Consider the following 113,786-nt stretch of genomic DNA (forward strand, 5'->3'; position numbering starts at 1 on the left):
TGAACCGAAAACCAAAGCAGACCAGGAAAAGTTGGGGGGATCATTGGCTAAACTCGCTGAAGAGGATCCAACCTTCAAAATGCGTACGGACGAAGAGACGGGCCAGACGATCATCTCGGGCATGGGGGAACTTCATCTGGAGATTATTGTCGATAGACTCCTGAGAGAGTTCAAAGTAAATTGCAATGTCGGACGTCCTCAAGTTGCTTATAAAGAAACAATCCGTAAAACTGTTAAATCTGAAGGCAAATTTGTACGTCAATCTGGCGGACGCGGACAATATGGTCACTGCTGGATTGAACTTGAGCCTCTGGAACCGGGTTCGGGTTTTGTCTTTGAAAGTAAAGTTGTTGGCGGAGCTATTCCTAAAGAATATATTTCACCAATTGAGGCAGGAATTAAGGAAGCGCTGCAAAATGGTATTGTTGCAGGCTATCAAGTTCTTGATATCAAGGCTACAGTATATGATGGCTCATACCATGATGTTGACTCATCTGAAATGGCATTTAAAATTGCCGGCTCTATGGCTTTCAAAGCCGGTGCTGCTAAAGCAAGTCCTGTAATACTAGAACCGATGATGAAAGTGGAAGTTACTGTTCCGGAAGAATATATGGGAGATGTAATTGGCGACTTGAACTCAAGACGTGGTCGTATTGAAGGCATGGAAGCCCGTTCAGGAGCCCAAATTATTCGCGGATTTGTGCCACTTTCAGAAATGTTCGGTTATGCGACAGAACTTCGTTCTCGTACTCAAGGTAGAGGCGTTTATGTTATGCAGTTCGATCATTATGAGGAAGTACCCAAAAACATTGCCGAAGGCATTATAGCCAAAAGGCAAGGTAACTAAATAAATAATATTTTTGTCAAGGAGTGAATTCAAATGGCAAAACAAAAGTATGAACGTACAAAACCACACGTTAACGTAGGAACTATCGGTCACGTTGACCATGGTAAAACAACGACTACAGCTGCAATCACTTATGTTCTTTCCAAAGCAGGTGGTGCAGTAGCTACAGCTTTCGATCAGATCGACAAAGCTCCGGAAGAACGTGAACGTGGTATCACAATTTCTACCGCACACGTTGAATATGAAACAGCAAATCGTCACTATGCGCACGTCGACTGCCCGGGACATGCTGACTATGTTAAAAACATGATCACAGGTGCAGCTCAAATGGATGGTGCAATCCTGGTTGTTTCAGCTGCAGACGGTCCTATGCCTCAGACCCGTGAGCACATTCTGCTCGCTCGTCAGGTAGGTGTTCCTTATATCGTAGTTTGGATGAACAAAGTTGATATGGTAGATGATCCTGAACTTCTCGAACTTGTTGAAATGGAAGTTCGTGAACTCTTAAGTGAATACGAATTCCCTGGTGATGACATTCCTGTAGTACAGGGATCAGGCCTGAAAGCTCTTGAATGTGGCTGTGGACAAAAAGACTGCGAATGGTGCGGAAAGATCTGGAACCTGATGGAGGCCGTTGACAGCTATATTCCAAATCCGGAACGTGCGATTGACAAACCTTTCTTGATGCCTGTGGAAGATGTATTCACAATCACAGGCCGTGGTACGGTTGCTACCGGCCGTGTAGAACGTGGAGTGCTCAAAGTCGGTGATGAAATTGAAATTGTTGGGATGACAGAAAAGCCTCGCAAGAGTGTTTGCACCGGTGTTGAAATGTTCCGCAAACTGTTAGACCAGGCTCAGGCCGGAGACAATATCGGAGCACTTCTCCGTGGTGTGGAACGTAAAGATATCGAACGCGGAATGGTTCTGGCTAAACCGGGAAGCATTAAACCACATACCAAATTCACGGGTGAAATTTACGTTTTGAGTAAAGAAGAAGGTGGTCGCCATACCCCATTCTTCAATAACTACCGTCCTCAGTTCTACTTCCGTACAACAGACGTTACCGGTGTAATCCAGTTGCCGGAAGGTGTCGAAATGGTTATGCCTGGCGACAGAATTACAATTTCCTGCGAACTGATTACCCCAATTGCGATGGAAGAAGGACTCCGTTTTGCTATCCGTGAAGGCGGACGTACCGTTGGCGCGGGAGTAGTTGCTAAAGTTCTTGATTAGTAATCGGATTGAAGTATTGGGAAGCTGTTTCCTAAGCAGCTTCCCAATTTGTGCCCCAAACAGGAGACAGTGCGTAAAAGGTTGCTGCCTTTGGGTGACTCCGCTCGGACAGGTAATTTTTACGTGGACGGTCTGTACAACAGACAAATAACAGGAGGGTTTACAATGAACCAGAAAATCAGAATCCGTCTCAAGGCATTTGACCACAAAACACTTGACCAATCCGCAGAAAGAATTGTTGAGACCGCAAAGAGAACCGGTGCCAGTGTCAGCGGACCGATTCCTCTTCCCACAGAGAAGAGTGTATATACCATACTTCGCTCTCCTCATGTCAACAAAGATTCTCGCGAACAGTTTGAAATGAGGACGCATAAACGTCTGATCGATATTATTGATCCGACTTCCAAAACTGTGGATGCCCTGATGAGACTTGATCTCCCTTCAGGTGTGGATATTGAAATAAAGTTATAATTATTACTGGTAATCCGCAAGGTAATGTGGTAAAATATTTATGTTTGCACTGCGAAACACCCGGAGGTGTGGAACTAGACCTCCGGTTTTCGCATGAAAATATCAAAGTTACAAATATTAATAGGCACTCTCGTGCTCCGAAGAGTTCGGTGCACTTCAAAGTGTTTAGGAGGTGGCGTCGTGTCTAAAGGAATTTTGGGAAAGAAAATTGGAATGACCCAAATCTTTCTCGAAGACGGCAAACTTATTCCCGTGACAGTAGTGGAAGCGGGCCCTTGCTATGTTCTTCAGAAAAAAACTCAGGCTTCAGACGGTTATAACGCTATCCAAGTCGGGTTTAGTGAGATCAGAGAGAGACTGGTCAATAAACCTAAACTGGGTCATTTTAAAAAGGTAGATGTTAAACCGTCGCGTTTCATCAGAGAATTCAGAACAGATGATGTCGAATCATTCGAAATTGGTCAGACAATCAATGCGGATGTATTCAGCACCGGTGACAAGATCGATGTTGTCGGAACTTCCAGAGGTAAGGGCTTTGCCGGTATGCATAAACGTCACGGCGGCCGCCGCGGTCCAATGGGACACGGATCAAAATACCATCACAGAACAGGTTCAATGGGTGCGAAAGGCCCGGCCCGTGTTTTTAAAGGAAGAGAATTACCCGGACGTCTGGGTGGTGAACGGGTAACTGTTCAAAATCTGGAGATCGTCAGGGTTGATGCTGATAAAAATCTCATCCTGATTAAAGGATGTGTACCTGGTGCTAAAAAAAGTTTGCTCATTCTAAAGAAGACAAGTAAAAACGGATAATTCCAGAGAAAGGAGGATGAGGCAATGCCAAAAGTACAAGTAGTGAACATGCAGGGTTCTCCGGTTGGAGAAATAGAACTTAACGAACGAATATTTGGTGTAACACCGAATATCGGTGTTATGCATTCGGTAGTTGTAGCGCAGATGGCGAATGCCAGAGTAGGAACGCATTCTACTCTGGGACGCAGTGAAGTCAGAGGCGGCGGACGCAAACCATGGCGTCAAAAAGGGACCGGCCGGGCGAGAGCAGGTACGATCCGTTCTCCTCTCTGGAGAGGCGGCGGTATCGTATTTGGGCCAAAACCAAGGGATTACAGCAAAAAAGTTCCCAAGAAAGTAAAGCGTCTTGCCCTCTGCTCAGCTCTTTCCAGCAAGGTCAATGAAAGTAATCTGATTGTCGTTGATGATCTGAAATTTGATGCACCAAAAACAAAAGATATGGTGAAATTCCTGGAAGCGATAAAGGTGGACAGAAAAGCCTTGGTCGTAACAGAAGGCAGTGACAAGAATGTTCAGCTTTCAGCCCGTAACATTCAGGGGGTCAAAACAGCGAGTGCGGAAAGCATTAATGTTGTGGATCTTTTAAAACATGATGTGCTGGTTATTTCTAAACAGGCTGTAATCAAAGCGGAGGAGGTGTATGGAAATGCGTGACGCGAGAGATGTCCTGATCTATCCTACTATCTCTGAAAAGTCGGTAGGGATGATTGAACAAAACAAATACACCTTCTGGGTAAATCCTGCAGCCAATAAGATTGAAATTAAAGCGGCAGTCGAAAAAATGTTTAAAGTCCAGGTTGAAGAAGTCACGACCATGACAGTGAAGGGCAAAGAAAAGAGAGTCGGTCGTTATCTTGGCCGCACTTCCAATCGTAAAAAAGCCATTGTCACCCTTAAAGAGGGAAATAAAATTGAAGGATTTGCTGGTTTGTAATATAACCACCTCAGGCAAAGGAGGGAAATAAATGCCAACTAGATCATTTAAGCCGACATCACCGGGGCGCAGACAGATGACGGTTTTGACTTTTGAAGAAATAACAAGAATTGAGCCCGAGCGTTCATTGCTGGTTCCCCTGCGTAAAAAAGGCGGCAGAAATAATCTGGGACGCTTGACGGTCCGCCATAAAGGCGGCGGGCACAAAAGAATGTACCGTATCATTGATTTCAAGAGAAACAAGGAAGGTATTCCGGCCAGAGTGGCCAGTGTGGAATACGATCCTAACCGCTCAGCAAATATTGCGCTTCTCAATTATGCCGATGGCAGCAAAGCGTACATTATTGCTCCTCTCGGACTTAAAGTCGGACAGGAGATCATTAACGGAGCGGATGCTGATATAAAGGTAGGAAACACCCTTCCACTCAAAAATATCCCGGTTGGTACACTGGTGCATAACATTGAGCTGAAAAAAGGCAAAGGCGGACAACTGGTGCGTTCAGCAGGGGGTTCTGCTCAGCTTATGGCTAAGGAAGGTAAATATGCGACGCTCAGGCTTCCTTCCGGTGAAATGAGGATGATCCATATCGAATGCCGGGCGACTATTGGCCAGGTAGGAAATCTGGATTATGAAAATGTTTCTATCGGTAAAGCGGGAAGAAGCCGTTGGCTGGGTATCCGCCCGACGGTCCGCGGTGCGGTTATGAATCCGGTAGACCATCCCCACGGCGGTGGTGAAGGCCGTAACCCAATCGGCCGCAATCCGGTTACCCCTTGGGGCAAACCGGCACTGGGAGCTAAGACCCGCAAGAAGAAAAGTCTCAGTGAGAAGTTTATTGTTAAACACAGAGATAAGTAGAAACGAAAGGAGACCTCAGAATGAGCAGATCTCTGAAAAAAGGACCTTTTGTTGAGGCCCGCCTTTTGAAAAGGGTAGAAGATATGAACCAGGCAGGGGAAAAAAAGGTATTGAAAACTTGGTCGAGAAGATCAACAATATTTCCCCAAATGATAGGTCATACGATAGCAGTCCATAATGGACGCAAGCATGTTCCGGTATATGTAACAGAAGATATGGTTGGGCACAAGCTCGGTGAGTTTGCACCGACCAGAACTTATAAAGGTCATGCCGGCAGCGAAAAGTCCAGTGGACTTAGATAACTTGAAGAGGAGGTAAGCAAATATGGAAGCTAAGGCAATTGCAAAACATGTCCGTATCTCTCCTCGCAAGGTCCGCCTGGTTGTTGACTTGATCCGCGGAAAAAAAGTTGAGGAGGCACTGGCTATCTTGCGTTTTACGCCAAAAGGTTCCACCGAACCTGTGAGTAAAGTTCTGCGGTCGGCAGTAGCCAATGCAGAACACAATTTAGAATTGAGTGCCGATGATCTGTATGTCACCAAAATTTTTGTCGATCAGGGACCAACCATGAAGCGCATAATGCCTCGTGCTATGGGAAGAGCAGACAGGATTCGGAAAAGAAGCAGTCATATCACAGTAGTAGTCGGGGATAAGAAGGAGGACTAAGGAAGTGGGTCAAAAAGTTAATCCAAATGGTCTTCGTATCGGAGTTATCCGTTCATGGGAAGGCCGCTGGTATGCTGATAAGAACTACGGTGATCTCCTCCACGAGGACCTTCAGATTCGTAAATTCGTCGTGCAGAAACTTCAACAGGCTGGAGTTCCCAAGGTTGAGATTGAAAGAGCAGCCAACAGGGTCAAAGTATCCATTCATGCGGCTAAACCCGGTATTGTTATTGGGCGCGGCGGCACGGAAGTTGAGAATCTGCGCAGGGATTTAGAAAAACTGACCGGTGGAAAACAGGTTGCCGTAAACATTGTAGAAATCAAGAAACCTGAACTGGATGCCAAATTGGTTGCAGAAAGCGTGGCTCAACAACTGAAAAAAAGAGTATCTTTCCGTAGGGCAATGAAGCAGACAGTCGGACGCACCATCCGTGCAGGCGGCCAAGGGATCAAAATCTCATGTAGCGGACGTCTTGGTGGAGCGGAAATCGCTCGTACCGAATGGTATAACGAAGGAAAAGTACCGCTTCATACCCTGCGTGCCGATATTGATTATGGTTTTGCTGAAGCTGATACAACCTACGGCAAAATCGGCGTCAAGGTCTGGATTTACAAAGGAGAAGTTCTTCCGACCAAGAAAGCTGCTCAGGAGGAAGGAGGAAAATAAATGCTTGTACCTACCAGAGTAAAACACCGTAAGCAATTTCGTCCCAGTATAAAAGGGAAAGCATACAAAGGGAATAAGGTAACCTATGGGGAATATGGCCTGATGGCGCTGGAAGGGGCCTGGGTCACCAATCGTCAGATTGAAGCGGCCCGTATTGCCATGACCCGTTATATCAAACGTGGCGGTCAAGTGTGGATCAATATTTTTCCGGACAGACCAATCACGGCAAAGCCTGCCGAAACCCGTATGGGTAGCGGTAAAGGGGCGCCCGAATACTGGGTTGCGGTTGTAAAGCCCAACAGAGTAATGTTTGAACTCGCAGGAGTTTCGGAAGAAGTAGCTCGTGAAGCACTTCGTCTTGCTATGCATAAACTCCCGATCAAATGCAAGTTTGTCCGCAGGGAAGAAGTTGCTGAACAGGCTGGAGGTGACGCAAATGGCGAAGAGTAAGAATTTAAGAGACATGACGGATGAAGAACTCTTAAAGCAAATCGACCAGCTGAAAACCGAACTGTTCAATTTGCGTTTCCAATTAGCGACAGGACAGCTGGATAATCCAATGCGTATCAGAGATGTACGTAAAGGAATCGCCAGAGGAAAGACCATTCTGCGTGAGCGCGAACTTAACCGTGCTTGAGGATTGGGAAAGGAGGCAGTGAACAGTGGAAAGAACACAGCGTAAAGAAAGATACGGAAAAGTAGTCAGTGACAAAATGGATAAAACCATTGTTGTAGCGGTCGAAACCTTGGAAAGCCATCCTAAATATAAAAAGACCGTGAAAAACACCAAAAAATATAAAGCTCATGACGAGAACAATGAAGCCAAAATTGGAGACATTGTCTTAATTATGGAAACCAGGCCTTTAAGCAAGGAAAAACGCTGGAGACTGGTCAATATCGTTGAAAAGGCCGTTGTTCTGTAATACTGACGGGAATAAAACAAAGAGTATAAATTGAATTCAAGCAACAGAAGGGAGGTCACACCGGATGATCCAAGCTGAAACTACACTAAAGGTTGGAGATAACACTGGAGCAAAGAAACTTCTCTGTATCCGGGTGATGGGCGGCTCAAAGCGTCGCTATGCTTCCATTGGCGATGTCATCGTTGCTTCAGTTAAAGAAGCAACACCAGGTGGCGTTGTCAAAAAGGGAGATGTCGTTAAAGCGGTGGTTGTCCGTACAACCAAGGAAATCAAGAGAGCCGATGGTTCTTATATTAGATTCAGTGAAAATGCTGCCGTAATCATCAGGGATGATAAAAGCCCGAGAGGTACCCGTATTTTCGGACCGGTGGCCCGTGAATTAAGAGAAAAAGACTATATGAAAATTGTTTCGTTAGCACCGGAAGTATTGTAAGATAACGTGCCGGACGGAGGTGAAAGTTAATGGCCGCCGAGAATCACAAGGTTCATGTCAGAAAAGGCGACACGGTTATGGTCATAACCGGCAAAGATGCCGGTAAAAAAGGTAAAGTATTGCAAGTACTGCCTAAGGCAAACAGGGTAGTTGTCGAACAGGTCAATATCGTAAAGAGACATACCAAACCGACAAAAGCATTGCCTCAAGGTGGGATTGTAGAAAAGGAAGCCCCAATTAATAGCTCCAATGTTATGCTGTACTGCACAGAATGCAATTCAGTAACAAGGCGGAGTATGAAGATAACAGAACAAGGTAAATTCAGAGTCTGCAAAAAATGCGGACATAGCTTTGTGGACAGCACGAAGAAATAATTTGGAAGGGAGGTACTCAGGTGGCTCGTTTAAAAGAAATATACAGGAAAGAAATTACCCCTGCTCTCCAGACAAAGTTTGGATACAAAAATATTATGCAGACACCTCGTTTAGATAAGGTAGTCATAAATATAGGGTTGGGGGAAGCGATATCTAACCCGAAGGCCATTGATGGAGCAGTAGCGGATATGATGACGATCTCGGGTCAAAGGCCTGTAGTTACCCGCGCCAAAAAGTCGATTGCAGGATTTAAACTGCGTGCCGGTATGCCAATCGGAGTTAAAGTGACTCTGCGTGGAGACCGCATGTATGAATTTGTCGACAGGCTGATTAATATAGCACTTCCGCGAGTGCGGGACTTCCAGGGTGTATCAGGCAAATCCTTTGATGGCCGTGGAAATTATACACTTGGGATTAAGGAACAGCTGATTTTCCCGGAGATTCATTACGATCAGATCGATAAGCTGCGCGGGATGGATGTTGTCTTCGTAACAACAGCGCACACAGACGAAGAGGCGAAAGAACTGCTCCGGGGATATGGAATGCCGTTTCGTGACTAGAATATAAGGAGGCTAAAAAATGGCCAAGAAATCAATGATTGTTCGCCAATCGAACAAGCCGAAATATTCTGTTCGCTGGCATAACCGTTGTAAAATTTGCGGTCGTCCGCATGCCTATATGCGCAAATTCGGAATATGTCGGATATGCTTCAGAGAGTTGGCATACAAGGGTGAACTGCCAGGCGTCACTAAGTCCAGCTGGTAAGCATGATTTGGAGAAAGGGGGAAGACAACAGTGTCAATGTCAGATCCGATTGCAGATTTCCTGACACGCATCCGCAACGCAGGAATAGTATACCATGATAAAGTTGAAGTACCGGCATCCAGTATTAAAAAGGATATTGCTGAAGTACTAAAAGAAGAAGGCTTTATCAAGGATTTTGATTATATTGAAGATAATAAGCAAGGAATTTTAAGGCTGTACCTGAAGTATGGAACCAACCGCGAAAGAGTAATCACTGGAATCAAGCGGATCAGCCGTCCCGGTCTTCGCGTTTATGCGAAAAAAGATCAAATTCCCAAAGTTCTTGGGGGTCTTGGTGTTGCAATAATATCTACCTCCAAAGGTATTATGCCTGACAAAAAAGCCCGCCAGGAAGGGCTTGGCGGCGAAGTAATCTGCTATATTTGGTAAAGAACGGAGGTGTAGTAATGTCTCGAATTGGAAGGAAACCAATAGCTATACCCAACAGTGTTGAGGTAACCATAGATGGGAACAACGTAACGGTTAAGGGTCCGAAAGGTACTCTGAGCAGGGAACTGCGCGCTGAAGTAACTGTTACAGTGGAAAACCAGCAAATTTTGGTGACTCGTCCCAATGACGAACCGTTGTATCGCTCGATGCATGGCCTGACCCGTTCGCTCTTATTTAACATGGTTGAAGGTGTAACCAATGGCTACAGTAAAAATCTAGAGCTGGTTGGTGTAGGGTATCGGGCCTCGCTTCAGGGGAAAAAGCTTGTCTTGGCTGTAGGAAAATCACATCCTGTTGAAATAGAGCCATGGGAAGGAATCCAGATTGAAGTCCCTGCTCCCAATAAAATCTCTGTAAAAGGGATTGATAAGGAGAAAGTAGGCGTATTCGCTGCAAATATCCGTAAGGAACGTGAACCGGAACCCTACAAAGGTAAGGGAATTAAGTACGAACATGAGGTTGTTCGTCGTAAAGAGGGAAAAACGGGCGGTAAGAAGTAAGACAAGGGCAAAATCTCTTGTCGCATAGGAAAGGTGTGAAAGAACTTGATTAAGAGAGTTGACCGTAATAAAGTTCGTCGTGGCAAACATCACAGTGTGAGAAAGAAAGTCCAGGGTACCGCTGAGAGACCAAGATTGGCGGTATACAGGAGTATCAATCATATTTATGCTCAGATCATCAATGACGAGCTGGGAGTAACTCTTTGTGCAGCTTCTTCTCTGGAACCGGAATTTAAGCAAACAGAATTATATGGCGGCAATACAGAAGGTGCGAAGAAAGTCGGGGAAATGATCGCGAAGAGGGCTCTGGACAAAGGACTGGATAAAGTTGTCTATGACCGCGGGGGATATCTGTATCATGGAAGGATAGCCGTTTTAGCTGATTCTGCCAGAGAAGCAGGGCTTGAATTCTAATACTAACGGAAAAGGAGGGAAACTCATTGTCAATCATTGATCCCAGTAAGTTAGAACTTACCGAGAAAGTTATCCATATCGCTCGTGTTGCCAAGGTTGTTAAAGGTGGTCGGCGTTTTAGCTTCAGTGCTTTGGTTGTTGTAGGTGATGGTAACGGAATAGTAGGAGCCGGACTTGGTAAAGCCAGTGAAGTACCGGAAGCTATTCGCAAGGGTGTTGAAGATGCAAAGAAAAATCTTGTTTCAATCCCTTTAAGAGGAACGACAATTCCCCATCCTATATTAGGTGTTTACGGAGCAGGAGAAGTGCTTTTGAAACCGGCTTCAAAAGGAACCGGTGTTATTGCCGGCGGTCCGGTGCGTGCCGTACTTGAAGTAGCGGGAATCAAAGATATTCTGACAAAATCCTTAGGCTCTTCGAATGCGCATAATATTGTCAATGCCACAATGACCGGATTGAAATCACTGAAACGAGACAGTGATGTAGCGAAGCTGCGTGGCAAGTCGGTAGAAGAAATTTACGGTTAATGTAATATCATGCTAAATGGCAGACAGTAAGGAGGTGTTTTGGATTTGAAACTCCATGAACTTAAGCCTGCAGAGGGGTCAACCAAATCACGCAAAAGAGTAGGACGGGGGAATGGCTCAGGGTTAGGCAATACAGCCGGCCGGGGTCATAAAGGACAGAAAGCTCGTTCAGGGGGCGGTGTACGACCGGGATTTGAAGGCGGTCAGATGCCGATGGCCCGTAGACTTCCGAAACGTGGGTTTACCAATATATTTGCTAAAGAGTATAACATTGTGAATTTGTCCGATCTCGAAGAAAGATTTGAGAGCGGCGCTGAAGTAACATTGGAAACTCTGATCGAATCGGGTTTAGTGAAAAAAGTTCTTGATGGAGTCAAAGTTCTGGGTGACGGAGAACTCACCAAGGCTCTGACAGTCAAAGTTAATAAGGTCAGCAAAACAGCTGCAGAAAAAATTGCTGCGGCCGGTGGAAAAGTTGAGGTGGAATAAATGGCACTTTTAGAAACCTTAAAAGATGCATGGCAAGTTCCAACCATTCGTAAGAAAATCGCATTCACCTTGCTTATGTTGCTGGTATTCAGAGTTGGAGCACATATTCCGATTCCATTTATGGATAGAAATACACTTCAGCAGATGATGGGCAGCGGCGGAATATTTGACTTTTTTAACACATTTTCCGGTGGATCTTTGAAAAGGTTCTCAGTGTTTTCACTGAGTATTATGCCCTATATTACAGCATCGATCATAATTCAGCTTCTTACCGTAGTCGTGCCTTATTTGGAGAGATTATCCAAAGAAGGCGAAGACGGCAGGAAAAAGATCATGCAGTATGTTCGGTATGCAACCGTAGTGCTGGGTTTTATCCAGGGTTTTGGTTTGACCTTTGGACTGCGCGGAGCACTGATCTCAACAAGCACTGCTTTAAAAGTTCCGCTTTATTTTACGGTCGCAATCGTCCTGACAGCCGGAACAGCGTTTTTGATGTGGCTGGGTGAGCAGATTACGGAAAAAGGTATCGGCAATGGAATTTCTTTGATTATTTTCGCCGGTATCGTAGCGGGAATCCCGGATGCAATAAAACACCTGTATAGCTTGTTAAGTGTAGGAGAAGTCAGTTGGCTGGCCATACTTGGCATCTTATTACTATGTGTTATCGTAATAGCCGGGGTAGTTTTCATCCAGGAAGGACAGCGCAGAATACCGGTCCAATATGCGAAAAGAGTTGTTGGACGCCGTGTTTATGGCGGACAGAGTACGCATATTCCGCTTAAAGTCAACCAGGCCGGTGTAATGCCAATCATTTTTGGAGTCTCACTGATGGCATTCCCAAGCACTATTGCAACATGGATGCCTCAGACCTCCGGATTTGCCGTATTTGTTCATAAATATATGAGTATCAGCGGGTCATTTACAAGCATACCTTATATGATCCTTTATGCGGGTTTGATTATATTCTTCACGTATTTTTATACCGGGATAACATTCAACCCTGTTGATTTGGCGGACAATCTGAAAAAGAACGGCGGGTTCGTGCCTGGAATCAGGCCAGGCCGTCCTACATCAGAATACTTTATGAGAATTTTGAACCGAGTGACCTTGGCCGGCGGTGTATTTTTAGCAATCATTGCTGTGCTGCCCGCTCTGATCATGGGAACAACTGGAATTCCTAATCTTGCCCTTGGTGGGACATCTTTGCTGATCGTTGTCAGTGTTGCGCTGGAAACGATGAAACAGGTAGAAGCACAGCTTCTGCAGCGTCATTACCAGGGATTCCTGAAGTAGGGGGTATAAAAAGAGATGCGAGTAATTCTGATGGGTCCGCCGGGAGCAGGCAAAGGTACACAGGCTGAGCAGCTGATCGAGTACTATAAGATCCCGCATATTTCTACAGGCGACATGTTTAGGGCGGCAATCAAAGATCAAACGCCCCTGGGGATAAAAGCCAAAGAATATATGGATGCCGGAGGATTGGTTCCCGATGAGGTAACCATCGGCATTGTAGCGGAAAGAATCAAAAAAGATGATTGCAAAACCGGATTTATGCTGGATGGCTTTCCAAGAACGGCAGCTCAGGCAGACGCACTGGCAAAAATATTGAGCGATCTGAATGTTACCCTGGATGGTGTGGTAAATATCGAAGTAGATGATGAAACTCTTCTGCAAAGACTGACCGGTCGCCGGATTTGCAAAAAGTGCGGGGCAACATACCATATGGTATTTAACCCGCCGGCAAAAGAGGGAGTCTGCGACAAATGCAAAGGCGAGCTGTACCAGCGCAGTGATGATACACTGGAAACGGCCGAGAACCGCCTTAAAGTGTATAATGACCAGACAGAGCCCCTAATTGCTTATTACAGTGAGCAGGGACTTCTTAAAGGGATACAGGGAAAGCAGGATATCAACAAAGTATTGCAAGATATCATCAGTGCTTTGGGGCAATAACATGATTGAGATCAAGACAAAAGACCAAATTGCCCTTATGCGCAAAGCCGGCAGGATCGTGGCGGAAACGCTCGAGATCATGAGAGAGCATGTCCATCCGGGTATGACAACCGGTGAACTGGACAGAATAGCGGAGGACTATATCCGCAAACAGGATGCTATCCCTGCATTTAAAGGATATAACGGCTTTCCGGCGACGTTATGTACTTCCCTCAATGATGAGGTCGTACATGGGATACCCGGTTTAAGAGCACTGCAAAGTGGAGATATTATCAGTATTGATTGTGGGGCGGCAATTCAGGGTTATTACGGAGACGCGGCGGTAACACTGCCTGTCGGAGAAATAGAACCCAGATTAGCGAACCTGCTTAAGATAACTGAAGAATCATTGAAGCTTGGTATCACTCAGGCAATAATAGGAAACCGACTATTTGATATTTCCCATGCTGTTCAAACCTTTGTCGAGAGTAATGGAATGTCGGTGGTGCGGGACTATGTAGGTCATGGAATCGGAAGGAAAATGCATGAAGAACCACAATTACCCAACTTTGGCAGACCCGGCAGGGGGCCGAGACTCGAGGTAGGAATGGCACTTGCAATTGAACCAATGGTGAATCTTGGAGCTTATCAAGTAAAGACCCTTGATAATGGGTGGACTGTAGTGACCAAGGATCGTCAAGCATCAGCACATTTCGAACATACAGTGGCTATTACTGAAAATGGCCCTGAAATATTAACTCGAATTTAGGCACAACCGGAAAAATGTCCAAAGGAGGGATGAAGAGTGTCCAAAGAAGACGTGATTGAAGTAGAAGGAAAAGTTCTGGAACCACTGCCCAATGCAATGTTCAGAGTAGAACTGACTAACGGCCATAAAGTCCTGGCACATGTCTCAGGCAAAATAAGAATGCACTTCATAAGAATTCTTCCAGGAGATAGGGTTACAGTAGAGCTTTCCCCCTATGACCTGACAAGAGGCCGTATCGTATACAGATTTAAGTAAGAAGTGAGGGATTACAGATGAAAGTAAGGCCTTCTGTCAAACAAATTTGCGAAAAATGCAAAATTATCAAACGTCATGGCAAAGTTATGGTGATTTGCGAAAATCCCAAACACAAACAACGCCAAGGATAATGAAGGTTGAGAACAAAGTATCCAAAACAAGAAAATATTTTATATTCAGTTTCGGAATGAAAACATCGAAAATGGGGGTGTAACGAGTAGATGGCACGTATCTCAGGGGTTGATATACCGCGCGACAAACGTGTTGAGATTGCTTTAACCTATATCTACGGGATCGGCAATTCTCAATCGAAGAAAATCCTGGAAAAGACCCAGGTGAGTCCTGATACAAGAGTGAGAGACCTGACAGATGATGAAGTCGCAAGGATCAGGGAAGTCATAGACAAAGAATATATGGTTGAAGGCGACCTCCGCCGTGAAGTTTCCCTAAACATTAAGAGATTAATGGAAATTGGCTGCTACCGCGGAATGCGTCATCGCCGCGGGTTGCCGGTACGTGGGCAGAGAACAAAAACCAATGCCAGAACACGTAAAGGTCCGGCAAGGGCAATTGCCAGGAAGAAAAAGTAAAGGGGGCTTGAACAGTGGCGAAAAAAGTTGTCCGTACCAGAAGAAGAGAACGTAAAAACGTTGAAAGCGGCATTGCGCATATTAAATCAACGTTTAACAACACTATTGTAACCATTAGTGATAACGGCGGAAATGCAATTTCTTGGTCCAGTGCAGGTGCCCTTGGTTTTAAGGGTTCCCGTAAAAGCACTCCGTTTGCAGCCCAGATGGCTGCAGAAACCGCAGCCAAGGCAGCTATGGAGCATGGAATGAAAAATGTAGAATGCTTTGTCAAAGGTCCTGGTTCAGGACGTGAGGCAGCAATCAGAGCGTTACAGGCAGCTGGGCTGGAAGTAAACCTTATTAAAGATGTTACTCCCGTCCCCCATAACGGATGCCGCCCGCCGAAACGCAGAAGAGTTTAAGGAGGTAAGGTTTAAACATGGCAAAATATACGGATTCGGTATGCCGTTTATGCCGACGCGAGGGGATTAAACTTTTCCTTAAGGGCGATCGTTGTTATACCAACAAATGCTCTATAGACCGTCGTCCATACGCTCCTGGAGTGCATGGACAAAGCCGCGGCCGCAAACCAAGCGACTTTGGCATCCAGTTGAGGGAAAAACAAAAAGCTCGTCGTATTTACGGTATTATGGAAAAACAGTTCCGCAGATATTTTGAAATGGCATCGCGCCAAAAAGGGATGACAGGTGAAAATCTGCTTCGTCTTCTGGAAAGACGTCTGGATAATGTCGTTTACAGAATCGGATTTGCGTCTTCCAGAGCAGAGGCCAGACAATTCGTAACCCATGGCCACATTACGGTCAATGGCAAAAGGGTGGATATTGCCTCATATCTGATCAAAGTCGGCGAAGTAATAGCAGTCAATGAAAAAAGCAGAAGCTCCAGCAGAATCAAGGAACTTATTGACACCATGGCTGACCGCAGTGTTCCAGGATGGCTGAGTGCCGACAGCAACAGTGCATCGGGAACCGTGCTGGCATTGCCGTCACGTGAAGACATTCAGATTCCAATTGAAGAACACTTCATTGTAGAGAAATATTCTCGCTAATATTTCCAGGAAAGAAGGTGCATTTCGATGCTCGAAATCGAGAAACCCAATATCGAATGTGTTGAACGGTCTGAAGATAATACCTATGCGAAGTTCGTTATTGAACCTTTGGAGAGAGGATACGGGATCACACTGGGTAACTCTTTGCGACGCATATTGCTTTCTTCTCTGCCTGGGTCTGCAGTTACTTCAGTTAAAATCGAAGGAGTTCTCCACGAATTCTCAACTATTCCCGGTGTGCTGGAAGATGTTACGGAAGTCATTCTGAATATCAAGTCCCTGGCCCTGAAAGGTTATACGGACGAATCCAGAGTACTGCGGCTTGAGTATGAAGGAGAAGGGGTCGTTACTGCAGGAGATATCATTACCGGGCCTGATATCGAAATCCTCAATCCGGATCTGAAGATAGCCACACTGGACAAAGACGGCCGCCTGTTCATGGAAATGACGGTTGACCGTTCCAGGGGATATGTATCAGCGGAAAAGAACAAAAAACCGGAACATGCCATTGGGGTTATTCCCATAGACTCCATCTTTGCACCGATTTATAAAGTCAACTATGCGGTAGAAGATACCCGTGTAGGCATGATGACCGACTTCGACAGACTGACTCTGGAAGTATGGTCAAACGGCAGCATAACACCGGAAGAAGCAACCAGTTTAGCAGCGAAGATTCTTAGTGAGCATCTGCGTCTATTTATCGGACTTACTGATAACCTGGGCAATGTCGAAATCATGGTGGAAAAAGAAGAGGAAGCAAAGGACAAGATTCTGGAGATGACAATTGAAGAGCTTGACCTGTCGGTCAGATCCTACAATTGTCTGAAAAGAGCAGGGATCAACACCGTTGAAGAACTGACTCAGAAAACAGAAGAAGAAATGATTAAAGTACGCAACCTCGGACGGAAATCCCTTGAGGAAGTGGAAAACAAACTTAAGGAATTAAGCCTTGGATTCCGTTCACCTGAGGATTAATTAGCAAAGGGGGATTAAAGTTGGCATACCGTAAGCTCGGAATAAATATGGCACGCAGGAAAGCCCTGCTCAGAAATATCGTTACATCTCTCCTTAAGCATGGAAAGATCGAGACTACTGAAGCAAAAGCGAAAGAACTGAATGCTTTTGCCGAAAAGATGATTACACTTGCCAAAAAAGGTGATCTGGCTGCCAAGCGTCAGGCGATGTCCTTTCTTTTGGATGAATCTGTTGTCATCCAGTTATTTGATCAGATCGGGCCCAAATATGCCGATAGGCAGGGCGGATATACCAGAATAATCAGAACCGGTTTTCGCCGTGGCGATGCTGCAGAAATGGTTCTTGTTGAACTGGTTGATTAATACAGGCTGAAGGGGTCAGGTTACCGAATTGAGTAGCCTGACCTTGTGCGCGCTTTGTTAGGAGTAATCAATGAATAACATTTGCTTGCGTTTAGCCTACGATGGAACACAGTATCATGGTTTTCAAAGCCAACCCGAAGAGCATGGGAAAACCATACAGGGGGAACTGGAGAAAGCCTGGAAGAGACTAGCACAAGAAGAGATCAAAATCGTGACCGCAGGACGAACAGACAAGGGAGTACATGCCGCAGGGCAGGTAATAAACTTTAAGTCCGCGGCGAGAATTCCGCAGGATAAAATTCCTATCGCGATGAACAGCGTCCTGCCGGAAGAGATCAGGATACTGGAAGCAAAATTGGTCGGGGCTGAATTTAATGCCCGGACAAGCGCATATTGGAAAAGATATGATTACAAAATAGAGAATAAACGGACTGCCGATGTATTTACAAGACTGTATTCCCTGCATGAACCGGTACCGCTTGACCTGAATAAGATGCGGCAGGCAGCGGCTCGTATTGAAGGGAAGCATGATTTTAAAACATTTTCAGCGGCCGGAAGCAATGCCAAAAGCTTTGTGCGTACAGTCTACCACTGTAAGGTTCAAAGCAGTAGCGGGTATATCACGGTGACATGCATAGGGAATGGATTTTTATACAACATGGTCAGAATCATTACGGGGACCCTCCTTTATGTAGGAAAGGGCAAGATTGTCCCCGAAGATATGCCAGGCATTTTAAAATCGCGGAACAGAGCCCTTGCAGGCAAAACCGTGTCTCCCGCCGGATTAGTTCTTCGTTATATTGATTATGATGGAAACAGGCCCAGCTCCATATTTGAGGATATAGAGTCAAATGACCTGGAAGACCTGATATAAGCCATTATTGACTTAATAGCCTATTTTAGATAAAATTTAGCAGGAGTCTTTAATCGGACTGTGACCCGAGCCCTCACAACCGATAACAAAGAGAATAGAAGCCAAAACATTTATGCAATTTAAGTTTCAGGAAAAATTGGAGGGAATAATATGACCACTAAGTTTGCAAAAGCCACTGAGGTAGAGCGCAAATGGTATGTCATAAATGCAGAAGCTATCCCCTTGGGCAAAGTGGCTGCTGAAGCCGCCCGCTTATTAAGAGGAAAGCATAAGCCCATTTTCACCCCCAATGTTGATACAGGAGATAATGTGATCATTATCAATGCGAGCAAGACTGTATTAACTGGAGGAAAGCTGGATAAAAAGATGTATCGTTGGCATTCCGGTTATCCGGGCGGTCTTAAACAAATGACCTACAGGGTACTTATGAATAAGAGACCGGAAAGAGCTGTGGAACATGCTGTTAAAGGAATGCTTCCTCATAATAAACTCGGTGCAGCAATGTATAAAAAACTGCATGTCTATCAAGGTCCCGAACATCCGCATCAGGCACAGAAGCCTGAAGTATGGACCATGAAATAGAGAGGAAGGAGGAAAATAATATGGCGGCAGAACTTCAGTACTATGGCACAGGCAGACGTAAAAATGCCATTGCCAGAGTCAGAATAATTGCAGGTGAAGGCAATTTCGTCATCAACAAAAGAGGCTTAAATGAATATCTCGGCAAAAAGACTCTGGAGATGATCGTAAAACAGCCTTTGGAAATTACCGAAACAATTGGCAAGTATGATGTCATTGCTCTTGTCCATGGAGGTGGCACATCAGGCCAGGCCGGCGCGCTGAGAATGGGCATTGCCAGGGCATTGCTCAAAGCAGATATTAGTCTCCGTCCGGCACTGAAAAGAGCAGGATTCCTTACCCGTGACCCAAGAATGAAGGAGCGTCGCAAATACGGCCTGAAAAAAGCCCGTAAAGCTCCGCAATTCTCCAAACGTTAATTTCAAGGAAATAGTGAAACCCTCAAACCTGCATGGTTTGAGGGTTTTTGATGTCAAATCCGGGTTATTATGCGCCTATAGGACTATCAAATTCAATATTTATTGTAGTTTTCATACCCATTGCTTCCATAACGGTTTCAATTTTTTCTGTCGTTGCTCCATAGTATTCGTGTCTTTCATCCCTTGACACTTGTGACTCTTTAACGCCTAATTTACTTGCTAGTTCTGATTGTGTCATCCCTAAATAAATTCTAAATGCAATAAGCGTTTTTCCAATGTCTGTGAACTTATAGATTGGGTTAAATGAACCTCGTTTTATTTTCTCGTAGTACTCTACTTCAGCTTTTAATTGTTCATGGAATGATATTAGGGGCTGTATTGCCATACTTATTTGCTCAGGATTTAACCCCATTTTTTCAAATCGTTTTTTTTCACTAATAATGAATTCTTGGTCTTGTTTTAATTTTTCAACAGCTTTTTGATATGCTGGCTCATTCTTAATCATTTGATTTCACTCCTTATTTTATAATTCTATTCCGACAGTGTGTAGTTGATTTACCAGGATGCTTAAATTATTTACTAACATTAGACGTTTCTGATAATTCCATGGGGTACCGGTCTCGGTCCACGTACGAGTAAAGAATTCATTAATTGTTCTATAGTCATTGGGTAATCTTTGGGAGCTAAAATCCCGTCATCAGTAAATTGTAATGACATTTCTAATTCCCCAATCTAAAAGTTATACACTTAGGATAACATAACCATATAGTTAACTTAACATATTTGTTAAGACATTGCTAGTATATGTAACATAATTTCTTTTGTCAACATTCGAAAGTTTAGAGAATATTAACTGAAAAAATTGTATAAACATTTACAAGACTTTATACATACTACACTCATATGACACAAAAAAGCCGGAAGTCTGCTTGACGAAAAAAGAAGAAGAAATTATACTATAGACAGTAATTAAGGGGAGTAGCTCTACAGCAAAGTCGTCAGTACGGGATTTTATCTCCGGCTTTGTTGACAATGTAACAAGTTGTAAGCAAGACCTTATCCAAACGGTAAGTTATTTTTGTGGCCTGCCGTACGGAGAAGGTCATTATTTTTTTGTAGGGAAGGAGTCGGGTTTTTAAAGGATTTAAGAAATACTGGTTTGCATAAAAAATAATTATAAATAAAACTCTCCCGGAAAGAATAAAATATCTATGCTTAATATCATTAAGGAGTGTATATTGATGGATTTTCTCAGTACGGATTTTTGGTCGGCATTATTTGCTATCGTTGTCACGGATTTGGTATTGGCCGGAGATAATGCGATTGTGATTGGATTAGCCGCGAGAAACCTACAGGCGAATCAACAAAAGAAAGTTATTGTTTGGGGAACATTGGGAGCTGTTATTGTTCGCTCCCTATTAACCTTAGCTGTGGTATGGCTGCTGAAAATCCCCGGCTTGCTGCTGCTGGGAGGGGGGATGTTAATTTGGATCGCGTATAAGCTGCTTGTAGAAGATAAAAAGCAGGATACGGTGAAGCCGGGAGAAAGCTTATGGGGTGCAATCAAAACAATTATTATTGCTGATGCAGTTATGGGGCTGGATAACGTCCTGGCTGTAGCGGGTGCGGCCCATGGGAGTTTTCTGTTAGTAGTTTTGGGGCTATTAATTAGTGTTCCCATTGTTGTTTGGGGAAGTACAATTATTCTTAAATGGGTGGAACGTTTCCCGATAATCATTTATTTCGGAGCGGGAGTGCTGGCTTGGACAGCCTCAAAAATGATTGCGGAGGAGCCGTTCTTAGCTCATTTCTTTGAGACGAATAGTTTACTGAAATGGGGATTGAGCCTGGCCATCATTGCAGGAGTCATATTCGTTGGGAAAAGTTCCAACCAAAAACGAAATAACCAAATTGCTGATCAAAGCTGAATTTTCTTTAGTCTAAGGAATCAGCCGAAAAAAGGATCTGCCAAAAAATATGAGGGGTGTTGAATATGAAAAAAATCTTGGTACCGATTGATGGCTCAGCCGGTTCCGATAAAGCGGTCCGTCTGGCCATCACGCTCGTTCACGAAGGGGATACGGAGATCATTTTGTTGAATGTCCAATCCAATTACAATACTCCGAATGTAAAGCGGTTTTTTAGTCAGGAACAAATCCAAGCCTTTCAGAAAGAACAGAGCAAAGAGATCTTTGACCGGACACTTCAGATCACCCAAGAGCATCCGATTACGGTTCGCACCACATTAAGACTCGGAGATCCCGGTAAAGAGATCTGTGATGAAGCAAAAGAAAGTTCTGTCGATTTTATTGTCATGGGATACAGGGGGCTGGGAACCGTCAAACGTGCAATCCTGGGCAGTGTGGCAACTCAAGTTCTTCACGAAACAACTTGTCCGGTAATGATTGTTCCGTAAGGAAACGGGATTGAAAGATCATGAAGAATGTAAAGCGGTTCATTCTTGTTTATCGGGCAAGACATCAACCGCTTTGTGCGTATGAACCATTTGAAATTCTGGTCTGATTGTGCTCAGACTCTTTTTTTTCGTCCACAGAATATCAGAGCCGAATCCCCCATAAGTATAGTGTTGAAGGGGGATGTGCAATGCGGAGAAAGAAGAACAATGATAAGAATTTTGCGGATAGAATAAGAAGGAAAAAGGTTAACCTTATAGATTCAACCAAAATATTAATTTTGAGGAAGAGAGTTCTTAAGATTGCCATAGCTGTATCAACCCTGGTGCTTTTTGTTACGATCGGTGGTATTTGGGGTGTCAGCAAAACGACCAGCAGGGAAAGGATGGAAACAGAGAATACTCCCGGGATTGGCTCCGCATTGTCCAATTTGACGGTGGCTGTAGATGCCGGGCATGGGGGTGTCGATCCGGGGGCTGTAGGAGCAGGGAAGAGTCTGGAGAAGGATGTAACCCTGGCAATTTCCCAAAAACTGCAGGTCCTTCTGATCCAGGCGGGGTGTAATGTGGTGATGATCAGGGATACCGATTGTGATTTTGGGACTGGCTCCAATCTGCTGCAGAGGAAAAGGGAGGATTTGGCCTACCGCACACAAAAGGCTTTTGATGCGGATATCTATCTGAGTATTCACGCCAACAGTTTCCCGGACAGGAGCCAGCATGGGGCCCAGGTATTTTATCATTCTGAATCTCCCGAAGGGAAAACGGTGGCGGAGCTGGTCCAGGAAAGCCTGAATCAGGTTGCTGCTCGCAAGAGGATTGCCAAAGCCAATCAAAGTTATTTTATTTTAAAAAAGACCAACCAAATTGCGTTGACGATTGAAGTAGGCTTTATCTCCAACCAGGAGGAGGAAAAGAAATTAGGGCAGCAAGAATACCAGGAAAGATTGGCTATGGCTATTTTGGAAGGGATATCGAAATATTATAATAACAAGTAAACGTATAGGAAAAGAGCAGGTGTCAGATCAGATCAGAGCGTAAATAGGAGGAAGTTCCCGCACGATACCGAATAAACAGAAAAAAGCTCAAGCCGGCGGAGAAAACCGTTTGGGACCAGTATGACAAACGGCCGGTAACGTACATAGATAGACCTGACAGATTAAAAATATATTTCCATAAGCCATTAAATTCAGAGTATAATTGACAGGGAAAAGGGATTCTGGGAAGCATCATACCCGATTTGGAGTATTGAATATGGACGGAACCAAGATCCGGATGATCAGAGAAATCGATAAAAATGCTGAAGCTCTCTGGCAGATTGCCACGGAGATCGGGCTTAACCCGGAAGAAGGTTTCCGGGAGTTTAAGGCAGTCAAGCTCCTCACCGCTTGTCTGCAAGCTAACGGCTTTCAGGTAGAAAGACCTGTTGGCGGTATGGAGACTGCTTTTCTGGCCAGATTCAAAAGAGGGAAAGAAGGCCCCAAGATTGCGTTTTTGGCTGAGTATGATGCCCTGCCTGAAATTGGGCACGGCTGCGGTCATAACCTTATTGGCACCGCCAGTGTGGGGGCAGCGGTTTCTTTAAGCAAAATGCCTGAAGTCGCCGGAGAAATATGGGTTGTCGGAAGCCCGGCAGAGGAGACCAGCGGGGGCAAGGTTCTGCTGGCTGCTCAGGGTGTATTTGCCGGTGTCGATGCCGCTTTGATGTTTCACCCCGGAACCTGCAATACGATCGAGATATCCAGTCAGGCTCTGGATGCGATTGAGATTACCTACTTAGGAGAGGCTGCCCATGCCGCTTTATCCGATCGTTTTGGGATCAATGCCCTTGATGCGATGATCGGGTTGTTTGTTTTGCTCGGCAAATTGAAAAAGGACCTTTGTGAGGGTGAGAAGATAGACGGCATTATTATAGAGGGCGGCAAGGCCCCGAATATTGTTCCGGATAAAACGGTCGGGAAATTTTATCTGCGGGCAACGGACAGGAAAAAGCTTGATCAGATTAAGGAGCATGTTCTTGATTGCGCTGTTAAGGCGGCCCAAGAGGTTGGGGCCCAAATGCAATGGCGTTATTTTGAGCATTCCTATCAAGAAATGATCAGTAACAGTACTTTGGCCAAATCTTTTCAGGAGAATTTGGAGCAATTGGGCATCACTGAGATTGAACCGCCTCAGACTATGCTGGGGTCGGTAGATATGGGTAATGTCAGCCTGCAGGTGCCGGCTATCCATCCGTATCTGCAGATGGGGGACGGGATGTACATCGCTCATACTAAAGAATTTGCCGGTGCTGCTGTTGGGCAGGCAGGGAGAGAGGTTCTTTTCATCGCGGCTAAAGCTTTAGCGATGACGGGATGGGACATTTTGACGGATGAACAATTTTTGTTTGATCTTAAACAAGAATTTCAAAAAACAAAGACAAATAAAACCCGATAAGGACTATTGTATAATTATTCTATACATAGTATAATTATTGAATCATATTGAATGAAGGTGTTCACGATGAAAATTGGTATATTAGGAGCAACCGGATATACAGGCCACGAATTGATCAGGATTCTGCGCGGACATTCTGAGGCTGAGATTGTTTATCTTGGATCTTCAGGGTCGGCAGGCCAAAAGATAGCCGATATCTATCCCGGTCTTAACGAGATAGTGGATAATAATCTGGAAAGTGACCAGGAAGTCCCGGAAGAAATCGAAGTGCTGTTTTGTGCACTTCCCCATGGAATTACAGCAGGCCGGGCCGAGAAGTATCTTGACCGCCAGATCAAAGTCATTGATCTGGGGGCGGATTTTCGTCTGAAGGATAAGAATATTTATGAGGCTTGGTATAAAACCAGCCATGCCAGCCCCCATTTGCTGGCGGAAGCGGTATACGGTATTCCGGAGCTGAACAGAGCGGAGATTGCCGGGAAGCGGCTGATCGCTAATCCCGGCTGTTATCCCACTGCCACCCAATTGGCTTTAGTGCCTTTACTCAAGGACAAACTGCTCAAGAGCGATTCGATCATTGTCGATGCCAAATCAGGGGTATCGGGTGCCGGGCGTGGGACAAACCTGGGTGTTCATTTCAGTGAAGTCAATGAAAATTTTAAAGCCTATGGAGTTGCGACCCACCGCCATACGCCGGAAATAGAACAGGAACTGAGCAAAGCGGCAGGAGAAGATATTCTGATCAATTTTACACCTCATCTGGTTCCGATGACCAGAGGGATCCTGACCACCATCTATGCATCGGCTGCTGAAGGGGTGGAAGAAGGGGACTTGCTGCAGTCCTGGCAAACCGTTTATGCAGATGAACAGTTTGTGCATCAGATGCCCGGGGGAGAATGGCCTCAAACGAAATATGCTTATGGCAGCAACCATGTATTTATGCAGTTGAAGCTGGACAAGAGAACGGGCAGAGTGATTCTCGTAGCGGCTCTGGATAACCTGGTCAAGGGCGCGTCCGGCCAGGCGGTGCAGAATATGAATATTCTGTTTGGCTTGCCTGAAGAAACAGGTCTCAAGACCAATGGGATGTGGCCTTAAAAGGGATGGAAGGTAATTTGGGGGTTATAGAAATGAAGATCAAAAACATTGAAGGCGGTGTTGCGGCACCTGAGGGCTATTATGCCGCCGGTGTGCGGGCCGGTATCAAATATAAGGATAAATATGATCTGGCAATCATCATGTCAAAGGTAAAAGCGAAAGCCGCCGCTGTTTACACCAGGAATTTGGTCAAAGCCCATCCATTGCTGCTTAACATGCAGCATCTTACAGACGGTGAGGCTCAGGCCATTGTCGTCAATAGCGGCAATGCCAATGCCTGTATGGGTGAACCCGGGGAAAAAGCTGCTTTGGAGATGGCTGTGCAAACAGCCAAAGAGCTGGGGTTAAAAACGGAAGACATCCTGGTGGCATCAACGGGAGTGATCGGTCAGCCGATGCCGATGGAAAAGATTATTCCGGGGATCGCTAAGGCAGCGGCATCTGTTCAGGAGCTGCTGCAAACAGAGCCGGATCGGGAAACCAAAGCAGGAACAGCGCATGAGGCCGCTTTGGCCATTATGACCACAGATCTGGTTCCCAAGGAAAAAGCTTATGAACTGGAGTGTGCAGAGGGAACCGTCAAACTGGGGATTATCGCCAAAGGTTCGGGAATGATTCATCCCAATATGGGCACAATGCTTTGTTTTATCACAACTGACGGCGCTTTTGATTCAGAGGTGTTAGGCAAACTGCTCAAAGAAGCAGTCGATAAAAGCTTCAATATGGTGACAGTTGACGGAGACACCAGTACAAACGATATGGTTTTACTTTTGGCCAATGGCCGGTCCGGAATCCGACCGCAGGGAGAGGAACTGCGGCAGTTTAGGGAAATGCTGGATCATGCTTGTGTGGCTATGGCAAAGGCAATTGCCCGCGATGGCGAGGGTGCGACCAAATTGATCGAGGTTCAGGTCAATGGGGCAGGTACGGTGAAAGATGCCGGGCAAATTGTCAAAAGCGTCTGTTCGTCCAGCCTGGTTAAAACAGCCATTTACGGCCAGGATGCCAACTGGGGACGGATATTGTGCGCGGCCGGCTACTCCGGGGCGGTATTTGACCCCGAAGGAACAAGCATTTATCTGAATGGACTGCAGGTAGCTCAGGATGGCAGAGCAATCCCGTTTTCTGAGGATGAAGCTTTGGAATTGCTGAAAAACCAGGAGATCGTCATCCGCATAGACCTTAAAGACGGCCAAGAAAATGCCGTAGGCTGGGGATGTGACCTCACTCATAAATATGTGGATATTAATGCCGATTACAGGACCTAAATAGAAATTTATAACGGAAGTCCGATAAATTAGAGAATGAGCGGGTGTTTGGATGCCGAAAATCAATGATCTGGAAAAAGCCAATATTCTGATTGAAGCTTTACCTTATATTCAGAAATTCAAAGGGTCGACAGTTGTGATTAAATATGGCGGTCATGCTATGGTCGATCAGGACCTGAAAAGCAAGGTCATGCTGGATATTATTTTATTGCAGCTCGTGGGCATCAGGCCGGTGATTGTGCACGGCGGGGGCCCGGAAATCAATGCCATGCTGGAGAGAGTGGGCAAAGAGAGTACCTTTGTCAGGGGACTGCGAGTGACAGATGAAGAAACCATGGAAATTGCGGCTATGGTTCTCGTCGGCAAACTGAACACAGAAATTGTCTCAATGCTCAATAATGCCGGAGGCAAAGCAGTGGGGCTCAATGGTCAGGACGCGCGTCTTCTGGTTGCCGGGAAGAAACCCTTAAAAGTCGAGAAAGAAGACGGGGAAATAGAGCATGTCGACTTGGGTTATGTCGGTGAAGTCAAACAGGTTTCACCGGAAATCATGATCAGTCTCTTGAGTCAGGGATATATTCCGGTCATTTCACCTATCGCCGGCGGCGAAAACGGAGAAAGCTACAATGTCAATGCCGATACGGCTGCCGGAAAAATCGCCGGGGCTTTGGGAGCGGATAAATTTTTTCTCCTTACTGATGTCAAAGGGGTGATGAAGGATTTGCATGATCCCGGCTCATTGATTTCTGTGATCGAGAAGACAGAGGTTGATGAACTGATCAGGGCAAAAATATTAACCGGCGGCATGATTCCCAAGGTCGAATGCGGCGTAAATGCCCTGAACGAAGGGGCGGGTTCAGTACACATCATTGACGGCCGGGTACCCCATGCGATTTTACTGGAGCTTTTCACCGACGGCGGTATCGGGACAATGATCAAATAACCCGGACAATCATAAAAGGATGAAGAAGGTGGAACAAATGAAGGAGACAAAACAGATGTCGACTGATCAAATACTTCTTGACGGTCAAGAATATGTGATGAATACCTATGGCCGCCTGCCCATGGCGTTGGTCAAAGGGCAGGGAACAAGGGTTTGGGACAGTGATGGCAAAGCTTATTTGGATTTTGTGACCGGGCTGGCGGTGACTTCTCTTGGACATTCTCATCCGGAGGTTGTGGAAGCGATTAAGGAGCAGGCTGAACAGATCATCCATTCCTCAAACTTGTATTGGATCCCCAATCAAGTCAGGCTGGCCGAGCTTCTCGCCGAAAATTCCTTTGCGGATAAAGTGTTTTTCTGCAACAGCGGCGCCGAAGCCAATGAGGGGGCGATTAAGCTTGCCCGCAAGTATGCCAAACTCAATTTCGGTAACCACAAAACCGAAATCGTATCTTTGAAAAATTCTTTTCATGGTCGTACGCTGGCAACATTGACGGCGACAGGACAGACCAAATATCAGAACTATTATGACCCCCTGCCGCCGGGATTCTCCTATGCCGAACTGAATAATTCCGAAGAGCTTGATTCTGCGGTAACGGAAAATACTGCTGCGTTAATCATTGAGCCCATCCAGGGAGAAGGCGGAGTATATCCCGTAACGCAGGAGTTCATCCAGAAAGCGCGGGAGATTTGTGATCAAAAGGGTGTCCTATTGATTTTTGACGAGGTTCAATGCGGTGTGGGCCGGACGGGCAAGCTTTTTGCTCATGAATGGTTCGGGGTTACCCCGGATATCATGAGTGTGGCCAAGGCCTTGGCCAATGGAGTTCCCATTGGCGCTGTTCTGGCCACAGACAAAGCAAGCTGTTTTCAGCCGGGGGACCATGCCTCTACTTTCGGCGGCAATTTCCTGACAACTGCCGCCGCCTGCAAAGTCATGGAGATCATGACGGCAGAAGGATTTCTGCAAGGGGTGCGGAAGAAAGCCGGGTATTTCAGGGACAAACTCCAGGGGCTTGCCGATAAGTATGGCCTGACGGAAGAAGTAAGGGGACTGGGTTTTATCCTTGGTCTGCCGGTTGGCAAAATTGGTCCGGACATCGTTCGTTCCTGCAGTGTCAAAGGATTGCTGATTAATTGTGTCGGAGGGGAGACCCTGCGTTTCCTGCCGCCCCTGACAGTTTCCTATGAAGAGATTGACGAGGCCATAAGCTTGCTTGATCAAGCCTTTGGTGAAAATCCGGCTGAATGATATTTGCTGAAATACTATTTGATAGAAGGAAGAAGATGTTGCAAAAATTTTTGTTGCAAAGGAACCTGTTGCAGAAATAATCTATCAGAGAAATGAGGTGCGGCCGCTTTGCAGTGCGCGCTGGTTTTGGAAACAGGAAAAGTGTTCTGCGGTGAATCCTTTGGCGCTGTCGGAGAGGCTAAGGGGGAAATCGTTTTTAATACAGGGATGACAGGATACCAGGAGGTGCTTACCGATCCGTCTTATGCTGATCAGATTGTGTGTATGACCTATCCTCTTATTGGCAACTACGGCATCAATGCTGAGGATGACCAGTCAGGAAAGATACAGGTTCGGGGCTTTATCGTCAAAGAAGCTGCGGCAAGCCCCAACCATTGGCAGATGCAGTCCATTCTTTCCAAAAAACTGGCTCAATCAGGGATAGTCGGGATCATGGGCATTGATACAAGAGCGTTGACCAGGCATATCAGAGAGCACGGTGTGCTTAAAGGCTTGATCACAAACCATCTTCATGATCTTGAAAAAAAGGCTTCTGATTTGAAGGACTGGCACAATACCAGAGGGATTGTAGCGGAAGTCAGTACAGATAAGAGCTATATTGTACCAAGCGCTGGATCCTGCCCCCGAAAATTTCGGGTTGTGGCCATGGATTTCGGGATAAAGGGTAATATTCTTGAAACAATGTCTCAGAAGGGGTTTGAAGTCACCGTGGTTCCTTATCATACGAAATCAGCCGATATTCTGGCTTTTCAGCCGGATGGGGTTTTTTTGTCCAACGGTCCCGGAGATCCCAAGGATGTACCTCAAGCCATAGAAACAATTAAAGAACTGGCGGGCAAGACTCCGGTTTTCGGAATCTGTCTTGGGCACCAGCTCCTTGCTCTTGCCCTGGGTGGTGATACGTATAAGCTGAAGTTTGGCCACAGGGGAGGCAATCAGCCTGTGCAGGATTTACGAACAGGCAGGGTGACGATTACTTCTCAGAATCACGGGTATGCGGTCAGTGAAAAATCCCTGGCCAATACCTTATTGCAGGTTACCCAGATCAACTTAAATGATAAAACAATTGAGGGCCTGGCGCACAGCGAATGGCCCCTTTTTTCGGTGCAGTATCACCCGGAGGCCGGTCCCGGACCCAGTGATTCCCTTTATTTGTTTGACCGGTTTGCCCGGCTGATGGAGAAGGGAGGGTCTGGTTATGGGGCTTAATCCAGCGTGGAAAAGAGTAATGGTTATCGGCTCCGGTCCGATTGTGATCGGACAAGCAGCTGAATTTGATTACGCAGGGACTCAGGCCTGCAAGGCCCTGAAAGAAATCGGGCTGGAAGTAATCCTGGTCAACAGCAATCCGGCGACCATCATGACTGATGTTCAGATGGCGGATAAAACCTATATTGAGCCGCTTGTCCCTCAGACTTTGGAGAAAATATTAGCCAAAGAAAAGCCCGACGCTTTGCTGCCGTCACTGGGTGGACAGACCGGTCTGAACCTCGCTATGGAGCTGCAGAATCAGGGCATCCTTGCGAAATACGGTGTAGAGTTGATTGGCTGTACTGCCGAAACGATTTATAAAGCCGAAGACCGTGAGGCGTTTAAAGAAATGATGCTGGATATTGCCGAACCCGTGGCCGAGAGCAGTATCGTCGGCACCCTGGAAGAAGGAGACCAATTTGCAGAAAAGATCGGCTATCCGGTTATCGTCAGACCGGCTTATACACTCGGGGGCACCGGCGGCGGAATAGCCTGCGGCAAGAAGCAGCTGAGGGAAATCCTGACCAGGGGCTTGCAGGCCAGTCCGATCAACCAGTGCCTGCTGGAACAGAGTGTTGCCGGCTGGAAGGAAATTGAGTATGAAGTCATGCGTGATGCTGAAGACAATTGCATTACCGTATGTAACATGGAGAACCTTGATCCGGTGGGGATACATACAGGAGACAGCATTGTTGTAGCTCCTTCCCAGACCCTTACGGACAGGGAATATCAGATGCTGCGCGCGGCATCATTGAAAATCATCCGTGCGCTGAAGGTCAATGGAGGATGCAATGTGCAATATGCCTTGAATCCGGAAAGCCGGGAATATGTTGTGATCGAAGTCAATCCCCGGGTCAGCCGTTCCAGTGCCTTGGCGTCCAAGGCCACAGGGTATCCGATTGCCAAAATGGCTGCCCTCCTGGCAGTGGGCTTTACTCTGCCTGAACTGACCAATCCGGTGACAGGCCATACCAGCGCATGTTTTGAGCCGGCCTTAGATTACATTGTAATGAAGTTCCCGCGCTGGCCGTTTGATAAGTTCCCTGCTGCCGACAACAGGCTGGGCACCCAGATGAAGGCGACAGGTGAGGTCATGGCCTTAGACCGTACCTTGGAGGGGTCACTTCTGAAAGCAATCAGGTCTCTGGAGATCGGAGCGGTTGGGTTGAGTATCCCGGGCGCGGGCAGATGGACGGATATTGAGATAGAAGATAAGCTGTCCAATGCGGATCACGAACGTTTTTTTGCGATTGCCGAGGCTTTCCGGCGGGAGTGGACAGTAACGGAGATTGAAGAATTGACCAAAATAGACCGGTTCTTCCTCCAGAAAATCAAAGGTTTGGCTGAGCTGGAAAAAAGGCTGAAAACTGAGGAGTTAAAGCCACCTCTGCTGAGTGAAGCCAAAGCCAAAGGTTTTTCGGATACGGCCATAGCCAAACTGACAGGGATCAAGGAAGAGATTGTCCGAGCCCGCAGAATAGAGGAGGGAATCATTCCGGTCTATAAGATGGTTGATACCTGTGCAGCTGAGTTTGTATCGGAAACCCCTTATTATTATTCCACCTATGAGGAAGAAGATGAGGCAGAGGTCAAGGACGGACCGAAGATCGTTGTGCTTGGCTCCGGTCCAATCCGTATCGGCCAGGGCATCGAATTCGATTACTGCTCGGTACATGCCTTGTGGGCACTGCAGGAAGCCGGTGTGGAATCCATCATCATCAATAATAATCCGGAAACCGTTTCCACTGATTTTGATACCGGGGACAAATTGTATTTTGAACCGTTAACAACTGAAGATGTCCTCCATGTCGTGATAAAGGAAAAAGCAGACGGGGTATTGGTCCAGTTTGGCGGCCAGACAGCAATCAACCTTGCCGAGCCTTTAAGTAAAGCCGGGGTAAAAATCTACGGGACATCTTTCAATGCCATTGATTTGGCAGAGGACAGAGAGAGATTTGCGGCAATGCTGGATGAACTGGGAATCCTGCAGTCGGAAGGGAGAGCGGCCACAAGTGTCGAGGCAGCCAAACAAATTGCCGATGAACTTGGCTTTCCGGTTCTGGTCAGGCCTTCTTATGTTATTGGCGGCCGGGCTATGCAGGTAGTCTCCAATCTTAAAGAGTTGGAGGATTATCTGAGACAAGCGATCAATATTTCTCCGGAACACCCTATCCTTGTGGATAAATACCTGCAAGGCAAAGAATGTGAGGTTGATGCGGTATCTGATGGAGAAACAGTTGTCATTCCCGGGGTGATGGAGCATATCGAGAGAGCCGGAGTTCATTCCGGAGACAGCCTGGCGGTTTACCCTCCGCAAAGCCTGACTCTGAATGAAATCCGCCAGATAGAGAGCATTACATGCCGGATCGCCGAAAAAATGGGGGTCCGAGGACTGATCAATATTCAGTTTGTGGTTGTACACGGCTGGGTATACGTTCTGGAGGTTAATCCCCGGGCAAGCAGGACCATCCCGATTCTCTCCAAGGTCACAAATGTTCCGATGGTCAAACTGGCTGTTCAGGTGGCGTTAGGGAGCAAATTATCCGAACTTGGCTATAAAAATGGCTTAGTCCCTGAGGTGCCTTATGTCGTCGTCAAGGCCCCTGTCTTTTCTTTTGAAAAGCTGACAAAGGTCGAGACTTCACTTGGTCCGGAAATGAAATCGACAGGCGAGGTACTGGGTATGGATACCTGTTTTGCCCATGCGTTAGCCAAGGCTTTTGCAGGGGCACAAATAGAACTGCGGGACAAGGGACGCATCCTGGTTTCAGTCGGTCCCGACGAATTGCCGGAAGCGATGGCTGTGGCCAGAGACTTTGCCAGCCTTGGGTTTAAGCTGAAAGCTACCGCAGACTCCTGCAGAGCACTGGAGCTTTGCGGTTTGCAGGCTGAAGAAGTATCTGAAGGAAATGAAGCCCTTCAGGATGCGATCAGAAGACAAGAGTTTTCCTTTATCCTCAGCACACCCGCCAAAGGGAAATCGACCGAGCGCATGGGTTATCTTCTGAGAAGACTGGCAGCCGAACATCATGTTCCATGCTTTACTTCCATGGATACGGCCAGAGCTGTCCTCAGGGCCTTGGGTAAGCTCCGGGTCGATGTCCGCTCAGAAAATCTGACTTTACAGGAATATATAGAGACCATAGAGCAACAGTCTGGTCGGACAATGGGATAGTCCGGTTGGAGAGAAAAAAACCGCCGGCAGGCGGTTTTTTTAAGCGAATAAGCATGAAGTGTGCTTAATGGTAATTTCTTGAAATTGTTTTTTAGACTATTTTCAATTTTATGATTTAAAAAGCTCCATATTTAACATAATTAAAGAGAGTAGAAAAGAATAAATAAAAATGCTCAACAATAATTACCTTATAAGTTAAAAACCCTTGGAATTATAGCAATCAGCCTTATTTTTTATATTATCCGGCAAATGTAGGTTGTTATTTTTAAATTTGTCGCTTGAACGGAATGTTTCATTGTATAATATCATAAAAATTAAAATAAATTGTAAAAACTACATGAAATTGCAAAAAAGTTCATGGTGGAAATCAAAAAAAAGAAAGACTAAAATCGTGAAACAGCAGCCATAAAATACACAAATATGCTTATTAATGCATAAATATTAGCATGAAACCTTAAAAAGGGGATGAAAAAATGATCAGTTTAAGGTATGATAATTTTGAACGCTGTAAACAGATGATTTGATTGAGTAAGCTATGTTTCATGATTAAGATATTGTTCAGTAAAGAAAGGAATTGAAAAGGATGAAAATGTCCCAGCGTGTTCTCAGAATCAAGCCATCGGCAACGCTAGCCGTGGATGCCAAGGCCAAGGAGCTGAAACGTCAGGGGAAAAACGTGATTTCATTCGGGTCCGGGGAGCCTGACTTTACATCTCCCGCAGGAGCGATGAAATATGCGGAAGAAGCGATTAAAAGAGGCGAGACCCACTATACTCCTAATCCAGGCATTTTAGAGCTGAGAGAAGAAATATGCGCTTATTATGGGAGCCGTTTTGGTCTTACATATGAGCCCAGTCAGGTCGTTGTGGCTTCAGGGGCCAAACCCAGTATCTACGAAGCTTTAGCCGCTATTGTAGACCCCGGGGATGAAGTTGTTCTGATGGCCCCTACCTGGGTCAGTTATATTGAACAGGTGGGCTTGGTTGATGGCAAAACAGTAATTGTAGATACCGTAAACAACGGCTTTATGCCTAAGATAGAGGATATCGAAAAAGCCCTGACAGCAAAAACGGTTGCTTTGCTTTTAAATTCACCATCTAATCCCAGCGGCATGATGTTCAATGAGGAGATGATCCGCCAAGTCGGTAAGCTGGCGATTGAGCATGATCTATGGGTGATCTGGGATGAGATTTATGAACAACTGGTTTATGACGGAGTCCAGCATTATAATCCGGTGCAGCTTATGCCGGAATTGAAAGATCGGACCATTATCATTAATGGAGTTAGTAAAGCTTATGCCATGACCGGGTGGAGAATCGGCTACTCCATTGCGCCGAAAGAAGTTGCGGCCAAAATCAGCAATTTTCAAAGTCATTTGACATCCAATCCCGCCGCTGTCTCCCAGTGGGCCGCATTAGGGGCCATGAGGGAAAGCGGAGAAGATGTCATCAGGATGCGGCGGTCCTTTGAGCAAAGACGGGATCTGATCTGCAGCTTGCTGGCAGATATGCCCCACATTGAGTTTCCCAGACCTGAGGGGGCGTTTTATGTATTTGTCGATATTCGCAAATGTTTAGGTAAACAATATGCCGGCAAGGTGTTAATCGATGATTTGGCTTTTTGTGATCAGCTTCTGGATTCGGAGTTGGTTGCGGTTGTTCCGGGAAGCGCGTTTCTGACACCCGGTTATATCCGCCTTTCCTATGCTTGTTCCGAAGAAACGATTAAAGAAGGGATGAAAAGATTAAAACGTTTCCTGGAGCAAATAAAGTAAACAAACAGCAAAACCGCAAGTCAGATAAACGGCAGAAGAAACGCGGGATAATAAACATTGAAATGAATCAGAACAGGGACAGAAAGAAAAGGGTTGCCTCCGGCCATGGCCGGGAGACAGCCCTTTATTTCATTATCGATCAAAGCGTTAGACAGGGAAACGAATGGCTGTGATAAAGACGACCGACGCACGGAGGGAAGGCTGCTCCGCTTCCAGGTATTCAGAAACCTGTTTTTGCAGCTCGGCTAAAGCTTCTTCTACCGTGACGGCTTTGGCGGTCAGATCATAATCCTCGCAATAGGCGACATAATGACCGTCAAACTTACTGATAAGTACATTGACTTTTATCTCCATAGCTCCACCTCATCTTTGTACTGAAAACAGACCCATAATACTATATGATGAGGCAGGATTTTTTGAACGGTAGTCTAGAAAGAAAATTTTTCCCGCTAAAAATTGAAAGTCGGGTTTGCAGACAAGATTCCATAAGCAAATAAAGAAGCAAAAATCAGCAGCCAGATTATCGGCTTTAAGAATGAACGTTTATCAAGGAGAATAGTGGCCCCAAAGCCAATCAGGAAAAGCGGCCACAGTTTCTTGACGGAGTAAGTAAGGACATGAGCAATAGAAAAAGAGAATAAATTCAGATTGCTGAGAAGCCAGAGCACACCAATGACAATAGCCACTATTCCTAATGGATAGTTTTTTTTCACTTGTCGGTCCTCCTCGTGCCCAGAAGCAAATAAAGGCCAAAGGCAATTAAAGCTACAGGCAGAATTAATTTCAGATTAAACCAGGCAAAGAATTCCCTGCAAAGGAAAAGCAGACCTGAGCCCAGCAGAACAAAGGCAAAGATTTTCTTTCTTTTTTCTGAGTCCTGCTGATCCTCATCAGGGACGTTTGGGGGACCATCAGTACAGGAAAGAGAGGTTTGGTCAAGGTTGTTTTCTTCAACAGGAATTAACAGCCAGGCAATGACATAGGCAAAAAAACCTAAACCTCCGCCGAAAAAGGCCAATAATAAAATCAGCCTGACAATGATCGGGTCAAGATCAAAGTATTCGGCAATACCTCCGCAGACACCGGCAATCATACAGTCCGTTCGTGAACGGAAAAGCTTTTTACTCATACATTTTCCCTCCTTTTGTTAGCTTATGAGGTTTAAAGCTGTTTTACTCGGACAGGTGAGGAGCGTAAAGTATTTTCTTTTTAATCTTATCATAAAACTTTTTCAGCAACCTGCAAAGATACAATCTGAAAGATCCGGTAAAGATCAGGCGGTATGACCGGATAACGGCTTCCAGACTGCATAATTCACGGGATAAATGGAACAATAATTCTGCCATTAAGCAAAGGAGGATTTTTCGCTTATGTCAGAATTGGTTCACTTGGGGATAGATATTGGCTCAACAACCATTAAGGTTGTTGTGCTTGATGATAAAGGAGCTCTGCTTTTCAGCAGGTACCGCAGACACCTTGCCGATATTTACGGAACGCTGAAAGATATGCTGGAAGACGCGGAAGAAGTCATCGGACGGAAGAAGCTGACAGCGGCAATTACAGGATCAGGGGGAATCGCAGTTGCGGAATTACTGGAGGTTCCTTTTATTCAGGAGGTGCTCGCGGGAAATAAGGCGGTGCAAAGATTTATTCCCGGCACGGATGTGGTGATTGAGCTGGGGGGGGAAGATGCGAAAATCACTTTTTTTGATGGCAGCATTGACCAAAGAATGAATGGGATATGCGCGGGAGGAACGGGGGCTTTTATCGACCAAATGGCGGCTCTGCTTAATACTGATGCCCGGGGTCTGAATGAATTGGCCGGAGGATATCAGGTCATTTATCCGCTGGCGGCTCGCTGCGGGGTTTTCACCAAGGCAGATATCCAGCCCTTGCTGAATGACGGGGCGAGAAAAGAAGATATTGCTATTTCTATTTTCCAGGCTGTCGTGAATCAAACCATCAGCGGTTTGGCCTGTGGTCGAAAAATTGAGGGTAGAGTAGGCTTTTTGGGAGGTCCTTTGCATTTTCTGCCCAGGCTGAGGGACCGCTTTCAGCTCACTCTCAATTTACAGGGAGAGAACATGATTGTACCGGAAAATTCTGAGCTTTATGTGGCTATGGGTGCGGCTTATGCCGGTAAAGATGAAAAAAGGCTGACGATGGACGATTTGTTTCATAGACTGAGATTGAAGACAAAGGATCTAAAGTTTGAGACAGCCAGATTAGAGCCTCTTTTTTCTCATCTGGAAAGCTACGAGAAATTCAGACAGAGACATGCTCAGCATAAAGCCGCGCGCCAAAATTTAACGTCTTTCAGAGGCGACAGTTTTTTAGGTCTGGATTGTGGTTCAACAACAACGAAGGCAGTCTTAATCGACGAAAAGGGGAGCTTGCTGCATAGCGTTTATGTCAGTAATGAAGGCAGCCCATTGAAAACGGTGACTAAAGTGCTGAAAGGCATCTACGCGATCATTCCTGAAGATTGTCTGATTGCCTATTCGGCAGTGACCGGTTATGGTGAAAATTTGGTGAAGGCTGCTTTAAGAGCGGATATCGGCGAAGTTGAAACCATAGCTCATCTTATGGCTGCCGAGTTTTTTCAGCCCGGAGTGGATTTGATCTTAGATATCGGCGGTCAGGACATGAAATGCCTGAAGCTCAGAAACGGAGTGATTGAAAGCATCATGCTTAACGAAGCGTGTTCTTCGGGATGCGGATCCTTTATCGAGACCTTTGCCCAGGCACTCCAAATGGACAGCGAGGAATTCGCCCTGGCCGGAATCAAAGCGGAGGCGCCGGTGGACCTCGGTTCCCGCTGTACCGTATTTATGAACTCCAAAGTCAAGCAGGCCCAGAAAGAAGGAATTTCCGTAGACAATATCTCTGCCGGACTGTCTTATGCCGTGATCAAAAATGCCCTGTTCAAGGTCATGAAATACAAGGAGCAAGATCATTCTGAGGATAAGATTGTCGTACAGGGAGGGACATTTTTAAATGATGCCGTATTGAGGAGCTTGGAGAAAATCATGGGCAAAGAGGTGATCAGACCGGATATCGCCGGACTGATGGGGGCTTTTGGGGCAGCGTTGCTGGCTAAAAATGCCTGGTTCGAAAAGGATAAGCCCAAGAGTTCCCTCATTGACGAGAACGGACTAAAGAGCTTAACCGTTAAGAATGTAGCCCAAAGATGCGGAAGCTGCAGCAACAACTGCTTGCTCACGATCAACATTTTCAATGACAAAGACAGGCATATAACCGGAAACAGGTGCGACCAGTATACAGCGAAACAAGGGGGGGAAGAGGTCCCTGATTTGTACGCCTATAAATATCAAAAGCTGTTTTCTTATGAAGCATTGCCTCCGGAAAAAGCATCGCGAGGCTCAATCGGCATTCCAAGAGTACTTAATATGTACGAAAATTACCCGTTTTGGGCGGTTTTTTTCAGGACCCTGGGCTTCAGAGTGGAGCTTTCACCGGATTCGGACCGGCAAATATATGAAAAAGGTATGGATACCATTCCTTCCGATACCGCATGCTATCCGGCCAAGCTTGCTCATGGTCATATACAGACCCTGATCGAAAGAGGACTCAAGGTGATCTTTTACCCGTGCATCCCGAAAGAAAGAAAAGAATTCCCCGGTGCGGATAATTCATATAATTGTCCTATGGTTGGCGCTTATGCTGAAGTCATAAAAAACAACATGGATCAACTGAAACATAAGGGGGTGCTTTTTTTAAATCCCTTTATTCCGTATAACAACCGGGAGAAGTTAACAGACAGGATGTACGAGGTGCTTAAACCGTTCCGGATAAGCAGACATGAGGTTGGCCGGGCAGTTGAGGCCGGGTGGAAGGAAGAAGCCCTTTTTAAACAGGATATCCGCGGCAAGGGCGAAGAAGTACTGAAATGGCTGGAGAAAACCGGGAAGAACGGGATTGTGTTGTCGGGGCGTCCTTACCATCTTGATCCGGAAATCCATCATGGTATTCCTGGCATGATTACATCACTGGGGATGGCTGTTCTTACTGAGGATGCGGTAGCTCATCTTGGCAGTGTGAGCAGGCCGTTAAGGGTATTGGATCAGTGGATGTATCATTCAAGATTATATGAAGCGGCCGATGTTGTATCCAAAAGCGGGAACTTAGAATTGGTCCAGCTGAATTCATTCGGCTGCGGACCGGATTCTATAGCCGCTGAACAGGCCCAGGAGATTGTCGCCGGCGCCGGAAAAAACAATACACTTCTGAAAATTGATGAAGTAAGAAACCTCGGTGCGATCAGAATCAGACTCAGATCACTGCAGGCGGCCAAAGAACGGAAAAAACAGACAAAGCAAAAATCGTTTGAGCAAGAAAGTACGCCGGCCAATGATCAGAGGAAAACCCCTCCGGCCAAACCTGTATTCCAAAAAAGCATGAAAAAAACTCATACGATTTTAGCCCCGCAGATGGCGCCTATTCATTTTGAGTTAATTCAGGAGGCAGCCGGGAGCGAAGGGTATCAATTAGAGGTTCTGGCATCAGGAGGCCGGGAGGAAATTGAAGAAGGGCTGAAATATGTGAATCATGATTCCTGTTATCCTTCTATTATTATCATAGGACAGATCATCAGAGCTTTAAAATCAGGAAAATATAATTTGGATAAAACAGCTGTGATGATGGCGCAGACCGGAGGTCCTTGCAGGGCAAGCAATTATCTTAGTCTTTTGCGGAAAGCGCTTCAGACAAGCGGCTATTCCCACATTCCGGTCATCTCGGCAAATTTGGCCGGATTAGAAGAACAACCCGGATTTAAAATTACTCCTTCTCTCATTCACAAAGCTGTGATGAGTTCGGTATATGGTGATTTGCTCATGAAGCTGCTTTACAGAATAAGGCCTTATGAAAAAACAGCAGGCAGTACGGAAATGGTCTTTCAGGAATGGATGAACAGGTGCAAGGACAATATCCGGTCCGGAAGCCGCAGAGGATTCGAGGAAAATGTCGGACAGATGGTCAAACAGTTCAGCGGGATAGGAATGGTTGAGGATCGAAAACCCCGGATCGGTTTAGTCGGGGAAATTATGGTGAAATATCATCCCCTGGCCAATAACAATATGGCTGAATATGTCGAAAAGGCGGGAGGAGAACTGGTTGTGCCCGCTTTCACTGATTTTTTCCTGTTTTGTGCTTTTGAGAAAAAAGCAGCCCGCCGGGAACTGGAAGGAACGAGAAAAGCCGGCTTATTCGGCGACTTGTTTATTCGTTATGTCGAAAGCTACCGGAAAGAAGTGCGCAGGGCCTTGCGGGAAAACAACAACTTTATTCTTCCGCCAACGATCAGGGAGTTAGCGGAAAGTGTGATGCCGATGATGTCTTTGTGCAATTCCACGGGGGAAGGATGGCTTTTAACGGCGGAGATGGTGGAACTGATCAAAGAAGGAGCGGAAAATATTATCTGTATGCAGCCTTTTGCCTGTCTCCCCAATCATATTACCGGCAGAGGGATGATTAAAAAGGTCAAAGAGAACTTTCCTCAGGCCAATATTGTCACTGTGGATTACGATCCCGGCGCGAGTGAGGTGAATCAGATCAACCGGATAAAATTGATGATGGAAAAAGCATTTGAGGAAAATAAAAAGAAATCATATTGTCAAAAAGAGATCGTTGACAATTAGCATAAACAAATATATAATATGTTTGTTTAAAATATAGATAAGCAGAAGAATAGCTCGATATATCTGATCAAGATTATCAAATAAGAAATTTTAATTTCAGAAAGCAAGAAAGTGAGAAAGTGAGAAAGCGATGGATTTAAATGCCCTGTTTTGGAATGCCCCTCTAAATGAGATGAAGAAAGGATATATTTTTGATCAATCCACCAATACTTATCGTTGTCTGGTCTGCGGCAAAGAATTTGAACCAGGCCGCATATATCCGGTCGCTGATCTTTTGTATGAAGCAGTGAAAGCAGTTGAAGTTCATATTACTCAGGATCACGGATCAATGTTTGAATTTTTATTAAAGATGAACAAGGAATATACAACGCTGACAGATCATCAGAAGAAGATCATGAACGATTGCTACGCCGGGCTCAGCGATAAGGAAATTTCAGCAAAACGGGGCTGCAGTCCATCTACTGTCCGCAATTACCGGTTTAATTTCAGAGAAAAAGAAAAACAGGCTAAAGTCGTATTGGCAATGATGGAAATCTTAAAAGAAAAGGACCAGACATCGCCGAAACTGGTTGATTTTCACAGATCGGCGAAAATGGTTGATGAACGGTATGCAATTACTCAGGAAGAGTATCGGCAAATCATTCAAAAGTATTTTAAAGAAGGTGAGGAAGGCCCTTTAAGTGAATTCCCTTTGAGGGAAAAGCGGAGAGTGGCAATACTTAAGCACATTGCAAGCCGGTTCAAACCGGAAAAGAGCTATAGTGAAAAAGAGGTCAATCAAATCCTTAAAGAAATTTTCGGCGATTATGCGATCATTCGAAGATCTCTGATCGAGTACGGATTTATGGAGCGTACCCCGGATGGCAGTGCTTATTGGGTTAAGCTCTCTTGAACAAATCTGAGGGGCTTTATTCGTGAGGATCAACGGATATCGGTTCTTATGTAGAGGAGGGAGAAAATGATGGATCAGGAAAAAAAGCATAAACTAAAACAGGAATATAAACAGACGCCACAGCCAATGGGAATCTTTCGGCTTAGAAATCTAGTTAATCACAAAATACTTGTGGGAAGCAGTACAAGTCTGGACAAAAAGTTCAATGGATTGCAAATGAGTTTGGATTCAGGGGTCTATCCCAGCAAGGATTTGATCAGAGATTGGACAGAATATGGCCGCGAAAGCTTTGTTTTTGAAATATTGGATGAGCTTGAGCCACGAGATGTGCCGGATTATCAGGTTAAGGCCGACTTAAAAGCATTGGAAGAACTTTGGCTGGAAAAATTAAAGCCCTTTGAAGAGCGGGGCTATAATTGGAAAAATAAAAATAAGTATATGGCAAAATAAAAATAAATTTATCTCAAAATATGGCCAGGCAATGGGGATAGGACTAAAATCCCGCCTCGCAGAAAAGCGGAGCGGGATTTAGATTTTTGAGTTTTAAGTATCTTTATTTTCTTTATTGATTTCAGTTGGGTTTTCCTGACCGGAAGGAGCTTCTAAATCAGTTGAAGAAACGGTATTTGGCGAAAACGGTTCAGAAACAGGCTCGGGAGCATAGACCGGATCAGTAAGCTCAGGATTGATCACGAAGTCTTCTTTTTCCTGCATGAGGGTCAGGGTCCAAACAATCGGCATAAGGCTTAAAAAGGGAGAAAACAGTAAGCTGGCGATCACTTGCAATGGTTCATTCAAATAATATTGGAGGGCCAAAAAAAGCGCTGAGAAGATCACATATAACAAAACCAGCCCCCACAAAGGCGGCATGTTTTTTCGATAAAATTGCCAACTGGCCTTAAATGCCCGGTCAAACGAAAGATCATTGCGAACCTGAACATAGATTGCCCCGCATATTACCCAAGGATATAAAAAAATAGCCAAAAGGCCAAAAGCAATAAAATAAAGAACAAAAAGAATTTTGAAAGCAATGCTCATATCGCCTAAGACAAATAAAAGGATCAAACCGCACAGTGATAATAATATCGAGGAAAAGAGAATAACGATATTCCACTTTATAACACGTACGGCACCTTTTGCGGAAAAATCTTTGAAAGAAGCTTTGGCACTCAGTCCTTTGCGGGTAAGGTTAATCATCCCGGTATTGAAAATAGAGCCTGCGATCAATCCTAAAAGCATTATTCCGAAAATAAAAAGAACAAAAAAGATTAAAAAATTTGTGTTTTGCAGGATCGAATAAGGCAGGATAGAATGATCAAAGGGAAAGGCTGAAGAAGAAAGGTGTGTGACACCGGTATCCAAAGTTAAGCCGTTGGAAAAAGGTTCACCCTGAAAAAGAATAAAAAAGACGATGAAAAATGGAATCGTGGCAATAATGCTGAAGATGACGACAAGAACCAGAAAAATCAAAGTCCAAAGATATAAAGGAATAGCCACGTTTTTAAACGTTTTAAATGTCACCTTTAAACGTTCCGACCAACTCATTTTTTTCCTCCTTAACTGTTGCTTTTGATATTAATATTTTATGATGAGCAGCAATTCAGTTATACTAGTATTGTATGAAAGGAATGAACAAAGTATTTTGTAAAATTGTAGAATGATTCCTATAATAATACTATTAATAAAAGAATTTTGCCATAGAAAATCATATTGCATATTTATTCTTAAGTGAGTATAATGATACAGTGGTGCTGATTAGACTTGGGGAAAGAGGAAGGGGAAGAAAATGGTTGAGTTAAAAAAAGAAAGTTTTAAAGGCAGGGATTTTATTGCCTTAAATGATTTCACGTCTGAAGAAATCTTACATATGATTGATGTGGCTGCCCGGCTGAAATCAGAAAGTAAAGCAGGGATACCGCATCATATTTTGCAGGGGAAAACTTTAGGAATGATATTTACCAAGTCCTCAACAAGGACCAGAGTGTCCTTTGAGGTTGGTATCTACCAGCTGGGCGGATACGGTTTATTTCTAAGTGACCGGGATATCCAAATCGGACGGGGTGAACCGATTCAAGATACGGCAAGGGTGCTCTCGCGAATGGTTGACGGGATCATGATCAGAACATTTAGTCATCAGGAAGTGGTCGACCTCGCAAAATACTGTGATAAACCGGTCATCAACGGACTTACGGATTATTTGCACCCTACTCAGATACTTGCAGATATGCTGACAATCAAGGAACATAAAGAAAAAATAAAGGGACTTAAGCTCGTCTACATTGGAGACGGCAACAATGTGGCAAACTCATTGCTGCTGGGGGGAACTAAAGTGGGAATGGATGTCGTCATCGCGGCGCCTCAGGGGTACAAACCTGTTCCGGAAATTATGGCTTTAGCCGCTCAGAATGCGGAGGCCAGCGGCGGAAGTGCCGCTGTGTTCGAAGACCCCTTGACGGCCGCTGAAGGAGCGGATATTCTTTATACGGATGTTTGGGCAAGCATGGGCCAGGAAGAAGAAGCTGCTGTCAGGAGGAAAGCTTTTGCCGGGTATCAGATTAATGATACTTTGCTCAAAGCGGCCAAACCTGATGCGATTGTTCTGCATTGCCTTCCCGCCCACAGAGGCGAGGAGATTACGGAAGAAATTCTGGAAGGACCGCAATCGGTGGTTTTTGATGAAGCAGAAAACAGACTGCATGCCCATAAAGCGATTATGTCTTTAATCATGTAAACGGAGAGGAGCAAAACAATGGAAAAAGTAGTTTTAGCCTATTCGGGAGGGCTGGATACATCGATTATCATTCCCTGGCTCAAAGAGAATTACGGTTATGAAGTGATTGCGATGGCGGCTGATTTAGGCCAGGGCGAGGAATTGGAGCCGTTAAGGGAGAAGGCCATGAAGACCGGAGCGTCCAAGATCTATATTGAAGACCTTCGCGAAGAGTTTCTTACCGAGTTTATTTATCCTACCATTAAGGCCGGAGCCAAATATGAAGGAAAATACCTGCTGGGGACTTCATTTGCCCGGCCCTTGATTGCCAAAAGGCTGGTGGAGATTGCCGCACAGGAAGGAGCTGTGGCGATTGCCCACGGTGCGACAGGCAAAGGGAATGACCAGGTGCGTTTTGAGCTGGCGGTCAAGGCTTTGAATCCTGACCTGAAAATCATTGCCCCCTGGCGGGAGTGGAAAATCAGATCCCGGGAAGAAGCAATCGAGTATGCGACCGAACGCAATATTCCGGTTCCGGTAACCAAGGCCAAGCCTTACAGCATGGACCGCAATCTCTGGCATCTCAGTCACGAAGGGGCGGACCTGGAAGATCCCTGGAATGAGGCCCAGGATGATTTATATATGCTGGGAGTTTCCCCCGAACAGGCTCCGGATAAGCCTGCCTACCTGGAGCTTGATTTTGAACAGGGGATACCGGTGGCTCTGGACGGCAAAAAAATGAAGCCGATTGAGCTCCTGACCAAGCTGAATGAATTAGGGGGGGCGAATGGGATCGGTATCATCAGTATGGTGGAAAACCGTCTGGTAGGGATGAAGTCCCGCGGAGTTTATGAAACTCCTGGAGGCACGATTCTTTATACCGCTCATCAGGCTTTGGAAGAACTGACTTTGGACAGGATGACTCTTCACTATAAAGAACAGGTTGCGTTAAAGTATGCTGAAATGGTCTATGACGGAGTTTGGTATTCACCGCTTAGAGAAGCTTTGGACGCCTTTGTTCAGGTTACGCAAAGGAATGTTACCGGTACGGTCAGGATCAAGCTCTATAAGGGCAATTGTACAGCTGCGGGAGCAAAAGCGCCGTATTCATTGTACAACCTGGAATTTGTAACCTTCGGTGAGGATGCGGTATATAACCAGAAGGATGCGGAAGGCTTTATCAATCTTTTCGGTTTGCCTCTCAAGGTCAGAGCTCTTATGGAAAAAAGCAGCGGTCTTAAAAAATAAGAGGTAAATCGAGAAACCCAATGAAAACACCATTAACTCATGATTCAGGTTAAGCAAAAGCTTCGCCTGAATCATGAGTTCTTAATATTGAAAGAATAAGACGATTTGGTATAATGATTGTGTTAAAAATATCTTTTAATCTGAAGTATTGAGGTGAAAAGGGAATTGAAGGAATTATGGGACTTATTCGTGGGATTTTTTAGAGCCAGCAATTTGGGTTTCGGCGGGGGTCCGGCTGTCATTCCTTTACTGAAGACAGAAGCGGTTGATCACTATCATTGGATGACAAATGCCCAGTTCAGTGATGCTTATGCAGCCGCGAATGCCCTTCCCGGACCGATTGCGACCAAGATGGCCAGCTACATAGGATATCAGATCGCTTCCTGGCCTGGGGCATTGGTAGCTTTAGCCGGCACAATTCTGCCGACTGTTTTATTGTTGATTTTTGCGGGCAAGCTTCTGGACAAATATGCCAGCTCCAGAGAGCTTAAGGCAATGTTGAAGGGAGTACGACCGGTCGTAACGGCATTGCTTGTGGTCGTTGCGCTTGATATGGCGAAAAGTGCCTTCATCATTAAAGCGCCTCTTGATCTGGCAACAGTAGGTATTGCCGCAGTGGCGGCAGCGGCGATTTATTTTCGCAATGTTCACCCGATTATCCTTATTGTATCTTCAATGATGGTGGGGTACCTTATTTGGTAATTCTGGAATTATGGTAAATGAGGTTATGAAAATGAAAACGTTATGGGACTTGTTTATCGCGTTCTTTCGGGCCAGCAATTTTAGTTTCGGCGGCGGACCGGCGATGATACCTTTGATCAGGGTTGAGGTTGTAGATAAATATAAATGGATGAGCAATGAAGAGTTTGCGGATATTGTGGCCATAGCAAATTCCCTCCCCGCTCCTATTGCCACAAAGCTGGCAGGGACCATCGGTTATCGGGCAAAAGGATGGCTGGGCGCTTTGGCGGCCAATCTGGGCACGATCCTGCCGACGACCTTGATTGTCATACTGATGGGAAGCTTAATCATGAAATATGCGGATGCGCCTGCTTTAAAGGCCATGTTAAAAGGGGTAAGACCTGTTGTTGCAGTGATGCTGGCTCAAACCGCAATTTCCATCGGCAAAAAATCATTTGATAAAAAAAGTTACCTGACTTATGTTCTTGGAGGAGTTGCTTTGCTCATTATGCTGGTCCTGCCCAATATTCATCCGGCCTTTTTGGTAGTGGGATCAATGACCCTGGGATTTTTTCTGTTTAAAAATAAATAAACGAATAAGATGAAGCAAACCCTTTATGGATCTGATGAAAAATGAAACTTGAACAAAGGGCATAAATTGCTCATAAAAAAAGGAAGGCGATCACCCTAAGTTTGGCGATCACCTTTTTTTATACAATCCCTGTTCTTTTAAGATCCGGAAAGGCTGTTTAATCTTTTAACCCGCTCCGCAATCGGGGGGTGAGTACTGAACAAGGAAACAAGCTTTTGGGCATTTAACGGGTTAACGATGAACATATGGCTGGCAGCCGGGTTGACGTTCATCGGAACCATTCGGGAACCCTGCTCTAGTTTCAGCAGGGCCTGAGCCAGTCCTTGAGGATTACCGGCAATTTTGGCACCGGTTGTGTCAGCCATAAACTCACGGGAGCGGGACACGGCCATTTGGACGAGCATAGCGGCTAATGGTCCTAAAATAATTAGAGGAAGAGCAGCTAGACCGCTTCCTTCGTCATCATCACCGCTTAAGCCGCCAAACATGAAGGCGAATTGCGCCCAGTGGGCGATCGTGGTAATGACTCCGGCCATCACGGCGGCCAGGGTGCCGATCAGGATATCTCTGTTTTTTACATGAGCAAGCTCATGAGCGATTACTCCCTCTAACTCTTCTTCGTTGAGAAGCCGCAGCAAACCTTCGGTCACAGCTACCGCCGCATGAGAAGGATTGCGTCCGGTGGCAAAGGCGTTTGGCTGGGCGGATTGGCTGAGATAGAGCTTTGGCATAGGCAGGCCGGCATGAGAAGACAGTCGTTCAACCATAGAGTACAACTGCGGGTTTTCTTCCTTGCTTAAAGGACGGGAACGGGTCATCCTTAACGCAATTTTGTCACTGAACCAATAGCTGCCGAAATTCATGACCATGGCAAAAACAAAAGCGATGACCATACCGCCTTCATTGCCTAAAGCAGAACCGATAAGGATCACCAGAACAGTCAGAAAGGCCATTAAAGCAACAGTTTTCAATTGATTTCCAAGGTTATTCATTAATCATCACTTCCTCTTATTGATTTATATTTTCATGTTGAGTATCTTATGGACAATTCCAAGCGTTTTCAGATATTTCAGAGTTGGTCAAAACCTAGTGTTAAGTGATTATTCTGTTCCTTTGTATTTTTTTTAGCTTCCCCGCAATGAGTACTCCGATGATAATGAAAGCTAAAAAGATGAATTGCAAAGATGGATAAGGAGCCAACAGGCTTTTCACGAATGATTCGTGTGTGATCATGGTCCCGGCAGTATGAGCAATGACGGCCGAGCCGATGTAAATGATCAAAGGGAAATGCTCAATAAGTCTGATCACTATTGTACTTCCGAAAACAATGAGGGGAATGCTGATCAGCAAGCCGAGGACCACGACCATGAAATTGTTTTGAGCCGTACCGGCAATTGCCAGGATATTGTCCAATCCCATAGCGAAATCAGCAACAATAATTGTGATGATGGCTGTTTTGAAGTCCGTGCATTCCTTGGCCTCGTGATCTTTTTTCTCATCAGTCAGAAGTTTATAGGCCATCCAGATCAATACAAGCCCCCCTGCCAGCTGGAGACCGGGAATACGCAACAGAAATACAACAAGAAAAGTGGCTAAGATACGGATCGCAATAGCCCCTGCCGTTCCCCAGAAAATCACTTTTTTCTGTATTTGCTTGGGAAGATTCCGGGCGGCAAGACCAATGACAATGGCATTATCTCCTCCAAGCACCAAGTCAATCAGGATAACGGACAGAACAGCCGAAACAATACCGGGAACCATAAAGTCCATTTCGAAACTCCTTCCAATAGAAAAAATAAAAAAACCCTTCACCAATGAATTGGACAAAAGGTCTTGCTTACAACGAAAGCGTTGCCAACAAAGCCGAGGATCTTACGAGCCCGTGATGACGACTTTGCTGTAGTAGCTACTCCCCTAATACAAATGTTAGAAATTAATCTTACGATAAAAATTATAATTCAAATCAGACAGGACGTCAACAAATATTTCTTTTCTGAAGCATTGTTTTGATTTTACATCACTCTAATTTCAAGTATACTTATAGATAGTATTGAATTAGAAGGATGAGAGAAGATTATCCGGCTAAGCTTGTACTTAATTCAGCGTGATGGAAAGGGGACCATTATTCAAATGAAACTATGGGGCGGACGTTTTGAGAAAGAAACAAGCGCTTTGGTCGAGGATTTTCACTCGTCTATTTCCTTTGACCAGAGAATGTATAAACAGGATATCAAGGGTAGTATTGCCCATGCCCGGATGTTGGGGGATAAGGAGATTATCAGGCCGGAAGAAGCTAAACAAATTATTGAGGGCTTAGAGAATATCCTGAAAGAGATTGAGAGCGGCCAGGTGCAATTTGAAATCGGGGCTGAAGATATTCACATGAATATCGAAAAACTTCTGACAGAAAAAATTGGTTCGGCCGGAAAAAAACTGCATACGGGACGCAGCCGCAATGACCAGGTGGCAGTAGATTTCAGATTGTACATAAGGGAAGAGACCGATGCGATAAAGGATTTGCTGGGACAATTAATATCGGCCTTATTAGATATTGCGGAAGAACACGTGAAAACCTGGATGCCGGGCTATACACATCTCCAGAAGGCTCAGCCGATAACCTTGGCCCATCATCTTCTGGCCTATGTTCAGATGTTTCTGCGTGATATGGGCAGGATAGAAGATACCCGCAAGAGGCTGAATGTTTCCCCGCTCGGTTCCGGAGCTCTGGCGGCAACCACTTTTTCCCTGGACAGAGAAGCCGTGGCGGTGGAGCTTGGTTTTGCCGGAGTGACGTTGAACAGCCTGGACGGAGTAAGCGACAGGGACTTCGCTTTGGAGTTTCTCGGTGCGGCCTCGATTATCATGATGCATCTCAGTCGTTTGTGTGAAGAAATCATTATTTGGTCCAGTGGAGAATTTGGTTTTATTGTGTTGGATGATGGGTTTTCTACGGGTTCCAGTATCATGCCTCAAAAGAAGAATCCGGATGTGGCAGAGCTGATGAGAGGAAAGACAGGACGGGTATACGGCGATCTCGTCGCTTTACTGACTGTGATGAAAGGGCTGCCCCTCGCATACAATAAAGACATGCAGGAAGATAAAGAAAGTGTTTTCGACGCCATTGATACAGTGAAGAAATCCTTGATCGTGATGGAACCGATGCTGAGGACAATGCAAGTCCAAAAAGAAAAGATGTATTTAGAAGCTAAAGCAGGGTTCACCAATGCAACAGATCTCGCGGATTATCTGGCAAAAAAGAATGTGCCTTTCCGGGAAGCTCATGAGATAGTTGGAAGGCTGGTTCTGGAATGTACCCGGAGGGGATGCGGTTTGGAGGATTTAAGCATCGAGGAGCTGCGCGAAGTGTCGGGGGTTTTTGATCCTGATCTTTATGAAGCGATCAGAATTGAGACCTGTGTAAATTCGCGTAGGATAACAGGAGGTCCGGCACCGGAAACAGCTTTGGAAGCGATAGGGCTATGCCGGAGAATTTTGCAGGCTAAAGTTTAAAAAAGATGAAAAAAGGCGAGATTTTAATCTTTTTTAAAAATAATGACAAAAATGTAATGATAAGATAACAATAAGAAGATTTGAAAATAAAAAGAATAATTAATGGATAATTATTATGTTTGGTGAAAAATATTTGTTTTATTTAACGAAAAAGCTTTATGCCAACAAAAAATTTACAAAGATTTAACGATAAAATGCAATCAAAATTAAAAAATGTGGATAAGCTTGTGGATACTGTGGATTAACAGCTAAAGAATGATAGGAATTTTACAAATCTATGCTAAAATATCCTAAATAATAATGTTAGGCGGGTGAAAAACGGTTGAGAATAGGCCTTGATATCGATGGAGTTGTAGCGGACAGCTTTCCGGTATTTTTAAGGGAGCTGAATAAGCATTTTGACAAAAAATTAGAAAAAATTGACAATTATGATATGGCAAAATTATATGGTGTTGACTGGGAAGTGATGAGCAAATTTTTTGACGACCATATGGAATTTCTGTTCAGTGAACCAATGCCGATGCCGGGGGCCGTGGAGGGAATAACCGAGCTGATGGACAAAGGGAATGAAATTATTTATGTTACGGCCCGGAACCCGGGGGGGGAAGAAGAAGCCACCATTAAATGGATGAATCAAAAAAGCATTCCCTATGACAAAGTTATTTTCATGGGGAATGCCTGCAAGACATCGGCAGTCAAAGAATATGAACTGGATGTTTTTGTGGAGGACCATTCAGGCAATGCGTTAAAAATTTTTAATTCCGGTATTGGTGTTTTCCTGTTTGATGCTCCATATAACAGAATTCAGCTGCCTTCAGGGATTACACGCTGTTATAATTGGACTGAGCTAACAAAAGAGATTACCACACTCAAATAATAAGGACGATAATTCTTTCAGGATTTAAGAGATAAGAACTTGGCCAACCTTATAAATATCCCCGGCACCCAAAGTGATCACTAAATCCCCTTCTTGAAGGGTTTGCCCCAGATAGGAGCTTATTTCATCAAGAGTAGGGAAATATTTTGTGTCAATCCCTTTTTGGTTAATCAGAGTTGCTAAATTGGACGAGGAAACCGTACTGTCGCAAGTCTTATTTTCTCGCGCCGAAGAAAAAATATCAGCTAAAACCACCTCATCAGCCAGGGAAAAGGCTTCGGAAAATTCATAAAGAAGCTTTTCTGTCCGGCTAAAGGTATGAGGCTGAAAAACTGCCCTTATCCTCCGGTCAGGAAAGCAGAGCCGCACCCCATCCAGAGTAGTTTGGATTTCTGTGGGATGATGAGCATAATCATCAAAGATGACCGCCCCGTTTTTGGTTCCCAAGCGTTCAAAACGTCTTTTCGTTCCATCAAAACCGGAAAGGGACCGGATAATTTCGGAGGGAGCTATGCCCAGCCGGAAAGCCAGGGCGATCGCGGCCAGAGCATCAAGGATATTATGCTTTCCGGCTACCGGAAGCATTAATGTACCGATGCTTTCTTTATTGATCACAACGCTGAAAATACTGCCGCCATTACTGTAGACAATGTTTTCAGCCTTGATATCAGCATCTTCAGAAAAACCATAAGTAGTGATCGGAGCTTTGGTTTGGATTTGTGTCCGGTTTGGATCTTCCTGCCAAATAATTAAGTTGCCGTTTGCGGGCAGCTTCCCGGTCAGAGATTGAAATGCTGCAATGACGTCATGGATATCCTTGTAATAATCAGGATGATCAAATTCGATGTTGGTAACAACTAAATGCTGAGGCGAATAGTTTAAGAAATGTCTTCTGTATTCGCAGGACTCTGCTACGAAATAGTTGCCTTTTCCGGCCCGGGCATTGCCTCCGATGCTTGGAACACTGCTTCCGACTACAATAGACGGGTCAATACCGGAATCAACCAATATTTTGCCGATCATTGCGGTTGTTGTGGTCTTACCGTGCGTACCGGAAATGCATATTCCACATTTTTTGGACATTAAGAGCCCCAGAAATTGAGGATAAGAATAAATCGGAATATTTAATTCTTTGGCACGGGCTATTTCAGGGTGGTGATCATCATAAGCGGCTGAAGCGACTATCATATCAGCGTTTTCCACATTTATCGGATCAAATTCTTTTACCGTTATGCCGGCTTTTTCTAAAAGCTCATCGGTGAAAAACTTCTGAGGAACATCAGAACCGGTAATCACTGAGTTCTCCAGAAGACAAGCTATTTGCGCAAGTGCGCTCATTCCGGTACCTTTTATGCCGACAAAATGAATGTGCAAACTCAAAGTCATCAGTTCCTTCCAGTATACTTTATACGTTAATCCATTAACATTATACCCATATCTAAGCAAAATGGTATCATTGATCTTAGAAATATTTAATCAAATCTAATTGGATAGGAATCACCTAAGGAGAACAGTTTTCATAAACCCAGTCTATCATACCATAAAAATTCACCGGTAAAAAAACAAATCATAAACAGAAAAAAAAGCCCTCCACAAGGAAGGGTTAAAGAGAGTAAACTAAATGAATAAAATAAAGGAGACATCTTTATCATAAAATATTAATATTCCAAATACAATTCAAAATAATAACCAAAATAACCAAGAACGACCATAAAACATAAATCTATCTTGCAATATTGTTATATTCTTAGCCGGACCTTATAAAAATTCTTTGAGTTTTAACTATGATAGTTTAACATTTTTGTTTATTGAAGAAAGATTGATAAAAAAATAAAACTGCAAAGAAAAATCCTTGAAAGTGAGAGAACAAAAAGAAAAACTGGACAAGTGAAGCCGGATGCAGATACTGCATCCGGCTTCACTTGGAATAAAACTTAAATCAAACGATATTTCAACTCGTCCTCTGAAAAGGTCCCTTCAAATTTCTTATCATCAATGACTTTATTAATTACCGCCGAGTCAGTAATAAAACAGCCATTTTCACATTCGCCAAATCCTTCATGCTTAACATGAAGCGTATAGCTGCCGCACTCCGGGCAAAGATATCTTCTGATTCTGATTTCCGGATCATTTTCCAATTTTTGCCATAATGCCATATTACAATCCTCTCCCAGTTGTTTTTTTTTCATTATACGCTTGTCGCAGAATATAGGCAAGAAAAGAGAAGACTGGAAAACCACCTCAAAGATAAGATCAATGTAAAAATAGGATGTATTTTTATTGCCTTTCTGAGAAAAATAAAATCAGGGAAAAAGGAATTGCCCATCGCAATCCTCCCAAAGGATGCCGCTCTGTTGCGGTTTAGCCCGGTAAAGAAATAACCTTTGCCGGGTATTTAAAATTGATCCGATAGTTTACAAAAGTATGTTATGATAAAGAAAACATCCTATTGCATTTAGAGAGGGAGTGTTGGAATTGACTTCATTGGAACAGGAAAAAAATAACTTTTTGCAGCTTAGGAAGATTGCTGTTGTAGGGGCTTCAAATAACAGGGGAAAGTATGGCAATATTGTTTTTCGAAAATTAAAGGATAAAGGATATGAGGTATATGGCTTAAATCCTCATACAGATACGATTGAAGGGGATAAATGCTACCATAACTTCTGTGACCTCCCCTCCAATGTTGAGGGAGCGGTTTTCGTTGTCCCTCCTGAGGCGACACAAGAAGCTGTCAAAAAGGCCTATGAATCTGGAATCAGATCGTTTTGGATGCAGCCCGGAGCCGAAGAAAATCAGGCGATAAACTTTTGCAGTCAAAATGGGGCCAGCTGTATCAGCGGAAGCTGTATTCTAGTTGCCCTGAATAAATAAATTACTTTTGACTATTTCTTTTAAAAAATGGCAATAAATATGAATGATTGTGAAAATGAGGCTAATCATTAATTGGAGTGAATAAGATTTGAGACTAATCCGTGCACTTGTCAGTTGGTCAGCTTCCATAACTTTTGCCGTAATCATCGCTTTTGCCCTAATCATCTTTGTATTTCAACCAACGACGGTTGTAGGAAGTTCAATGGAATCAACGTTACATAATGGGGATTTGCTGATTATGAACAAATTTAGCCATACAATGGGAATCATCCCCCAATATGGTGATATTGTTATGCTTGACAGCAATATTGATGAACCTCGGGGAATGAAAGAAGATATTCAAGATGTATTCTTTAATAATGTGCTTAGTTTGATGATCACAAACAAAAAGAATGATGCATTTTGGGTAAAAAGAGTCATCGGCAAACCTGGTGATGTTATTGAAATTAAAGATGGCAGGGTGATTAGGAATAACATAATCATAGAAGAACCTTATCTGAAAGAACAAATGATTAAAGCAAAAGATCAAAAAATTATTGTCCCTGATAAAAATGTCTTTGTCATGGGGGATAACAGAAACAATAGTAAGGACAGCAGGATAATCGGCTGCATACCGATAGATCACATATTGGGAAAATATGCATTCAAACTTTAAAAAATATTTCAGCGAATACAGAATTTCAAGGAAAAATATATTATAATAAGGAGCATCTATAGCGGCAGAGGAGAAAACAAATGCTTCAAATGCTTAAAAATAATCAGAAGAAATTAGAATGGATAGGTTTTATTCTTTGTATGGTGATTGCGACATACAGGCCGGTCTGGGGTTTCTTTCTGGGGATTGCTTATGTCGTCGTAGTTTCTATTTATCGGGTTGTGGGAAGAAGAAAAGGCCTTTCTCAAACGAGTGAGGAAATAGAGAGTATCCAGCCTGTCGCCAAGAAAAGTATTCCGGTAAAAAAGAAAAAGAAAAAGAATCCAAGAAAATAACCGGCATTGATCAAATATTCGCTGTGAATAATGTAGGAAAGAAGGCTTAAGAATTGCTCGAAGAAAATAAAATCGCGGTAACTCCGGAAAAAATGGGATCGATTCTTTTTGATTTGGCCTTTTCAAGAACGGAAGAGTTTGTTTCTGATAAGGATATGCTCAATGAATTGGGACTGGGAAGGACCATGGTCAGTCAATTGAACGTGGAAATGATCATTACCAGCATGTTTCTGATTATTAAGCAAGTTACCAAGTGGGAATCAAATGAAGAGATTTATGGTCAAGTGCTTGATCATATGCATTTTCTTCTTTTTCATCAGCTTAAAACAAATCAATTTTATAACGATAAAGAAATTGAAACATTTCACAATTACATGTTTTACAGGTATTCCGAATACGGTGACAATATTGAAAAAGCCGGTCCAAAATGGATGATTGAACTAGCAAGAGCTGTTCTGGCCAATATGAACAGTCAGGTTGAATTTGACCAGATGGGGGTATTTATGTTTTCCGAGCAGCTTTCGGCACATTATCAGACGACGGCTCTTTTTCTTGACAGGTATGAGATCTAAAAGGAGTAAGGAATAGTGATCAACCCTTCTTTATGATTCCCGTCATATCCTAGAAGGATATTCCAATTGATTTCTCCAAAGTTTGAATAGAATTCCTTGTATCTTTGTCTTATCTGAAAAATTTGATCAAACATTTCACGCAAATGTATAAAATTTATATTTTTAAGCAAGATAAAGTATTGAAATACTTTTTCAATCTAAGGAGGATTCTATCATGAATATTTGGCAGAGGATAGCATTGGTTCTGGTCATCATAGGAGCACTGAACTGGGGTATGATCGGGATATTCGGTATTGACTTCATATCCGCCATATTTGGAGGAATGTACTCTGTTGCGTCACGAATAATCTTTACATTGGTTGGGATTTGCGGCCTATATTTAATTTCCCTCTTCTTCTTGACAGAAAGGGAAGGCGATACGGAAAGCAGAATGCATCCTGTTTCTTAGTTCGCCAAGAACAAAAGATCAAGACAGCTTAAAAATTTCATCATGAAATCCAAAAAAAAGGGGCCATTTATCGTGGTCCCTTTTTCAGCTTGCTTTTTATCCTCCGAGGGTAATATCCTGAGAATTATACCAATCAATTGCTTGATAGAAATGTTCCGGGCGGAAATCCGGCCGGTAGTGTCAATGATCTTTCGCAAATTTCTGCTTGGCAGGTTGTTTTCTATTTTGACCCCAGAGCAAGACTTGATATGGGGGTGCTGGATGCTACCCTTAAGATCGGGATGGGGCTTACTCCAAAAGAAGACATCATTTGAGCCACATCCCGCGACCCATTGAAGCATCCGGCGCAGGGTCCCATGTCAAGTCTACCCCAGAGATGATTTGTTTTTATCCGACCACAAGATTGTTGTCTTTATTCATTTCCTCCAGATGTTTCATACTCATATACATCTTGGTTCCCCAGGTTTTACTTGCTACATGCCTAAGCCGGGCGCAAACCAGCATCAGTGCCGAGTTGCCGTCTGGGAAGGCCCCCACAACACGGGTTCTGCGTCTGATCTCCCGATTCAGTCTTTCAATAACATTATTGCTCCGGAGTTTTGACCAGTGCACCTGCGGGAAATCCATGTAAGTCAGGGTTTCCTGGATACTGTCTTCAATCTTCTTGGCTGCTTCTTTCAGCTTCATGTCCCGCAGTTTATTAACGACAGCAACTGCTTTTTCTTTGGCTGCTGCTTTGTCTTCTTGGGCATGGATTGCCTTGAGCATAGCCGCGACTTCTTTCATCTTCGAACGCGGTGTAACGGAGAATACATTTCGGTAAAAATGTACGCTGCAGCGCTGAAATTTGGCGTTAGGGAAGGTTTCATTGACGGCTTCCATCAGCCCCAGGCATTTGTCCCCGATGAATAGCTGCGTTCCAGTGAGTCCTCGTTCTTTTAAGCTTTTCAGGAATTCCTGCCAACTTGCTTTGTCTTCTTTCATGCCTTCGCCGGCGCCGATGACTTCTCTGTATCCGTCTTCGTTAACGGCCATGGCAATAAGTATTGCCACGTTCTCATATTCGCCGCCCCAGTTTCGTTTGAGGTAAATTCCGTCGACGTATACATACGGATATTTGCTCTGCAGAGGTCGGCTGCGCCAAGTATCGATGTGTCCGTATACTTTTTTGTTCAGATTGCTCACGGTCCCGGCCGACACTTTGGTTCCCCATAACGCTTCGGTGATGTCCTCTACCCGGCGAACCGAAACACCGGCTAAGTACATTTCGATCAGGGCTTCTTCCACGGAGCTTTCCCGCCGCCGATAGCGTTCGATGATGGCTGTTTCAAAAGCTACGCCTTTTAGCTTCGGCACTTTTAGCTTCACCTCTCCAGAAGTGGTGATCAGGTTTCTCTGATAGTGGCCAGACCTGTATCCTTTTCGTTCTTCCGAACGTTCATACCGCCCGGCCTCAATCAGCGCGGCGGCTTCCTGGTCGAGCAAGTCGTTCAATGTTTCTTCCACACTATGGCGTACTAATTCCTTCAATTCCTGCTTTATTGCACCTTCGTTTAAGTGTATAATTTTCTCAGACATATTCGCAATTCCTCCTTGGTAGATTTGGTGTGGTAACTTTATCTTACCAAGCAGTTGCGTTTATGTCTTTATTCATAAACACTCATTTTCAATTTGCGAAATTAATTATACCTTATCATCCGGCCAGTAGTCGTCCAGGATGAAGAAATCTGCATAAACAGATTGAGCAGGCAGAAAACCGCTTAAGCGGCGGCGGCCTCCCCAGCGGATGACCAGATCGATACGGGAGATATCATTGGACTTCAGGCCGCTGATAATGCCTGATTCCTGAGCTGAATCCCGGAGTAAATTCGCTAAGTCCCATTCCCATCCGTAATTGACGAGAAAATTTACTTTCATTCCTCCCTGACCGAAAATTTTCCTTTCGGTCAAAGGCATAAGCTCCCGGGGGAACATCTTCGATTCAGTATTGCCAATGACCAGTAAAGAAACGTCCTCGTCGGCAATACAGTGAATGGCTTCGATGCATGCTTGCTGAAAGGCTTTGGTCTGATTTGCCGGTCTTTTCGTATTATCCACAGTAAAACCATAAAATGTAAGCTCTTTAACGCCAAGCTTTTGGGAAAGGCGCAGGAGCTCCAGGCCAGGATGTAAACCATAGGCATAGCCCTTCTCCTTAGAAAGCCCTTTACCCTGAGCCCATCGCCTGTTGCCGTCCGGGATTATCCCAATATGGTTAGGAATTCTCATGATGGTTATCTCCTTGAAGTTGTTTGACCTGAATATATTATTGGCAGCTTATGTCTATTAAATTCTCCAGTCATGAAATAAAAAGAAAACCCCTTTTTCAGAGGCTTTCTTTCCCAAACAATCGATCGCTTTTCCATCACTATTTTAGAAAATCCCTGGCTAAGGCTTCAAAGGCGGGCAAAGAATCCTGGATAGTTTTGAGGCTTACACAATAAGAAAGCCGGAAATAGCCGGGACAATAAAAGCCTGTCCCGGGAACAATAAGGATATTATATTTAAGAGCATGGTTTTTAAATTCAATATCATTTTCGATAAAAGATTTAGGGAACAAATAGAAAGCTCCCTGGGGTTTGACACATTCATACCCCATAGATATGAGCTGATGATAAAGAAGATCACGACGCTCACGGTAAATCTCAATATCGACAGCTTCATCCAAGGATTCAGCAATCACTTTTTGAAAAAGAGCCGGAGCATTCACATAGCCCAGAGTACGGTTACAATAAATTAAGCCGTTCATAAGCAGATCGATATCGGCAATCCCAGGATTGGCCGCAATATAGCCGATCCTCTCTCCCGGTATGGAAAGCGATTTACTGAAAGAGTCAACCATAATGGAGTTTCTGAATATTTTCAGGACACTGGGCAGCTCATCATGATCATAGACCAGTTTTCGGTAAGGTTCATCGGAGATGACATAAATGACCGTATGGAATTCTTTTTCTTTGAGTTCAAGTAACTCATCCAACTTTATCAGGATATCCTCCTGATAAAGCACTCCGGTCGGATTATTGGGAGAGTTGATGATGATCGCTTTGGTTTTGGAAGTTATGGCGGCTTCGATTGCTTCAAGGTCAGGCTGAAAAGAGTCTTTTTTGGTTGGAACCACAACTCCGATCCCCTGATGATTATCAATGTAAGTCAGATACTCCACAAAAAACGGGGAAAGGACGACCACCTCTTCGCCTGGGTTAAGCAAGGTTTTCAGGATAACATTTAAGGCCCCGCCGGCGCCGCAAGTCATCACAATATGTTGACCGCTAAGGGTTACACCGGCTGTTTCCTGCAGTGAGGAAGCAATCTTTGCCCGGACATCGGGATAACCGGCGTTTGGCATATATCCGTGGAGACGGGGGGGATCTTCCAAAATAATTTGCTTTAAAGCGCTTTTTACTTTAACTGGCGGTTCAGGATCAGGATTCCCAAGAGAAAAGTCGAAAACATGTTCAGGACCGTAAATTTTGCGCAGCTTTTCTCCTTCTTCAAACATAGCCCTGATCCAAGAAGACTTGCCCAGATTTGTGATAATCTTTTCTGAGAACATGAAAACACTCCCTTTTAAGATACAATCAGAGATAGCTTGGTGTCTTCATCATTATATCATTATATTAATGTGTTATTTCTAATTACGATCATTTTATTTTTACCCACTAAAATGATTTGAATTTGACGTATATACAAGGTAGGAGAAATAAAGAAAAATGTCTGAGTCAGAAAATCAACTGAGCTGGAAAACAATAAAAACAGAAACACAGGCAAAGGAAGATTTTATTCGGGAATCTCAGCCCTTTATTCGTCATGTGGCCGGCCAGGCTGTTCAGCGTCTCCTGGAATGGGGAAGAGATGAAGAACTGTCCGAAGCTCTCTTGGCTTTTAATGAAGCAATAAACCACTTTGATGAAGAGCGAAATGTCCCATTTTTGGCCTATGCCAGGGTTGTGATCAAGAGACGCCTGATTGATTTTTACCGCAGGGAGAAAAAAAAAAGCACGTTGTCTTTGGATGAAGGGGAGTGCGGTCGAGGTGCCGAGATTCATTATAGTTTAAGTGAATTTAGCGAACAGGAGCAAAACAAAGAAAGGGCACTGGAGATTCAGGAATTTGCCACCAGACTTGCAGAATATCAATTAAGCTTTAATGATTTAGCGGAGAATTGTCCCAAACATCAGGATTCTCGCTGCACGCTGCTCGAAGTGGCCCAATCACTTGCGAAGGATCAGGAAATGTGGCAGCACGTCATCAAAAAGAAAAGGATTCCCATGCAGGCTCTGAATATCAAAACCCAAGTGCATCTTAAGGTGCTTGAGCGGAGAAGAAAATATATCTTGGCAGTTGCTCTGCTGATTGCCAATGAACATGATTTTATTTACTTGCGGGAATACGTCATGCCAAAGGAAAGGAAGGGATAAAGATGAATCAATTCAAAGCTGTGGTTTTGCAAAAAGAAGGCCGATTCATTACCATTCTTTTGGCTGACGGCTCATTCAGAAAAATTTATTACCGGGAGCCCGTGGAAATCGGCGTGGAGATAACTGTTGATCCGACCAAAGGACTGTCCTTATTGAGCAAGCTTACTCCTCCCCGCTGGAAGAAAATGATCAGTATTGCCGCTATATTCTTATTGGTTTTTCTCGGGGTCACAGGCTGGAACCTTTATGAGGCGTCAATAGTGAAAGCAATGATCTCAATTGATGCCCAATCAAGTATTCAGCTCATGATTAATGGTCAGGGAAAAGTACTTGATGTTCAAACATTGAATGAAGAAGCCGTCAATCTGCTTGGGGAAAGGCCCCTTACAGGCTTACCCTGGCAGGAAGCGGTCTCCAATATTATGGAAAGATCCGTTGATTTTGAATACTTAAAGGAGGATGATCCTCTGGTTCTTCTCGGATATTTCCAGATGACAGCACAGAATGAGCAGACAAATGGGATTACTTCTGAAAAATTGGCTCAGGAGGTAACGGATAATATCGTCAAGCATGGCATTAATGCGCATGTTTTGGCTTATGATATGACTTCTGATGAACAAACAAAAGCGGCACAGGAGGGACTTACTCTCGGTGAATATGCCTTATTAAACACCGCGAATAAGGCCGGAATCCCGGTCCGTTCGGGTGAAATCAAAGAAAGCGCCGTCCGCAGTGAAGTTTTTAAGGAACAGGCCGTTCAAGAACAGATAAAGAGGGACAGCGGCCTGGGGGTAGTAAGTACCAAGGTTCAAATAAGTGATCGGCAGAACGGGGAAAAAAGCAGGACGAACACACAGTCCCAAAATCAGGGACAGGGAAAAGGCAAGACAAATAACCAGTTCAAAGCTCAGGAGTGGGGAAAAAACAGGAAGAATAATCAGGCTGAAGACCAGGAGCGGGGAAGAAGCAAAACAAACAACCGGCCTAAAAATCAGGAACAGGGCAAAAACAAGACGGATAAGCAGTTTAATGCTCAGGATGGAGGAAAAAACATGAGGAACAATCAATCCAAAGATCAGAAAAAATACAGATAAAGAGAGAAGACCCCCTAAAAACCGGATTTTCATTCGAAATAAGAAATAGAACCTGCACAACAGGTGGGAAAAATTAGGAAAAATGGAGTGGGGAAAAGAGAATGAGAAAGATATTGATCACACTGGCTCTAATGACAGCAATGGCAGTTCAACCAATGATGGCCTATGCCCAGACAACATCCGACAGTACGGCAGCGACCGGTACGACGACCACGGACAGTGAACAGACGACAGTGACCGATGAGAATGGAGAAGAAGTGGATCCAGGGACCCTTCCTGATTCTCCGTTCTATTGGCTCACAGATTTCATTGAAAAGCTGCAAGTCGCTTTGGCCCTTGACCCTGTAAAAAAGGCCGAATATGAAAAAGGACAGGCCTTAAAAAAATTGGCAGCTGCCCATCAAATGTGTGAGAAAGGAAATAATGAGCTGGCGGAAAAGTGCTTAAATCAATACTATGGCAAGCTTGAAAAAGCCAAGCAATTCCTTTCTTCTGTAGAGGACCCTGATTCTGAGGAAAGGCAGAAGCTGATTCAAGCAATGGAAAATACAAATGCGGAAAATATTGAAACACTGGGAGCCCTGTTAGAGAAACTGCCACCCCAAGCTTCAGCCAGAGTGGCCTTGAATATCGTTCGTACGATGGAAAAATCAGTTGACCAATTAACAGCTGAGCAGCAGGAGAATATTGAAAAACAAGTAGAGAACGCTGCAAAAAGAATTGAAAAACAGCAGTTAAAAGAAGAAACCAAAAAGGCGATGAATGAATTCAGAGAATCCTTGAATGTGAAGAAAAATGAGTTGAACGCAGAAGAACAAAAAGCAGAGAAGCAAAAAGTGTCTGTTCAGAATAAAGATAAGGACAAAAACAAAGATAAAAACAAGGCTGCGGAAAAGAAGAAAATGAAAGATAAGAAGATCAGAAAGGATCAGAATACTACCGTCATTAACAAAAATGATCATAAAGAAAAAGGAATACCCGAGACAAAAAATTATCCGAATTCTTGGCTCTAGGCAAGTATTCGGTTCAAAATAAAGGGCTGCCGTACAAACCTCGTTTAGTACGGCAGCCTTTTTATCATTCATTTTAGACCAAAATAGGATGATGAAGGGACCTCATTTTTCTTCTGACCGGAGAACAGATTTTGCTTTGTTGATCACATCAATTAAAGAATCGGCAGTTTTGACCACAATAGCATCCTTTTTGATGATACCCTGAGAATACTTTTCCTGAAAAGTATATTGGACCTTCAGGGCTTTGTATTCTAAATCGCTGATCAGATCCTGGGTGTTCTTTTCAACCTTTTCCTGAGCATTGCTTATTTTATCCAGGGCTTGATCTTTAGTTTTGTCATAAATATCTTTTGATTTAGATTCAATGAAGTCCAAACGTTCATCAATAACTGCTTCCATGTCATTGATCCTGGCATTTACATCACTTTTAATTTCGTTAATTCCCTCGGTTGTTTCTGACTTGACAATGCTTGCCAATTCGGCCAGCTTATTTCTGATTTTTGAAAGGTGTTCTTTTTCCATAATAATCAACCTCCTTTCGATCTTAGGTATATTATGAATAGTAAATAATGATTTGACAAGTATGATTATGGCTAAAAGGTTTTAAACTTTATTTCTTATACTTTGTTAGGGGAAAGGCGAGAAAGACTGGTAATTGAACAAATATTATTTTATAATAACTTTAAAGAAGGAGGTATATTATGGCAAGCTTATTTACAGAGAATTTATTAGTGAATGTAAAAACGATTGATGATCAGCACAGGAAACTTTTTGAGGCAGTTGAGGAATTTCATACTTCATGTAAAAGCGCCAAAGGAAAGGAACAAATCCCTGCTTTATTTGACTTTTTGGCAGGTTATACCATAAATCACTTTAAAAATGAAGAAAACTATATGGACAAGTTTTCTTATCCGGAAGTGGCTGATCATAAAAAACAACATAAGGATTTTATTGATAAAATTACTTCCCTAGAATCTACGGTTAAAGACGGCCAAGTTCCATTACCTACATTAATTGAGATTAATGGTTTCCTGACAAAGTGGTTGATTAACCATATTTCCAAAACGGATAAGAAGCTCGGGGCTTTTTTAAAGGATAAAGTCTGATACATCTTATATTCTGATTTGGCTTGATGAGCCAGATATTTTAGTTCAGGAGCACACTCAACAACATTGAGCGTGCTCCTGATTTTTATAGAAAAATTTCCCTGATTAAGTCACGCAATAGAAAAAGTAACATAATATAGGGATGTAACGAATTCCAAATATTACCACAAAGGAGAGGTGAAGGTAATCATGGCAATAGGTGGAGTTTCTGAAGGTGCTTTCGGCGGAAGCAAATGCTTCTGCGGAATCGCTATCGTAGTTGTAATCATTCTGCTCTTAATTGCATTGGGTATTGTTTTCTAATAGATGTGTAATGTTTGATCATATGAATTGCTTACCTTAGAAAGGGGGTCTACTCATGTATCGTGCCGGTGGTTTTTGCGGAGTCCCTGCTCCCACTCCTGCTCTTTTACCTGTTCAAACAGGAGGTGTCGGTGCTGGCGCTGGTGCTGCCATTATTGCAATTGCAATTTTGATTTTAATCGCGCTTGCAGTAATTTTCTAAATCATATTGACGGAAAGATTATTCGTTTAAATTTCGATCAATCATTCAGCTGAAAAAATAAAAAAAGCTTTGTCCTGATTAATTTAGGGCAAAGCTTTTTAATTAAAAATCAGCAATTTATCCGGAGATATCTTGATCCGCCAGGGTAGAGGCTTACTTTTCAGGTTTTGCCAGGTCGTCTCAGGCAATTCCCAAAACAGATTGTAATCGTCTTTATCTGCGGGCTTTTTGCCGATAGAGAGGTAGATTGTAACTTTAAACGGACTTTCAATGATCGTGCTGGGCCAACATTCAAAGACATTGTCGTCGTCAGAAAAATCATCATGGTGACTTTCTGCGGCTTCTCTTAGATGATAAGCCTGAATCCCTGCGTAATTAAAATTCAGAGGCAAGTTTTTTTTGACCCTGAGGGTGATTCCCCAGTCGGAAGCCAAACATTCATGGTCGGAGAGATATTCGGCCCGGGAGATGTTTTTACACCCGGTCAATTGCGCAACATTTAATGTAGGAGGATTCTGAAACAATTGGTTATTTTCACCGGACGCCTCGATTTCACCGTCCTTAAGCACCAGCATTTTAGGGCATATCCGGTAAGCCTCATCCATATTGTGAGTGACGAACAAGGTAACACCAGAGTAGGCGGCCAGTGTATCCATGAGCTGCCGGCCAAGATGGTTCCGGAGGTGATCATCCAACGCCGAGAAAGGTTCGTCCAGCAGCAAGACCTCCGGTTCGATGGCTAAAGCTCTGGCCAGAGCCGTTCTTTGCTGCTGGCCCCCCGAAAGCTGAGAGGGATATCTTTTTTCCAGTCCTTCAAGTTTGATGATCTGTAAGATATTTTTCACCCTGGAAAGCCGTTGCTCTCTAGGCAGTTGCCCAAGAGCAAAGCCAATGTTTTCCTCGACAGTCATATGGGGAAAAAGGGCGTAGTTTTGAAAAAGATAACCCACTTTGCGCAGTCTGCTCGGCACATTGATTCCCTCTGCGGAATCAAACAAGGTACGCCCGTTAAGAATGATTCTGCCTTTATCAGGTGTCTCGATACCTGCGATACACCTCAGAGTCATACTTTTACCGGAACCCGAGACACCCAACAAGCCTGTAATCTCTGTATCAGTAGTAAAATTGACATTAAGGGTAAAATCAGAAAGGGTTTTACAGATATCTACGTGCAATTCCATATTATTTCCTCTTAGCTGCAGGGATCAGCCTTTTCTGGTATTCAGTCCAATAATTCATTAAAGTCATGACAAACAGCGAAACAGCAAAGATCAGGATAACCCAGACAAGGGCCTTAGTCATTTCGCCGCCTTCAGCCTCAAAGAAGATGGCAACAGGTATGGTCTGTGTTTTGCCCGGTATATTTCCGGCGACCATCAGGGTAGCTCCAAACTCGCCGAGCGAGCGGGCAAAGGCCAGGACAGTGCCCGCAGCGATTCCCGGCCAGGAGAGAGGAACGGCTATCCGCCAGAAAATTTTCCATTCGGTCAGGCCAAGTGTGCGGGCAGCATGCAGCAAGTTTTCGTCAATTAGTTCAAATGCGCCGCGCGCTGTCTTATACATGAGAGGGAAGGATACGACTGCAGCCGCGATGACAGCTGCAGTCCAGGAAAAAATAATTTGAATGTCCAGAGCACGGAGAAGATCGCCGAAGGGGCCCTTTTTGCCTAAGAGCACCAAAAGGAAGAAACCGACAACAGTCGGGGGCAGGACCATGGGCAAAGTAAGGACACTATCAATGAGACCTTTGAACTTTCCCTTATTTCTTGCCACGAACCACGCTGCGGCAATACCCAGAAAAAAGGTCAGAAAAGTCGCGGTAAATGCAGTTCTGGCTGATATCCACAGGGGGGACAAATCAAATTCCACAGTGATCACTCCAAATATGAATAAAGCAGGCTGTTTTGATTATTTTACCCAAAAACTGGTGAATGAGGACAGTTTATTATTCCGTAATAAAGGTAAAACCGTATTTTTCAAATACAGCTTTCGTTTTATCGCTGTAAAGATAATTAATGAAATCCTTGGCGGCATCAACATTTTTACTGGCTTTAATGACTGCCGCGGGATATAGGATAGGCTTATGAGAATCTTCAGGGGCGACAACCGCTACTTCCGCTTTTTCTGATGCTTTGGCATCTGTAGCATAGACAAAGCCCGCATCGGCATTTCCAGTCTCAACCCAAGTCAGGACTTCTTTTACGTCCTTGGCATAGACAATCTTATTTTTCAAAGAATCAAGAAGGTTCAGCTTTGTTAAAGTTTCTTCCGCGTATTGGCCGGCGGGAACACTTTTTGGTTCGCCCAAAGCTATCCGCTTAATTTTTTCATCGGCAAGGCCATTGATACTCGATATGGGGTCAGAGCCTTTGGGTGTTACAAGCACCAATTGGTTGGCAAGAAAATTTTTCCTTGTTTCATCTAACAGAAGACCTTTGTCGGCCAGAGCATCCATCTGTTTAGTAGCGGCCGAAACGAAAACATCCACATCAGCCCCGTTCTCAATTTGCTGCTGCAGAGCCCCGGATCCGCCAAAACTATAATTAATCGTGATAGTTGATTTTTCCTGAGCGTAATTGGTCTGGATTTCTTCCATAGCGTCCTTGAGGCTCGCGGCCGCGGAGACAGTTAACGTTACCGGTGCCGCTTGCTGATCGGCAGTTTTGGTACAGCCTGTAGCAGACAGAATCAAAAGAAGAGCGATAATCAGTCCCAAAAATGATTTTTTGTTTTTCATTATGTAACCTCCCTTGTTTATTAAAAAGCCTGAAATATATAAAATGATGAAATCATAACACTTGATCCGGGATGTTACAATCTCATCATTGAGTATTTGAAAGATTTTATTAATAAAGACATGATAAAACAAGGCGAAAAGCGTTTAAACATCAAATTAAGACTTATTTTCACTTTGTTTTGTAATGTTATAATACGTTTAAATTATAAATCCTCCTTATCACAAAATCAATAACAAGATAAGTGATTTAGAGCAATTATCTTGTATATTTTTCAAAATTTTAAAATAAATCATACTTCAGAATTTCTATTTATTCATGTCGTGTATTATAATTGAGATATCTTTTAAATGTATAATATAGGTAAGAAATCAGGTGAACAATGTGGATGATTCAGCCTTGACTCCCCAGGAAGTCGCGGATATCTTAAAAATAGCTAAAAATACAGTATATGAATTGATTAAAAGAGAGGAACTCAATTCCTATCGCGTTGGCAAAAAAGTCAGGGTTGATATGAGTGATGTCCTGGCTTATAAAAATCGTACAAAAAGCAGGAAAGAGACCGTTGGGTCAAAATTACCTTTGTCACAGGAAAATCAGAGAAAAAACGGTTTTGTCTTATGCGGGCAGGATGTTATTCTTGATATCTTGTCAAGATATCTCGAGCTTCATCCCCATGGAATACAGACATTCCGATCCTATGTAGGCAGTTATGGGGGTTTATATGCCTTATATCAGGGCAGTGTACAGCTTGCCACGGCCCATTTGTGGGACGGAGACACCGGTGAATATAATATCCCCTTTGTACGGAGAATGCTGCCCGGCATTCCCGCAGCAGTTATCCATCTCGCATGTCGGCAGCAGGGGTTCTATGTTGTCAAAGGTAACCTTAAGTCAGTAAAAGGATGGGAAGACCTGAAACGCGAGGATTTAACAATTGTAAACCGTGAAAAAGGAAGCGGAACCAGAATTCTTTTGGATGAACACCTGAGGATACTGGGGATCGATTCTGCAAAAATAAAAGGCTACGGGAACGAATGCACGACCCATCTGGCAGTGGCCAGTGCGGTAGCGCGGGGGACGGCCGATTTGGGCTTGGGAAATGAAAAATCGGCCGGTCAGGTGAAGGATATAGATTTTATTCCGATGCAAACAGAAAAATACGAGCTAGTCATGAAAAAAGAGGATATGAACAAGCCCCCTTTCCAGGCTGTACTTGAAATCTTGCGTTCGCCCGAATTCAGAATGGAGATAGAGGGAATAGGGGGCTATGATTTAAAAGACATGGGAAAAATAAGACAATAGTTTCAGGAATTATTCAGGAAGCTATCAGCGATAATTCAGAATGAGGAGTTATCATATAAGTAATGTATTTCTTTTTTCTTTACCCCTTTTTTATTACCCGGAATAAGCTCCGGGTATTTTTTTATGGAGAATCCTTTCGGCAGTGGCCATTTTTCTCTTCCTTGCTTTAACATAACCTACTCTTTGATACTATGATAAGTAAGGGGGTAGAAATGCTCATAAAGAAAAGTCCATTGGACAAAGATGATCTGTGTCTGTTTTTTAACGAATCAATGGTTAAAATCATTCAGAATATTGAAGCCAGAAACGGAAGATTAAAAGCTTTTGATCTTAGCTTTAATTTTGAAAAATCAAGGTTTACCCTGACAGAGAAGGACATAAGAGCATATAGAACAAGATATAAAGATTAAAGTAACCAGTTTCCTACTCAATCACGAATATCCGGCATCCGAAAAAGTTATTTGCTGCCTGCGCTTAGAAAGAGTGTAGGTTTTTTGTTGCGAGGATCAGTCGTCAAAATGAATTGAGATCTGATGAGATCAAGATTATAGTTTGCATAATTTGCCAAAAATTAGGTCTCCTGTATTTCTCAGGAGACTTTTTAGAATTTCTGACGGCGATAATAAAATAAGATCTTTTTTCTGCTTCAACTATAGCTTTCAATAGATGCTTGCACCGCAAATACCGTACATGATTTTCATTTCTTACATATGATCTTGAAAAAAAATTAATACCCCCATCCGGGACCATAATTGCCTGGACCATACCCGCCCGGACCGAAGCCCCCAGGACCAAAACCTCCGCCCCAGCCGCCCCAGCCACAGGCAAAGAAGAAAAAGATGATGATAATGATGATCCACCACCACCAGCCTCCGCCCCAGCCCCAGTCACCAAATCCGTCGTAGTAGCCGGTTCCGCCGAAACCTCCGAAATTACCTCCCGCTCCACCGAAGAGAGCCATGACATATCCTCCTTTCGATTAAAAGGTGATTAAAGCTATCATTATTTTATGAAAAAAATTGGGAAAAGTTTCCTCTGAATCATTAGGAAGTGACAGAACCTGCACAAAGGGTTAAGGTCACTTTTGTAGAACTCTATACATAAAGGAATGTATTTCAAATAAAAACCGTGAAGAAAGGGAAAGTTCAAAGCCGACGATATCACCGGATCGATGATTCCAGTTGACGGAGGTTATTCATGCAGCAAGGAATAACGGGAATCCGTTTTTAAGGCGAGAAGTAAATCTTTACGGATGATTAGGATTGCTACAGTTGGCTGTTAAAATTTTGAGAGGAATCAAAAATGAAGTCTTATTTAAAATATACGATTGCAGAAGAACATCAAGGCCTGACAGTTGAGGAGTACTTGAAAAAGGCGTTGCAGATCTCAGGCAGAAAGATTCAGAAATTAACCAGATTAACAGGGATACTCCTTAATGGAAAGAAAGTGTTCCTGCAGAAAAAGCTTCGAGCAGGGGACCTGCTCAGTGTTTTAAGCCTGCAGGACCGCTCTTACGGGGTTAATCCCGAAGCCGGAGCAATAGATATCCTCTACGAAGATGAATCCCTTATTGTTTTGAATAAACCCGCCGGTTTGCTGGTACATCCGGCAGGGATGACCACAAGCGGCACCCTGGCCAATTATCTTGCAGATTATTTTCGACAGCTTGGAGTGATTTGTACGATTCGGCCATTACACCGCCTGGATCGGGATACTTCGGGATGTCTTGTTTTTGCCAAGGGACCGGTTGTTCAGAGCAAAATGGAAGACCTGTTGGCAGCAGGAAAAATCAAACGTACTTATCTGGCGCTGGCGGAAGGGCTGATCATCCCTGCGGAAGGCACGATTAGCGCTCCTATTGCTTCAGATCCGGCAAAGCCCAACCGGCGCATGGTCAGTGAAAAAGGTTCTCAGGCAATCACACACTATCGTAAGCTGAAAACTTTTGGCCAAAACTCTCTTGTCGAACTGAATTTGGAGACCGGAAGGACCCATCAGATCAGGGTCCATTTAGCCTATCTTGGTCATCCGATCCTCGGGGACAGGATGTACGGAAGAAAGTCTCCCCTGATTTCAAGACAAGCCCTCCATGCGGTAAAGATAAGCTTTCAGCATCCTGTTAAAGAGACGGAAATTTGTCTTGAGGCAAAACTGCCCGGGGATTTTTTAAAGTGTCTGGAAATGAGTTAACGCTTATCGTTATTTTATCAGCCCCAGCAGGTACCCGTAACCCTCCCGTTCCATGTCCTTTTTGGGAACAAACCGCAAAGAGGCGCTGTTGATGCAATAGCGCAGACCACCGGATTCCCTTGGGCCGTCCTGAAACAGATGTCCGAGATGGGCGTCCCCCACACGGCTGCGAACCTCAGTTCTTATCATGCCATGGGAACGGTCCGGCTTTTCACGAATGACATTAGGATCAATCGGAGCGGAAAAGCTTGGCCATCCGCAGCCGGACTGAAATTTATCCGACGAAACAAAAAGTGGTTCGCCTGTGGTAATATCGACATATATGCCGGGTTCAAAATGATCGAAGTATTCATTGCGAAACGGCGATTCAGTGGCACTGTTTTGCGTCACCTCATATTGAGTTTTGGTCAGGGACTGATGCAAAAGTTCGGTATCCGAAAGATAATAGCTGGCAGGGTTTACCATCGCCTGAGCGGCTTTTCTGAACTTATCGGGTGCAATATGGCAGTACCCGCCCGGATTTTTATCGAGGTATTTTTGATGGTATTCTTCCGCGGGGTAAAAGTTGTCCAAAGGTTTTACCTCGATAGCAAGGGGAGTATCGTATCGTTTCTGCAGCTTTAGAATTGAGCGTTCGATCAGCGGACGGTCTTGTTCATCCACATAATAAATCCCGGTTCGGTATTGGACGCCCCGATCTCCACCCTGCCGGTTTACCGAGGTTGGGTCAACCGCCTCAAAATAGAGTTCCAAAAGAAATTCAAGCGGTAAAATTTCGGGATCATAATGCACATAAACTGTCTCTGCATGGCCGGTATGATCATGACAGACCTCTTCATAAGAAGGGTGTTCGGTATGCCCGTTTGCATAGCCCGTCTGTGTAGAAATGACACCGCGAACAGACGCAAGATATTTCTCCATCCCCCAAAAGCAGCCGCCGGCGAGATAAAGATCAGACATGCTTATTCCTCCCAATTCGCTGTTTTTACTATTCTATCATGTGCAATTTTGTAACAGGTATCCCCGATTTTGCATGAAGGGAAAAAATCCTGCAATTCCTGAACATCAATAATACGGTTATCCAAGAGGGATTCTTACGATAAATGTCGTACCGTCCTGTCCATTGCTTTCCGCGGAGATCCCCCCTCCATGGCTCTCGACAATAGTCTGGGCAATGGAAAGCCCCAGACCATAACCGCCCTGTTTGCGGATTCTGGAACTGTCGGCCCGGTAAAAACGTTTGAAAACATGTTCCAGATGTTCGATAGGGATAGGCTCCCCGGTATTGTTAACTGAGAGGAGAGCTTGATCCTTATCGTTTTTTAAGGTTAAAGTTACTTTGCCGTTCTGCCCCGCATATTTGCACGCGTTATCCAATAATATTGCTACCAGCTGTTTAAGCTGCCCGGCATCACCATTCAGGCTGATGTCCGGATCAATCTCGCTGCTGACCTCTATTCCTTGTTCATAAGCAATTGGCTCAAAGGGGAGCAGGCTGCTCCAAACGATATCGCTGAAATTAAGCTCGGTTTGCTGAACCGGCTTTTGAACTGCGTCCAGCTTGGCCAGGAAGAGTAAATCATCGACCAGTTTCTTCATGCGCGATGCTTCAGCCTGGGTATTTTCAACCCATTTGTATTGCTTTTCAATGGTGTCTTTGCGGTGAGAAAGCAAGATCCCTATATTAGCCAGAATCACGGTTAACGGAGTCCTGAGCTCGTGTGAGGCGTCGGCCACAAACCGCTTTTGTTGTTCCCAGGCTTTTTCCACGGGGCGCAAAGCCAGGTTGGCGAGAAAAATGCTGATTGCCCAAAAAGCGATCAGGCCTCCCGCCCCTCCTGCCAGAAGAATCATGATCTGATTTGTTAATTGCTCGATTTCTCTGCTCATGTCAGCAAAAGCAATTTTTTTTCCTTCCGCGGTATCCTTGATCAGAAACCTCAGCTGCTTGTTCAGCATCATTCCTTCCGTTTTGCCTGAAGCCAATGCTTTATCAGTGACTTCCTGAATCACATTGTCAGAAATAAGCACGTTTTCTTTTAAATTCGAAAGTACCTGTCCATCCCCATCCACTGTGACGCTGAAGACCGGGAGCATAGGAACTGGTTTGCGCGGTGGGCCGTCACCGATTTCCAGAACCGGACGTTCTGAGCCAGACTTGTTTTCAAGAGCCCTCTGCATAACTTGGTAACTCTCATTGCGCATCCGTTCATAGCCGGAAATACAGATGGAGGTAAAAATAATCAGCATGACTAAGCTGACTAAAGACATATTAATCAGCACAAATTTCCTGCGCAGTTTTTTCATCATGGCTCTTCCGTCTCCAATCGATAGCCTACCTTGCGCACAGTGCTGATATTGACCTTCGAGCCCAGGTAGAAGAACTTCTTGCGCAAAAAGGAAATGTATGCTTCGACATTATTGTCCTCTGCATTGGACTCTATTCCCCAGACTTTAATGATTAAATCCTCTTTCAGGACAATGACTTTGGGATTGGACATCAGTATTTTTAAAACCTCGTACTCTTTATATCCCAGGCGCACTGACTTAGGGCCGCAGACAAGAGTATACGCAGCCAGATTTAAGGTCAGATCAGCAAAAGAAAGCTCTTCCAGGATAACTTCCCCATGCCTGCGGGACAGAGCCCGGATACGAGCCAGCAATTCTTCGGGAACAAAAGGTTTTGTCATATAATCGTCAGCGCCAAAATCCAATCCCATAATTTTATCGTTAACCTCGTCTCTGGCTGTCAGGAGAAGAATCGGCGTTGTGATTTTTGCTGTCCGCAGCTCATTAACGATCTCATAACCGTTTTTCTTAGGCAGCATAATATCCAGAACAATAACATCATATAAACCGCTCCTGGCATAGTCCAGACCTGCCGCCCCATCATGAACGGCATCAACAGAATATTTTTCCTGACGCATGATCTGGGTCAGCGCCTCAGCTAAACGGATTTCATCTTCGACGATTAATATACGCATACCGCACTTCCTCTCCGTCTAATCATCTGACAAGCTTATCATACCAGCTTTTTCTTTTTTATTGCAGCAGTTTTCTTCATTGCCCTAACTTTAGCATGGAAATCTGAAATTAGTCTGAAATGGTTTTTTCAGGCTAATTTCAGTGAGGGTCTGTATGATTGGAGTATGCCAGATGCGAAGGAGGAATTTATATGGCGCAAGCCAAGGAAGTTTTTCAAAGATATGAAAAAAAATACATGCTTAGTGCCCGCCAACAACAACTTTTAATGGAGAAGTTAGCCGGGTATATGAACGTGGATCAGTACGGCCTGCACACCATCAGCAATATTTATTATGACACCGATAATTATGAGCTGATCCGTACGTCCATCGAGAGGCCGATCTACAAAGAGAAGCTCCGTTTGCGGGCCTACGGCACCCCCGGAGAAGAGGATTTCGTATTCCTGGAGATCAAAAAGAAGTTCAAAGGGATTGTCTATAAAAGACGTGTACAGCTCAAGCTCAGAGAGGCCCGGTATTACCTTCAGGAAGGGGAACAGCCGGAAAATTCCGGTCAGATCCTGCGCGAGATTGACTGGGTTTGGAACAAATATCATCTGGTGCCAAAGGTTCTCATCGCGTATGACCGGTTAGCCCTTTTTGGCAAAGAAGACGAAAATCTGCGCATCACCTTTGATCAAAACATTCGTTTCCGTGAATCCGTATTGGATCTTTCCAAAGGACCGTGGGGTTATCCCCTTTTAGATCCTGAGCGCTTTTTGATGGAAATTAAAATTCCGGATGCCATGCCCTTATGGCTCAGCAAGCTCTTGAATGAGCAAAGGATCTTTCCTGCCTCATATTCAAAATATGGACAGTGCTACAAGGAATATTTGATTGACCGTCAATATAAGAAAGGAGGAGTGACTTGTGCTTGAGAGTATTCTTAGTACGTTTATTAATAGTTCAATCACGGTTGATCAACTGCTGATTTGTACCTTAGCTTCTATTGTCTTAGGATTAGGCGTTGCCGCCGTTTATATGTACCGTAACACTTACAGTAAAAATTTTGTCGTCACTTTGGCTTTGCTTCCCGCAATGGTTCAATTGGTGATTATGGTGGTCAATGGCAATCTGGGTGCGGGAGTCGCCGTTATGGGCGCCTTCAGCCTGGTTCGTTTCCGTTCGATCCCCGGCAGCGCCAAGGAAATTGGCAATATCTTTTTCGCTATGGCGGTCGGTCTGGCTACCGGTATGGGATATATCGCGATAGCCTTCCTCTTTCTGTTTATTGTCGGTGCAATGTCCCTTCTCCTGAATACGGTAAGATTCGGCGAGAATAAAAAGGCTGACAAGGAGCTGAAAATTACCATCCCCGAAAACCTGGAGTATGAGGGTATTTTCGATGATGTGTTTGCCAAGTATACGCAACAAGCCGAGCTGATTCGTGTGAAAACAACGAATATGGGCAGCTTGTATGAGCTTCATTATCGTATCGTATTGAACGGGACAGGCATCGAAAAAGGGTTCTTGGATGAGCTCCGCTGCCGCAATGGCAATCTGAACATTATATGCGGCCGTGTCCCTTCCGTCCATGAGGAGCTGTAAAGCATTATACAAGGTTTTAAAGAATTAAGGACAGATATGCGGTTAAAGGTATTCCGCAGTTTTCAATTACAATTTTCTTAAGGAGCGAAACAATATGGTCAAAAAACACAAACGATTTCTTCCCTTACTCATCGTGCCGGTACTTACCCTAAGCTTGATTGCCGGATGCGGTACGACAGATTCATCGGCGGATTCGTCCGGTTCTTCTGCTTCCGTAACAGATGTGTCGCCGATTTCAGTGACGTATTCAACAGAAGATACGGACAGCAGCTGGGATGCTTCAAACGCGACAAATATCACCTTAAACGGTGATTCAATAACAGTGAGCGGCTCCGGAGCCTCTTCATCAGGCAGTGTTCTGACCATCCAGAACTCCGGGACCTATGTCATCAGCGGCACAATTTCCGACGGGCAGGTTGTTGTCAGCGCCGGTGAAGAGGATATTGTGCGTATCGTGCTCAACGGCGCATCTGTTACTTCATCAGACAATGCCGCTATTTACGCCCGTCAGGCGAAGAAGGTGATTTTAACCTTAGCCGCAAGCGGCAATACCATTGAGGACGGTTCGGCCTACACCGGCACCTCTGATGATGAACCTAATGCGGCAATATTCAGTAAAGGTAATTTGACGATTAACGGGGCAGGCTCTCTGACAGTCAAAGGCAACCATAAAAACGGTATTGCCACAAAGGATGACCTGGTGATCACAGGGGGGGATATTACGGTTGATGCCGTTAACGACGGTCTGCGCGGCCGGGATTCGATTGCAATCAGCAGCGGGATCTTTAATATTACAGCCGGAGGGGATGCTCTTCAATCGAACAATGATGAGGATACCAGTAAGGGCTGGGTATCGATTGACGGCGGGTCATTTACGATAGCAGCCGGCAATGACGGCCTGCAGGCTGAAACGATACTTCAAGTGACAAACGGAAATATTGCGATGAAGACCGGCGGAGGCAGCGCAAATACCGTCACAAAAAATAAGGAACAGGCTCAGCCTGGCGGGAGCCGGCAAGACCCTGCTCAGGCTTCTGTAAGTACGACAGAGGAGGATTCTGCGTCGGCTAAGGGCCTTAAGGCAAAAACAGGCATCTTAATAACCGGGGGAGTATTCTCAATTGACTCTTCGGATGATTCGATCCACGCTAACGGCGCCGTCAAAATTCAAGACGGAGAGTTTGCGATTTCTTCCGGAGACGACGGAATTCATGCGGATTCCGCTCTGATGGTCAACGGCGGCACAATCAAGATCAGCAAAAGTTACGAAGGTCTGGAGAGCGCCAATATCACGGTAACCAACGGAACGATACACGTGAAGGCAAGTGACGACGGGCTCAATGCCGCCGGAGGTAACGATGGCTCATCTCAGAATGGCCGGCCGGGTCAAAACACGATTAGTACAGACAGTTCCTATTTTATTAAAATAGCCGGCGGTTATATCTCGATTGACTCCGGCGGAGACGGAATTGACTCTAATGGCGCTGTGTATATCAGTGGAGGAACCATACTTGTTAACGGCCCGACGAATGACGGGAATGGTCCTTTGGATTATGACGGCACGTGTGAGGTCTCAGGCGGAATACTGGCGATGGCCGGCAGCTCCGGTATGGCCCAGGCGCCGGGCAGCACCTCTGCCCAGAACTCTTTGCTGGTCAAATTCACCGCTAAGCAGGAAGCCGGGACTATGGTCACTCTGACGGACGACAGCGGAAATCCGATCATGGCGTTCGCTCCATCTAAAGCCTACCAGTCGATCGTGATCAGTTCTCCTGATATGATGCAGGGCAAAACGTATACCCTGTCCACAGGGGGGACCTCCAGTACACAGCTTGTTGATGGAATGTTAACCGGCGGCACCGTTTCCGGCAGCACCAAACTAACCGATATCACGATTTCCGGCAACGTAACCAGCATCGATGAAAACGGCTCTCCGGTTAGCAGCGGCATGGGCGGTCCGGGGCAGGGAGGCCAGCCCAGATAATATAGATTTGAAGGAAAGAGGCTGCAGCAAATTTTCGTTTTGCTGCAGCCTCTTTGTGTTTTCCTGTGGAGCCGATGGTCGGAATCGAACCGACGACCTGCTCATTACGAGTGAGCTGCTCTACCCCTGAGCCACATCGGCATAGTCTGATTTGGCAAGACCAAATCCGTCTTTTGACAAAAATAAATATACCACAAGACAAATGGTTTGTTAAGACCTAATAATCCGGATTTACAGCAATGAAGCAAAGATAGGGCAATAAAGGAGCGAATATCAATGAAAATCCGGTCATATAGAGAGGATAAAAAATTATCAAACAATTCACTCTAGTCAGAAAATATTGTATAATATCAATAAGCGGCTGAAAGGAGTTGATCCTGATGACGATGACAATATCCGGATTGGAAGAGCTTCTACAGCATGAAAAGATGGAAGAGATCCTGGGGATTGAAAATGATGGCTGCAAAGCTGAGATCAGGCGGCTTTCTGATTCAGAGGAGATCATTGATTATCATGGCAGGACCAGGCGAATCAAAATGCGCTACAAGTTAAACCCGGACCAAAGAAACGATCGGTTTTCTTTTCTTCAGGGCCCGGTCTTTGAAATTATGCATTTCTGTGTGAGTCCGCAAAATTTTGGTTACGGGACAAAGTTTATGTCCCATCTGATAAAGCATTTTCAGGAAGTGGGAATCAAAAGCATTGTCTTGCAGGCTACAAATTCTCGGGCGGCCAGGTTTTGGGGCAGATTGGGATTTTTGCCTCACCCGTTGGCCAGTGATGAAAAATTACTGATGTACCGGGTCAGCGATTCTGATCAATTATTAATGACTAATTCCAGACCAGGCTTTTCTATTGACGCTCACGAGAGAAATCATGTTATGCATTAAAAATAAGGTTCAGCTGAAAAATAGAAACTCCCGCGTCCGGGAGTTTCTTTGGAGTAAATGCACACTGTCTAAAATGTATGTATTTACCATGATACTTTACCATGTCTGAAATATTCGGTCAACTCAAAAAAAGACGGAAAAGGTCTAGTTATTTGCAAAGTTGTCGTGCAGACTGTGTATTTGTCGAGTTTTTGTGGAATGTTCATAAAATTTTGGCTTAATCGTTTTTTTCAGAAAGCTTTGAGAGGATGTAAAAAAATTGGACTGTTCAAAAATAAAATGTATAATATAGGATGGGGAAAATATTTAGGCGTATTTCCTATTAACTGGAACGGCAGGACGTTTTTTCGACAAACCAGGTTGTGCTTAAATACTGTCCGTGTTATGAAAATGCGGAAGGTGATCATACCCATATCCAAAATGAGACCCATACCTTGATGACGTTTACCGGAGCGGTGAAGGTTTTATTTGGAGTTATTCCAGGATGTCCCCGTAAAGCAGTGGACATCAACAGGCCGTTTCTGGGAAGAATGTTATTCAGGTGATTTTTTCGTCCAGCGGTCACTGTCTCTTAAACGGTATTTTTCCATCATTCTGGCAAAAGCATCTTCCAGATCAATATTCATGGAGTTTGCCATGCAGATGATAATAAAGAGGATATCAGCCATTTCAAGGGCCAAATCTCCTTCCGGCTCGCTGGGTTTTTTCGGTTTTTGTCCATATTGATGATTGATCTCTCTGGCCAGTTCTCCGAGCTCTTCAGTCAAACGCAGCATCATGGAGGACGGAGACCAGTATCCTTCTTCAAATTGAGATATCCAATCATCAACTTGTTTTTGCCATTCTTTGATTTCCATTTGTCTGCTCCTCAGAGGTGTATCCTGATTGCAAATAATTTTAAGACAATCATAGCAGGAAGGCAAGGGGATTTTTCACTGGATGTAGAATCATATTTTATGTTTTGTGACGTACTATTGTAAATGAGGTGAGACCGTGACGGAATTTTTGAGCCAATTCAGTAATTTAGTCTGGCGTGATATCATTGACATCGCGCTTGTTGCGGTCATCTTATATCAAATCCTGATGTGGATTAAAGGGACGCGGGCTGTTCAGCTGGTCAAAGGATTGCTGGTCCTGCTTGCAGTTTCTTCTTTCTCCGAATATTTTAATTTTCAGACCATGACCTGGATGCTGGATAAAGTATGGACGATGTTGCTTGTTGCTCTGCCGGTGGTTTTTCAGCCGGAATTAAGACGCGCTTTGGAGCAGATCGGAAACGGCAGGTTTTTATCTATGCATCCGTCATCTGCCGGAACTGAAGAATTGAAAAAAATGGTTGAAGAATTGATCAAATGTATTCAGGTGCTTTCTCAAAATCAAATTGGTGCTCTTATTGTGCTTGAGAAAAAAACAGGAATTCAGGAGTTCGTTGAAACCGGAGTAAAGATAGACGGCGTTGTTTCTTCTGAATTTTTAATCAATATTTTTATCCCCAAATCCCCTTTGCATGACGGAGCAGTGATTTTGAGAAGCGACAGGGTTGCGGCAGCCGGATGTTTTTTGCCGCTGAGCCAGGACAACAGGCTGCAGAAAGATTTGGGGACCAGACACCGCGCCGGGTTAGGGATTTCTGAAGTGTCGGATGCTGTGGTCATCATCGTATCCGAAGAAACGGGGATTATTTCAACAGCCCAAAATGGAATGTTAAAGAGGTTCCATGATGAAAAAAGTTTGCGTGATTTGCTGAAAAATGAAATACTGGTGGAAAAAGCGGCAATATCATTTCCTGCGTTCCGAAGATTCGGAGGTGGCGGAGAATGAAGGATATTTTGCGGCGCAATCTTGGCTATAAGATGATATCGGTTTTGTGCGCCATATTATTCTGGGCATGGATCACCAACCTGAACAGCGGGTCCAGTTTTTTTGGCCAGCAAACCTACAATATGACTCCTAAAATGATTAATCAGCCTTCCGGTTTGGTTGTGATATCAAATATCCAGACGGTAACAGTTCGCCTGGCCCAAAACAATCCCGGAGTAAGCAGTAATGACCTGAGTGCTTATGTGGACCTTCAGGGCGCGGTTGCCGGAGAAAATACATTTGAGGTTAAAGTGAACGCTCCCGTAGGAGTTGTAATTGAGGATGTCAGTCCGCGCAATGTGGTATTGAATCTAGATGTGGTTAAAGATAAAACCTTATCCGTTGTAGTTCAGGTTACAGGGAAACCGGCGGCGGGGATGGCCAGCGGCCAGCCTATTGTTTCCCCTTCCGTGGTCAATGTCCGCGGAGCGGCCTCCGTTTTGGAAAAAATGAATAATGTGGTCGTGGAAGCAAGCGTTGAGGGAGCACGGGAAAGCTTGCGGATGTCCCGTCCGGTTACCTTTAAGGATTTGGAAAGCAAGGGGGTTTTTGCGGCCAATCTTGACCAGAATAGTTTAAAAATCCAACCGGAGACTGTGGATATTATTGTCCCGATTTATTCCCAGGGCACGGTAACCAAATCTGTTCCGCTGAAAGTGACAACTTCCGGAACCCCGGCCAGTGGCTATGCTGTTCGCTTGGTCTCTCCTATTCCGGCAAGTGTGGAACTCCAGGGCACTGATGAGCTGCTGAAAAGCATTCAGGAGATCAATCTTGGCACAGTAGATGTCAATGGGCTTAGCCAGAATAAAGTGATCGATTATTCCCTGGATAAGATACCTGTTCCGGAAGGCGTAAAAATTGCCGAGGGGACGAAGATCAGTGTTATGGTTTATGTTGGCGCGGATGCCCAGCAAAAGGATATCACGGCTCTGCCTGTGGAGGTCCATAATTTAGGACAGGGCTTGACAGCGGAAACGATAGAGGCTGTGGATATCACGGTGAGCGGTTATCAGGAAGTACTGAACAAGCTTAATTCAGCGGACATTTCCCTGTGGGTTGATGCTTCCGGATTGAAAGAAGGGACTTACGAGGACTTGGATATCTATTGGAAGCTGCCTGAAGGGGTAAATATGGTGAAAACACCTAAGGTTAAGCTTGTTCTGCATAATAATGTTCAAACCGGGCCCACTACCCAAAGCAGTGGTCAGAATTCCGGAGGGTTTTCCCTGCCGGCTCCGATCATCAATATTTTTGATGGGAAGTAAACAGGTATTAATATTTATAGGATGGATTAACAGTGGATATCATTTGGCCGGACCTGAAAATCTCGATTGATGAAGATGAGGCTCAATTGCCTGATTTTATAGGACATAAATTGGGCATCGCTGATGATCGAATATCAAATTTCCGTGTGCTTCGACGAGCTGTTGACGCCAGGAAGAAACCCAGTATTTATTTTGTATATACCGTTGGCTTTACACTGGAAGGCAGCAAGCAGGAATTGCGGCGGATATTATCACGCAATTCTCATTTGCGTAAAAATGTGTCAGAACCCGAAAAGAAAACAGAACATAAGCCGGAGAAAAAGCTCCTTCATCGTCCCGTTGTGATTGGGGCTGGGCCAGCCGGCTATTTTGCGGCTTTGGCCCTTGCTGAAGCCGGGTATAAGCCGTTGGTTCTGGAACGGGGAGAAGCTGTCGAAAACCGCGGAAAAAGTGTTCAGAGGTTCTGGCAGGAAGGCAGGCTGAATCTCGAATCCAATGTTCAGTTTGGCGAAGGCGGAGCGGGGACGTTTTCTGACGGAAAGCTGACCACCAGAATACATGACGATCGGACCAGATATGTTTTAGATACCTTTGTTCAATTTGGAGCTTCACCGGAAATCCTGTTTCAGGCCAAGCCCCATATCGGCACAGATGTGCTGACAAGTATTGTTAAAAATATGCGGAAAAGAATTCAGGAATTGCAGGGAGAAGTGCGATTTGAAACTAAGGTTACCGGATTAAGCTTTCGTGATGGCCGGCTTTATGCCGTAATGGCCGGAGGAGAAGCCATACCGGCGGAAGCAGTAATCTTGGCTGTCGGCAATAGTGCCCGGGATGTGTACGGATTTCTTTTCAAAGCCGGAGTGATGATTGAACGGAAACCTTTTGCGATTGGCCTTAGAATTGAGCATGACCAAAGTTTTATCAACTGGTCTCAATATGGGATGGAAAGCCACCCTCGTCTTGGAGCGGCAGAATACCAGCTGACCTATAAAGATTCATCAACAGGCAGAGGCGCTTATTCATTTTGTATGTGTCCGGGGGGCAGAGTGATTGCCTCGTCCTCTGAAGAGTTTGGCGTAGTCACGAATGGGATGAGCGAATGGGCCAGAGACAGCGGAGTAGCAAACAGTGCAATTGTTGTTACGGTCCGGCCTGAAGACTTTTCTTCTGAACACCCCTTGGCAGGCGTAGAATTTCAAAGATCCTGGGAACACCGTGCCTTTCTCCTGGGAGGGGAGAGCTACCGGGCCCCGGCCCAAAACACCATGGATTTTATCAATAATAAGCTGACCGGTGAGCTGTCGGGGAAATATACGTATGCTCCCGGAGTGGTTCCGGCCAATCTTCGCCAAACCTTACCGCCGGAAATCGGAGAAGTGCTGGCAAGATCTTTTTTAGACTTCGACCGGAAGATCAAGGGTTTCCTAAAAGATTCGGTACTGACCGGAGTTGAAACCAGAACCAGTGCTCCTGTCAGAATATTGAGAGACGAAACGGGCCAGTCCCCAAGTGCGAAAGGCCTTTTTCCGGCAGGAGAAGGCGCGGGATATGCGGGCGGCATTATGAGTTCGGCTGTAGATGGTTTGCGTATGGCCGAAAAGCTGATTTCAATGTATACTGTATCATATAGAGAATGAGGACAGGGAAGGGGTAAGAAAACAAATTGGGAAGACTGTTTGGAACGGACGGAGTAAGAGGGATAGCGAATAAAGAACTGACAACTGAGCTTGCTTTTCAGTTAGGAAGGGCAGGCGCGTATATATTAGGTAAAAATAAGAAAAAAGTCAGAATTGTAATCGGGAAAGATACCAGGATATCCGGAGACATGCTGGAGGCCGCTTTAACTGCGGGGATCTGTTCCTTAGGGGCGGATGTTCTTAAAGTCGGGGTGCTGCCCACGCCGGGCATTGCTTATCTCACCAGGACCCTGCGCGCCGATGCGGGGATTGTAATTTCGGCATCACATAATCCCGCTCAGGATAACGGCATAAAGTTCTTTTCCCGTACAGGCTATAAACTGCCTGATCATTTGGAAGATGAAATAGAAGCTGCCTTGAATGGCATAGAGGATATTGATTTGCCTGCGGGTGGTGATGTGGGCAGGGTGATTGAAGTAGAATATCCCAGGGGACGTTATGGCGAATATCTGAAGACTACGGCAGTAAGTCTGGAAGGATTAAAGGTGGTCATTGACTGTGCCAATGGGGCTGCTTCGGAAGTCGCGCCCCGGGTCATGACTGAGTTGGGGGCCGAACTGGTGCCGATCTATCATTACCCAAATGGTGTGAATATCAATGTGAATTGTGGCTCAACTCATCCCGAAGCTCTGATTCAGGCAGTTCTGGAAAACAAAGCGGATATCGGCTTGGCTTTCGACGGAGACGCCGACAGGGTGATCGCTGTTGATGAGAAGGGAAACATCGTTGATGGCGACTGTATCATGGTCATTTGCGCGTTATACCTCAAAGCCAAAGGCCAGCTGAAAGAAGATTCCGTAACAGTAACGGTGATGAGCAATATGGGGTTGCATAAGGTATTGCGAGAAGCCGGTATTAAGGTATATGAAACAAAGGTCGGGGACCGGTATGTGATGGAGAAGCTTTTGGAAACAGGCACAGTTTTAGGCGGGGAGCAGTCGGGACATATCATTTTCCGCAATCTCAATACAACCGGGGATGGGATTCTTTCCGCACTCCAATTGTTAAGAGTCATGAATGAACAGCAAAAGAGTCTTTCCGTACTCGCCACACAAATGAAAAGGTATCCCCAAGTGCTTGTCAATACAAAAGTCCATAACAAAGAAAAAGTACTGAACCATGCCGGTTTGGCTGGGAAGATTTCAGAGATAGAGTCCATTCTGGGGGATGACGGAAGGATTCTGGTCCGGCCTTCCGGTACCGAGCCTTTGATTAGAGTGATGATGGAAGGTTCCGATTCGGAAAAATTGGAAAAACTGGCCGGGGAGGTCATTGACGTGATCTCAAAGATTGATTGTAAGGAGAAGCAATCCTGAGATTGGAACAGATTGACAAATCATGCATAGACTATTTACATCTTAATGTCCGGTATGGCATAAAATGCCGAATGATCACAATTTCCCGGCATACAATGTATTGTACCGGACAGTGAGAGTGAATTATAATAGTAAAGAATATCATCAAGCAAAAATGAAAAGTAAAGGAGATGATGCTTAAAGGAAGAAGATAGGCAGCGGCTAGCAAAAAAAAATGCGGTGTAAAAAGATTTGGAAATAAAACAAGAAAAATATAGCGCCAGAACCTTATCAGGTTGACGAGGAAGAGGTTAATCGAAAATTTCGGCGGATGCCTCTCGGTGGCTTGTCATCGACAGATCGGTTCCAAAACCGAAAAGTAATTTTTGGGACAAAAGCCGGTCAGCAAGAGAACGGGACAGTTATGCCTGTTTCCGCTTATTATCGGTATACATATTTATGGATTACCGATATTTGCTTAATGATTTTATTTCTTTGTCTTTGAAACCGCCATATACGAAGGCGGTTATTTTATTTTTTGATGAAGAATGAGATGTAAAGAGGAGAGAGACTAATATGTGCGGTATCGTAGGTTATATCGGGAAACGCCAGGCTGTGCCTGTGCTGATAGACGGTCTGAAAAAGCTTGAATACAGGGGATATGATTCAGCCGGGATCGCGGTTCTTGAGCCTGAAGGGATCAGATTAGCCAAAAGCGTGGGAAAGCTGGCTGCATTAGAGGAAAGGATCGCCAACAAGACTTTTGATTCTTGTATTGGGATTGGGCATACGCGCTGGGCGACACATGGTAAGCCTTCAGATCAAAATGCCCATCCTCATCTGGATTGTAAGGGCAATTTTGCTGTCGTGCATAATGGTATCATTGAAAACTACCTCGAGCTTCGGGAATGGCTTATCGACAGAGGGCACAGTTTTGTCTCGGAAACAGATACCGAGGTATTGTCCCATCTTGTAGAGGAATATGATGGAGGAGATCTAGAAGAGGCTGTCCGCAAAACAATTGCCCGGATAGAAGGGTCTTTTGCCATGGTTGTGATGAGCCGGAACAATCCGGGGTGTCTCGTCGCGGCGCGTAAAGCCAGTCCGATGGTTGTCGGCATTGGTGAAGAAGAATACTTTATTGCCAGTGATATCCCCGCTATCTTAAATCACACTCGCGATACCTATATTATGGAGGACGGCGAAATTGTGATCATCTCAGACAGCGGCATAAGGTTTACTGACTTTAAAGGCGGGCACAGGGAAAAAATAGTCTTTCAAGTAAGCTGGGACCCTATCTCTGCTGAAAAAGGCGGATATGAGCATTTTATGCTGAAAGAGATTTTCGAACAGCCCAAAGCGTTGAAGGATACTCTTTCCGGAAGGCTGCAGGATGGTGAGGTAATCCTGCAGGAAGTAGATCTTACGCCTGAGGACATTCATAATTTTAACAAAGTAGCTATTGTTGCTTGCGGAACCGCTTACCATGCCGGGTTAATTGGGCGCAAGCTCATTGAAAAATGGGTGAGAATACCGGTCGAAGTGGATATCGCCTCAGAATTCAGGTACAGGGCCCCACTCATCGATGACCGGACCCTGGTCATTGTAATCAGTCAATCGGGAGAAACGGCTGATACATTGGCTGCACTCAAGGAATCCAAGCGGCTGGGGGCAAGAGTAATCGCCATAACCAATGTTGTCGGCAGTTCAGTGGCCAGAGAAGCGGACGATGTGATCTATACCTGGGCTGGTCCGGAAATAGCCGTGGCTTCAACCAAAGCATATACTACCCAGATCGAGGGAATCGTCCTGCTGGCGTTATACCTGACACAGTCCAAAGGGACCATGCCTGAGGAATGGATAGGAGAGATCATCGGCGAACTGAGAAAAATCCCTGAAAAAGCGGAAGAAATATTAAAAAATGCTCAGGCGATTGAACAGATGGTCAGTTTGTTTGATGATGTGACAAGTGCGTTTTTCCTGGGAAGGGGCCTTGACTGGTCAGTTGCGCTGGAAGGGGCGCTGAAGCTCAAGGAAATATCCTATATTCATGCCGAGGCTTATGCGGCAGGGGAACTGAAACATGGTACTCTTGCCCTGATTACTGAGCAAACACCGGTTATTGCCCTGGCAACCCAACGCGACCTTTATGAGAAGACTTTGTCCAATATCATTGAAGTAAAGGCCCGTGACGCCAAGGTAATCGGGTTTACCTTTGCAGGCAACAGCTCATTTGAAAAAACCGTGGATCAGGTCTTTTTCCTGCCTGATACAGTGAATGAACTCGCCCCACTATTGATGGTTATCCCTCTGCAGCTTTTATCCTATTATGTGTCGGTAGCAAGGGACAATGATGTGGATAAGCCAAGGAATCTGGCCAAGAGTGTGACGGTGGAGTAAAATACCCGATGATGATAACAGAAAGGTAAACCAGATCGGAAAAGAGGCATTAGGCGTGCCTCTTTTTGGTTATTCATGCTCTTATAAATGATATAAAATAACCCCTCTATAACAATAAACTGACAACTTAAATGGATGTAAGAGTTGTTTGATAAGTAAAAAAATGCTATAATATTTAAATAAAGAATTAAAGTCCAGTAATAGGAAAATAATAAATTGTGCCAATCTGAAACAAGGAGGAGTAAATGGCGGAAAACGATAAGATTGTTGTGAAAAACTTGATTAAAATATTTCAGAACTATCCCCAGAAGGTTTTGAATCTCATTGAAAAAGGAAAGAGTAAAGAACAGATTCTTGAAGAAACCGGACAGACAGTAGGAATCAACAATGTCAGCTTTACCGTTAAACATGGTGAGATCTTTGTAGTCATGGGTCTTTCGGGGAGTGGCAAATCGACCATCTTACGATGTATCAACAGGTTGATTAAGCCTAGCTTTGGAGAAATATTTATTGATGACATAGATATTACAAAGCTTAAACACAAGGAACTTCGAAGATTTCGGCAGGAAAAGATCGCAATGGTCTTTCAACAGTTTGCCTTACTGCCGCACCGGACAGTTTTGCAAAATACGGTTTATGGTCTGGAGATCAAAGGGATTGCGAAAAAGGACCGTGAAGCGAAAGCCCTTGCGGTTCTGAATATGGTTGGATTAAAAGGCTGGGAAAATAAATACCCTTCGCAATTGAGCGGGGGGATGAAACAGCGTGTCGGCTTAGCCAGAGCCCTGACAAATAATACGGATATTTTATTGATGGATGAGGCTTTTAGTGCTCTGGATCCTTTGATCCGAGAAGAAATGCAGGATGAGCTGTTAAGCCTTCAGCAGAAAATGAATAAAACGATTGTCTTTATTACGCATGACTTGAATGAGGCGCTTAAATTAGGAGACAGGATAGCCTTTTTAAAAGACGGGGAATTGATCCAGGTAGGCACGCCTGAGGAAATCATTACAAATCCCGGTGATGATTATGTTGAAAAATTTGTGAGGGGAGTTGACCGGAGCAAGCTTCTTACAGCTGTGGATGTCATGAACAAACCGCATCCATTAGTCACAAGGCGGGACGGGCCGAGCGTTGTGTTGAGGATCATGAAAGAATATGGGATATCCAGTGTATTTGTGGTGGACAGAGAAAAACGTCTTCAGGGGATTATTACTGCCGAAGAAGCGATTACGGCTAAAAATTCCGGAATATCCAGTTTGAATGAATATGAACTGGTTCAGGGCTTAGTTGTTGAAGAAGATACCCCGATTCAAGAGATTATGGATTTACTTGTAGACAGCAAACTGCCGATAGCTGTAATTGATAAGGAAAACAAGATGCAGGGAATTATTATCAGAGGATCTGTTCTTGCCGCGCTCTCTTCGAAAGGAGGCGGGGCGAATGACTAAGATCCCGATAGCTGAGCTGGTTGATCAGGGAGTAAAAGACTTACAATATCATTACGGCGAGATTTTGGACACTTTTGCCAAAGAAATCAACAGCTGGATCAAAACCCTCGGCCAGTTATTGCTGCTCATTCCATGGTGGGCGCTTATTGTGGTATTCGCTCTAGTGGCTTGGCGGGCAAAGGGGTGGAAGCTTGCAGCCGGAACGGCAGCCGGTTTGGGCCTGATTTATAATCTGAATTTATGGCCGGCTTTTCTGGATACACTTATCCTCGTGATGATTTCGGCGCTTGTATCGATGGCGGTCGGGATACCATTAGGTATACTGGCGGCGAAAAACGACAAGTTCAATTGGCTGATTTCCCCGGTCTTGGATTTTATGCAGACGATGCCTGCTTATGTCTACCTTATTCCGGCCCTCCTGTTTTTTGGCATAGGAAAGGTTCCGGCCGTGTTTGCTACGGTAGTATTTTCCATGCCTCCGGCAATAAGGCTGACCAATTTAGGTATTCGGCAGGTGCCGGTGGAATTGGTGGAGGTCGGAGAGGCTTTCGGTTCAAAACCCGGGCAGCTCCTTTTGAAGATTCAATTGCCTGTAGCTTTGCCGACAATTATGGCAGGGATTAATCAAACGATGATGCTTTCACTGTCAATGGTGGTCATATCGTCCATGATTGGAGCGGGAGGGCTTGGCGGGGGAGTATTGGAGGCTATTTCACAGCTGAAAATCGGAATGGGATTTGAATATGGCGTTGCCGTTGTGATTATGGCCATTATTTTAGATCGAATTTCTCAGGGAATCGGACGTTCTTTAAGAACGGAAGACAATAAATAAAAATAAGGGGGAACCGGGAGTATGAGAAGGCACAATGGATGGAAGAGGCTGATCCTGACAGGAATGATTGCCGTGCTGATGATTAGCCTGATGGCAGGGTGTTCAACAGATCAGAGCAATAAGCCCGCGGAGGGGAAAGGCACAGTTAATATCGGTTATGTGAATTGGGCAGAATGCATAGCAGCAAGTAATCTCTGGAAAGTAATTTTAGAAGACCAAAATTATACGGTTAACCTCACACAGCTTGATGTCGCCCCGCTCTTTGTGGGACTGAACAAAGGGGATATCGATGTATTTATGGATGCCTGGCTGCCGATTACACACCAAACTTATTGGAACGAATACAAAGATACGCTTGAGGATTATGGGATATGGTATCAGGAACCAGCCAAAATAGGTATTGTTGTCCCGAAATATGTAACCCTTGATTCCATTGCCCAGCTTAAAGAGAATGGGGATAAATTCGAGAAAAAGATCATCGGTATTGATGCAGGAGCGGGTATTATGAAGGCAGCTGCGGCGGCAAATAAAAAATATGCTCTCGGTTTTGATGTCGTACAGGGAAGCGAACCCGCCATGATGGCCGCTCTGGACAACGCCTACGCAAAAAATGAATGGATCGCTGTTACCGGGTGGAGTCCGCACTGGATGTTCGCAAAATATAGTCTGAAATATTTGGACGATCCGGAAAAAGAATTCGGAGAAGCCGAAGAAATCCATATTGTTGCCAATAATCAATTTAGCGGTAAGCAACCGGATGTTGCGGCCATGTTGAAGAAGTTTAAGATGACAGATGCCCAGATCGGCACCCTGGAGGATTTTATTAATAATGGAATGCAGCCGTCTGAAGCGGCAAAGAAATGGATAGCAGAAAATAAAGATACCGTTGATGAATGGATAAAGGAATAAAAATCTGAGCGGCGAGACCTTGTTAGAAAACATTAATCAGTAAATTCCGAATGGTATGCTCCCCTTGAGCTGAGATTGATCGCTCTGAGGGGAGCATATAATATAATATGTTCGGATCTTTTTTATTGTTAAAGGATGAGAGAGGAAATGTCCCCTTAGTGTTGCTGGGAAATAAAAAAGTCTTTGGTCTGAAATATTAAATTCAATGATATAATGATATCCAGACAATACATTGCTGGAGATTATTTTTTTATGATACAAAAGATCGGCATATTTGCCCTTTTTAAACAGGATTTCCGTCTGAAATTGTTTTGGGAAGGGACCATAATCGGCATATTTGTAGGAATTCTTATTGTAGGGTTTCGTCTGGCACTGGAAAAAGCAGAGATATTTCGGGAGCAAATATATATTTTTTTAAAAACACAGGGAGCATATGGCCTGTTGCTTTTGTTTTCGATGTTAATTTTGATCGGCTTGTTTTTATCTTATATCGTAGATAAAGTTCCTTTGGTTGGCGGCAGTGGGATCCCGCAAGTCAAGGGAGTGATACAACGAGAGTTTAAGGTTAATCACCCTGTCCTTTTAATCGCGGGTAAATTCTCGGGAGGGATACTCGGCATAGGCGCGGGCTTGTCTCTGGGCAGAGAAGGCCCCTCGATTCAATTGGGAGCTGCCATGGGACAATTGATCAGCAGGAATCTGGGGAGATTAAAAATTGAGGAAAAGTATCTAATTACATGCGGAGCAAGCGCAGGACTCGCGGCGGCGTTTAATGCTCCTTTGGCAGGTGTCGTTTTTGCTCTGGAAGAAGTACACAAGAATTTCTCACCGTCGATATTGATCTCAGTCATGGCGGCTTCCATTAGCGCGGATGTCGTAACCCAAAATTTTTTTGGACAGCATCCGGTATTTGACTTTCAAGATATCCAGATATTCCCGCTGAACTACTTGGTTTGTCTAATTGGACTGGGGATAATCTGTGGTTTATGCGGTGCATTGTTCAACCTCTCTCTGATAAAATCCATGGAATTGTATAAAATGACCAAAATACCTCAAAAGATATATCCCGTGATCCCGTTGCTGGCCGCAGGGGTGATAGGACTGTTTTTGCCCGAGGTATTAGGGGGCGGAAATAATTTAGTCCAAACACTAAGTCAGTCGGATATTCCAATGAACACGATCATGCTTCTTTTGACAGTAAAATTTATTTTCACAATGCTGAGCTACGGATCTGGTGTTCCCGGAGGAATCTTTTTGCCTTTGCTTGTATTAGGAGCGTTAACAGGAAATATCTATGGACATTATGTGATAAATATCATGCATGGAAATATGGTTTATCTCGATAATTTTACGGTTTATGCCATGGCCGCTTATTTCACGGCGATCGTGAAAGCACCGGTAACAGGGAGCATACTGATTACAGAAATGACAGGTTCATTTCACCATTTGCTTCCGTTAATACTTGTTTCTATGACTGCATATATCGCAGCAGATCTTTTAAAATCAAAACCTGTTTATGATCTGCTTTATCATCGAATGATTGCACGGGAGAAGCGATCAGAAATAAAAAAAGAGCCGTCCGGCAAGGACGTTCATGAATTTGTAGTATGTCTTGGCTCGCCTCTTGATGGAAAAAAAATAAAAGAGATATCCTGGCCGGAAGACTGTTTGCTGATCAGTATTAAGCGAGGGGAGCTTGATATCATTCCAAGCGGCAATACGAGAATCAAGGCCGGCGACTATTTTTATGTGTTGGTCGAGGAGGGAGGGATAATAAAATACGAAAAGTTGTTAAAACTGAGCGGAGGAGAAGTGTGAACAGCCGGAGTCTATTCTGAGGGGAGACTTTTGGAATATGATCATATCTTTTATTTTGGTAAACTCCTGATATCTTTATTGGAACCAATCATGATCAGAATGTCTCCCTGGCGGATGACGGAGTCAGCTCCCGGTCCGGCAATAATTTCCTCCTGGCTTTTTATGGCAATAACGCTTATTCCATACCTGGCTCTTAAATTGAGCCTGCCTAAAGTTTTGTTAATAAATTCTTTGGGAGCAAACAGCTCGAAGATACTGTACTCCGGGGATATTTCGATAAAATCCAGGAAATCATTCGTTGAAGTCAAGCTGTGCGCCAGCTTAATCCCCATGTCTCTTTCCGGGTAAATCACCCGGTCCACACCGACTTTTTCTAAAACTCTGCCGTGCAAGGCATCTTTGGCTTTGGAAATTACAGTGGGAACACCCAATTCTTTAAGCATTACGGAAACCAAAATATTTGATTGGATATCATCTCCGATCGCAACAATAGCAATATCAAAGTTGCGAATGCCGAGTTTTTTTAACGTATCTTCATCACGGGCATCAAGTTGAACCGCATGAGTGACCTCGTCGGCAATATCTTGAATTTCTTTTTCGGAATGATCAATGACCATCACTTCATATCCGGAATTGTATAGAGTGGTGGCGACACTCCGGCCGAAACGCCCAATACCGATGACGACAAATTGTTTATCTTTACCCATTTTGCACTCCTATCCAACCATAATTTTCGTTTCCGGATATTTTGCCTGATTTCCTGCCACCCGTCTTTTCCCGATGGCAAAAGCCAGGGTCAGGAAGCCTACTCTTCCGATAAACATAGTAAGAATCAATAATAACTTTCCTATATCCGAGAGGTTCGCGGTAATGCCCAAAGAAAGACCAACCGTACTGAAGGCTGAGACCGTCTCAAAAAGCAAGGGCAGAAAATCCGACCTTTCTGTCAAAGTCAGCAAGCCGGTGACCAGAATGATCCACATTATGGCTAAAGCGGCGAGGGCAACAGCTTTTTCAGTCGTCTCTTTGGCCAGGGCCCGGCCGCGGATCGTGATTTGGCGTTTGTTTTTTAGTGTACAAAAAATAGAAATGAGAATTGCGACAAAAGTCGTTGTTTTAATACCTCCGCCGGTTGAGCCGGGCGAGGTCCCAATAAACATCAGGACAATTAAGAGGAGTTTAGCCGTATCCCCCAGAGAAGAGATGTCTACCGTACTGAAGCCTGCCGATCTCGGTGTAACCGACTGAAAGAGAGAAGATAAAAGCTTGTCTTGAATACTGAGATTTCCAAGAGTGTTCGTGTTATTGAATTCCAGGAGAAAAAAGATAATCGCACCTGCTAAGATCAGGATTCCTGTTGTTCTTAAGACAAGCCAGGAATGCAGACTGATCTTCCGAAAACGCTTGGAATAGATTTCAGAGATGACGGCAAAACCAAGACCGCCGATAATAATCAGAGTCATTATGGTGAGATTGATCACGATGTCGTGATGAAAATCCATCAAACTATTTCCCAATAAATCGAATCCGGCATTATTAAACGCTGAGATCGCATGAAAGAGGGAAAAATAGAGGGCCTTCCCAAAGCTCATGTAGGAGGACCATCTGAGAAAAAGAATGATGACCGCTATCCCTTCAAGGATAAAGGCAAACAAAAAAACATATTTGGCCAGCTTGACAATGCCTTCCAAGGAAGACTGGTTGTAAGCTTCTTGAAGGATCATTCTTTCTTTGAGATTAATTTTTCTGCCCAGGAGAATAGCAAAAAAAGAGGCGATTGTCATAAAGCCCAGACCGCCGATCTGCATCAAAACCATCAGGACGATTTGGCCAAAAACGGAAAAAACAGCGCTTGTGTCCACAACAGCCAAACCGGTGACACAGACGGCAGATGTTGAAGTAAATAACGCATCAAGAAAAGTCAGCCCCAGATGATCTGCGGTAGATACAGGTAAAGTAAGTAAAAAAGTCCCGATCAGAATAACGGACAGGAAACCCAAGGCTAGGATTTGCGCGGGAGATCTGCCTTGTTTTTTTGGCGTTGCTGCTGATCTGTCAGTGATTTTAAATATCTCACTCATACCATTCTCCTTAGGGAAAAAGAATAGATTTTGATGATTCAAATCTCGTCCTTAGTCTATTAAATATTAACAAAAAAAGATCAAGGAATCCAGGGAGAGCAGGAGAATAATCATCATGATCATCTTGCGGCTGCAACAATATTCAGATTGTGCTCTTATCATTTGATTTGGGATATGCTACATTAAAGAGAGGTTTCTTCTCGGATTTGGGATATTGCAGATGGAAATACCTTAATGAAAGTGTTGAGATTTGGATGATTATCATTTGAAAAGGAGAGTCGTCGATGAAAATAGTGCCTGCTTCATTTGAAATTCTTGACAATATTAACGGAGAGGAAATGTTAAAACAAATCGAGCTTATCGGAAGAGTATGCTATAAGAGTGAAGATAGAATTACGGCCGATTCTTCGAAAAGCTTTGTTTCGAGAATATTAAAAAGTGGGCATGAATCTGTGATTGAGCATGCGAAGGTTTCGGTCAGAATCATTTGTGACCGAGGGATTACTCATGAAATCGTTCGTCACCGAATTGCCAGCTACAGTCAGGAAAGTACCCGCTACTGCAATTATGCTCAAAATAAGTTTGGAAACGAGCTGGCATTTATCAGGCCTGTGTTCTGGAAGGAAGATGAATCGAAATACCATATTTGGGTAGAGACCATGAAGCAGATAGAAATCAATTACAATACATTAATAGAAATGGGGGCTAAGCCGGAAGAGGCTAGAAGTATTCTGCCCAACAGCCTGAAGACGGAAATCGTCATGACCATGAATCTGCGCGAGTGGAGACATTTCTTCAAGCTTAGAGCTTCCACCAGGGCCCATCCCCAGCTGAGGGAAATCTCTATTCCCTTGTTGAATCAATTTAAGGGAATTTTTCCCGTAATATTTGACGACCTATAGTTTACTGTCTGCTCTGACTTTGACCATTAGACAAAAACCGTTTTCAAGCTTGCCGCTTGAAAACGGTTTTTGAAACTGATCTGTTTCTAATTTTCATAAATCCGCAAGGTCAAGGTATTCTCTTTAACCAGACTGCGGATGAGAAGAGGAAAGGGCTTGCTGTTTCTGAATTTAAAATCAAGATCAGGAAAGCTGACCGTGGCATCCTGACCCGGGGGGACATAGCTTACGGGCAGGGAATGATGATGTCTTTCCAGTATGTCCAATTGAGCGAGATTCACTGCGTTGTATAAAGTGGAAGAAACCTGGCATATGCCCCCGCCCAGGCCCGGGATGTAAGAATTTCCTTCGATGATCAGGGCTTCTTTATATCCGGCCTGACTGGTTCGCTGACCGACGGTGTTATTGAAGGAAAAGATTTTCCCGGGAGCAATGATGATTTCATCGAGTGCTTTGGCAGCGAGGCGGATATTTTCCGTGCGATTAATCAAAGAAGGGTCAAAGCGGGTCGAGTATTGGGCAATCGGCAACGGTTCTTTAATGGTTAAGGTCAGCTTAACGTTTTCAGGATATCCTTCCACAGATCCATAATAACTGCTTGATCCTAATTTTCCCGTATCGACAATACTAGGATCCCACCGGACGGGCAGTTCAACAGCAGTACTATTATACAACCGGGCTTGAACATTTTTGGGCAAAGAATAACTTTTGTTCTGCGTAACCGTGGCGGTGAGATCAGGGATAGAATAAATTTTGTTTTCTGTCGCTGTTCCGGAAATTAATTCCTTGCAGAGTTGAACAGTTTCCTCTTTGGCAACTTTGTCCCCCCCGAAAACAACGAGGTTAGGGGACAAGTGACTGGCGTTGAGCCTGGCAAAGTAAGCGGCCGCTGACTTTGGCAAGGTGGGGAGGGAAGGGTCCAGAAAGATAACAGGGTCGCCGTTCTCAGCGGCCGGAACACTGCCGGCCAAAGCATCGGCAAAGTCATACCCTGTAGCCAGATATACAGTTGAAGGATGGGGAGCAAAGCTTTCTGCCAGGATAATATTCGTATCAAAACGGGACTGGCCGGTTAGTCGCTTGACTGCGGCATGGGGCAATAGAATACTGATTTCTGCTTGCACATGGTCTGAGATTGCCCCTGACCCACCGGTCAGATAGACTTGGGACGGAGTCCTTTCCAGTAAAAAGTTTTTTATTTCCCGGGGAAGCGCATCGTGGGCAGATAACAGGATCGGCCAGCCCTTATTGGCGGCGAAACTGGAAACGCTTAAGGCATCGGGGTACTGCTCTCCTGAGGAGATGACGACTGTGGAATCAATTCCGCCGTTCAGTAGACCGGCGATCTGATAAGATGTGTCGTATCTGTCTGCACCGGCAATTCTCACAATATCTTTAAATCCCAGGTCATGGAGTTTACTCTCAAAATCTATGCCGATGACGGCAGTCCCCCCGACGAGATAAACAGTCCCGCTTGAATCAAGATGTTCGATGACATAATTGAAGGCATCTGTTGAGCGGTCAACAGAAGAGTCCACTAATAAAATAGGAGCACCTTTCTCATGGGCCAGGACACTGGCAGACAAAGCATCCGGAAAATCCTTCCCCGTTGCAAGAATGACATGATCAACCTTTCCGTTGTTATAATACCCGGAAATGATTTTGGCTGTTTCATATCTTGTCTCTCCGGAGAACCTGTCTATCTTTATATTCGGGGGTAAGACAGTGGTTGTACCGGTGTTGTCGGCTCCTGAGAAGGCCGGTGTTTCTAAAAAAAAGCAGGCGCAGACGATCACAATCGTTAATGCAAGGATCTTTTTGCCCATACCGCACTCCTTCAATGGGATTCAGGTTAATTCAAATTATCTCATATCAGGAAAGTGAAGGATGTCGGAATAGTAATGGATCAACTTGCTTATTAATAACGAATATGCCTTATTCAGCCGAATTTCGCCAAGATGATCTCTGAAGCAAAGAGGATGGCTGAATATCGGCAAATGATTTTTTATCGTGTTATAATAATGTATCAATCTGTGGTAAAAGGAAAATTTTTTTGATGAATAAAAATGAACTGATCAAAAGATTTGTCCAGAATCAGGAAGAGAAGAATATGCTGGCCAGAGTCCTGGATAAGCTGGAAGCGGCTGAAAGCAAAAATATCTTAGAAAATACCAAGTTTTTAAATGAGCGCGAGCAGGACCTTGCAGAGAGAATGCTCCCTGAATGTGCGCAATTCAGATATTTGTTCCATGGCGGCTATGAAAGTGCCTCGCGAAAGGTTCTGGTTTTCTTCCCCGATTACATGAATCCGGAACAGGCCTTTCAGGGAGAAGAAAACTGTCTGGCCTGTATCCGGGCAGAATATCCGGCGGACAACGAACTTTCTCACCGGGACTTTCTGGGAAGCCTGCTGGGCTGCGGAATCAAAAGAGAAGCAATCGGCGATATTTTAGTAGGAGAAGGGAGCGCGGATATCGTCGTCCTCAAGGAGATCCTGCCTTATTTACTGGTGAATTTTGAAATGGTCGCCAGAGTAAAAGTTCATGTGGGAGAGATTACGGCGGCAGAGCTTCAAGTCCCCGAAGCAAAGTTCAGGTTGATCAAGGATACGGTCGCTTCCCTGCGCTTGGACAATATCGCGTCGGCAGGCTTTGCGGTCAGCCGGGAAAAGGCAAGTGCAGGCATTAAAGGGGGTAAGGTAGCATTGAACTCTTTGGAATGCACAAAGGCCGATAAGCTCGTTTCGGAAGGAGAGGTCATTTCCTGGCGGGGGATGGGGAAAATAAAGCTCCAACAAATCGGAAACCAGACAAAAAAAGGACGAACAGCAATTGTCGTCCTCAGATATCTTTAATATTTGGGAAATGAAACTGATCCTCAACAGGTAACCGGAATCCTCAGAAACATCCTAAACAACCCTTTTTGCTCCAAGATATACAGATTTCCAGTAGGTCCCGAACGTATAAGCCGTTACTCCCTTCGAGCTGGAGGCGTTAATGAACTGGTTATTGCCGATATAGATTCCGACATGGTCAACAATGCCGCTTTTGCTGCAAGAAAAGAAGACCAGGTCGCCCGGAAGCAGGTTAGAAAAGCTGACAGAAGTCCCAACCGTATACTGATCACGGGAAATTCGCGGTAAGGTAATGCCGTTTTGGGCAAAAACATACTTTGTAAAACCTGAACAGTCAAATCCGGTCGTCGGGGAAGTACCTCCCCATTGATAAGGATAGCCATAATACTTTTGGGCAGTGGATACAATGTCATTAGCTTCGGTCGTGCGGACTTTTGCATAGGCGCTATTCAGGGCATTTTGGGTGAGCGGGCCGACAATACCGTCCGGAGTCAGGGACGTTGATGACTGAAAGGTTTTCACAGCGGCCTGAGTTTTGGGGCCAAAGATGCCATCCGCAGTCCCGGCGGAATAGCCCAGAGAACTTAGTTTGATTTGTAATTCGACGACACTCGAACCGGTAGAACCCATCTTAAGCATATTGTCTGATGCTTGGGCAATCGGGGTCAGGCAAAGAATCAAGAAAGCAAAGGCAACAAAGAATAAAGTGAAACGTCTCTTCATCAAACTCCTCCTAAACGTTTTTGTAAGTCTATTATAGGAAAAACCACAACAGCAAGTCCATGCATAAATAATTCCAATTGGCTTCCAGCAATGAAGTGAAAACATCAGAGAAAACGGAAAAATTGAAAACTGTTTTGGTATCTGAGAGGGAAATGAGAAGCCTTTCAGCATAGCTCGAGCTATTAATTTTTTTCCTTTAAAAGGAGAACACATGTCTAATCATCAAACGAAAATTTTGGTTGCCGATGATGAGCCGAAGATGAGAGAATTGATCGCCTTGTACTTAAAAAGAGAAAACTTCGAAGTCACGGCTGTGGAAGACGGAATGAAGGCTCTTGCTGAGCTGGAAGAAAAAGGGGATGTATTCAGCCTCTTTATGATTGATGTGATGATGCCGAATATGGACGGATTCGCGCTTTGCCGGGAAATACGGAGCTTTTCAGATAAGCCTGTGATCTTCATTACGGCAAAGGGTGAGGAGTATGAACGCTTGATGGGTTTTGAACTCGGTGCGGATGATTATATTGTTAAACCCTTTAGTCCCCGGGAAATGACGGCCCGGGTCAAAGCCGTCTTGAAAAGAGCAAATCCGGTCCAGGGAGAAGAACTGATCCATACCGGCCAAATAAAAATCAATGTTGAGGGGAGAGAAGTTTCGGTCGGAGGAGAACAAATCAACCTGACCCCGAAAGAATTCGATCTTTTGGTTTTTTTAATCAACAACAAGGGCAAGGTATTATCGCGTGAGCATATCACCAGGAAAGTCTGGGATTATGATTACTTTGGGGATCAGAGAACAGTGGATACCCATATTAAAAAGCTCCGGGAAAAGCTTGGAGAAAAAGCGGGAAATGAGATCAAAACAATTTGGGGTGTCGGATACAAATTTGAGGTGAATTAATTGTTCATGAAAAGTATTGTGGCTAAATTATGGTTGACCATCATTGTCCTCATGATCGTTGTTTTGAGTTTATTAGGGTTTGGTTTGTTTGAATTGGGAAAAAACTTTTATTACGCCCAAGTCACGGACAACCTGAACGATCAGGGAAGACAAATCGCCGGTTTATACGCCGAAAACCCGGAAATCTTTATGAACAACGATGAAATAAACCGGTTTTCCCAGATTTTGAATGCGCATACCATAATCCTGAATGAAAAGGGCATAATCCAGTATTGCAATGCGGAGACTCATCTGTTTCCCGGGACAGTCTTTCAGGAATCAGAACTATCCCGTATTTTTCAAGGAGAGGAAATATCCAAGATCGGTTATTATGAGCATTTTGACACTCAGATGCTGGCAATAGGCCTCCCTGTAATCAGAGAGAAGCAAGTGGTCGAAGCAATGTTTATTTACACTCCTGTAGCCCCGATATCCGCGACCCTTGATTCATTCAGGAATTTGATCGCAGGGGCTTTGCTGGCATCAATTCTGATCGCCTCTGTACTGGCCCTGTTTCTTTCCAGATCACTCCCTAAACCCTTGTTAAGAATGAATGAGGTCGCTCTGAGCCTGGCCAAAGGAGACTACGATCAGCGGGTAACGGTCCAAAGCAGGGATGAGATGGGAGTTTTGGGCACTTCCCTGAACTACTTATCAGAGCAGCTCAAAAAGAATATGACAGAGCTTTCTTATGAAAAAGAGAAAATTGAAAATATCCTCATTGGCATGTCGGACGGTGTGATCACTGTTGATATTGAGGGCAGAGTAGTCTTAATCAACCCGCAGGCTAAACATTTGTTGAATATGAGCAATCTGGAAAAAAACAGCAGGATCGACAAAGATGAAAATTTAGCCCGGTTGAGTTCCCTGTTCTCCGGTGTACTTGCGCAAAAAGAGCAGGCCAAGGAAGAGATTATGATTAATGAAAAAAACCTGACAGTCAGACTTTCTCCCTTGTTTGATCCAAGTCAGCTTATTTTGACCGGAGTCATTGCCGTTTTGCAGGATACTACAAGAGAGTACAAGCTCGAGCAAATGCGCAGGGACTTTGTGGCCAATGTTTCCCATGAATTAAGGACCCCGATCAGTCTTATTCAGGGATATGCGGAAGCTCTGGCAGATCATGTTGAGGATTCGCCGGTCCAGCAGGACCAATTTATGAAAATCATTATTGAGGAATCCAACCGCTTAAAAAGACTGGTTGAGGACCTGTTGGAACTGTCAAGACTGCAATCGGGAAAAGCTGATTTGGAAAAAGAAGAAATCAATCTTTTCCAAGTGAGCGAGCAGGTGAAAGAAAAGTACGATCAGCTGTTTATTCAAAGGAACATCAAGTTCAAGGCTGAGATCAATCAAGACGCGGGAACGGTCTGGGCCGATAAATTCATGTTTGAACAGATTGTCTTAAACCTGATCGATAATGCGATTTGCTATGCGCCGGGAGGAACAATAACCTTGACAAGCGCCAGAACGCAAAAAGGAATTGAACTTTGCCTCTCTGATACGGGGAAGGGGATTTCTGAGGAAGATTTGCCTTATCTGTTTGAACGATTCTACCGCGCCGATAAATCAAGAAACAGGGAAAGCGGTGGAACGGGATTAGGTTTGTCTATCGTAAAAAATTTGGTTCAGGCCCATGGCGGCATAATTTCTGTGGAAAGTGAAGCAGGTAAAGGAACAAAATTCAGTTTAAAGTTCCCTTTTCAAGACAAATAAAACATTTCGGTCTCAAAAATCCGACCTCAAAATGGACGAGGCCTATTTTTTTATTGTCAAACCCTACTATAATCATAGAAATTATAATTTTTTTCCCAAAAGCTATTGACTTGGAAAAAAGTCGACGCTAGAATGAAACGAAACCTATAGGGATACTGTAGTATAAACAATTTAGGGGGAAAAGTGAAATGAAAGTACGAGAAAAACGAAAACAAAAGACTGTACTTGGAAAAGGAATCGTCGCCGTTCTGATTATGGCCTTACTGGCTTCCTTAGCCGGCTGCGGCAAGACGGAGCAGGCCGAACAATCCAAAGATACAAAACCTGTATCCTTACTCAATGTTTCTTATGATCCCACCCGTGAACTTTATCAGGAATACAACACAGCCTTCTCTAAATACTGGAAGGATAAAACCGGTCAGGACGTGACAATCGAACAGTCTCACGGCGGATCCGGCAGTCAGGCCAGAACCGTTATTGACGGAAACGAGGCCGATGTTGTGACTTTAGCTTTAGCTTATGATATCGACTCAATCAACAGTAAGGCGCCTTTAATTAATAGCAATTGGCAGCAGCGTTTACCGAATAACTCAACACCTTACACGTCAACAATTGTTTTTCTTGTGCGCAAGGGAAATCCCAAAAACATTAAGGATTGGAACGATCTCGCAAAACCCGGAATATCGGTAATTACGCCCAATCCGAAGACCTCCGGCGGCGCCCGTTGGAATTATCTTGCCGCTTGGGGCTATGTTCTGAAAAACAATGGCGACGATGCCAAAGCAAAGGATTTTGTGAAATCTATTTTTGAAAATGTACCGGTTCTGGATTCAGGGGCACGCGGTTCCACCACAACCTTTGTTGAACGCGGAATAGGAGATGTCCTCCTGGCTTGGGAAAACGAAGCGCACTTATCGATTAAAGAATTCGGCAATGATAAGTTTGAAATTGTTTATCCCTCAATCAGCATTTTAGCCGAACCACCGGTCTCAGTCGTAGATTCCGTCGTTGATAAAAAAGGCACACGAGAAGTGGCCGAGGCGTATTTAAATTATCTCTATAGCGATGAAGGCCAGGAAATTGCCGCGAAAAATTTCTATAGACCCAGAAGCGAAGCGATAGGCCAAAAATATGCTTCTCACTTCCCGAAAATCAATCTCTTTACCATTGACGATCTTTTTGGCGGCTGGCAGAAAGCTCAAAAGGAACACTTTGCCGACGGCGGGGTATTCGATCAGATTTATACAAAAAAATAGTCCTTGAATTTAAAGATGAGTACGTTAAAGATAGAACGGTTCTTGACCCAAGAATCAAGAACCGTTTTTCTTTAAACTGAAGTGGGAAAAGAAAGTTCTTTTTTCTGAGCGTTCAATAAAGAGGTGCATCATGAGGAAAACAGGCAAAAAATTTAGTTTGATTGAACACAGCGTAATACCGGGATTTGGAATAACGATGGGTTTTTCCCTGCTTTATCTCAGCTTGCTGGTTCTGATTCCAGTTTCCATGGTTTTTTTGAACAGCGCCAATATGGGATGGCAAAAATTTTGGGAGGTCGCCTTATCGGAAAGGGTCGTAGCTTCTTTAAAGGTATCGTTCAGTACTTCATTTTTAGCAGCTTTGGTCAATGCCATATTCGGGCTGCTCCTTGCCTGGGTCTTGGAACGATATACCTTTCCGGGCAAGAAAATAATAGACGGCTTGATCGATTTGCCTTTTGCCTTGCCCACCGCGGTCGCCGGAATAGCCCTAACCACCCTTTATTCCCCAAACGGCTGGATAGGCAAATTATTTGCACCGTTAGGAATGAAAATAGCCTATACTCCCCTGGGCATTACCATAGCTTTGATTTTTATCAGTCTGCCTTTTGTCGTAAGGACCGTGCAGCCTGTCTTGCAAAGCATTGACCCGGAAGTTGAGGAGGCGGCGGCTTGCTTAGGCGCGACAAGGTTTCAAACCTTCTATAAAGTGATCTTGCCGGCGCTGCTCCCGGCGGTGATTACAGGGTTTGCCCTGGCCTTCGCGCGGGCTTTGGGGGAATACGGTTCGGTTGTCTTTATTTCCGGGAATATGCCGATGTATACGGAAATTACCCCCCTCTTAATCCGGACAAAGCTTGAACAATATGACTATGCCGGAGGTACGGCTATTGCCGCCGTGATGCTGGTCATATCCTTCATCATGCTGCTGGTGATTAATCTCATTCAGTGGTGGACAAATCACCGGGATAAAGCCAATTAGGAGTGAGAAAAATGAAGAAGAAAAATGGAAACGAATCGAAAGTTGTCAAGACACTCCTAATCACAATTGCGTTACTCTTTTTTGTGTGCATGCTTTTGTTTCCTTTGTTTTTAGTTTTCGCCAAGGCTTTCGAAAAAGGGGCCGCCTTATATTTGGCCTCCATCACAGATCCGATGGCCGGGAAAGCGATTAAGCTTACCCTTTTGACGATTGCAATTGTGGTTCCCATTAACACGGTATTCGGTCTGGCTGCGGCCTGGGCCATTGCTAAATTCAAATTCAAGGGAAAAAATCTTTTGCTGACCTTGATTGATTTGCCGTTTGCGATTTCCCCCGTGGTTGCCGGACTGATCTTTGTTTTGCTTTTCAGCACAACCCACGGTTTATTTGCTTCAGTATTAAGTGAGTGGGGATTAAAGATTATTTTTGCTCCTCCCGGAATTGTCCTGGCGACTTTATTCGTCACTTTACCTTTTGTAGCCCGGGAACTGATCCCTTTAATGGAAGTTCAGGGAACTGCGGAAGAGGAAGCGGCGCTGACGTTAGGGGCCAGCGGATTTAAAACCTTTTTGCGTATTACTTTGCCGAATATCAAATGGGCGCTTCTCTATGGTGTCATGCTTACAGCGGCCCGGGCGGCAGGGGAGTTCGGCGCGGTTTCTGTAGTATCCGGGCATATTCGCGGCTTGACAAACACCATGTCTCTTTATGTCGAAATCTTATATAACGAGTACAAATTTTCTGCGGCTTTTGCTGTAGCATCCTTATTGACGCTTATCGCAATCATTAATCTTGTCATCAAAAATATTGCCGATTGGAAGAACAAGAAAATCGAGGAGGAGCTATGAGTATAGAAATATTGAACATTACGAAATCGTTTGATTCCTTTAAAGCTCTAAGTCATATTGATCTGAATATCAAGACAGGGGAACTGGTTGCTTTGCTGGGGCCATCCGGTTCCGGGAAAACCACCCTGCTGAGAATTATTGCCGGTCTGGAGAACCCTGATTCCGGAAGCATTATTTTTGATGGACAGGACAACACCGAAAAGAGCACTCAGGATCGCAAAGTAGGATTTGTTTTTCAACATTATGCTCTGTTCAAGCATATGACCGTGTTTGAGAATATTGCTTTTGGTCTGAAGGTCAGACCCTATAAGCTGAGACCCGGCAAAGAAGCGATCAACGAAAAAGTGAACGAGCTGTTGTCTCTGGTTAAGATGGAAGAACTGGCCAAAAGATACCCTTCTCAGCTTTCGGGCGGCCAACGGCAGAGAATTGCCCTGGCCCGGGCCTTGGCTGTCGAGCCCAAAGTCCTGCTCTTAGATGAACCCTTCGGTGCTCTGGATGCCAAGGTCCGGAAGGATCTCCGCCGGTGGCTGCGCAAGCTGCATGATGAATATCCGATCACCAGTGTTTTTGTAACGCATGATCAGGAAGAGGCTCTGGATGTAGCGGATAGAGTGGTTATCCTCAATCAGGGAAAAATAGAACAGATCGGCACACCGGAAGAAGTCTATGATAATCCGGTCAATCCCTTTGTTTATCATTTTTTGGGCAATGTCAATTTGTTTCACGGCAGAGTGCATGAAGGAAAGGTTGAGCTTGGTTCTTTAAAACTGGATGTACCCGAAAACATCGGAATAAAGAATAAGGAAATTGTCAGCTATATCCGGCCGCACGATATTGAAATCAGAGTTAAGGATGAAGGAGAAGGCTTTATTGCGGCGGAGATTGTTTTCATCCGCGCCGTCGGTCCGATTGTCAATCTTGAACTGAAAAGACTGGATAGTGGAGATTATCTTGAAGCGGAGATCAGCAAAGAAGCTTTTAAAAGCTTGGAATTGCGGGAAAAACAAAAAGTTTTTCTCCGGCCTAAAGATTTCAGGGTTTTTACCCCGGAAGATTACGTGATTTAAGAAAAGTATTTTTTTTCTTTACTTGTAACTAAATTGGTTAAAAGTTTGAGGGGAGAAGGGAAGGGGGTGAATGAACAGCAGTAATGAAAAATAAAAATTTGCTTCATGGTCTGAGTGACGAATCCAAGAGAATATTAAAATTGTTCCTGCATAAAGGGGCGATGACGAAAAAACAGCTTTCCAAACTTTCCGGTTTAAAGCTTACGACGTTAAATCGAATGATGCTCCCGCTGGAGGATTTAAACTTAATCGTCAAATCGGATATTGAAAAGTCTTCAGGAGGCCGCAAGCCGGCTCTCTATGATGTCAATGTCAAAGATTATTATTTATTGGGGGTTGATATCTCCAGGCTCTATACCCAGATTGTTCTGACCAACCTTAAGATGAAGCCCTTGGAAAAGTACCGGTTTGATATGAATCAGGAATTAACTCCTGAGGCGACGCTGAAACGGATTTTAGAATGGATCCAGAATGTCCTGGCCAAGATCAAGGACGAATCCGTACTTGGTATAGGGATTGGAACGGTGGGCCCTTTAGACAGAGAGAACGGTGTGATTATTAATCCTGAAAATTTCGAAGCTCAAGGCTGGAAAAACATTGCCGTAAAATCCATATTCGAAGAAAAATTAGGCCTGCCTGTCCTGATCGATAACGGGGCCAATGCGGCAGTGCTGGCAGAAGCCAATTACGGGATAGGCAAAGGGATTAAAAATATTATGTACCTGAATTGCGGGGTCGGGATCAGAACCGGATTTATTTCTTCGGGGATATTTGTGAGGACGGTCAACGATTCGGAGGATACCTTCGCCCATACTGTGATCGATGTGAAGGGAAAGGAATGCCGGTGCGGCAATCATGGCTGCATTGAAAAGTATTCCTCCATTCACGCTATTTTGGAAGAGTTTGCGGACAGAGTCCAAAAAGGCGGTGTGACCAGAGTCAGCAAGCCTGCCCGCCAAATTTCCTATCTTGATATTTGCCGGGCAGCCGAAGACGACGACCCCCTTTCAGCAGAGGTCATTCAAAACGCGGCTCTGATCATGGGAACAGGATTGGCAAACTTTATTCAGCTTTTCAATCCGGGTATTGTTGTTTTAAGCGGGCCCCTTATCCGCTACTCCAAGCTTTTTTATGAAGAATGTGTGAGGGCCGCTCGCCGGAAAAGTTTTTGGAATCAAGGCAACAACATTAACTTCAGCAGAGGGGGATCCTTCGCTGAAAATGCCATTTCTATCGGTTCGGCGGCTCTGGTGGTTGAAAATTTGTTCAATCATACGGGTTGAGCTTCTGAAAAACAAAAGAGAAAGTGAAAAGGAAGAGATCGGGAATGGAATTGGAGATTAAAGCCCTAAACAATAAATATGCGCAAAAAAGTCCGGAAGAGTTCCTGGGAGAAATCGTAGAAAGAGTCGGAACGGCTAAGATTGCCCTGGCTTCCAGCCTTTCCATAGAGGACCAGGTCCTGACCGCCATGCTGCTCAAAACAGAACCGAAAGCCAGAATTTTCTTTATCGACACCGGCCGGCACTTTCAAAAGACCTATGATCTGATGGAAGAAACCATGCACAGGTACCACTTTCATTATGAAGTCTATGCTCCGGAGAGTAAGGATCTGGAAGAGATGGTGGCCGGGCATGGTCCCAATCTTTTTTATGAGAGCATAGAGCTGCGGAAAAAATGCTGTGAGCTGAGAAAGGTTAAGCCCCTGCAAAGGGTTCTGAGTACGGTAGACGCCTGGATCTGCGGCTTGCGCAGGGAACAGTCCCCGACCCGGGAGGAAGTCAATCTGCTGGAGTGGGACGGCAATCAGGCCATTTATAAAGTCAACCCTCTGGCTTTTTGGAGTGAAGAAAAGATCTGGGACTACATCAGGAAGGAAAATGTCCCTTACAGCAGCTTATATGACAAGGGATTCCGCAGTATTGGCTGCCGCCCCTGTACCAGGGCGGTCAAGCCGGGAGAAGATGTGCGCGGCGGCCGGTGGTGGTGGGAGAGCCCGGATAAGAAAGAATGCGGGCTGCATATTGCCCAGCCCTGATCGTCCGAGATGTTTGGGATAACCTCATCTTTGGCATGAATACTTGCAGCACTGGAGGAAGAGAGATGAATCATTTAGACAAGCTGGAAGCACAAAGCGTCTATATTCTGAGAGAAGCATACCGGGAATTCAAAAATATTTGTATGCTCTGGTCTATTGGCAAAGATAGCACAGTCCTTCTCTGGCTGGCCAGAAAAGCTTTCTTCGAACATGTTCCCATACCTCTGGTTCATATCGATACTCATTATAAAATTCCGGAAATGATTCAATACAGGGATAAGCTTGCTCATCAATGGCGGCTTACCATGATCTATGGAGAGAACAGTGAAGCTCTTCGGGAGAAAAGAACTTTTCCGGACGGCAAGGCGGACCGTCTGGCTTGCTGCCAGGCTTTAAAAACGGAAGCGCTGAAAAATACACTTTCCGGAGAATGGCCCAGATATGTGATGGATCTGAAGACCGGGAAATATATTGAAGACCAAAATAGGGAGAAATACACAGGGGTTATTGTAGGGGTAAGAGCAGATGAAGAGGGCAGCCGTTCCAAAGAAAGATATTTTTCTCCCCGGGATCAGGAAAATGATTGGGATGTCGGGGACCAGCCCCCGGAATTTTGGAACCAGTTCAAAACGGATTTTGCTCCCGGTACCCATATCAGAATTCACCCCCTGCTCGATTGGACAGAGCTGAATGTCTGGGAATATATCGAGAGAGAGAAAATCCCGGTAACCTCCCTGTATTTCGATCAGGGCAGCGGCAAAAGGTACCGCTCTCTGGGCTGTTACCCCTGCACCCTGCCGGTTGAGTCAACAGCCCAAAATGTAAGGGAAATCATTGAAGAATTACAAAGCGGCAAATTTGCCAACATCGCCGAAAGATCAGGACGCGCTCAGGATAAAGATGACGGCGGGCTTGAAACCTTGAGAAGAGGCGGGTATATGTAAGATGGAAACCAAAGAACAGATGAATATTGTGATTGTCGGTCATGTCGATCATGGCAAGAGCACGGTGATTGGAAGACTCCTGGCTGATACCGGTTCCCTGCCTGAGGGAAAACTGGAAGCGGTGAAAGAATACTGCCGGAAAAATTCCAGACCTTTTGAATATGCTTTCCTCTTAGATGCCTTGAAAGATGAACAGGCTCAGGGGATTACCATTGATACCGCCAGGTGCTTTTTTAAAACGAACAAAAGAGATTATATTATCATTGATGCCCCGGGGCATATTGAATTTTTAAAAAATATGGTTACCGGAGCATCCAGGGCGGAAGCTGTCCTGTTGGTCATTGATGCCAAGGAAGGAATTCAAGAGAATTCCAAAAGACATGGCCATATTGTTTCTATGCTGGGTATTCACCAGGCAGTAGTTTTGGTGAACAAAATGGATCTTGTTCATTTCGATCAGGGGGTCTTCGAGAAGATCACCGGAGAGTTTACGGAGTTCCTCCATAAAGTAAACATTAAGCCGGTCAATTTTATCCCTTTAAGCGCCTTCAACGGAGATAATATCGCGGTAAGATCTGAGCATACTCCATGGTACGGCGGCCCAACGGTTCTGGAGCAATTGGACCAATTCGCCAACAAAAAGGAAAACCAGGAGCTTCCGTTTAGAATGCCCGTCCAGGACATCTATAAATTCACCGAACAAGGGGATGACCGGCGGATCGTGGCGGGGACAGTCCTGAGCGGTAAAATCAGGACAGGAGATGAAGTCATTTTCCTGCCGTCCAAGAAAAGAAGCATAATTAAGAGTATCGAGGGCTTTCACGTGGCCCCCAGGACTACGGCTTACGCAGACCAGGCCATCGGCCTTACTCTGGAAACACAAATTTATATCAAACCCGGCGAACTGCTGGTTAAAGCGGAGGAGTCACAGCCTGTCCTCAGTTCCCGCTTCAGAGCCAATATCTTTTGGGTCGGGAAAGCGCCGCTAATCAAAAACAAAAATTATAAGCTGAAAATCGGGACCATGCGGATTGGGGTTAAGCTGGTCGAAATCCTGAACATCATTGATGCGGCCGAACTCAATATTGATAGGTTCAAAGACCAGGTGGAACGGCACGATGTAGCCGAATGCATCTTAGAAACAGTGAAGCCCATAGCCTTTGATCCCATCTCGGAGCTCGAACTGACCGGAAGATTTGTGATTGTGGATAATTATGAAATATCCGGCGGCGGGATTATTTTGGCAGGAGTCTCCGATTCCGGACATACTCTCCTGGAACATGTCCGGGACAGGGAATTCCTATGGGAAAAAGGCCTGATTTCCTCCCAGCGCAGAAAAGAAGCCTATGGACATAAGTCCAAATTTATTGTGATCACCTCAGGCAGTGAAGGCAGCGAAAAAGTCATTCAGGATATTGGCAAGGATCTGGAACAGGAGCTTTTTAACAGGAGGTATAAGACATATTATCTTGGTGTGGCCAGCCTTCTTCACGGACTTGGAGCCGAGGCCAAAGATGAATATGAAGGACGGGAGGAGCATATCCGCCAAATCGGCGAACTGGCCAGAATCTTTACCGACTCCGGGCAGATCTTCATCACCTCGGTCTTTAACCTGGATGATTATGAAGCGGAAAAGCTGAAAGTTCTGAACCGGCCCAATGACATTTTAATCATTAATATCGGGGAAACACCATTTGACAGTTTCCGGCCCGATGCCAAGATCAACCCGGAAGGAGCAGTCAAGGCGGTGTGCGCCCTCCTACAACAGCATGAAATCATCCTCGACTATTATATTTGACGGCCACGGAGGGCCTAATGCCGTGGTGCCAAGGATGGCAAGGAGCGGCAAGGCCATGGAGGGCCTAACGCCTGTAATATTATATTTAACGGAGGACAAGAAACGATGGAGATTACAGCAAATGGAAATAAGGTTATCCTGGAGAAAGAGAACTCGGTAAAAGAGCTTCTGGATACCCTCAAAGTTGAAATGCCCGAATATGTAACGGTTCAAATTAATGAAGATATCATTGACCGGGCAGATTTTGAGACATTGTTGGTGAAAGAAAATGACGTGGTTGAATTTCTTTATTTTATGGGAGGGGGAGCCCGATGAGTTTTTCTAATGAACAGCTTGAACGATATTCCAGACACATTATTCTGAAAGACGTCGGGGTCAAAGGACAAAGAAAATTGCTGGAGGCTAAGGTTCTGATTGTAGGGACAGGGGGGCTGGGAGCACCGGCCGCCATGTTCCTGGCCGCGGCGGGAATCGGCACGATAGGTCTGGTGGATTTTGACGCTGTTGAGTTGTCTAATCTGCAGAGGCAGATTATCCATTTGACAAAGGATGTCGGCAAGCCCAAAGTGCGATCGGGCCAAGAAACCATCAATGAAATGAATCCTGATGTTGATGTCCGCACTTACCAGGAATGGGTGAGCTCTGCCAATATTCAAGACATCATTAATGACCAGGATTATGATTTTATTATTGACGGCACAGATAATTTTCCGGCTAAATTCTTAATCAATGATGCTTGTGTTCTGAGCCAGAAACCTTTTTCCCATGCCGGAATTATCAGGTTTCAGGGCCAGACCATGACCTATGTGCCCGGACAGGGGCCCTGTTACAGGTGTGTCTTCAAAAATCCGCCGCCTCCCGATAGTGTGCCGACCTGCAAACAGGCCGGAGTGTTGGGGGTCATGGGCGGAATCATCGGGACAATTCAGGCTACCGAAGCGATCAAATCTGTGCTGGGCATAGGTGATCTGCTGACCGGGCATCTCCTGACTTACGATGCCTTGAAAATGGAGTTTAGAAAAATCAAACTGGCCAGTGATAAAAAGTGCCGCATTTGCGGCGAAAACCCCTCTATTCATGAGCTGATCGACTATGAGCAAGCGGTTTGTGATTTTAAACATTAAGCTGTTAACCGGAAAGAATACAGAGTAAGTAGGTGTTGGAATTGATAGTGATTTCTCAACGGCAGTTCAATGAAGTCCTGAACCATACTCTTCAGGGTTTTCCCAATGAGGCCTGCGGGCTTCTGGGAGGAAAAATCGAGGGTGATCTTAAACACATTGAAAAGGTTTATCTTCTGACCAATACAGATCACAGCCCGGAACATTTCTCCATGGACCCGAAAGAGCAATTCGCGGCAATTAAGGATATGCGCACTAATGGCTGGGTGATGCTGGGAAACTTTCACAGCCACCCCGGATCACCTTCCCGCCCGTCGGAGGAGGACAAAAGATTAGCCTTTGACCCGGAGATGAGCTATTTGATCTTGTCCCTATTGGATCGGAACAACCCTGTTCTGAAGAGCTTTAAAATCTTAAAGAATACAGTGGAAGAAGAAGAAATCATATGTTCGGAGGAGGCTGGATAAATGCCTGAGGTTGATTATAAAGAGCTGAAAAAAGGCGGCTTTATGCGCCAGGTTCAGAAAGATCACTTTTCCTTAAGACTGAGAATTGTTGGCGGTCAGATTCAGGCCGGTCAGCTGCAAAAGGTCTATGAAATTGCCCGGGAGTACGGGCAGGGTGATATTCACATGACTTCCCGGCAAAGCATTGAGATTCCTTTTATCAAACTCAAGGATATTGATGCCGTGAAAAAAGAACTGACTGAAGCAGGCTTGCAGCCCGGAGCGTGCGGACCAAGGGTCAGAACGATCACGGCCTGTCAGGGCGGTGCGATTTGCCCCAGCGGTCTCATTGACACAGCTGTACTGGCCCGGGAATTCGACCAAAAATACTATGCCAGGGAATTGCCTCATAAATTTAAGCTGGGAATTACCGGCTGCCGCAATAATTGCCTCAAGGCTGAGGAGAATGATCTTGGGGTCAAAGGCGGAGTAAAACCGGAGTGGGGCATGGACAAATGTAATTTTTGCGGCCTTTGTGAAGCAGTATGTCCGGAAAAATCGATTCGTCTTGATCAAGAAAACCGCAAGCTTGAGCTGAATACACGAACCTGCAATGATTGCGGACGCTGTGTCAAGGTCTGTCCGGTCGAAGCCTGGGTAGGCCAAAGCGGATTTATTGTTTATTTTGGCGGACTGTTTGGAAACCGGATTGCCATCGGCAAACAGCTTTTCCCGATTGTTTTTTCCACGGAAGTCCTTCATCAAGTGATTGAAACCACACTTCACTTTTTTCAGCAATATGCCAAGCCCAGTGAAAGATTCCGCAATACGCTTGATCGGGTGGGCTGGGAATTGCTTGAAAAGGAATTAAAGGAGGTTGTGAAATGAGTGTGCAAAAAAGCGACGCTTTTGTCGATATTACCGATGTCGTCTGTCCAATCACATTTGTGAAAACAAAGGTGGCGATAGAGGAGCTGGAAAAGGGCCAGGTCCTGGAAATTCTGATGAATGAGGGAGAACCAATTCAAAATGTTCCCCGGAGTCTAAAGGACGAAAGCCATAAAATCATCAATGTGCAAAATAATGGGAATGGGACCTATACCGTATTAGTCGAGAAGGACGGACTGGCATGAAATTCAATACAGCATTGCTTCATGGAAATTACTCTTCGGATGAAAAAACCGGGGCGACAGGGATACCCATTTACCAGTCAACAGCATTTCGGCATAATACGGCGGAAGAACTGGAGAATATTTTTAAAGGGAATGCTCCCGGATTTGTTTATTCAAGGATCAATAACCCCACTGTAGATTCCTTCGAACGCAGGATAGCTTTTCTGGAAGGAGGGATTGCCGCCGTCGCTTGTGCTTCAGGGATGGCGGCAATTTCCCTTGCCGTAATGAATATTGTTCAAAGCGGGGAAGAGCTTGTTTCGGGGAGCGGGATATTTGGCGGAACATACAGTCTCTTCGATGATCTGAGAGCCTTCGGAATTACCCCCAGATATGTTAAGGATAACAGCATCGAGAGCTATGCCCGGGAAATTAATGAAAAGACCAGACTGATTTTTGTTGAGACAATCGGCAACCCCAAACTTGATGTGCAGGACCTGCGTTCTTTAGCTGAGCTGGCCCATGCCAAAGGGATTCCCCTGGTTGTGGACAACACCGTAACAACACCCTATCTGGTCAAACCGGTGAAGTTAGGCGCCGATATTGTTGTCCACTCAACATCCAAATATATTAATGGCGGGGGGAACTCCATCGGCGGGGTGATCATTGACAGCGGCAAATTCAAATGGGACTTCGACAAATACCCGGCTTTAAAGGATTTTAAGAAGTTCGGCGGGTTTGCCTACCTGGCTAAGTTAAGGAACGGCTTGTTCCGGAATCTTGGTTCCTGTATCGCACCGTTCAATGCTTATCTCAACAGTATTGGGTTAGAAACTCTGGGTTTAAGAATGGAAAGACTATGTGATAATGCTTTAAAATTAGCCGAGAGCTTAAATGAAAACAAGCATGTCCTGGCTGTCAATTATCCCGGTCTGAAAAATCATGAGGATCATGAGCTGGCTAAAGAGCAGTTCAATAACAGGTTCGGAGCGATTCTCACGATCAGAGTGGGGAGCAAGGAAAGAGCCTTCAAGGTGATCAATCATCTCAGATATGCCTCAAACCTGGCCAATATAGGGGATGTCCGGACTCTGGTCATTCATCCTGCTTCCACCATATATTTAAATAACAGTATGGAAGAAAGAGAAAGAGCCGGAGTCTATGATGATCTGATCAGAATAAGTGTCGGCCTGGAGGATATCGAAGATCTTGAAGAAGATTTCCAGAGGGCTGTTGAGGAAAAATAACAGGATCTGAAACAGAGAAAGAGGATGGCTGCGGCCATCCCCCTCTTTCTTCTATGAAGCGATATCAGGGGTTCTCTTTACATTCTCATCGCCATCGGCAAAGAGAAGAGATAGACATTGATCAGGGCTAAGAGCAGGACAAAGATGAGATGAGGGACGACACCTTTATGATGATGGGATTTCCCGATTTTGCAGATCGTCAAAGCGGAACCGGCGGTGCCAAGAAAAAGGAGAAGGTACTGTAAGGTTAAAATGGTTGAATTGCTGAAAATGGCTGCCGATGCATGATACTCTACACCAAACAAGCCCATAAAGGTGAAGAAGATGCTTTTCCCCTCGGCCAGCAGGTGAAAGAGGTTGTGGGCCAAATGGGCAGCCAGGTCCAGAGGGATCAACCCATAGCCAAAGCGGGCAAAGTTTTTGGCAATGCCTTCTCTTGTACTGAGGTTAGAGA

Annotated in this window: 126 protein-coding genes and 1 tRNA gene (2 of these 127 cut by a window edge); 100 read left to right on the plus strand and 27 right to left on the minus strand. The window is 44.7% G+C overall.

What is annotated here, in order from left to right; all coding sequences use genetic code 11:
* From fusA to rpsI, 35 genes are all read left to right on the plus strand, one after another.
* Nucleotides 1-847, plus strand: the end of a protein-coding gene (gene fusA / locus SGLY_RS02040) for an elongation factor G (protein ID WP_013623626.1). It extends 1,232 nt beyond the left edge of the window; only the last 847 of its 2,079 coding nucleotides appear in the window; the start codon falls outside the window, past its left edge; the stop codon is at nt 845-847.
* A 33-nt stretch (nt 848-880) separates the two neighbouring features.
* On the plus strand, nt 881-2,083 hold the full coding sequence (tuf, locus tag SGLY_RS02045) for an elongation factor Tu (RefSeq protein WP_013623627.1): 1,203 nt from the start codon (nt 881-883) through the stop codon (nt 2,081-2,083).
* Nucleotides 2,084-2,248: 165 nt separating this feature from the next.
* Nucleotides 2,249-2,554 carry a 30S ribosomal protein S10 gene (gene rpsJ / locus SGLY_RS02050; protein WP_013623628.1) on the plus strand — a complete coding sequence of 102 codons (306 nt, stop codon included), beginning with the start codon at nt 2,249-2,251 and terminating at the stop codon, nt 2,552-2,554.
* A 180-nt stretch (nt 2,555-2,734) separates the two neighbouring features.
* On the plus strand, nt 2,735-3,364 hold the full coding sequence (gene rplC, locus SGLY_RS02055; RefSeq protein ID WP_013623629.1) for a 50S ribosomal protein L3: 630 nt from the start codon (nt 2,735-2,737) through the stop codon (nt 3,362-3,364).
* Between the two features lie 24 nt (nt 3,365-3,388).
* Nucleotides 3,389-4,018 (plus strand): 50S ribosomal protein L4, encoded by a 630-nt coding sequence (rplD, locus tag SGLY_RS02060; protein ID WP_013623630.1) that lies wholly within the window; start codon nt 3,389-3,391, stop codon nt 4,016-4,018.
* A complete protein-coding gene (gene rplW, locus SGLY_RS02065) occupies nt 4,011-4,298 on the plus strand; it encodes a 50S ribosomal protein L23 (protein WP_013623631.1) in 288 nt (95 codons plus the stop codon). Before rplD ends, rplW begins: the two co-directional genes overlap by 8 nt.
* Before the next feature lie 31 nt (nt 4,299-4,329).
* Entirely contained in the window at nt 4,330-5,157 is an 828-nt protein-coding gene (gene rplB / locus SGLY_RS02070; RefSeq protein ID WP_013623632.1) for a 50S ribosomal protein L2, read from the plus strand.
* Between the two features lie 20 nt (nt 5,158-5,177).
* Nucleotides 5,178-5,459 carry a 30S ribosomal protein S19 gene (gene rpsS / locus SGLY_RS02075; RefSeq protein WP_013623633.1) on the plus strand — a complete coding sequence of 94 codons (282 nt, stop codon included), beginning with the start codon at nt 5,178-5,180 and terminating at the stop codon, nt 5,457-5,459.
* A gap of 22 nt (nt 5,460-5,481) precedes the next feature.
* Nucleotides 5,482-5,823, plus strand: coding sequence for a 50S ribosomal protein L22 (gene rplV, locus SGLY_RS02080; protein WP_013623634.1), 342 nt, complete (start codon nt 5,482-5,484; stop codon nt 5,821-5,823).
* A 4-nt stretch (nt 5,824-5,827) separates the two neighbouring features.
* Nucleotides 5,828-6,490 (plus strand): 30S ribosomal protein S3, encoded by a 663-nt coding sequence (gene rpsC, locus SGLY_RS02085; RefSeq protein ID WP_013623635.1) that lies wholly within the window; start codon nt 5,828-5,830, stop codon nt 6,488-6,490.
* Entirely contained in the window at nt 6,491-6,940 is a 450-nt protein-coding gene (gene rplP / locus SGLY_RS02090; RefSeq protein ID WP_013623636.1) for a 50S ribosomal protein L16, read from the plus strand. It abuts the gene before it with no gap.
* Nucleotides 6,927-7,127 carry a 50S ribosomal protein L29 gene (rpmC, locus tag SGLY_RS02095; protein ID WP_013623637.1) on the plus strand — a complete coding sequence of 67 codons (201 nt, stop codon included), beginning with the start codon at nt 6,927-6,929 and terminating at the stop codon, nt 7,125-7,127. The genes rplP and rpmC overlap by 14 nt, the downstream gene beginning before the upstream one ends.
* Nucleotides 7,128-7,152: 25 nt before the next feature.
* Nucleotides 7,153-7,413 carry a 30S ribosomal protein S17 gene (rpsQ, locus tag SGLY_RS02100; RefSeq protein WP_013623638.1) on the plus strand — a complete coding sequence of 87 codons (261 nt, stop codon included), beginning with the start codon at nt 7,153-7,155 and terminating at the stop codon, nt 7,411-7,413.
* Between the two features lie 64 nt (nt 7,414-7,477).
* Nucleotides 7,478-7,846: a 50S ribosomal protein L14 gene (gene rplN, locus SGLY_RS02105; RefSeq protein WP_013623639.1), complete on the plus strand. Its 369-nt coding sequence runs from the start codon at nt 7,478-7,480 to the stop codon at nt 7,844-7,846.
* Nucleotides 7,847-7,875: 29 nt separating this feature from the next.
* Nucleotides 7,876-8,220, plus strand: coding sequence for a 50S ribosomal protein L24 (rplX, locus tag SGLY_RS02110; protein ID WP_013623640.1), 345 nt, complete (start codon nt 7,876-7,878; stop codon nt 8,218-8,220).
* A gap of 20 nt (nt 8,221-8,240) precedes the next feature.
* Nucleotides 8,241-8,780 (plus strand): 50S ribosomal protein L5, encoded by a 540-nt coding sequence (gene rplE, locus SGLY_RS02115; RefSeq protein ID WP_013623641.1) that lies wholly within the window; start codon nt 8,241-8,243, stop codon nt 8,778-8,780.
* Nucleotides 8,781-8,799: 19 nt separating this feature from the next.
* Complete coding sequence (locus SGLY_RS02120; protein WP_013623642.1) at nt 8,800-8,985, plus strand: type Z 30S ribosomal protein S14; 186 nt, start codon at nt 8,800-8,802, stop codon at nt 8,983-8,985.
* A gap of 30 nt (nt 8,986-9,015) precedes the next feature.
* Complete coding sequence (rpsH, locus tag SGLY_RS02125; RefSeq protein ID WP_013623643.1) at nt 9,016-9,414, plus strand: 30S ribosomal protein S8; 399 nt, start codon at nt 9,016-9,018, stop codon at nt 9,412-9,414.
* Between the two features lie 17 nt (nt 9,415-9,431).
* Nucleotides 9,432-9,974: a 50S ribosomal protein L6 gene (gene rplF, locus SGLY_RS02130; RefSeq protein ID WP_013623644.1), complete on the plus strand. Its 543-nt coding sequence runs from the start codon at nt 9,432-9,434 to the stop codon at nt 9,972-9,974.
* A gap of 45 nt (nt 9,975-10,019) precedes the next feature.
* A complete protein-coding gene (gene rplR, locus SGLY_RS02135; RefSeq protein ID WP_013623645.1) occupies nt 10,020-10,388 on the plus strand; it encodes a 50S ribosomal protein L18 in 369 nt (122 codons plus the stop codon).
* A gap of 26 nt (nt 10,389-10,414) precedes the next feature.
* The gene (gene rpsE, locus SGLY_RS02140) at nt 10,415-10,915 is read left to right on the plus strand and encodes a 30S ribosomal protein S5 (protein ID WP_013623646.1); all 501 of its coding nucleotides are present in this window, start codon (nt 10,415-10,417) and stop codon (nt 10,913-10,915) included.
* 45 nt (nt 10,916-10,960) lie between these two features.
* Nucleotides 10,961-11,404 carry a 50S ribosomal protein L15 gene (rplO, locus tag SGLY_RS02145; RefSeq protein ID WP_013623647.1) on the plus strand — a complete coding sequence of 148 codons (444 nt, stop codon included), beginning with the start codon at nt 10,961-10,963 and terminating at the stop codon, nt 11,402-11,404.
* Complete coding sequence (gene secY / locus SGLY_RS02150) at nt 11,405-12,697, plus strand: preprotein translocase subunit SecY (RefSeq protein WP_013623648.1); 1,293 nt, start codon at nt 11,405-11,407, stop codon at nt 12,695-12,697.
* Nucleotides 12,698-12,712: 15 nt separating this feature from the next.
* Nucleotides 12,713-13,357 (plus strand): adenylate kinase, encoded by a 645-nt coding sequence (locus SGLY_RS02155; RefSeq protein ID WP_013623649.1) that lies wholly within the window; start codon nt 12,713-12,715, stop codon nt 13,355-13,357.
* Nucleotide 13,358: 1 nt separating this feature from the next.
* Nucleotides 13,359-14,105: a type I methionyl aminopeptidase gene (gene map, locus SGLY_RS02160; protein ID WP_013623650.1), complete on the plus strand. Its 747-nt coding sequence runs from the start codon at nt 13,359-13,361 to the stop codon at nt 14,103-14,105.
* A gap of 36 nt (nt 14,106-14,141) precedes the next feature.
* Entirely contained in the window at nt 14,142-14,360 is a 219-nt protein-coding gene (gene infA / locus SGLY_RS02165; protein ID WP_013623651.1) for a translation initiation factor IF-1, read from the plus strand.
* 17 nt (nt 14,361-14,377) lie between these two features.
* Entirely contained in the window at nt 14,378-14,491 is a 114-nt protein-coding gene (gene rpmJ, locus SGLY_RS17355) for a 50S ribosomal protein L36 (RefSeq protein ID WP_013623652.1), read from the plus strand.
* Nucleotides 14,492-14,581: 90 nt separating this feature from the next.
* On the plus strand, nt 14,582-14,950 hold the full coding sequence (gene rpsM, locus SGLY_RS02170; RefSeq protein ID WP_013623653.1) for a 30S ribosomal protein S13: 369 nt from the start codon (nt 14,582-14,584) through the stop codon (nt 14,948-14,950).
* 14 nt (nt 14,951-14,964) lie between these two features.
* Complete coding sequence (gene rpsK, locus SGLY_RS02175) at nt 14,965-15,354, plus strand: 30S ribosomal protein S11 (protein ID WP_013623654.1); 390 nt, start codon at nt 14,965-14,967, stop codon at nt 15,352-15,354.
* 17 nt (nt 15,355-15,371) lie between these two features.
* Nucleotides 15,372-16,001 (plus strand): 30S ribosomal protein S4, encoded by a 630-nt coding sequence (gene rpsD, locus SGLY_RS02180; protein ID WP_013623655.1) that lies wholly within the window; start codon nt 15,372-15,374, stop codon nt 15,999-16,001.
* 27 nt (nt 16,002-16,028) lie between these two features.
* Nucleotides 16,029-16,976: a DNA-directed RNA polymerase subunit alpha gene (locus SGLY_RS02185; RefSeq protein WP_013623656.1), complete on the plus strand. Its 948-nt coding sequence runs from the start codon at nt 16,029-16,031 to the stop codon at nt 16,974-16,976.
* 20 nt (nt 16,977-16,996) lie between these two features.
* On the plus strand, nt 16,997-17,338 hold the full coding sequence (rplQ, locus tag SGLY_RS02190; RefSeq protein ID WP_013623657.1) for a 50S ribosomal protein L17: 342 nt from the start codon (nt 16,997-16,999) through the stop codon (nt 17,336-17,338).
* Nucleotides 17,339-17,408: 70 nt separating this feature from the next.
* Nucleotides 17,409-18,212, plus strand: a complete 804-nt coding sequence (truA, locus tag SGLY_RS02195) for a tRNA pseudouridine(38-40) synthase TruA (protein WP_013623658.1) — start codon at nt 17,409-17,411, stop codon at nt 18,210-18,212.
* Between the two features lie 150 nt (nt 18,213-18,362).
* Nucleotides 18,363-18,794, plus strand: coding sequence for a 50S ribosomal protein L13 (gene rplM, locus SGLY_RS02200; RefSeq protein WP_013623659.1), 432 nt, complete (start codon nt 18,363-18,365; stop codon nt 18,792-18,794).
* A gap of 20 nt (nt 18,795-18,814) precedes the next feature.
* A complete protein-coding gene (rpsI, locus tag SGLY_RS02205) occupies nt 18,815-19,210 on the plus strand; it encodes a 30S ribosomal protein S9 (protein ID WP_013623660.1) in 396 nt (131 codons plus the stop codon).
* Between the two features lie 67 nt (nt 19,211-19,277).
* Here the strand turns inward: rpsI and SGLY_RS02210 are convergent, their stop codons facing one another.
* Complete coding sequence (locus tag SGLY_RS02210; RefSeq protein WP_013623661.1) at nt 19,278-19,715, minus strand: helix-turn-helix transcriptional regulator; 438 nt, start codon at nt 19,713-19,715, stop codon at nt 19,278-19,280.
* 736 nt (nt 19,716-20,451) lie between these two features.
* Between SGLY_RS02210 and SGLY_RS02215 the strand changes: the two genes are divergently transcribed.
* The 11 genes from SGLY_RS02215 (at nt 20,452) to SGLY_RS02265 (ending at nt 34,820) form a co-directional block, all read left to right on the plus strand.
* Entirely contained in the window at nt 20,452-21,138 is a 687-nt protein-coding gene (locus tag SGLY_RS02215; protein ID WP_013623662.1) for a TerC family protein, read from the plus strand.
* A gap of 65 nt (nt 21,139-21,203) precedes the next feature.
* On the plus strand, nt 21,204-21,626 hold the full coding sequence (locus SGLY_RS02220) for a universal stress protein (protein WP_013623663.1): 423 nt from the start codon (nt 21,204-21,206) through the stop codon (nt 21,624-21,626).
* A 188-nt stretch (nt 21,627-21,814) separates the two neighbouring features.
* Nucleotides 21,815-22,621 carry an N-acetylmuramoyl-L-alanine amidase family protein gene (locus SGLY_RS02225; RefSeq protein ID WP_013623664.1) on the plus strand — a complete coding sequence of 269 codons (807 nt, stop codon included), beginning with the start codon at nt 21,815-21,817 and terminating at the stop codon, nt 22,619-22,621.
* Between the two features lie 256 nt (nt 22,622-22,877).
* The gene (locus tag SGLY_RS02230; RefSeq protein WP_013623665.1) at nt 22,878-24,059 is read left to right on the plus strand and encodes a M20 family metallopeptidase; all 1,182 of its coding nucleotides are present in this window, start codon (nt 22,878-22,880) and stop codon (nt 24,057-24,059) included.
* A 66-nt stretch (nt 24,060-24,125) separates the two neighbouring features.
* Nucleotides 24,126-25,157: an N-acetyl-gamma-glutamyl-phosphate reductase gene (gene argC / locus SGLY_RS02235; RefSeq protein ID WP_013623666.1), complete on the plus strand. Its 1,032-nt coding sequence runs from the start codon at nt 24,126-24,128 to the stop codon at nt 25,155-25,157.
* A gap of 32 nt (nt 25,158-25,189) precedes the next feature.
* Nucleotides 25,190-26,425: a bifunctional glutamate N-acetyltransferase/amino-acid acetyltransferase ArgJ gene (argJ, locus tag SGLY_RS02240; protein WP_013623667.1), complete on the plus strand. Its 1,236-nt coding sequence runs from the start codon at nt 25,190-25,192 to the stop codon at nt 26,423-26,425.
* A 52-nt stretch (nt 26,426-26,477) separates the two neighbouring features.
* The gene (gene argB / locus SGLY_RS02245; protein ID WP_013623668.1) at nt 26,478-27,368 is read left to right on the plus strand and encodes an acetylglutamate kinase; all 891 of its coding nucleotides are present in this window, start codon (nt 26,478-26,480) and stop codon (nt 27,366-27,368) included.
* A gap of 37 nt (nt 27,369-27,405) precedes the next feature.
* Nucleotides 27,406-28,620, plus strand: coding sequence for an aspartate aminotransferase family protein (locus SGLY_RS02250; RefSeq protein ID WP_013623669.1), 1,215 nt, complete (start codon nt 27,406-27,408; stop codon nt 28,618-28,620).
* A 108-nt stretch (nt 28,621-28,728) separates the two neighbouring features.
* The gene (gene carA / locus SGLY_RS02255; protein WP_013623670.1) at nt 28,729-29,829 is read left to right on the plus strand and encodes a glutamine-hydrolyzing carbamoyl-phosphate synthase small subunit; all 1,101 of its coding nucleotides are present in this window, start codon (nt 28,729-28,731) and stop codon (nt 29,827-29,829) included.
* A complete protein-coding gene (gene carB, locus SGLY_RS02260) occupies nt 29,819-33,046 on the plus strand; it encodes a carbamoyl-phosphate synthase large subunit (protein ID WP_013623671.1) in 3,228 nt (1,075 codons plus the stop codon). The genes carA and carB overlap by 11 nt, the downstream gene beginning before the upstream one ends.
* A 583-nt stretch (nt 33,047-33,629) precedes the next feature.
* On the plus strand, nt 33,630-34,820 hold the full coding sequence (locus tag SGLY_RS02265; protein WP_041444553.1) for a pyridoxal phosphate-dependent aminotransferase: 1,191 nt from the start codon (nt 33,630-33,632) through the stop codon (nt 34,818-34,820).
* Nucleotides 34,821-34,967: 147 nt separating this feature from the next.
* On the opposite strand, the gene SGLY_RS02270 is transcribed toward SGLY_RS02265, so the two are convergent.
* The 3 genes from SGLY_RS02270 to SGLY_RS02280 form a co-directional block, all read right to left on the minus strand.
* Complete coding sequence (locus SGLY_RS02270) at nt 34,968-35,174, minus strand: hypothetical protein (RefSeq protein ID WP_013623673.1); 207 nt, start codon at nt 35,172-35,174, stop codon at nt 34,968-34,970.
* Between the two features lie 95 nt (nt 35,175-35,269).
* Complete coding sequence (locus SGLY_RS02275) at nt 35,270-35,533, minus strand: LiaI-LiaF-like domain-containing protein (protein WP_013623674.1); 264 nt, start codon at nt 35,531-35,533, stop codon at nt 35,270-35,272.
* The gene (locus SGLY_RS02280; RefSeq protein WP_013623675.1) at nt 35,530-35,949 is read right to left on the minus strand and encodes a PspC domain-containing protein; all 420 of its coding nucleotides are present in this window, start codon (nt 35,947-35,949) and stop codon (nt 35,530-35,532) included. Before SGLY_RS02280 ends, SGLY_RS02275 begins: the two co-directional genes overlap by 4 nt.
* A 241-nt stretch (nt 35,950-36,190) precedes the next feature.
* On the opposite strand from SGLY_RS02280, the gene SGLY_RS02285 reads away from it, so the two are divergent.
* From SGLY_RS02285 to SGLY_RS02295, 3 genes are all read left to right on the plus strand, one after another.
* Nucleotides 36,191-40,480, plus strand: coding sequence for a 2-hydroxyacyl-CoA dehydratase (locus SGLY_RS02285; protein WP_013623676.1), 4,290 nt, complete (start codon nt 36,191-36,193; stop codon nt 40,478-40,480).
* 130 nt (nt 40,481-40,610) lie between these two features.
* Nucleotides 40,611-41,372, plus strand: coding sequence for a DUF2087 domain-containing protein (locus SGLY_RS02290; protein WP_013623677.1), 762 nt, complete (start codon nt 40,611-40,613; stop codon nt 41,370-41,372).
* A 66-nt stretch (nt 41,373-41,438) separates the two neighbouring features.
* Nucleotides 41,439-41,822, plus strand: coding sequence for a GIY-YIG nuclease family protein (locus tag SGLY_RS02295; protein ID WP_052298590.1), 384 nt, complete (start codon nt 41,439-41,441; stop codon nt 41,820-41,822).
* Nucleotides 41,823-41,915: 93 nt separating this feature from the next.
* Here SGLY_RS02295 and SGLY_RS02300 read toward each other — a convergent pair whose 3' ends face one another.
* Entirely contained in the window at nt 41,916-42,917 is a 1,002-nt protein-coding gene (locus SGLY_RS02300; RefSeq protein WP_013623679.1) for a hypothetical protein, read from the minus strand.
* A 241-nt stretch (nt 42,918-43,158) separates the two neighbouring features.
* On the opposite strand from SGLY_RS02300, the gene argF reads away from it, so the two are divergent.
* The 4 genes from argF (at nt 43,159) to SGLY_RS02320 (ending at nt 46,603) form a co-directional block, all read left to right on the plus strand.
* Nucleotides 43,159-44,103, plus strand: a complete 945-nt coding sequence (gene argF / locus SGLY_RS02305; RefSeq protein WP_013623680.1) for an ornithine carbamoyltransferase — start codon at nt 43,159-43,161, stop codon at nt 44,101-44,103.
* 18 nt (nt 44,104-44,121) lie between these two features.
* Nucleotides 44,122-45,330: an argininosuccinate synthase gene (locus SGLY_RS02310; protein WP_013623681.1), complete on the plus strand. Its 1,209-nt coding sequence runs from the start codon at nt 44,122-44,124 to the stop codon at nt 45,328-45,330.
* Nucleotides 45,331-45,495: 165 nt separating this feature from the next.
* Nucleotides 45,496-46,032 (plus strand): chromate transporter, encoded by a 537-nt coding sequence (locus SGLY_RS02315; protein ID WP_013623682.1) that lies wholly within the window; start codon nt 45,496-45,498, stop codon nt 46,030-46,032.
* A gap of 31 nt (nt 46,033-46,063) precedes the next feature.
* A complete protein-coding gene (locus SGLY_RS02320) occupies nt 46,064-46,603 on the plus strand; it encodes a chromate transporter (RefSeq protein WP_013623683.1) in 540 nt (179 codons plus the stop codon).
* 137 nt (nt 46,604-46,740) lie between these two features.
* On the opposite strand, the gene SGLY_RS02325 is transcribed toward SGLY_RS02320, so the two are convergent.
* Together SGLY_RS02325 and SGLY_RS02330 are read right to left on the minus strand one after the other, a co-directional pair.
* The gene (locus tag SGLY_RS02325; RefSeq protein WP_013623684.1) at nt 46,741-47,595 is read right to left on the minus strand and encodes a zinc metalloprotease HtpX; all 855 of its coding nucleotides are present in this window, start codon (nt 47,593-47,595) and stop codon (nt 46,741-46,743) included.
* 100 nt (nt 47,596-47,695) lie between these two features.
* Nucleotides 47,696-48,373: a TerC family protein gene (locus tag SGLY_RS02330; RefSeq protein WP_013623685.1), complete on the minus strand. Its 678-nt coding sequence runs from the start codon at nt 48,371-48,373 to the stop codon at nt 47,696-47,698.
* Between the two features lie 360 nt (nt 48,374-48,733).
* Between SGLY_RS02330 and argH the strand changes: the two genes are divergently transcribed.
* Nucleotides 48,734-50,113, plus strand: a complete 1,380-nt coding sequence (argH, locus tag SGLY_RS02335; RefSeq protein ID WP_013623686.1) for an argininosuccinate lyase — start codon at nt 48,734-48,736, stop codon at nt 50,111-50,113.
* Between the two features lie 322 nt (nt 50,114-50,435).
* Nucleotides 50,436-50,990 carry a 5' nucleotidase, NT5C type gene (locus SGLY_RS02340; RefSeq protein ID WP_013623687.1) on the plus strand — a complete coding sequence of 185 codons (555 nt, stop codon included), beginning with the start codon at nt 50,436-50,438 and terminating at the stop codon, nt 50,988-50,990.
* A 24-nt stretch (nt 50,991-51,014) separates the two neighbouring features.
* Here the strand turns inward: SGLY_RS02340 and murC are convergent, their stop codons facing one another.
* Nucleotides 51,015-52,370 carry a UDP-N-acetylmuramate--L-alanine ligase gene (gene murC, locus SGLY_RS02345; protein ID WP_041444942.1) on the minus strand — a complete coding sequence of 452 codons (1,356 nt, stop codon included), beginning with the start codon at nt 52,368-52,370 and terminating at the stop codon, nt 51,015-51,017.
* Between the two features lie 554 nt (nt 52,371-52,924).
* Nucleotides 52,925-53,146 (minus strand): hypothetical protein, encoded by a 222-nt coding sequence (locus SGLY_RS02350; RefSeq protein WP_013623689.1) that lies wholly within the window; start codon nt 53,144-53,146, stop codon nt 52,925-52,927.
* Nucleotides 53,147-53,465: 319 nt separating this feature from the next.
* On the opposite strand from SGLY_RS02350, the gene SGLY_RS02360 reads away from it, so the two are divergent.
* From SGLY_RS02360 to SGLY_RS18035, 6 genes are all read left to right on the plus strand, one after another.
* A complete protein-coding gene (locus SGLY_RS02360) occupies nt 53,466-53,861 on the plus strand; it encodes a CoA-binding protein (RefSeq protein WP_169312003.1) in 396 nt (131 codons plus the stop codon).
* Between the two features lie 88 nt (nt 53,862-53,949).
* Nucleotides 53,950-54,516: a signal peptidase I gene (gene lepB / locus SGLY_RS02365; RefSeq protein ID WP_013623691.1), complete on the plus strand. Its 567-nt coding sequence runs from the start codon at nt 53,950-53,952 to the stop codon at nt 54,514-54,516.
* A gap of 80 nt (nt 54,517-54,596) precedes the next feature.
* The gene (locus SGLY_RS02370; RefSeq protein ID WP_013623692.1) at nt 54,597-54,851 is read left to right on the plus strand and encodes a hypothetical protein; all 255 of its coding nucleotides are present in this window, start codon (nt 54,597-54,599) and stop codon (nt 54,849-54,851) included.
* A 53-nt stretch (nt 54,852-54,904) separates the two neighbouring features.
* Nucleotides 54,905-55,423 (plus strand): hypothetical protein, encoded by a 519-nt coding sequence (locus SGLY_RS02375; protein WP_013623693.1) that lies wholly within the window; start codon nt 54,905-54,907, stop codon nt 55,421-55,423.
* Between the two features lie 214 nt (nt 55,424-55,637).
* Nucleotides 55,638-55,871 (plus strand): DUF378 domain-containing protein, encoded by a 234-nt coding sequence (locus SGLY_RS02380; protein WP_013623694.1) that lies wholly within the window; start codon nt 55,638-55,640, stop codon nt 55,869-55,871.
* A gap of 137 nt (nt 55,872-56,008) precedes the next feature.
* On the plus strand, nt 56,009-56,185 hold the full coding sequence (locus SGLY_RS18035; protein ID WP_169312004.1) for a hypothetical protein: 177 nt from the start codon (nt 56,009-56,011) through the stop codon (nt 56,183-56,185).
* Between the two features lie 73 nt (nt 56,186-56,258).
* Here the strand turns inward: SGLY_RS18035 and SGLY_RS02390 are convergent, their stop codons facing one another.
* From SGLY_RS02390 to SGLY_RS02400, 3 genes are all read right to left on the minus strand, one after another.
* Nucleotides 56,259-57,449 carry an IS256 family transposase gene (locus tag SGLY_RS02390; protein ID WP_013623695.1) on the minus strand — a complete coding sequence of 397 codons (1,191 nt, stop codon included), beginning with the start codon at nt 57,447-57,449 and terminating at the stop codon, nt 56,259-56,261.
* Between the two features lie 105 nt (nt 57,450-57,554).
* Nucleotides 57,555-58,139, minus strand: coding sequence for an undecaprenyl diphosphate synthase family protein (locus SGLY_RS02395; RefSeq protein ID WP_013623696.1), 585 nt, complete (start codon nt 58,137-58,139; stop codon nt 57,555-57,557).
* 139 nt (nt 58,140-58,278) lie between these two features.
* Entirely contained in the window at nt 58,279-59,463 is a 1,185-nt protein-coding gene (locus tag SGLY_RS02400; RefSeq protein ID WP_013623697.1) for a pyridoxal phosphate-dependent aminotransferase, read from the minus strand.
* A gap of 157 nt (nt 59,464-59,620) precedes the next feature.
* Between SGLY_RS02400 and sigI the strand changes: the two genes are divergently transcribed.
* From sigI to SGLY_RS16935, 3 genes are all read left to right on the plus strand, one after another.
* Nucleotides 59,621-60,328, plus strand: coding sequence for an RNA polymerase sigma-I factor (gene sigI, locus SGLY_RS02405; RefSeq protein WP_013623698.1), 708 nt, complete (start codon nt 59,621-59,623; stop codon nt 60,326-60,328).
* 2 nt (nt 60,329-60,330) lie between these two features.
* Complete coding sequence (locus tag SGLY_RS02410; protein WP_013623699.1) at nt 60,331-61,422, plus strand: anti-sigma-I factor RsgI family protein; 1,092 nt, start codon at nt 60,331-60,333, stop codon at nt 61,420-61,422.
* Nucleotides 61,423-61,523: 101 nt separating this feature from the next.
* Nucleotides 61,524-62,435: a DUF5667 domain-containing protein gene (locus SGLY_RS16935; RefSeq protein WP_013623700.1), complete on the plus strand. Its 912-nt coding sequence runs from the start codon at nt 61,524-61,526 to the stop codon at nt 62,433-62,435.
* Between the two features lie 102 nt (nt 62,436-62,537).
* Here SGLY_RS16935 and SGLY_RS02420 read toward each other — a convergent pair whose 3' ends face one another.
* Nucleotides 62,538-62,957, minus strand: a complete 420-nt coding sequence (locus SGLY_RS02420; RefSeq protein ID WP_013623701.1) for a hypothetical protein — start codon at nt 62,955-62,957, stop codon at nt 62,538-62,540.
* A gap of 179 nt (nt 62,958-63,136) precedes the next feature.
* On the opposite strand from SGLY_RS02420, the gene SGLY_RS02425 reads away from it, so the two are divergent.
* Entirely contained in the window at nt 63,137-63,541 is a 405-nt protein-coding gene (locus tag SGLY_RS02425; RefSeq protein WP_013623702.1) for a bacteriohemerythrin, read from the plus strand.
* Between the two features lie 358 nt (nt 63,542-63,899).
* Nucleotides 63,900-64,046, plus strand: coding sequence for a hypothetical protein (locus tag SGLY_RS18040; protein ID WP_013623703.1), 147 nt, complete (start codon nt 63,900-63,902; stop codon nt 64,044-64,046).
* Between the two features lie 98 nt (nt 64,047-64,144).
* Here the strand turns inward: SGLY_RS18040 and SGLY_RS02430 are convergent, their stop codons facing one another.
* The 3 genes from SGLY_RS02430 to modA all read right to left on the minus strand — a co-directional run bounded on the left by SGLY_RS02430 (nt 64,145) and on the right by modA (nt 66,783).
* Nucleotides 64,145-65,227, minus strand: a complete 1,083-nt coding sequence (locus tag SGLY_RS02430) for a sulfate/molybdate ABC transporter ATP-binding protein (protein ID WP_013623704.1) — start codon at nt 65,225-65,227, stop codon at nt 64,145-64,147.
* 1 nt (nt 65,228) lies between these two features.
* Nucleotides 65,229-65,915, minus strand: a complete 687-nt coding sequence (gene modB / locus SGLY_RS02435) for a molybdate ABC transporter permease subunit (RefSeq protein ID WP_013623705.1) — start codon at nt 65,913-65,915, stop codon at nt 65,229-65,231.
* A gap of 76 nt (nt 65,916-65,991) precedes the next feature.
* The gene (modA, locus tag SGLY_RS02440; RefSeq protein ID WP_013623706.1) at nt 65,992-66,783 is read right to left on the minus strand and encodes a molybdate ABC transporter substrate-binding protein; all 792 of its coding nucleotides are present in this window, start codon (nt 66,781-66,783) and stop codon (nt 65,992-65,994) included.
* Between the two features lie 382 nt (nt 66,784-67,165).
* Between modA and SGLY_RS02445 the strand changes: the two genes are divergently transcribed.
* The gene (locus tag SGLY_RS02445) at nt 67,166-68,086 is read left to right on the plus strand and encodes a helix-turn-helix transcriptional regulator (protein ID WP_013623707.1); all 921 of its coding nucleotides are present in this window, start codon (nt 67,166-67,168) and stop codon (nt 68,084-68,086) included.
* A 212-nt stretch (nt 68,087-68,298) separates the two neighbouring features.
* Nucleotides 68,299-68,496 (plus strand): hypothetical protein, encoded by a 198-nt coding sequence (locus SGLY_RS02450; protein ID WP_013623708.1) that lies wholly within the window; start codon nt 68,299-68,301, stop codon nt 68,494-68,496.
* A gap of 317 nt (nt 68,497-68,813) precedes the next feature.
* On the opposite strand, the gene SGLY_RS02455 is transcribed toward SGLY_RS02450, so the two are convergent.
* Nucleotides 68,814-69,047, minus strand: coding sequence for a hypothetical protein (locus tag SGLY_RS02455; protein ID WP_013623709.1), 234 nt, complete (start codon nt 69,045-69,047; stop codon nt 68,814-68,816).
* Between the two features lie 341 nt (nt 69,048-69,388).
* Here SGLY_RS02455 and SGLY_RS02460 point away from each other — a divergent pair, with 341 nt between their 5' ends.
* Nucleotides 69,389-70,276 (plus strand): RluA family pseudouridine synthase, encoded by an 888-nt coding sequence (locus SGLY_RS02460; protein WP_013623710.1) that lies wholly within the window; start codon nt 69,389-69,391, stop codon nt 70,274-70,276.
* Nucleotides 70,277-70,285: 9 nt separating this feature from the next.
* On the opposite strand, the gene msrB is transcribed toward SGLY_RS02460, so the two are convergent.
* The 3 genes from msrB to SGLY_RS02475 form a co-directional block, all read right to left on the minus strand.
* The gene (gene msrB, locus SGLY_RS02465; RefSeq protein WP_013623711.1) at nt 70,286-71,236 is read right to left on the minus strand and encodes a peptide-methionine (R)-S-oxide reductase MsrB; all 951 of its coding nucleotides are present in this window, start codon (nt 71,234-71,236) and stop codon (nt 70,286-70,288) included.
* A 117-nt stretch (nt 71,237-71,353) separates the two neighbouring features.
* Nucleotides 71,354-72,586, minus strand: a complete 1,233-nt coding sequence (locus SGLY_RS02470; protein WP_013623712.1) for a sensor histidine kinase — start codon at nt 72,584-72,586, stop codon at nt 71,354-71,356.
* The gene (locus SGLY_RS02475) at nt 72,583-73,260 is read right to left on the minus strand and encodes a response regulator transcription factor (RefSeq protein ID WP_013623713.1); all 678 of its coding nucleotides are present in this window, start codon (nt 73,258-73,260) and stop codon (nt 72,583-72,585) included. The genes SGLY_RS02470 and SGLY_RS02475 overlap by 4 nt, the downstream gene beginning before the upstream one ends.
* 191 nt (nt 73,261-73,451) lie before the next feature.
* Here SGLY_RS02475 and SGLY_RS02480 point away from each other — a divergent pair, with 191 nt between their 5' ends.
* From SGLY_RS02480 to SGLY_RS02490, 3 genes are all read left to right on the plus strand, one after another.
* Entirely contained in the window at nt 73,452-74,177 is a 726-nt protein-coding gene (locus tag SGLY_RS02480; RefSeq protein ID WP_013623714.1) for a polyphosphate polymerase domain-containing protein, read from the plus strand.
* The gene (locus SGLY_RS02485; protein WP_013623715.1) at nt 74,170-74,847 is read left to right on the plus strand and encodes a DUF4956 domain-containing protein; all 678 of its coding nucleotides are present in this window, start codon (nt 74,170-74,172) and stop codon (nt 74,845-74,847) included. The genes SGLY_RS02480 and SGLY_RS02485 overlap by 8 nt, the downstream gene beginning before the upstream one ends.
* 94 nt (nt 74,848-74,941) lie before the next feature.
* A complete protein-coding gene (locus SGLY_RS02490; RefSeq protein ID WP_013623716.1) occupies nt 74,942-76,831 on the plus strand; it encodes a carbohydrate-binding domain-containing protein in 1,890 nt (629 codons plus the stop codon).
* A 66-nt stretch (nt 76,832-76,897) separates the two neighbouring features.
* Here the strand turns inward: SGLY_RS02490 and SGLY_RS02495 are convergent.
* Nucleotides 76,898-76,972: transfer RNA gene (locus SGLY_RS02495), tRNA-Thr, on the minus strand.
* 239 nt (nt 76,973-77,211) lie between these two features.
* On the opposite strand from SGLY_RS02495, the gene SGLY_RS02500 reads away from it, so the two are divergent.
* A complete protein-coding gene (locus tag SGLY_RS02500; protein ID WP_013623717.1) occupies nt 77,212-77,721 on the plus strand; it encodes a GNAT family N-acetyltransferase in 510 nt (169 codons plus the stop codon).
* Between the two features lie 533 nt (nt 77,722-78,254).
* Here SGLY_RS02500 and SGLY_RS02510 read toward each other — a convergent pair.
* Nucleotides 78,255-78,578, minus strand: coding sequence for a nucleotide pyrophosphohydrolase (locus SGLY_RS02510; RefSeq protein WP_013623718.1), 324 nt, complete (start codon nt 78,576-78,578; stop codon nt 78,255-78,257).
* Nucleotides 78,579-78,714: 136 nt separating this feature from the next.
* Between SGLY_RS02510 and cdaA the strand changes: the two genes are divergently transcribed.
* From cdaA to SGLY_RS02555, 9 genes are all read left to right on the plus strand, one after another.
* Nucleotides 78,715-79,542 (plus strand): diadenylate cyclase CdaA, encoded by an 828-nt coding sequence (gene cdaA / locus SGLY_RS02515; protein ID WP_013623719.1) that lies wholly within the window; start codon nt 78,715-78,717, stop codon nt 79,540-79,542.
* Complete coding sequence (locus tag SGLY_RS02520) at nt 79,539-80,849, plus strand: CdaR family protein (RefSeq protein WP_013623720.1); 1,311 nt, start codon at nt 79,539-79,541, stop codon at nt 80,847-80,849. The genes cdaA and SGLY_RS02520 overlap by 4 nt, the downstream gene beginning before the upstream one ends.
* Nucleotides 80,850-80,881: 32 nt before the next feature.
* Nucleotides 80,882-82,489, plus strand: a complete 1,608-nt coding sequence (locus tag SGLY_RS02525; protein WP_013623721.1) for an NAD(P)/FAD-dependent oxidoreductase — start codon at nt 80,882-80,884, stop codon at nt 82,487-82,489.
* Between the two features lie 26 nt (nt 82,490-82,515).
* Nucleotides 82,516-83,865, plus strand: a complete 1,350-nt coding sequence (gene glmM, locus SGLY_RS02530) for a phosphoglucosamine mutase (protein WP_013623722.1) — start codon at nt 82,516-82,518, stop codon at nt 83,863-83,865.
* A 555-nt stretch (nt 83,866-84,420) separates the two neighbouring features.
* Complete coding sequence (glmS, locus tag SGLY_RS02535) at nt 84,421-86,244, plus strand: glutamine--fructose-6-phosphate transaminase (isomerizing) (protein WP_013623723.1); 1,824 nt, start codon at nt 84,421-84,423, stop codon at nt 86,242-86,244.
* A 245-nt stretch (nt 86,245-86,489) separates the two neighbouring features.
* On the plus strand, nt 86,490-87,695 hold the full coding sequence (locus tag SGLY_RS02540; RefSeq protein ID WP_013623724.1) for a quaternary amine ABC transporter ATP-binding protein: 1,206 nt from the start codon (nt 86,490-86,492) through the stop codon (nt 87,693-87,695).
* Entirely contained in the window at nt 87,688-88,527 is an 840-nt protein-coding gene (locus SGLY_RS02545) for an ABC transporter permease (RefSeq protein ID WP_013623725.1), read from the plus strand. The genes SGLY_RS02540 and SGLY_RS02545 overlap by 8 nt, the downstream gene beginning before the upstream one ends.
* A gap of 21 nt (nt 88,528-88,548) precedes the next feature.
* Entirely contained in the window at nt 88,549-89,436 is an 888-nt protein-coding gene (locus SGLY_RS02550) for a glycine betaine ABC transporter substrate-binding protein (protein WP_013623726.1), read from the plus strand.
* 252 nt (nt 89,437-89,688) lie between these two features.
* Nucleotides 89,689-91,254 carry a ClC family H(+)/Cl(-) exchange transporter gene (locus SGLY_RS02555; protein WP_013623727.1) on the plus strand — a complete coding sequence of 522 codons (1,566 nt, stop codon included), beginning with the start codon at nt 89,689-89,691 and terminating at the stop codon, nt 91,252-91,254.
* A gap of 50 nt (nt 91,255-91,304) precedes the next feature.
* Here the strand turns inward: SGLY_RS02555 and SGLY_RS02560 are convergent, their stop codons facing one another.
* Both SGLY_RS02560 and SGLY_RS02565 read right to left on the minus strand, forming a co-directional pair.
* A complete protein-coding gene (locus SGLY_RS02560) occupies nt 91,305-91,961 on the minus strand; it encodes a potassium channel family protein (protein ID WP_013623728.1) in 657 nt (218 codons plus the stop codon).
* Nucleotides 91,962-91,970: 9 nt separating this feature from the next.
* A complete protein-coding gene (locus SGLY_RS02565; RefSeq protein ID WP_013623729.1) occupies nt 91,971-93,335 on the minus strand; it encodes a TrkH family potassium uptake protein in 1,365 nt (454 codons plus the stop codon).
* Between the two features lie 284 nt (nt 93,336-93,619).
* On the opposite strand from SGLY_RS02565, the gene thyX reads away from it, so the two are divergent.
* Nucleotides 93,620-94,237: an FAD-dependent thymidylate synthase gene (thyX, locus tag SGLY_RS02570; RefSeq protein WP_013623730.1), complete on the plus strand. Its 618-nt coding sequence runs from the start codon at nt 93,620-93,622 to the stop codon at nt 94,235-94,237.
* An 86-nt stretch (nt 94,238-94,323) separates the two neighbouring features.
* Here the strand turns inward: thyX and SGLY_RS02575 are convergent, their stop codons facing one another.
* A complete protein-coding gene (locus SGLY_RS02575; protein WP_013623731.1) occupies nt 94,324-96,063 on the minus strand; it encodes a VanW domain-containing protein in 1,740 nt (579 codons plus the stop codon).
* Between the two features lie 230 nt (nt 96,064-96,293).
* Here SGLY_RS02575 and SGLY_RS02580 point away from each other — a divergent pair, with 230 nt between their 5' ends.
* On the plus strand, nt 96,294-97,091 hold the full coding sequence (locus SGLY_RS02580) for a YlmH family RNA-binding protein (protein ID WP_013623732.1): 798 nt from the start codon (nt 96,294-96,296) through the stop codon (nt 97,089-97,091).
* A 54-nt stretch (nt 97,092-97,145) separates the two neighbouring features.
* Here SGLY_RS02580 and SGLY_RS02585 read toward each other — a convergent pair whose 3' ends face one another.
* Nucleotides 97,146-97,814, minus strand: a complete 669-nt coding sequence (locus SGLY_RS02585) for a C40 family peptidase (protein WP_013623733.1) — start codon at nt 97,812-97,814, stop codon at nt 97,146-97,148.
* A 211-nt stretch (nt 97,815-98,025) separates the two neighbouring features.
* Between SGLY_RS02585 and SGLY_RS02590 the strand changes: the two genes are divergently transcribed.
* From SGLY_RS02590 to SGLY_RS02665, 16 genes are all read left to right on the plus strand, one after another.
* Nucleotides 98,026-98,715, plus strand: a complete 690-nt coding sequence (locus SGLY_RS02590; protein WP_013623734.1) for a response regulator transcription factor — start codon at nt 98,026-98,028, stop codon at nt 98,713-98,715.
* 6 nt (nt 98,716-98,721) lie between these two features.
* On the plus strand, nt 98,722-100,470 hold the full coding sequence (locus SGLY_RS02595) for an ATP-binding protein (RefSeq protein WP_148228053.1): 1,749 nt from the start codon (nt 98,722-98,724) through the stop codon (nt 100,468-100,470).
* A gap of 188 nt (nt 100,471-100,658) precedes the next feature.
* Complete coding sequence (locus SGLY_RS02600) at nt 100,659-101,726, plus strand: sulfate ABC transporter substrate-binding protein (protein ID WP_013623736.1); 1,068 nt, start codon at nt 100,659-100,661, stop codon at nt 101,724-101,726.
* Between the two features lie 130 nt (nt 101,727-101,856).
* The gene (cysT, locus tag SGLY_RS02605; protein ID WP_013623737.1) at nt 101,857-102,708 is read left to right on the plus strand and encodes a sulfate ABC transporter permease subunit CysT; all 852 of its coding nucleotides are present in this window, start codon (nt 101,857-101,859) and stop codon (nt 102,706-102,708) included.
* 11 nt (nt 102,709-102,719) lie between these two features.
* Nucleotides 102,720-103,556 (plus strand): sulfate ABC transporter permease subunit CysW, encoded by an 837-nt coding sequence (gene cysW / locus SGLY_RS02610; RefSeq protein ID WP_013623738.1) that lies wholly within the window; start codon nt 102,720-102,722, stop codon nt 103,554-103,556.
* The gene (locus tag SGLY_RS02615; protein ID WP_013623739.1) at nt 103,553-104,626 is read left to right on the plus strand and encodes a sulfate/molybdate ABC transporter ATP-binding protein; all 1,074 of its coding nucleotides are present in this window, start codon (nt 103,553-103,555) and stop codon (nt 104,624-104,626) included. The genes cysW and SGLY_RS02615 overlap by 4 nt, the downstream gene beginning before the upstream one ends.
* Nucleotides 104,627-104,709: 83 nt before the next feature.
* Complete coding sequence (locus SGLY_RS02620; protein ID WP_013623740.1) at nt 104,710-105,909, plus strand: ROK family protein; 1,200 nt, start codon at nt 104,710-104,712, stop codon at nt 105,907-105,909.
* 23 nt (nt 105,910-105,932) lie between these two features.
* On the plus strand, nt 105,933-106,664 hold the full coding sequence (locus SGLY_RS02625) for a phosphoadenylyl-sulfate reductase (RefSeq protein WP_282432410.1): 732 nt from the start codon (nt 105,933-105,935) through the stop codon (nt 106,662-106,664).
* Nucleotides 106,665-106,729: 65 nt separating this feature from the next.
* Nucleotides 106,730-107,608 (plus strand): sulfate adenylyltransferase subunit CysD, encoded by an 879-nt coding sequence (gene cysD / locus SGLY_RS02630; protein WP_013623742.1) that lies wholly within the window; start codon nt 106,730-106,732, stop codon nt 107,606-107,608.
* A gap of 1 nt (nt 107,609) precedes the next feature.
* The gene (locus tag SGLY_RS02635; protein ID WP_013623743.1) at nt 107,610-109,406 is read left to right on the plus strand and encodes a GTP-binding protein; all 1,797 of its coding nucleotides are present in this window, start codon (nt 107,610-107,612) and stop codon (nt 109,404-109,406) included.
* Nucleotides 109,407-109,511: 105 nt separating this feature from the next.
* Nucleotides 109,512-109,721: a sulfur carrier protein ThiS gene (gene thiS / locus SGLY_RS02640; protein ID WP_013623744.1), complete on the plus strand. Its 210-nt coding sequence runs from the start codon at nt 109,512-109,514 to the stop codon at nt 109,719-109,721.
* The gene (gene moeB / locus SGLY_RS02645; RefSeq protein WP_013623745.1) at nt 109,718-110,530 is read left to right on the plus strand and encodes a molybdopterin-synthase adenylyltransferase MoeB; all 813 of its coding nucleotides are present in this window, start codon (nt 109,718-109,720) and stop codon (nt 110,528-110,530) included. Before thiS ends, moeB begins: the two co-directional genes overlap by 4 nt.
* 41 nt (nt 110,531-110,571) lie before the next feature.
* Nucleotides 110,572-110,994 carry a M67 family metallopeptidase gene (locus SGLY_RS02650; protein ID WP_013623746.1) on the plus strand — a complete coding sequence of 141 codons (423 nt, stop codon included), beginning with the start codon at nt 110,572-110,574 and terminating at the stop codon, nt 110,992-110,994.
* Nucleotides 110,995-111,861 carry a 4Fe-4S binding protein gene (locus SGLY_RS02655; protein WP_013623747.1) on the plus strand — a complete coding sequence of 289 codons (867 nt, stop codon included), beginning with the start codon at nt 110,995-110,997 and terminating at the stop codon, nt 111,859-111,861.
* Complete coding sequence (locus SGLY_RS02660) at nt 111,858-112,106, plus strand: sulfurtransferase TusA family protein (protein WP_013623748.1); 249 nt, start codon at nt 111,858-111,860, stop codon at nt 112,104-112,106. Before SGLY_RS02655 ends, SGLY_RS02660 begins: the two co-directional genes overlap by 4 nt.
* On the plus strand, nt 112,103-113,332 hold the full coding sequence (locus SGLY_RS02665; protein WP_013623749.1) for an O-acetylhomoserine aminocarboxypropyltransferase/cysteine synthase family protein: 1,230 nt from the start codon (nt 112,103-112,105) through the stop codon (nt 113,330-113,332). The genes SGLY_RS02660 and SGLY_RS02665 overlap by 4 nt, the downstream gene beginning before the upstream one ends.
* Before the next feature lie 77 nt (nt 113,333-113,409).
* On the opposite strand, the gene SGLY_RS02670 is transcribed toward SGLY_RS02665, so the two are convergent.
* Nucleotides 113,410-113,786, minus strand: the 3' portion of a protein-coding gene (locus tag SGLY_RS02670) for a 4Fe-4S binding protein (RefSeq protein WP_013623750.1). It continues 955 nt past the right edge of the window; 377 of the gene's 1,332 nt are visible here — the last part of the coding sequence; the start codon falls outside the window, past its right edge; the stop codon is at nt 113,410-113,412.

It is taken from the genome of Syntrophobotulus glycolicus DSM 8271, from assembly GCF_000190635.1.
Lineage (GTDB): Bacteria > Bacillota > Desulfitobacteriia > Desulfitobacteriales > Syntrophobotulaceae > Syntrophobotulus > Syntrophobotulus glycolicus.

Excerpts from the sequence above, each read along its gene's own strand:
- tuf (WP_013623627.1), top strand. The coding sequence starts at position 881 with ATGGCAAAACAAAAGTATGAACGTACAAAACCACACGTTAACGTAGGA.
- rpsJ (WP_013623628.1), top strand. The coding sequence starts at position 2,249 with ATGAACCAGAAAATCAGAATCCGTCTCAAGGCATTTGACCACAAAACA.
- rplD (WP_013623630.1), top strand. The coding sequence starts at position 3,389 with ATGCCAAAAGTACAAGTAGTGAACATGCAGGGTTCTCCGGTTGGAGAA.
- rplW (WP_013623631.1), top strand. The coding sequence starts at position 4,011 with ATGCGTGACGCGAGAGATGTCCTGATCTATCCTACTATCTCTGAAAAG.
- rplB (WP_013623632.1), top strand. The coding sequence starts at position 4,330 with ATGCCAACTAGATCATTTAAGCCGACATCACCGGGGCGCAGACAGATG.
- rpsS (WP_013623633.1), top strand. The coding sequence starts at position 5,178 with ATGAGCAGATCTCTGAAAAAAGGACCTTTTGTTGAGGCCCGCCTTTTG.
- rplV (WP_013623634.1), top strand. The coding sequence starts at position 5,482 with ATGGAAGCTAAGGCAATTGCAAAACATGTCCGTATCTCTCCTCGCAAG.
- rplP (WP_013623636.1), top strand. The coding sequence starts at position 6,491 with ATGCTTGTACCTACCAGAGTAAAACACCGTAAGCAATTTCGTCCCAGT.
- rpmC (WP_013623637.1), top strand. The coding sequence starts at position 6,927 with ATGGCGAAGAGTAAGAATTTAAGAGACATGACGGATGAAGAACTCTTA.
- rplN (WP_013623639.1), top strand. The coding sequence starts at position 7,478 with ATGATCCAAGCTGAAACTACACTAAAGGTTGGAGATAACACTGGAGCA.
- rplX (WP_013623640.1), top strand. The coding sequence starts at position 7,876 with ATGGCCGCCGAGAATCACAAGGTTCATGTCAGAAAAGGCGACACGGTT.
- SGLY_RS02120 (WP_013623642.1), top strand. The coding sequence starts at position 8,800 with ATGGCCAAGAAATCAATGATTGTTCGCCAATCGAACAAGCCGAAATAT.
- rplF (WP_013623644.1), top strand. The coding sequence starts at position 9,432 with ATGTCTCGAATTGGAAGGAAACCAATAGCTATACCCAACAGTGTTGAG.
- secY (WP_013623648.1), top strand. The coding sequence starts at position 11,405 with ATGGCACTTTTAGAAACCTTAAAAGATGCATGGCAAGTTCCAACCATT.
- SGLY_RS02155 (WP_013623649.1), top strand. The coding sequence starts at position 12,713 with ATGCGAGTAATTCTGATGGGTCCGCCGGGAGCAGGCAAAGGTACACAG.
- map (WP_013623650.1), top strand. The coding sequence starts at position 13,359 with ATGATTGAGATCAAGACAAAAGACCAAATTGCCCTTATGCGCAAAGCC.
- rpmJ (WP_013623652.1), top strand. The coding sequence starts at position 14,378 with ATGAAAGTAAGGCCTTCTGTCAAACAAATTTGCGAAAAATGCAAAATT.
- rpsM (WP_013623653.1), top strand. The coding sequence starts at position 14,582 with ATGGCACGTATCTCAGGGGTTGATATACCGCGCGACAAACGTGTTGAG.
- rpsD (WP_013623655.1), top strand. The coding sequence starts at position 15,372 with ATGGCAAAATATACGGATTCGGTATGCCGTTTATGCCGACGCGAGGGG.
- SGLY_RS02185 (WP_013623656.1), top strand. The coding sequence starts at position 16,029 with ATGCTCGAAATCGAGAAACCCAATATCGAATGTGTTGAACGGTCTGAA.
- truA (WP_013623658.1), top strand. The coding sequence starts at position 17,409 with ATGAATAACATTTGCTTGCGTTTAGCCTACGATGGAACACAGTATCAT.
- rplM (WP_013623659.1), top strand. The coding sequence starts at position 18,363 with ATGACCACTAAGTTTGCAAAAGCCACTGAGGTAGAGCGCAAATGGTAT.
- rpsI (WP_013623660.1), top strand. The coding sequence starts at position 18,815 with ATGGCGGCAGAACTTCAGTACTATGGCACAGGCAGACGTAAAAATGCC.
- SGLY_RS02210 (WP_013623661.1), bottom strand. The coding sequence starts at position 19,715 with ATGATTAAGAATGAGCCAGCATATCAAAAAGCTGTTGAAAAATTAAAA.
- SGLY_RS02215 (WP_013623662.1), top strand. The coding sequence starts at position 20,452 with ATGGATTTTCTCAGTACGGATTTTTGGTCGGCATTATTTGCTATCGTT.
- SGLY_RS02220 (WP_013623663.1), top strand. The coding sequence starts at position 21,204 with ATGAAAAAAATCTTGGTACCGATTGATGGCTCAGCCGGTTCCGATAAA.
- SGLY_RS02225 (WP_013623664.1), top strand. The coding sequence starts at position 21,815 with ATGCGGAGAAAGAAGAACAATGATAAGAATTTTGCGGATAGAATAAGA.
- SGLY_RS02230 (WP_013623665.1), top strand. The coding sequence starts at position 22,878 with ATGGACGGAACCAAGATCCGGATGATCAGAGAAATCGATAAAAATGCT.
- argC (WP_013623666.1), top strand. The coding sequence starts at position 24,126 with ATGAAAATTGGTATATTAGGAGCAACCGGATATACAGGCCACGAATTG.
- argJ (WP_013623667.1), top strand. The coding sequence starts at position 25,190 with ATGAAGATCAAAAACATTGAAGGCGGTGTTGCGGCACCTGAGGGCTAT.
- argB (WP_013623668.1), top strand. The coding sequence starts at position 26,478 with ATGCCGAAAATCAATGATCTGGAAAAAGCCAATATTCTGATTGAAGCT.
- SGLY_RS02250 (WP_013623669.1), top strand. The coding sequence starts at position 27,406 with ATGAAGGAGACAAAACAGATGTCGACTGATCAAATACTTCTTGACGGT.
- carB (WP_013623671.1), top strand. The coding sequence starts at position 29,819 with ATGGGGCTTAATCCAGCGTGGAAAAGAGTAATGGTTATCGGCTCCGGT.
- SGLY_RS02265 (WP_041444553.1), top strand. The coding sequence starts at position 33,630 with ATGAAAATGTCCCAGCGTGTTCTCAGAATCAAGCCATCGGCAACGCTA.
- SGLY_RS02270 (WP_013623673.1), bottom strand. The coding sequence starts at position 35,174 with ATGGAGATAAAAGTCAATGTACTTATCAGTAAGTTTGACGGTCATTAT.
- SGLY_RS02280 (WP_013623675.1), bottom strand. The coding sequence starts at position 35,949 with ATGAGTAAAAAGCTTTTCCGTTCACGAACGGACTGTATGATTGCCGGT.
- SGLY_RS02285 (WP_013623676.1), top strand. The coding sequence starts at position 36,191 with ATGTCAGAATTGGTTCACTTGGGGATAGATATTGGCTCAACAACCATT.
- SGLY_RS02290 (WP_013623677.1), top strand. The coding sequence starts at position 40,611 with ATGGATTTAAATGCCCTGTTTTGGAATGCCCCTCTAAATGAGATGAAG.
- SGLY_RS02295 (WP_052298590.1), top strand. The coding sequence starts at position 41,439 with ATGATGGATCAGGAAAAAAAGCATAAACTAAAACAGGAATATAAACAG.
- SGLY_RS02300 (WP_013623679.1), bottom strand. The coding sequence starts at position 42,917 with ATGAGTTGGTCGGAACGTTTAAAGGTGACATTTAAAACGTTTAAAAAC.
- argF (WP_013623680.1), top strand. The coding sequence starts at position 43,159 with ATGGTTGAGTTAAAAAAAGAAAGTTTTAAAGGCAGGGATTTTATTGCC.
- SGLY_RS02310 (WP_013623681.1), top strand. The coding sequence starts at position 44,122 with ATGGAAAAAGTAGTTTTAGCCTATTCGGGAGGGCTGGATACATCGATT.
- SGLY_RS02320 (WP_013623683.1), top strand. The coding sequence starts at position 46,064 with ATGAAAACGTTATGGGACTTGTTTATCGCGTTCTTTCGGGCCAGCAAT.
- SGLY_RS02325 (WP_013623684.1), bottom strand. The coding sequence starts at position 47,595 with ATGAATAACCTTGGAAATCAATTGAAAACTGTTGCTTTAATGGCCTTT.
- SGLY_RS02330 (WP_013623685.1), bottom strand. The coding sequence starts at position 48,373 with ATGGACTTTATGGTTCCCGGTATTGTTTCGGCTGTTCTGTCCGTTATC.
- argH (WP_013623686.1), top strand. The coding sequence starts at position 48,734 with ATGAAACTATGGGGCGGACGTTTTGAGAAAGAAACAAGCGCTTTGGTC.
- SGLY_RS02350 (WP_013623689.1), bottom strand. The coding sequence starts at position 53,146 with ATGGCATTATGGCAAAAATTGGAAAATGATCCGGAAATCAGAATCAGA.
- SGLY_RS02370 (WP_013623692.1), top strand. The coding sequence starts at position 54,597 with ATGCTTCAAATGCTTAAAAATAATCAGAAGAAATTAGAATGGATAGGT.
- SGLY_RS02380 (WP_013623694.1), top strand. The coding sequence starts at position 55,638 with ATGAATATTTGGCAGAGGATAGCATTGGTTCTGGTCATCATAGGAGCA.
- SGLY_RS02390 (WP_013623695.1), bottom strand. The coding sequence starts at position 57,449 with ATGTCTGAGAAAATTATACACTTAAACGAAGGTGCAATAAAGCAGGAA.
- SGLY_RS02395 (WP_013623696.1), bottom strand. The coding sequence starts at position 58,139 with ATGAGAATTCCTAACCATATTGGGATAATCCCGGACGGCAACAGGCGA.
- SGLY_RS02400 (WP_013623697.1), bottom strand. The coding sequence starts at position 59,463 with ATGTTCTCAGAAAAGATTATCACAAATCTGGGCAAGTCTTCTTGGATC.
- sigI (WP_013623698.1), top strand. The coding sequence starts at position 59,621 with ATGTCTGAGTCAGAAAATCAACTGAGCTGGAAAACAATAAAAACAGAA.
- SGLY_RS02410 (WP_013623699.1), top strand. The coding sequence starts at position 60,331 with ATGAATCAATTCAAAGCTGTGGTTTTGCAAAAAGAAGGCCGATTCATT.
- SGLY_RS16935 (WP_013623700.1), top strand. The coding sequence starts at position 61,524 with ATGAGAAAGATATTGATCACACTGGCTCTAATGACAGCAATGGCAGTT.
- SGLY_RS02420 (WP_013623701.1), bottom strand. The coding sequence starts at position 62,957 with ATGGAAAAAGAACACCTTTCAAAAATCAGAAATAAGCTGGCCGAATTG.
- SGLY_RS02425 (WP_013623702.1), top strand. The coding sequence starts at position 63,137 with ATGGCAAGCTTATTTACAGAGAATTTATTAGTGAATGTAAAAACGATT.
- SGLY_RS18040 (WP_013623703.1), top strand. The coding sequence starts at position 63,900 with ATGTATCGTGCCGGTGGTTTTTGCGGAGTCCCTGCTCCCACTCCTGCT.
- SGLY_RS02430 (WP_013623704.1), bottom strand. The coding sequence starts at position 65,227 with ATGGAATTGCACGTAGATATCTGTAAAACCCTTTCTGATTTTACCCTT.
- modA (WP_013623706.1), bottom strand. The coding sequence starts at position 66,783 with ATGAAAAACAAAAAATCATTTTTGGGACTGATTATCGCTCTTCTTTTG.
- SGLY_RS02450 (WP_013623708.1), top strand. The coding sequence starts at position 68,299 with ATGCTCATAAAGAAAAGTCCATTGGACAAAGATGATCTGTGTCTGTTT.
- SGLY_RS02455 (WP_013623709.1), bottom strand. The coding sequence starts at position 69,047 with ATGGCTCTCTTCGGTGGAGCGGGAGGTAATTTCGGAGGTTTCGGCGGA.
- SGLY_RS02460 (WP_013623710.1), top strand. The coding sequence starts at position 69,389 with ATGAAGTCTTATTTAAAATATACGATTGCAGAAGAACATCAAGGCCTG.
- msrB (WP_013623711.1), bottom strand. The coding sequence starts at position 71,236 with ATGTCTGATCTTTATCTCGCCGGCGGCTGCTTTTGGGGGATGGAGAAA.
- SGLY_RS02470 (WP_013623712.1), bottom strand. The coding sequence starts at position 72,586 with ATGATGAAAAAACTGCGCAGGAAATTTGTGCTGATTAATATGTCTTTA.
- SGLY_RS02475 (WP_013623713.1), bottom strand. The coding sequence starts at position 73,260 with ATGCGTATATTAATCGTCGAAGATGAAATCCGTTTAGCTGAGGCGCTG.
- SGLY_RS02480 (WP_013623714.1), top strand. The coding sequence starts at position 73,452 with ATGGCGCAAGCCAAGGAAGTTTTTCAAAGATATGAAAAAAAATACATG.
- SGLY_RS02490 (WP_013623716.1), top strand. The coding sequence starts at position 74,942 with ATGGTCAAAAAACACAAACGATTTCTTCCCTTACTCATCGTGCCGGTA.
- SGLY_RS02500 (WP_013623717.1), top strand. The coding sequence starts at position 77,212 with ATGACGATGACAATATCCGGATTGGAAGAGCTTCTACAGCATGAAAAG.
- SGLY_RS02510 (WP_013623718.1), bottom strand. The coding sequence starts at position 78,578 with ATGGAAATCAAAGAATGGCAAAAACAAGTTGATGATTGGATATCTCAA.
- SGLY_RS02520 (WP_013623720.1), top strand. The coding sequence starts at position 79,539 with ATGAAGGATATTTTGCGGCGCAATCTTGGCTATAAGATGATATCGGTT.
- glmS (WP_013623723.1), top strand. The coding sequence starts at position 84,421 with ATGTGCGGTATCGTAGGTTATATCGGGAAACGCCAGGCTGTGCCTGTG.
- SGLY_RS02540 (WP_013623724.1), top strand. The coding sequence starts at position 86,490 with ATGGCGGAAAACGATAAGATTGTTGTGAAAAACTTGATTAAAATATTT.
- SGLY_RS02545 (WP_013623725.1), top strand. The coding sequence starts at position 87,688 with ATGACTAAGATCCCGATAGCTGAGCTGGTTGATCAGGGAGTAAAAGAC.
- SGLY_RS02550 (WP_013623726.1), top strand. The coding sequence starts at position 88,549 with ATGAGAAGGCACAATGGATGGAAGAGGCTGATCCTGACAGGAATGATT.
- SGLY_RS02555 (WP_013623727.1), top strand. The coding sequence starts at position 89,689 with ATGATACAAAAGATCGGCATATTTGCCCTTTTTAAACAGGATTTCCGT.
- SGLY_RS02560 (WP_013623728.1), bottom strand. The coding sequence starts at position 91,961 with ATGGGTAAAGATAAACAATTTGTCGTCATCGGTATTGGGCGTTTCGGC.
- SGLY_RS02565 (WP_013623729.1), bottom strand. The coding sequence starts at position 93,335 with ATGAGTGAGATATTTAAAATCACTGACAGATCAGCAGCAACGCCAAAA.
- thyX (WP_013623730.1), top strand. The coding sequence starts at position 93,620 with ATGAAAATAGTGCCTGCTTCATTTGAAATTCTTGACAATATTAACGGA.
- SGLY_RS02575 (WP_013623731.1), bottom strand. The coding sequence starts at position 96,063 with ATGGGCAAAAAGATCCTTGCATTAACGATTGTGATCGTCTGCGCCTGC.
- SGLY_RS02580 (WP_013623732.1), top strand. The coding sequence starts at position 96,294 with ATGAATAAAAATGAACTGATCAAAAGATTTGTCCAGAATCAGGAAGAG.
- SGLY_RS02585 (WP_013623733.1), bottom strand. The coding sequence starts at position 97,814 with ATGAAGAGACGTTTCACTTTATTCTTTGTTGCCTTTGCTTTCTTGATT.
- SGLY_RS02590 (WP_013623734.1), top strand. The coding sequence starts at position 98,026 with ATGTCTAATCATCAAACGAAAATTTTGGTTGCCGATGATGAGCCGAAG.
- SGLY_RS02595 (WP_148228053.1), top strand. The coding sequence starts at position 98,722 with ATGAAAAGTATTGTGGCTAAATTATGGTTGACCATCATTGTCCTCATG.
- SGLY_RS02600 (WP_013623736.1), top strand. The coding sequence starts at position 100,659 with ATGAAAGTACGAGAAAAACGAAAACAAAAGACTGTACTTGGAAAAGGA.
- cysT (WP_013623737.1), top strand. The coding sequence starts at position 101,857 with ATGAGGAAAACAGGCAAAAAATTTAGTTTGATTGAACACAGCGTAATA.
- cysW (WP_013623738.1), top strand. The coding sequence starts at position 102,720 with ATGAAGAAGAAAAATGGAAACGAATCGAAAGTTGTCAAGACACTCCTA.
- SGLY_RS02615 (WP_013623739.1), top strand. The coding sequence starts at position 103,553 with ATGAGTATAGAAATATTGAACATTACGAAATCGTTTGATTCCTTTAAA.
- SGLY_RS02620 (WP_013623740.1), top strand. The coding sequence starts at position 104,710 with ATGAAAAATAAAAATTTGCTTCATGGTCTGAGTGACGAATCCAAGAGA.
- cysD (WP_013623742.1), top strand. The coding sequence starts at position 106,730 with ATGAATCATTTAGACAAGCTGGAAGCACAAAGCGTCTATATTCTGAGA.
- SGLY_RS02635 (WP_013623743.1), top strand. The coding sequence starts at position 107,610 with ATGGAAACCAAAGAACAGATGAATATTGTGATTGTCGGTCATGTCGAT.
- thiS (WP_013623744.1), top strand. The coding sequence starts at position 109,512 with ATGGAGATTACAGCAAATGGAAATAAGGTTATCCTGGAGAAAGAGAAC.
- moeB (WP_013623745.1), top strand. The coding sequence starts at position 109,718 with ATGAGTTTTTCTAATGAACAGCTTGAACGATATTCCAGACACATTATT.
- SGLY_RS02655 (WP_013623747.1), top strand. The coding sequence starts at position 110,995 with ATGCCTGAGGTTGATTATAAAGAGCTGAAAAAAGGCGGCTTTATGCGC.
- SGLY_RS02660 (WP_013623748.1), top strand. The coding sequence starts at position 111,858 with ATGAGTGTGCAAAAAAGCGACGCTTTTGTCGATATTACCGATGTCGTC.
- SGLY_RS02665 (WP_013623749.1), top strand. The coding sequence starts at position 112,103 with ATGAAATTCAATACAGCATTGCTTCATGGAAATTACTCTTCGGATGAA.